The following is a 114944-nucleotide window of genomic DNA, read 5'->3' as shown; positions in this document are numbered from 1 at the left end:
TAAAAGCAATAGTCATTGACATAGAAAATCGAGCCGTGCTGGGATGGGTCCATGACCGCACCCGCGCACGCCTTCCACCTCGCCCAACTCAACGTCGCCACCCTTCGGTACCCCCTCGACGACCCGCGCGTGGCACCGTTCGTGGAGCTCCTCGATCCGGTCAACGCCGCCGCTGACGGCGCTCCCGGCTTCGTGTGGCGACTCGTCGGGGAGGGGGACGACGATGCCACCGGCCTGCGCCCGCTGGGCGAGGACGTCATCGTCAACCTGTCGGTGTGGGAGACCCCGGAGGCCCTGTGGGACTACGCGTACCGCAGCGGTCACCTGGACGTGATGCGCCGGCGTCGCGAATGGTTCGAGCGGCACGTCCGGGCGCACCTGGTGCTCTGGTGGGTGCCCGCCGGGCACGTGCCGACCGTCGCCGAGGCCGTGGCGCGGTTGACCGAACTGCAGGAGCGGGGGCCGTCCCCCCGCGCCTTCACCTTCGCCTCCCCCCACACCGCGGCCGAGGCCGCCCAGGAGTCGGGGGCGGGGCCCGCCGCGGTCTGAGTCCATGGCCCGGGGCCGGCCGATCCCCCGCGCCGGCCGGCCCCGGGGCCGTCGACCCCGGGTCCTGTGGGCTGTGGCCGGCAACGGTCCCGGCGTCCCCGGCCGGGCGCCGCCCTCCCCGTGCGGGACCCGTGGCGGTCACCTCCGCTCGACCAGGTCCCGGGTCAACCCCATCAGGCGCCTGCGTGCCTCGCCGTCGTAGGCCTGCTCATGGGCCCGCGTGTCGTCGAACCGGTCGAAGTAGCGCCCCGTGACCGTGGCCAACTCCGGGTCCAGCAGCAGTCGCACGGTCGGGCGAACGCCCTCTTCGGTGCTGGTGACGGGGGTGAGCCCATAGGCGCGGACCCCGGCCGTGTCCATCAGGTGGGCCGGGTGGAGGGCGTTCACCGTGACGCCGCTGCCCTCCAGTTCGGCGGCCAGTTCGAAGGTCGCCATGATCATCGCCAGCTTGCTCCGGCAATAGGCCCGCAGGCCTTCGTAGGCGCGCTCCAGCATCACGTCGTCGAAGTCGATCTCCTCCTGCCCGATCGAGGCGACGTTGACCACCCGAGCCGGCGCCGAGGCGGTGAGCAGCGGCAGCAGGCCGCGGGTGAGTGCGTACGGCGCCAAGTGGTTGACGGCGAAGCGGAGTTCGTACCCCTGGCCACTCAGCTCGCGCAGGAGCGGCTGTGACCCCCCTCCCGCCACCGCATTGTGGACGAGGCCGTCGAGGTGCGGTTCCGTCGCCCTGATCCGGGCGGCCATCGCATCGACCTGGTCCAGGTCGGAGAGGTCGGCGACATGGGTGCGGACGGTCGTGTCGGGCCCGGCGGCCCGGACCTCGGTGGCCACGGCCTCCAGGCGTTCGGCGTTCCGGCCGTGCAGGAGGAGGGTGCCGCCGAGGGGCGCCAGATCGAGTGCGAGTGCGTGCCCCATGCCCTGGGTGACGCCGGTGATCAGAGTGGTGCGCTGGGTCATGGCCACCACGCTGGCACTCCCGGCCGTTCCTCGGGAGTGGGTGCTGCACCTGGTGTTGGCACCACCAGGCTGCGGACGGGCCGGTCCGGCCGGCCGAAGCGGCCGACCGGACCGGTGTGCCGTGATCAGCGGAGGTCGAACCGGTCGAGGTTCATCACCTTGTCCCAGGCGGAGACGAAGTCGCGCACGAACTTCTCGCCGGCGTCCGCGGACGCGTACACCTCGGCGAGGGCCCGGAGCTGGGAGTGCGAACCGAAGACCAGGTCGACGGGGGTGGCGGTCCACCGCACCCGGCCCGTGGCGCGGTCCCGGCCCTCGAAGACGTTCTCCTCCTCGGCGGACGCCTTCCACTCCGTGCCCATGTCGAGCAGGCCGACGAAGAAGTCGTTGGTCAACGCCTCCGTACGGTCGGTGAAGACGCCGTGCGACGACTGCTTGAAGCCGGTGCCCAGCGCCCGCATGCCGCCGACGAGCACGGTCATTTCGGGGGCGGTCAGCGTCAGCAGGTGGGCGCGGTCCAGCAGCAGCGTCTCCGGGGACAGCTTCTCGCCCGGCCGCAGGTAGTTGCGGAAGCCGTCCGCCCGGGGTTCGAGGACGGCGAAGGACTCCACGTCGGTCTGCTCCTGCGAGGCGTCCGTGCGCCCCGGCGCGAACGGAACCGCGACGTCGTGCCCGGCGTTCTTCGCGGCCCGCTCGACGGCTGCGCACCCGCCCAGCACGATCAGGTCGGCGAGGGACACCTTCGCCCCGCCGCCCGAGCCGTTGAAGTCCCCGCGGATCCCTTCCAGCACCTCGACCGTCCGGGTCACCTCGGGCAGGTCGTTGAGCTCCCAGTCCTTCTGCGGTGCGAGCCGGATGCGGGCGCCGTTGGCCCCGCCGCGCTTGTCGGTGCCGCGGAAGCTCGCCGCTGACGCCCAGGCCGTGGTGACCAGGTCGGACAGCGGAAGTCCCGAGTCGAGGACCCTCTCCTTGAGGGCGGCGACGTCGGCCTCCCCGACCAGGTCGTGGTCGACCGCGGGAACGGGGTCCTGCCAGAGCTGCGGCTCGGGGATCCAGGGGCCGAGGTAGCGGGAGAGGGGCCCCATGTCGCGGTGCAGCAGTTTGTACCAGGCCTTGGCGAAGGCTTCGGCGAGCTGGTCGGGGTTCTCGTGGAAGCGCTTTGCGATCGGCGCGTAGACGGGGTCCATCCGCAGGGAGAGGTCCGTCGTCAGCATCATGGGCGCGTGCCGCTTCGACGGGTCGTGGGCGTCCGGCACCGTGCCCTGTGCCGAGGCGTCCTTCGGGGTCCACTGCCGGGCGCCGGCGGGACTGGTCGTCAGCTCCCACTCGTACCGGAACAGATGGTCCAGGTAGCCGTTGTCCCAGGTCGTCGGCTCCGTGGTCCACGCCCCCTCCAGCCCGCTGGTGAGCGTGTCGGCACCCTTGCCGCTGCCGTGGGTGTTCCGCCACCCCAGGGCCTGCTGCTCCATGGGGGCGGCCTCGGGCTCCGGGCCGATGTACTGCGGGTCGACTGCGCCGTGGCACTTGCCGAAGGTGTGGCCGCCGACGATGAGCGCGACCGTCTCCTCGTCGTTCATCGCCATGCGGCCGAAGGTCTCCCGGATGTCCCGGGCGGCGGCGACCGGGTCGGGGGTGCCGTTGGGCCCCTCCGGATTGACGTAGATCAGACCCATCTGCACGGCACCGAAGGGGCCGGTGAGCTCACGGTCGCCGCGGTAGCGCTCGTCCCCGAGCCAGGTGTCCTCCGGACCCCAGAAGATCTCTTCGGGCTCCCAGATGTCCGGGCGCCCGAAGCCGAAGCCGAAGGTCGTGAAGCCCATGGATTCCATGGCGCAGTTGCCGGCGAAGACCAGCAGGTCGGCCCAGGAGATCTTGCTGCCGTACTTCTGCTTGACCGGCCAGAGGAGCCGGCGGGCCTTGTCGAGGCTGGCGTTGTCCGGCCAGCTGTTGAGCGGGGCGAAGCGCTGTGCGCCGCTGCCGCCGCCGCCCCGGCCGTCGGCGATGCGGTACGTCCCCGCGGCGTGCCAGCTCATCCGGATGAAGAGCGGCCCGTAGTGGCCGTAGTCGGCGGGCCACCATTCCTGGGAGTCCGTCATCACCGCGAACACGTCGCGCTTCAGGGCCTCGACGTCGAGGCCCGCGAACTCCTTCGCGTAGTCGAATTCCTCGCCCATCGGGTCGGACAGGGGCGAATGCTGGTGGAGGACCTGAAGGTCCAACTGGTTGGGCCACCAGTCGGCGTTCGTCATGGGGCGGTTGTCGGCGGGAGTGGGGGAGGGGATCGCCGGGTTCTCGCTGTCGCTGCCGGGCACGGGGGTCCTTCTTCCGCTCGTGGGGACGGTTTCGGCGTCCGTCATGGTCGCTCACGGCGGGCCGCGAGGGCGTGAGAACACGCAGGGCTCCACCCGGTCGACATGTCTGGAAAGGGAGAATTTTCCCTGGGGACGGCGGTGCCCCGGTCGCGTGGACGGAGCCGTCGCGGGTGACGGGGCGGAGGGAGCACGGGGCGGTGGCCCGGGTTCCTGCCCCGTCGGCGGCCGGGGGCCCGTCCGGGATACGGCTCCTCCCGGGAAGGGACCGGGATGTGATGAAACCTTCCGGCTCTTCGCGCCGTCCTCTCACGAGGGAGACGGTCGCAACCGACGGGGAGTGGGATTTCATGGGTCAGGGCAGGTACGCCGCGCACATAGCCGTGGTGGCTTCGGCGGTGGGGCTCAGCGCGGCGGTCTGGGGGGCCACGGCGCTGATCGACCACGGGGCGAGCGGGCGGCTGGGGGAGGCCCCGGCCGTGGAGGCTCCTGCGGCGAAGCCCGAGGCGCCGGCCCCGGTGCGGCCGGTGCAGGTTCCCCGGGGCATCGCGCACGCCGCCGAGGCGGGGGGCACGGCGGTGAACATCACGATCGACGACGGCCCCGACCCCCGCTGGACGCCCCAGGTGCTCGACGTCCTCAAGCAGTACGACGTCAAGGCCGTGTTCTGCATGATCGGCCCGCAGGCCCGGCAACACCCCGACCTCGTCAAGCGGGTCGTGGCGGAGGGACACCGGCTCTGTGACCACACCATGACCCACGACACCGCGATGGACAAGAAGTCCGTGGCCTACCAGGAGCGGCAGATCCTCGAAGCCAAGGAACTCATCGAGGAGGCCGCCGGCGGCGTCGAGGTCGCGTACTACCGCGCGCCGGGCGGTGCGTTCACCCCGGACAGCCGACGGATCGCCGCGGCCGCGGGCATGCGACCGCTGGGCTGGAACGTGGACACCAAGGACTTCGAACGGCCCGGTACGGCCTCGATCGTCGGCACCGTCAAGAACGAGCTGCCCAACGGGCCCACGATCCTCTTCCACGACGGCGGCGGTGACCGCAGCCAGACCGTTGCGGCCCTGCGTCAGGTCGTGCCCTGGTTGAAGCAGCACGGACACTCCTTCAGTTTCCCCGTCCGCACGACCCCCTGAGCGCCGCGACCGGCGTGCGCGCCCCGCGCCCCGCTGCTCCCGGGGCGGGGCGACACCGCTCGCCCGGGGCCCGTTCGGGCGGTGCGAGGGGGTGGACGCCGTGTCTTCGAGCAGGTCGACGCGTTGGGGGAGTGTGACCTCTACACGACGCATCTCCTCGATCCTCGCCGTTGCCGCCGCCTTCTCGTGCCTCGGAGCGTCCGCCGCGCACGCGGCGAACGCCGCCGACGTCAGCGGACCGCTCGGCCCGAAGGTGAACCCGGTGAGTGAACTGGACGCCCTGACCATGACCGGCATCCCCGAGGAGTCCCGCGGACAGTTCCCCGGCGTTGCCGACCAGCTGAACGGACTCGGTCGGCTGAACGAGCTGGGCCAGCTGCGGCAGCTGACCGACCTGGCCGCGCCGGTCGCCGGAGTGCTCCCCGAGATCTCCACCTGATCGACCCGACAGATCCCGTCCTGTGGTCCGGCGTCCGACGGCGCCGGACCTTCTTCGTCCCGCCCCGGGTTCAGTCCGTGGCGGACTCCTCCCGCACGGGGTGCTTGCTCAGGATCGAGACGCGGTTGAAGGCGTTGATGGCGATCGCCACCCAGATCACCGCAGAGATCTCGTCCTCGGTCAGCGACCGGCGGGCGTCGGCGTAGGCGCGGTCCTGCGCACGGGTGTCGGCGGGGTCGGTGGTGGCCTCCGCCAGGCCGAGTGCGGCCCGCTCGCGCTCCGTGAAGAGTTCGGTGTCGCGCCAGGCGGCCAGTACCCCCAGGCGGCGGTGCGTCTCGCCCGCGCGCAGGGCGGCCCCGGTGTGCACGTCGAGGCAGTAGGCGCAGCCGTTGATCTGGGACACCCGGAGGTTGACGAGCTCCACCAGGATGCGGTCGAGCCCTGCCGCATCGGCCGTCGCCCGTACGGACTTGGCCGTGCGCAGGAGTGCCCGGTAGGGCTCGGGGCTCTGCTTGTCGACGTAGATCCGTCGCTCGGCCGGGTCTCCTGCCGTCTCGCTCACCGTGCGCTCCTTCCGGGCCGTCGTGGCCTCCGTCCGCGAGGGGTGCGTGTCACCCCCGCAGGGGCTATGATCATCCATTATTGTTGAAAATGGAACTACATTCTGGGAGGGCGCGCCATGAGTATGGCGGAGGTCGAGGTCCTGAAGGCACGTGACGTTCCTCTGGGCGGGCCCCGGGCGATGACCGTGCGGCGCACGCTCCCGCAGCGCGCCCGCACCCTGATCGGCGCCTGGTGCTTCGCCGACCACTATGGTCCGGACGACGTCGCCGAGTCCGGGGGAATGGACGTCGCGCCCCACCCGCACATCGGACTGCAGACCGTGAGCTGGCTCTTCAGTGGTGAGATCGAGCACCGCGACAGCCTGGGCAGCCACGCGCACGTGCGCCCGGGCGAGCTGAACCTCATGACCGGCGGCCACGGCATCAGCCACACCGAGGTCTCCACCGCGCGCACCACCGTCCTGCACGGCGTACAGCTCTGGGTGGCCCTCCCCGAAGGGCACCGGAACGCGGCCCGCAACTTCCAGCACTACGCCCCCGGAACCACCCGGGTCGACGGGGCGGACATCAGGGTGTTCCTCGGTTCGCTCGCCGGAGACGCCTCGCCCGTGCCCACCTTCACGCCGCTGCTCGGTGCCGAACTCCTCCTCGACCCCGGCGCGACCGTCGAGCTCCGCACCGATCCGACCTTCGAACACGGCCTGCTGGTGGACACCGGTGAGGTCCGCATGGCCGGAACGCTCCTCCAGTCGGCCGAGTTGGGGTACGCGGGCGCGGGGTCCGACGTGCTGACCCTGGTGAACGAATCGGACGTCCCCGCCCGTGCGGTCCTCCTCGGCGGTACCCCGTTCGAAGAGGAGATCGTGATGTGGTGGAACTTCATCGGCCGCAGTCACGAGGACGTCGCCGAGGCCCGCGAGGAGTGGGAGAAGGCCTCCGACCGCTTCGGCGAGGTCGACGGCTACCCCGGCGACCGCCTTCCCGCCCCCGCCCTCCCCAACGCCCGGATCGCGCCGCGAAAGAACCCCGCGCACCGCTGACCTGAGGTTTTCTCTGCCGAGCCGATGGAGGGACGAGAGGCGCCCGGCTGCGCCTGTGGCTGTCGCCGCGACTGTGGGAGGGGGCGTATCGCAGCCCCTCCCACAGTCGCGCAGTCGGCGGGTGTACTTCCAGGGTGTGCTCGTGTGTGAGCAGGTCTGGTCAGCTGAATGCTGACCTCTTGCTGACTTTTCTGACGGTGTGTCATGCTTCCCGACGGCGTAGCGCAGAGTGTGGCGGCGTGCCAGTCTCGGCACCGCAACCCACGTGGCTCATGGGCTGATGGGGCATCGCGGTCCGCTTGTTTCTGTCGGCTACTCGGCTCGACGTACGCCATCGCTCCAGCCGGGTCGAGAAGAACGAAGATATTGTTCAGAGCGTGCTTGGGGTTCTTGCGGCATCGCCGGAGTTGCCGTGCTTGTCGGTGTGGCCGGCGTCATGGTCGGCTCCGTGCTAGAACGCCACGTCGAAATTGGTCGGCGCAGCTTTCCCGGCGCCGCCCGCGGCCAGATCCGCACTCAGTTCCAGCTGCCGTGTCTCCACCAGGGCTGCACGACTGCATGCGGATTTCGCTCGTCCATTCGCGACCTCGGCATGTACGTCATGAAGTTGTCTACCGGGTGGTGCTGACCTGTATCGATGCGGTTGTGTTTACTCCTGACCTGCGCGGACGGCTCTTTCAGCGTCTTTCGGGGTCGGGTTGCGTTATGCGGTCGATTCTCCCCACGTGCTCCCCAGGGCTATGGATTCTCCCCAGATCCTCCCCAGGAGCGCCCCGTGGCGGCCCTGGTCGCATGTGGGGGCAGCCCCTCGCGAGGTGTTCTGTCGGATACGTTGTGTAACTGGCTGCGAGGCGGGGAGCAACCTGATTGGTCGACGTCGTTTCTCTGTTGCCATCGGGCTGCCGGGATCGATCGAGGGGGGCAGATCGCGTCCCGCAGAGTGGTGTAACGGCGAGCATCACTACTGCCCCCTCGGCACCAACGCGGTGGTCACAGGTGGCACGCTGGCGAAGCGGAACGTGATCCTCTACACCACGTGGCGGGACACGACCAGGGGGCATCGTCTTCCACGCGCTCCAGGATTCTCTGCCGCGCTGCTGACGCCCAACGCACTCGGTCTTTTGAGGGCGGTGTACCCGCCACAGAAGTTCGGCATGGCCGTCGGTATCTGGGCTGTGGTCTCGCTCGCGTCGACTGCGCTCGGAGCCATCGTCGACGGCCTGCTCTTCGAGCACGTGAACTGAGAATCGGGTTTTGCATCAACGCTCCCATCGGTGACATCGCGCTCGTTTTCAGCGCAGTCGTCCTGCCACAGAGCAAGAGCAATGGTCCTGTGCATGAGAGCTTCGACACCCTCGAGGTTGGTCTGTTCGCCGTTGTTTTAGGAGTCGAGGGCTGCACTTCGGGCGACACACTCGGCATCGTGGCAGCAGGTGTGGTGACCCTGCAGATGGTTGGGTTGCGCGGGGCCCGAACACCACACCCCACGTCGGCGGGGAGGGCCTGCGGCGCTTCTCCTTCAACCGGTCCCGAAGCGGAACACCCCCGCGTCGGCGGGGAGGACCTCCGCGCGGCCTCGCGCTGCCGCTCCAGGATCGGAACACCCCCGCGTCGGCGGGGAGGACTTGAGACGGAACTGGCGGAAGCCGTGCTCGGACGGAACACCCCCGCGTCGGCGGGGAGGACGGGCCCTGCGTCGGGTCAGGCCTCGGGACCTTCGGAACACCCCCGCGTCGGCGGGGAGGACCAGTGGCGCAAGCGGTTCGAGCGGGCCTGGGCCGGAACACCCCCGCGTCGGCGGGGAGGACGGCTGCGACCAACTCGGCATCCCGTGGGACGACGGAACACCCCCGCGTCGGCGGGGAGGACTGCTCACAGCACCTGTTCGGCCACATCGCGCACGGAACACCCCGCGTCGGCGGGGAGGACCTCTTGCCCATGTTCGTGACGCCCGCGATCAGCGGAACACCCCCGCGTCGGCGGGGAGGACGTTCCTCAGCTCCGACGACCCGAACGGCCCGGCGGAACACCCCCGCGTCGGCGGGGAGGACCGGCAGGTGTTACCGAACGTCGCCTCGCCCGGCGGAACACCCCCGCGTCGGCGGGGAGGACTGGGTCGGCCCGGTGTTCTACCAGTCGAGGGGCGGAACACCCCCGCGTCGGCGGGGAGGACAACCAGCGTGGCCTCGCTCACTGGACGCGGACCGGAACACCCCCGCGTCGGCGGGGAGGACCTCTCCGTCGTGTGGGCGCACGGCGGCCGCGTCGGAACACCCCCGCGTCGGCGGGGAGGACGGATGAGCCCGACGCCGAGGAGCAGACGGACGCGGAACACCCCCGCGTCGGCGGGGAGGACCTGGTTTCTTCGGGCAACGCTGCGACGGTTGTCGGAACACCCCCGCGTCGGCGGGGAGGACGACGTCCACCGCTGGACACTGGGTAGCTCAACCGGAACACCCCCGCGTTGGCGGGGAGGACCCCTTCGAATACGTCCGCATCGACACGATGCGCGGAACACCCCCGCGTCGGCGGGGAGGACTTGGCGGCGGCCTGGATGGCGCGGTCGGTCTGCGGAACACCCCCGCGTCGGCGGGGAGGACGCCGGGCCTGAGGCTCATGGACGCCTACTACGAGGAACACCCCCGCGTCGGCGGGGAGGACCCAAGCGGGCGCTGTACGGGATGTACGAGCGGAGGAACACCCCCGCGTCGGCGGGGAGGACCGCCAAGCAGGTGGTCGGGATGCTGTACCAGTCCGGAACACCCCCGCGTCGGCGGGGAGGACCACGTCGGGCAGCTCGGCGGCGTACGCCAGATCGGAACACCCCCGCGTCGGCGGGGAGGACAGCGGTTCAGCCGGGCCTGGGGCTTCGAGTGGCGGAACACCCCCGCGTCGGCGGGGAGGACGAAGAGAGCCCGCCGACCGAAAGGCCGGCGGGCGGAACACCCCCGCGTCGGCGGGGAGGACTGCGTGAGCGGAGCCGGAAACGCTCTCCGTGGCGGAACACCCCCGCGTCGGCGGGGAGGACCCGCGGTTGGACAGCCGCGGGTCCCCGTTGTCCGGAACACCCCCGCGTCGGCGGGGAGGACCCTTTCTGACCTGCGGCTTAAAAAGGGCTTTGCGAGTTATTTACCTCTAGTGGAGAGGGTGACGCTCCCATCATTCTCATCAAGGTAATCCCATCAAAGTCCTCGGGTACCCGACGCCGGCTCCCTGCTGTACGAATGCTGTAGCCCTGTTCTGTCGGAGCTGGATGTACGAGGACAGCCGCTCCGTCCCCGACGACCTGGGTGACGGCCTCCCAGAGTTCGTCGCGGACTCGAGCAGAGACCGAGCCGACGAAGATGCCTGCTACAACCTCTGTCGTCCATCGGCTGAGGGCACCGCGCAAGTGATCGGGGACTGCGGTGGTGGCGATGACGAGCATGGACGGCATGAGGTATCAGGTCTCCCCGTGTGCGTAGTTGACGCCGGCCGGCAGGACGCCCTCTCGCGGGTCCCAGAGATGAACCATCTGCACATCGCGGCGGTCGAGGTGATCGTCATCTTCGTCGTCTGGCTTGTCGTCGGCTGGGGTGAGGAGCGTCTGGATGTCCCGGACGATCCGCGGCAGCAGGCGCACGAGACGGAGTTCCTCACGGAACTTTCGGCGTGCTTCCTGCTCGGGGTTGGCGGACTGGTGGAGGGAGAAGGCTACGGGCAGGGTGAGATCGGCTTTGTAGAGGTCGGCGATGTCATAGACGAAGGCGTGCTGCGTGCCGGCATGGACGAATCCGAGAGCGGGGGAACATCCCAGTGCGAGCAGGGCAGCGTGCACGATGCCGTACAGGCATGTGTTCGCTGCCGACAGGGGATCGCGTCCCGCAGAGTGGTGTAACGGCGAGCATCACTACTGCCCCCTCGGCACCAACGCGGTGGTCACAGGTGGCACGCTGCCGAAGCGGAACGTGATCCTCTACACCACGTGGCGGGACACGACCCGGGTCACGGAACACCCCTGCGTCGGCGGGGAGGACCGCACCGTGGACGTCGGCCCCTTCAGCATCTACGGAATACCCCCGCGTCGGCGGGGAGGACGCCGAGGGGTTCAAGGTGTGGACGTCCGACGACGGAACACCCCCGCGTCGGCGGGGAGGACATCGCGATCGCCTGCACGAGCGACATCTCGGTCGGAACACCCCCGCGTCGGCAGGGAGGACGCGGTCACCGGGTCCGGCTCCTCGGGCGGCGGCGGAACACCCCCGCGTCGGCGGGGAGGACCAGGGGTCGGCGGGGGTCGCGGCTGTCATGGACGGAACACCCCCGCTCGCGCGGGGACCACGCCTGGCTCCACGAGATTAACCTCAGCCACTACGGGACACCCCCGCTCGCGCGGGGACCACGAGCTGCGGAACCTGATCAAGTACCTGCCGGTCGGAACGCCCTCGGCTCACGCGGGGACCACGGCGTCATCGGCGCGATAGGCTCGGAGAGCGCCTGAACACCTCCGCTCGGGCGGGACCGGGGCCTCAACGTCGACAAGTTCTCCCCTTACACCGGGGCCTCCGCTTGCGCGGAGAACCGGAGAATCATTTGTTCAGTTCTCAAGGTACGGACGCGGAATGCTCCCGCTGACGCGGGAACCAGGCCCGCTCCAGAGTGTCCTCGATCGCCTTCTTCGGAACACCCCCGCTCGCGTGGGGGCCGGCCGTTCAAGACGGCGGTCACGGCAGCATCGTAAGGAGCCCCCCCGCTCTCGGGGGACCGGCAGGATGCCCAGTCGATACCCGCACCCGCACCGGAACACCCCTGCTGGCGCGGGGACCAGGTGTGCGCCGGCCACACCACCCAGCCGCGCGGCGGAACGTCCCCGCTCGCGGGTGGCCCGTGACCCGGGCCGCGGGCTGTCGAGAATCGCCCGCCGACGGGGCATTGTTCTCATGTAAGGGGTGACGGACCCCTGGGATCCGTCACCCGTGGCTCAGATGAGCCAGCTGACGAGTTCGCTGATCAGGACACGGAGTATCGTGCTGATCACTACACGAGAGACCTTGAGAAGGGTCTCGCGACGCAGGGCGAACTTGGGCAAGAACCGGGACACTGTATCTCCACGTGGCATCACACGGCCGAGGGCAAAGCGCCACGTCCCTCGGGAGGGTCATGCGTTTGTCCCGGCAGTGCCGCCGACTGGAGAGCCAGTGGGGCTCCGCGCACCTCAGGGAGGCGTGCAGCGGTAAGTAGTCTACTGCGTGAAGATGTTGGCATACGTGGAGTTGGCTGAAACTTCGTTGGTCTTCGTATCGTCCTGGCGAGGTGGCGATGCGTTCGGGTGTGGATCCTTCCGCTTTCCGCTTCTGCAGCAGGCATGCGCCGCGAATCTGCGACAAGGAGAATCCGTGTCACTGGACTCCCGTCTTTGGGGCAAGCATGCCGGGCTGGGCAAGAGTGCCGGCGGTGTGCAGCACGCACACCCTTTGATCTGTCATCTCCTGGACACGGCTGCTGTTGCCGAGGTGGTTTGGGACGAGCTGTTGACCGTGCGCCAGCGGGGCATGGTGACGCAGGCGCTGCAGGTTGAGGATGAGCAGGCGCGTGCGCTTGTGGCGTTCTGGGCGGGGCTGCATGACGTCGGGAAGATCAGTGTTCCGTTCCAGCTGCAGAGCGGAGGGCCGAAGCGTGGGGACGGGGAGCTGCTGGCGCAGGAGTTGATGGGTGAGCCGGGATACGGATTCGGTGCCGGCGCTGCGCAGGACAGACAGTCGCATGAAGCGGCGACCCACTGGTGGCTTGTGCGGGCGTTCAAGGAGATCGGCTATCCGTCGTCACAGCGGCGTCCGCAGACTCAGCTCAGTCATGCCGTGGCCCAGTTGCTCGGCGGGCACGGCGGTGGTTTCCATCCGGTGGTCTATGACAAGGACTCGAGGTGTCCTGTCGCGCGTCACCCCGGTCTGGGAGCGGGAAGCTGGGAGGAGCAGCGGCGGATCCACTTCGATGAGGTACGCAGAGTCACCGGGGCGGAGGTGGTTCCGGCAGGGCAGATGACGCCGGGAGCGGCTGTTGTCCTGGCGGGGCTGGTGATCATGTCGGACTGGCTGGCCAGTATCCAAGAAGGAGTCCGGACCCGGCTGAGGGGGGAGGGGTGGGCTGGAACTCCGGCGGAACTGGATGCTTACTGGCAGGTTGCCCGCGCTGCGGCTCCTCTTCTGGTGCAGCAGACGGACCTGCTGGGTACGCGCTTCGCTCGGCCGTCGTACCCGCCTGCACGCCTGGGCGAGTCTGGCCTTGCGGTAAGCATCGCAGTCAAGTTGCCTGGCTTGGTAGCCGAGCACGGGCCGGGCATCGTGGTGGTGACGGCACCGGCGTCGCAGAATCGTACAGAAGCGGCTCTTCACGCAGCGGCGGTTCTCGGGCATGCGGCGAATGCGCGGGGGCTTTTTTACGCGCTTCCGACCGGTGCAGCGGCCGACAGTCACATGGAACAGGTGCTTGATTTCGGCCGGCAGGCTCTGACAGGACCCAAGGGGGCGCTGTTGCTTCACAGCTCGTCCCGGCTGAAGCCGGCGGAGGCCATGGAGCAGTGGGTGCAGGTCAATGCGGCAGGGGAGGTCTGTGCGGAGCCTGGTGAGGAGTGGGCCCTCGCAGCCGGCAGTTGGCTCAACTCTCACCATCGTGCGCTTCTGGCTCCGTTCGGCACGGGAACGGTGGACGAGCTTTTGCAGGCTGTCATGCCGGTGAAGTTCAACGTGATGAGGCTGTTCGCCTTTTCCAGCAAAGTCATTGTGGTCGATGAGACTCATGCCCGTGGGGCCTGGGGGCAGAAGCTGATGCTCCGGTTCCTGGAGTGGGCGGCTGCACTGCAGATCCCGGTCGTCCTGGCCGCTTTGGCCGCGGACAGGTCGGTGGACGCGATGCTGACGGCCTACCGCCGCGGCGCGGGAGGGGGAAACGAACCCCTGACGCAGCCTCGTGGGCTACCAGGATGGTCGTTCGTGGATGCGCAGTCCGGAGACAGACACCTACCCCACCAGCCTGCCGGGGACATCCATACCGGCACTCTCAGCATCACGGTCGCTGACGGTGCGCCGTACGACGAGATCCGGCAGGCCCTTGCACCGCTGGCCACAGCCGGTGACGGAACAGCCGCTGTGTACTGCTCGACACCCGAGGAAGCCATCTTCACCTTCCGCCGGCTCACGCAGGACCTGCCCGGGCTCGATGTGACCGTAGTTCACCAACAGATGCGCAACAAAGACCGATGGCAGCGACTGGCAGCCTGCCGCAGTGTCTTCTCTGCCAAGGGTGGGGTGGGCGGCCCTTCCGTGCTGGTGACAACGCCGATGCTGGAGCATGTCCGGGGTCTGCACTTCGACCTGGTCATCTCCGGACCGGCGCCTCTCGTGAACCTGATGGCTCGTGCGGCGCAGAGCACAGATGACCGCGCGCGGCTTGTCGTGCTTCAAGCGGGCAACCGGACCGAACTGGACGACGCCGCGCTGGTGCGGCGCACCGGCATGGTCCTGGGAACGGGCAGGACGGTTTCCTTGCCCGAGGACCTACCCTCACTGCTGGATGAGGTGTACGCCGACGACCTCGTCGACGGTCTGGGAGAGCGAGCCGCTCGTGAGCTCCAGCGGCTCGACAACAAGCGCACGGTTCAAGAAAGCAGAGCTAGCGGTACCGCAGGTTGGCTGGCGGTACCCGGACCGCGGGACCTCGATGGCGACCTCAGCCTGCTGAGCCGCGATTACGGCGGTATGGAGCCCGAACTGCTCTCCTCCGTGCTCGGCGAGGATGCGATGCATGTGGTGTGCCTGTACCCAGGGAATCTGCTGGAGGACGGCGCCTTGCAGGTGAAGCTCGAGCGGGCCAAGAAGAGACCGAAGCCCGGCCAACTCGTCCCCTATCTGATTCCGGTGCCCAAGCGACTTGTCGAGGGGGTGGAGGGCGATGCCAACGCATCGTGGCGTGAGGTGTCCGCACTCAAGACCGTCCTGCGGTTCAACCTCACCCGGCAGGACGGCGAGTGGGTGTACAGCGACGGGGAAAACCGTTTCAGTATGACTGAAAATGGTCTGATGGATGGCCGGTTTCCGGAACAGCCCACGCCACCCTGCCCGTCCGTCTAGCATTCGGTGCACGTCCGACACGGGGGAGGGGCGTGTCCACGCCTGCGTTCAATCTGATCGACCAGCCATGGATTCCTGTCGCATGGGTGGAGGGAAAGTCAGGCCCACCGGAAGTGGGCCTCAGGGACATGTTCCTGCGGGCACCAGAGATCCGCTCTTTGCTGATCCCGGAAGCTCCGGCCCACTCGGCTCTGCTGCGTGTGTTGTACGCGCTCACCGCCCGAATCACCGGCCTGGACGAAGCCCGTCCCGGGAGCTGGGGCGATCGGCGTGAGGAAGTCCTCGAGCAGGGACTCTTCGAGCGGAACATGGAACTTCCCCATGGCCGCCAAGCCGGCGTCGAAGGCTACTTCGAGCAGTGGAGCCACCGCTTCAACCTGTTCGATCGTGATCATCCATGGCTTCAGGACCCCCGCCTGCCCGACCAGTGCGACAGCAAGAACACTGCCGGGGTCCATAAGCTGATCATGAGTCGGGCAGCAGGCAACAACCACTCCTGGTTCGGGCATTGGAGCCATCACGACCCAGTGCCCCCCAGCCTCTCGCAAGCAACACTGTCACTGCTGACCTGGCACTATTGGGGAGCCCCCGGTGCCCTCTCGACACGCACGGTTGGCGAGGTGAGCCACCACTATGCGAAGGCCGCACCCCTGCGAGCTGCGCTGTCGTATCACCCGGAATGCGACAACCTTTTCCTGACGCTGCTGGCCGGACTGACTCCGCCGGCAGACGAGGTCAGCCGGCAGACCGATCTGTGCCCCTGGGAGCATAACGACCTCCCGGACCCGCTCAAGCCGATGCCTGAACCACTGGGCCCCTGCTCGCAGCTCACCGCCTGCTCGCAGCACTCGCTCTACCTCGTCCCCGACCAGGACGGTGAGCACGTGGCTGACGCCTACGTCACCTGGGCCTACGACGCCGAACGGATCCGGCCGCAGGACGACTACCTGATCTGGGACATCGACGACGACGGAAACACCTTCCCCCGCCTCGCAGACTCCTCCCGCTCTCTCTGGCGGGACATCGACGCCCTTCTGCTCAAGCAACTGGACGACTCCAGCCCCATCCAGCCTAGAGTCATGGACCACGCCTTCGACGTCAGCGAATACCTGCGGATACGCGCGCTCGGCTTCGAGCAGGACGCCGCCCAGGCGGCCAACCGCCAATACGTCGATTCCACGACGCCCATGGTCCTGACCCGAGTAGAGCAAGTGGCGATGAGCACCGACCTACCCGTACGCCAACTCCGCGAGCTGGGCGAGCTCTTCGGGGAACAGCTGAATCTGGCCACCAAGGAAGCCTGGCTGAATTACACGGACGACAAGAAAAACAATCCGGGAACCTGGCAGGACGCGGTCGCAGCACGCTACTGGCCGGCAGCGGAGGACGAGTTCTGGTCACGATTTCGACAACTGACACGATCCGACAACACAGCGGAATCCAACTTCGACTTCCAGAACGCATGCCGGGCCTTCGGGCAGCACGCGCTGGAAGCATACGAGACGGTGACCGGCTCCGTGACACGCACAGCACGAGGCGCGAAGGCCGTCGCCGGCGCGAGAGCGATCATCCTTGCCGCAGTTAAGAACCCGCTCAAGGCGATGGAGCGAGCGAAGAAGAAAAAGGCGGCCAAGAAGTCATGACCACCCCGCCGAATCAAGGACCCCCGCAGTGACCTCTCAAGCCCCTGAAGCGAGCAAGCGCCAGAAGAACCGTGCCGCGTACGCCGCATTCACCGCGAACATCGAACGCTTGTGCCGCACGGACCCCGGCGCACATGCAGCGCTACGAGCGGGTCTGCGCCGCGACCTCAACCACCCGCGCGCCCGCCCCATGCACCGGCTGCTGGCCACCCGAGTGCCGGAAGAGTGCGACGACGCCACGGCACAGGCGTATTACACCGTAGCCTCGCTGATCGCCGCCCAGCCCCGACACGCCTTCTCACCCAGCCAGGAAGAAGACGAACACAGCACAGACAAGCCCGAGGCAGCCCAGACGCAAAACCTCCAGGAGAGCGACGAAGCGGACAAGGAAGATGCTCCCTCTGCGCCCGCCCCGTACGGCTCTTCGTTCGGCTCCACTCTGGGACAAGCCGTCATCGCACAGGGCGCCTCCCTTCGGATGAGCGCCGCAGAAAACCGCATCAACCTTCTGACACGGCAGAGCACCCGCGGCATTCACCTACACCTGCCTGCTGCGGTCAACCAGGTGCGCGCCGCAGGCGCCCCCATCGATTGGGGACAGTTGCTGGCAGACCTCGTCGACTGGCCTTACCGGTCCGGACGCATCAGCCGCCGCTGGCTGCAGGACTTCTACCGGATCACCGCCGCCTACCAGGACTGACCCTTCCTCACCCGCAGGAGCCACCCCATGAACCCCAGGCCACGCTTCATCGACATCCACATCATCCAACCCGTCCCCTACGCGAACCTGAACCGGGACGACACCAACTCGGTGAAAACCATGCTCTACGGCGACGCCCTGCGTACTCGTGTGTCCAGCCAATCCTGGAAACGGGCCGTCCGCGAGCACTTCCAGGACACGCTCGGCGACAAAGCCCTGCGTACACGTCGCATTGGCGAGCGAGTCGCCGAGGCCCTCCGCGAACGGGGATGGGACCAGGCGATCGCCGAACGCGCCGGCGCGCATGTCGCGACAGGAAGCAGCATTAAATGGGAGGTGGCCAAGGGCAAAGACAAGCAACCCATCACGAATAAAATCCTGACCAACGCACTCATCTACCTCCCCGAAGACGCTGTCCAAGAACTGGCGGACATTGCCGAAGCGCATAAAGACGCCCTCGCGGCCGACTTCACAGGCAAGGGAAGGAGCAAGCCCGAGAGTGCATTGAAAGGAAAGATCGACAAGGTCCTTATCAAGAGAAACGGAGTCATCAACCTCTTCGGCCGCATGCTCGCAGAAGTAAACCAAGCAGACGTCGACGGAGCCGTGCAGGTCGCACACGCTTTCACCACGCACACCACCGAAGTCGAACTCGACTACTTCGCAGCCGTTGACGATGTCACCGCGGCGAAAGGCGACGAAACCGGCAGCGGCCACATGGGCACAGCCGAGTTCAGCACCGGCACTTTCTACCGATTCGCTACCGTAGACCTCGAGGAGCTCGTCAAGAATCTGAGCGACGACTACGACATCGGACTCGAAGCCGCCCGCGAACTCGCCGGCCAGTTCCTCCTCTCCTTCATCGAGTCACTACCGCAAGCGAAGAAGAACTCCACCGCCCCGCACTCACTCCCGCACCTGGTGCACGTAGCAGTCCGCTCCGACCGGCCGCTGTCATTCGCCGCCGCCTTCGAAGAACCCGTACGCTCTGCCCAACACGGCGGCTACCTCGCGCGGTCAGTCCAAAACATCGACGTCTATTCCGAGGCCGCGAATACGCTTCTCGGCCGCGACCGCGTCCTGCACGCAGGGCATGCTTCTCTTCATTTCGACAAGCTGGAGCACCTTGGAGAGCGGCACTCCTCCTTCGAAGCTCTCGTCACCGCAGCCGTAGCCACCGCCCTTGCCGAGCACCCGCAGTGACCGCAAGGCCCGCCCGCGGACTGCTCCTGCGCCTAGCAGGCCCACTGCAGTCCTGGGGCACCCACAGCAAGTACCTGCAGCGTGACACGGCCCGGTTCCCCACCCGGTCCGGCGTCATCGGCATGCTGGCCGCAGGTCTCGGTCGACCGCGCGGCGCCTCCCTGGACGACCTCACGGCGCTGTCGATGACCGTCCGAGTCGACCGCCCCGGTGTCGTACTGTCCGACTTCCATACCGTAGGTGGCGGACTGCCGGCCGACGAGACAGTCATTACCGTCAATGGCGAACACCGACCCGAGGGCAAGGGCACTTTGGTGTCCAAACGCTACTACCTTGCCGACGCCTCCTTCACTGTCGCACTCACATCCGACGACGAAGAGTTGCTCCAGGCGTGTGCTGACGCCCTGAGAACTCCGCGCTGGCCTCTTTTCCTTGGCCGTCGATCCTGTCCGCCAGAGGGACCGATCCTGCTCGGAATCGTGGGAGACCCGCTGCACCACCTGACGCGAATGCCACTGGCAACCAAGAAGCCACGTACCAGCCCGCAGCCGATCGAATTCTACGGAGACAGACCACTCGGGATTCTTCCCCCAACCACAGTCGTCCCAGACCACGACCACGGCGACCACCACAGCGGCGAAGTCAACGACGAACCAATGTCGTTCGCACCGTCAGCACGCCAGTACAGACCCCGACCGCTGTACCGTCGTTCTGCCTTCCTTCCGGATGCCGAGTACGGAGGCTTCGCCACCGGCTACTTGAAGAAGCTTCAGCTTTACACCGACACCCATTTCACTGTGCCAAAGAGGAGTGCCTGGTGACACTGTGGCTGACCCGCATCCTGCCCTCGGCCAGCTCTCCTGAAGCCCACCGGGACCTTAGTGGCAATGCTCAAGGACTCCGGTTGCATCAACGTTTGCTCCAGATGTTCCCTGACGGAGTCGAAGGTCCTGCCCGAGTAGCATTCGGCGTTTTGTTCCGAGCTGAGGAAACCCCACGCGGCCCGCAAATCCTCCTGCAAAGTCAAGTCAAACCAGACCCCTCGCGCCTGCCGGACACCTACGGCAGCATCGAAACCCGCTCACTCGAGAGTCTGTTGTCAAGCCTTTGTAAAGGAACAGTGGTCCACTACCGCTGCGTGGCCAACCCTGTGCGTAAACCCGGAGCAACCTCCCGCGAGGCGTACAAACTCCCTCCCATTGTCGCCCTGAGTGGAAATGCCGCAGTCGAATGGTGGGAACGCCAGGCCACCGCAGCCGGCCTGGAACCCTTGCACATCGACGCTCAGCCACTCGCCAAGGTGAGCGGCTACAAACCTTCCAAGAACCGCACCGCGAAGCAGCTCGTCCAGCACTCCCGCACCCAATTCGACGGGACAGCCCGAGTCCTCGACGCCGACCTGCTGCGCGAGAAGATCGCTGCAGGCATCGGACGAGGCAAGGCACACGGGTGCGGAATGTTGACAGTTGCACCCATGCAGCAGCGTTCATGAATATGGTTCCTGGCCCAAGGGGGACTGCTGCAGGGTTGGGTGACACCTGACCTGGCTTGCTGAGAAGCGGCCTGGAAGGATGTTGCAGTGCCCAAGCCGTATCCGAAGGAGTTCCGCGAGGACGTCGTGCGGGTCGCGCGCAACCGCGAGCCCGGCGTCACGCTGGAACAGATCGCCGCCGACTTCGGCGTCCACCCGATCACGCTGTCGAAGTGGCTGCGCCGCGCCGATACCGACGAGGGCGCCAGGCCCGCAACGGCATCGGGTGAGTCGGCCGAGCTGCGTGAGGCCCGCAAGCGCGTCCGGCTGCTGGAGCAGGAGAACGAGGTTCTGCGGAGGGCTGCGGCGTATCTGTCGCAGGCGAACCTGCCGGCAAAATGATGTACCCGCTCGTCCGCGAGCTGGCCGCCACCGCTGCCCCTCACCGGGTGCCGGTGGCGGTGACGTGCCGGGTGCCCGGGCTGGCCCGCCAGCCCTACTACCGGTGGCTGGACCGGCCGGTCACGGACGCCGAACTGTCCGAGGCATACCGGGCCGACGCCCTGTTCGACGCGCACCGCGACGATCCCGAGTTCGGTCACCGCTTCCTTCTCGACGAGGCTCATGCCGCCGGTGAGGCGATGGCGGAGCGGACGGCCTGGCGGATCTGCCGGGACAACGGCTGGTGGAGCGCGTTCGGTAAACGCAGGGGCCGAGGGAAGAATGCCAAGTCCGGGCCGCCGGTCCACGATGACCGGGTGCGGCGTGACTTCACCGCGGACGGGTCGAACCGGTTGTGGCTCACAGACATCACCGAGCACGCGACCGGCGAGGGCAAGCTGTATCTGTGTGCCGTCAAGGACGTGTACTCGGGCCGCATCGTGGGCTACTCCATCAATGCCCGGATGGAGTCCCGCCTCGCCGTGGCCGCGCTGGAGTCCGCCGTCGCCCGCCGCGGCCAGGTGGCCGGTTGCGTGGTGCATTCAGACCGCGCCCAGTTCCGGTCACGGAAGGTTGCTGCCGTACTCGCTCGGCACGGCCTGGTCGGCTCGATGGGCAGAGTCGGGGCCGCAGGCGACAACGCGGCCATGGAGAGCTTCTTCGCGCTGCTGCAAAAGAACGTCCTCGACCGCCGAACTTGGGCCAATCGACAGGAGCTGCGGATCGCGATCGTCACCTGGATCGAGCGGACCTACCACCGGCGTCGGCGCCAGAGACGTCTGGGCCGATTGACCCCCGTTGAGTACGAGACCATCATGACCCCACCCGCAGCTCTGGCTGCGTAAACCCGCTGTCACCCGATCATGCAGCAGTCCCAAGGATCGCCCAGAGCGTCAAGGACTGCGGCAGCATGGGCCTCACGCTGCCGTGCCCACATTGCGCCACCGAGATGCGAGTGACGCGATGGGTGCGTCCTTTGCGGGTCGAACCGGTGGAAACGCCCGTGGTGCCCGCCCAGCACCTCAGCGATACGCTCGATCTCCGTGTCCACCGTCGTACCAAAGCCCAGAGCCTCCAGAACGGCGGGTACCGCTTCCATCCCGGCGATGTCGTGCCCGAGCCGCTCGACGCCGATCCTTCCCGGATCACCCGCCAGCGAGTCACTCAAGCCGCTGCGCCCTCGAGCATCGCAGAACTGGAACCCGGAGAGCTTCCCGATGTCGTGCAGCCCCGGAAGATTTCAAGTCCAGTGAGACAGTCGTGACGCTATGAGGTTTGTGGTGCGGGCTCGCGTCGTTTGGCTGGGTCGTTGATCCATGCCTGCTGGGGTATCTGGGGTGGTCGGGGGCGTCGGCCGAAGCGTTCGGGATGGCGGGCGTATGCGTCGGCGAGGGTGACGGCCCGCTGGTCGCGGACCTCCTCGGCGGTGCCGAAGTGCACGCTGGCGGGCGTGTGCCAGCCGATGCCCGAGTGCCGGTGCTCGTGGTTGTAGTACGCGATGAACGCGTCGAACCACTCGCGGGCGTGGGCCAGCGAGTCGAACCGCTCGGGGTAGTCAGACATGTACTTCGCGGTCTTGAAGTGGGCCTCGCTGTAGGGGTTGTCGTTGGAGACCTTCGGCCTCGAGTGCGACCGGGTGACGCCGAGGTCGATCAGCAGCTGGGAGACCTTCTTCGAGGTCATCGACGTGCCGCGGTCGGCGTGCACGGTCTGGGGCACGATGCCGTTGCGGACGATGGTCTCCCGGATCAACTCCTCGGCCCGCACCGCTGATTCGGCGGCCTCGACGGTATGGCCGACGATGTAGCGGCTGAAGATGTCGATGATGACGTAGGCGTGATACCAGACGCCCTTGACCGGTCCGGCCGCCTTGGTGATGTCCCAGGTGAACACCTGCGAAGGTGCGGTGGCGACCAGCTCGGGCACCGTCTTCGCCGGGTGGGTGGCCTGGCGGCGGCGTTCGCCGGACTGCCCCTTGGCGCGCAGGATCCGGTACATCGTGGAGACGGAGCAGTGGTAGCGCCCGGCATCCAGCTCGCGGGCCCAGATCTGCGCGGGCGGCAGCTCGGCGTACTCGCCCGAGTTCATCAGCTCCAGGACCGTCGCCCGCTCCTCGGGTGTGAGGGCCGAGGGCTGGACCTGCGGTTTCCTGGGCTTTCGCTCGGGCGGGGGCCGCAGCCGGCGGTAGTGGGTGGCCCGGGAGCGGCCGGTCAGCCGGCACGCGGCCGTAATGCCCAGTTCGCCCTGGACGCCGGTGAACGCGTCGTCGACCACCGGGTCGGCGGCAGCGTTCAGTCCGCGCCCTCGGAGATCATTTCCAAGAGCGCGGAAGCTTTTCCCATGACTTCCAGCGCGGCCTTGTTCCGGGCCAGTTCCTTCTCCAGCCGTTCCACCTGGCGGCGCAGTTTCTCGTTCTCCGCCTCGGCTGCGGACTTCTTCGGCCGGGCCGGGCTGGTGCGCTTGTCGACCAGCTTCTCCAGAGCCCCGGCATCCCGCGCGGCCCGCCACTCGGTGACGTGCGAGTGGTACAGGCGCTCGCGGCGCAGGACCGCGCCCTTCTCGTTCTTGGGCGCGGCGTCGTACTCGGCCACGATCCGCAGCTTGTACTCGGGACTGAAGGTGCGGCGCTTCGGCCGGGCAGCCGGGTCGGGTCCGGCAGGGTTGATGCTGGCCATGAGGGGGTGGTTCTCCTGTCGTGCCCTCTCAGGCTAACCCGGCGAAGCGGGACGTCTCACCCAAGGCTGACAGAGAGGGCCCGCGCAGAGCGCGGTCAGAGCGCGTGTCCGATCCGGCGCATCGGACAAGCCGAAACCCTCGGCGATGGCCAGCCTCTGGTTGTCGGACAAGTAGTGGTCCCACAGAACAGGGCAATCGCCGCAGCATCCAGCAGGTGCCTCACCAGCGGATAGGCCGGAAGCTTGGGATTCAACCCCCGAGACTTTCCCCACGCCGTCTCATCAGGAGCTGTGTCCGGCCGTCGCATCATGAGTATTCCCCTACCGTCCGCGCGCTCGGCCCGTGTCGTCGGAGCCCGTCCACGTCTACTCCACCATGCGGCGCTGACAACACGCGGGTGAACGGTCGGGTAGCTTTGCGGCATGCGCTTCAGTACCCGGCCAGCAGCGCTGGTAAAGCAATTGCAAAGCCTCTGCTGAGTTGCAGGTCACGAAGGGTCTTCCCCACCGACGTGGGGGTGTTCCGATCATGTGCTGGGTGGGGGTCGACTGGGCTCTGTCTTCCCCACCGACGTGGGGGTGTTCCGGCGATCCGGCGCAGGATCGCGGAGATCCGGGCGTCTTCCCCACCGACGTGGGGGTGTTCCGGGCGACGCCGCCCTGCAGGTCGTCTCCCAGCTGTCTTCCCCACCGACGTGGGGGTGTTCCGTCCGTAATGGACGCGGCTGGCCGCAGTCGCAGGTCTTCCCCACCGACGTGGGGGTGTTCCGGTGCGGGCCATGCTGGTGGGCCGGGCGCCGGTGTCTTCCCCACCGACGTGGGGGTGTTCCGGCCACCGGCCAGTTCATCGAATTCCACGTCGAGTCTTCCCCACCGACGTGGGGGTGTTCCGAACCTGACCCACGCGGCGGTCGCCCTGGACGAGTCTTCCCCACCGACGTGGGGGTGTTCCACAGATGGCGCATCAGATGAGGTAGATGGGCCCGTCTTCCCCACCGACGTGGGGGTGTTCCGGCCGCCACGGCCCGTGAGGCCTGCCAGATGGAGTCTTCCCCACCGACGTGGGGGTGTTCCGACCAGTCGTCTGCCGCTCGTGAACCCGTCTTGGTCTTCCCCACCGACGTGGGGGTGTTCCGCAGGCGGTCACCGGGCTGAAGGAGGCTCGCCGGTCTTCCCCACCGACGTGGGGGTGTTCCGCCGTGACGGACGTCGCACAGCGGACCGCGACGGTCTTCCCCACCGACGTGGGGGTGTTCCCCGGGGGCCCAGGCTGTGCACGGCCGTGAGGGAGTCTTCCCCACCGACGTGGGGGTGTTCCGTCGTCGGCCTGGCCCTCGTGGAGTACAGCTACGTCTTCCCCACCGACGTGGGGGTGTTCCGGGCGGAACCGACCCGGCCTTCGTCATCTTCCAGTCTTCCCCACCGACGTGGGGGTGTTCCGCCGACCGACACCATGCCCGTGCGACTGCGCTTGTCTTCCCCACCGACGTGGGGGTGTTCCGGAACTCGCCCGGCTCCTAGTGTCCTGAGTCTTAGAAGAGCTATAGAAGTATGCTGGGCTCATGGCACGCATGGGTCGACCGACGGTTGACGTGGTTCTGACGGATGACGAGCGTGAGACGTTGCTGCGCTGGTCGCGGCGGGCGACGTCCGCGCAGGCTCTGGCGCTGCGTTGTCGGATCGTCCTGGCGTGTGCTGACGGGCTGTCGAACACGCAGGTGGGTAAGGAACTTGGGGTACATCCGACCACGGTGGCCACTTGGCGCAAGCGGTTCGCGGCCCAGCGGCTGGAGGGCCTGGCCGACGAAAAGCGGCCGGGTCCTGCCCGCACGGTGACGGACGAGCAGGTCGAGGACGTGATCGTGCGGACTCTGGAGACAACGCCGAAGGGCGCCACCCACTGGTCCACTCGTGAGATGGCAAAGCAGAGCGGGCTGAGCCAGTCGACGGTCTCGCGGATCTGGCGCACCTTCGGCCTCAAGCCGCACCAGGTCGACACCTTCAAGCTGAGCAAGGGCCCGCAGTTCGTCGAGAAGGTCCGCGACGTGGTGGGTCTGTACCTTGATCCGCCCGAGCGCGCCATTGTGCTCTGCGTCGATGAGAAGTCGCAGATTCAGGCGCTGGACCGATCGGCCCCGGTGCTGCCGATGATGCCCGGTATGCCCGAGCGCCGCACCCACGATTACCTGCGTGGAGGCGTCACCACCTTGTTCGCGGCGCTCAACACCGCCACCGGCGAGGTCATCGGCTCCCTGCACCGCCGCCACCGCGCCGCCGAGTTCAAGAAGTTCCTCGCGAAGCTGGACAAGGAAGTCCCCGCCGAGCTCGACGTCCACCTGATCTGCGACAACTACGCCACCCACAAGACTCCTGCCATCCAGAAGTGGCTGCTCGCACACCCGCGCTTCCATATGCACTTCACGCCGACCAGCTCGTCCTGGCTCAATCAGGTCGAGCGCTGGTTCGGCCTGCTGACGGACAAGCAGATACGGCGTGGGGTCCACAAGAACGTCCAGGCGCTCGAGAAGGACATCCGCGACTGGATCGCCCACTGGAACGAGGACCCCAAGCCGTTCACCTGGACCAAGTCCGCCGACGAGATCTTCGAACGCCTCGCCGGCTACCTGAACCGCCTGCCGAACCCCAAACCCTAGATATGCACCTCTTCCGAGACTCAGGACACTAGCCGACGACTGAACGTCTTCCCCACCGACGTGGGGGTGTTCCGTTGTGCGCTACTGGAACATTCGCGCGTGATCAGTCTTCCCCACCGACGTGGGGGTGTTCCGAGACCGAGACGGTCCGCCTCGCGCTGCACCTGGTTTTCCCCACCGACGTGGGGGTGTTCCCCGTCATGCGTCCGTAGGAGCTGCCTGTCGCCGCTTCGTGAAAACTGACCCCCAGGCGGTCTCCGAATATTGACCCCTCCTGAGTCTTGGAGGGTGCTGAAAGTGGAGGACTGGGCAGAGATACGTCGGCTGCATCGAGCGGAGGGCGTGCCCATCAAAGAGATCTCGCGGCGGCTGGGGGTGGCCCGGAACACGGTGCAGGCCGCGTTGGCTTCGGACCGGCCGCCGAAGTACGAGCGGGCGCCACGCGGGTCGGTGGCGGATACCTTTGAGCCGCAGATCCGGTTCCTGCTGAACGAGTGGCCCACGATGCCGGCGCCGGTGGTTGCCGAGCGGATCGGCTGGCCGCATTCGCTGTCGCCTCTGAAGCGGAAGCTGGCCCAGATCCGGCCCGAGTACGTGGGCATCGACCCGGTCGACCGGGTCACCTACGAGCCGGGCGAGATCGCCCAGTGCGACCTGTGGTTCCCGGAACCGAAGGTGCCGGTCGCACCGGGGCAGGAGCGGGTGCTGCCGGTGCTTGTGATGACGCTCGGCTTCTCCCGGTTCATGACGGCGGTGATGATCCCTTCTCGGCAGGGCGGCGACATCCTGTCGGGGATGTGGGACCTGATCAGCGGCATCGGCCGGGTCACCAAGACGCTGGTCTGGGACCGCGAGGCAGCAATCGGCGGGACCGGGCGGGTGACCGCGCCGGCGGCGGCGTTCGCCGGGACCCTGGCCACCCGGATCAAGCTCGCCCCGCCCCGCGACCCCGAATACAAGGGCATGGTCGAGCGGAACAACCAGTACCTGGAGACCTCGTTCCTGCCCGGCCGGACATTCGCCTCCCCGGCGGACTTCAACCTGCAGTTGGCCGAGTGGCTGGACCGGGCCAACGCCCGCACCGTCCGCTCGATCCAGGGCCGGCCGGTCGACCTGCTGGAGACCGACTACCTGTCGATGATCCCGCTGCCGCCCCTCGCCCCGCCGATCGGACTCAACCAGCGGGTCCGGCTCGGCCGGGACTACTACGTCCGCGTCGACACTGTCGACTACTCGGTGGACCCGCAGGCCATCGGCCGGTTCGTCGACGTCACTGCCTCCCTGCAGGAGGTGACGGTGTTCTGCGACGGCCAGGTCGTCGCTCAGCACCAGCGGTCCTGGGCGAAGCAGATCGTGGTCACCGACCCCGTCCATGCCGCGACCGCCCAGCGGATGCGCCAGGCCCTGGCCCTAGACCGGCAAAAGCGCCAGGCCTCGACCAGGCGCCACGCCGACGGACATGCCGTCGCGCTGCGGGCACTGCCCGACTACGACGCCCTGTTCGGCGTCGACTTCGACCCTGCGAGCACGAGAGCGAGCAACGAATGACCACCACCAAGGCGAAGGCCGGCACCGGCACGGCGACGAAGGACGGGCTTCCGTCCATGCTCGCCTACCTGACCCGGGTCCTGAAGACCCCGACGATCGGAGCGTTCTGGGAGGAGCTCGCCGAGCAGGCACGGGACGAGAACTGGTCCCACGAGGAGTATCTGGCAGCCCTGCTGCAGCGGCAGGTCGCCGACCGGGAGTCCAAGGGCACCGTGATGCGGATCCGCACTGCCCACTTCCCGCAGGTCAAGACGCTGGAGGACTTCAACCTCGACCACCTGCCGTCGCTGCGGCGCGACGTCCTCGCGCACCTGGCGACCGGCACGTTCGTCGCGAAGGCGGAGAACGTGATCCTGCTCGGCCCGCCCGGGATCGGCAAGACCCACCTGGCCATCGGGCTCGGGGTGAAGGCCGCCCACGCCGGCTATTCGGTGCTGTTCGACACCGCCAGCAACTGGATCACCCGGCTCCAGGCGGCTCACCAGGCCGGGCGGTTGGACGCCGAGTTGAAGAAGATCCGCCGCTACAAGTTGATCATTATCGACGAGGTGGGCTACATCCCGTTCGACCAGGATGCCGCGAACCTGTTCTTCCAGCTCATCGCCTCCCGCTACGAACAGGGCTCGGTGATGGTCACTTCGAACCTGCCCTTCGGGCGGTGGGGAGAGATCTTCTCCGACGACGTGATGGCCGCCGCGATGATCGACCGCCTGGTCCACCACGCCGAGGTCCTCACCCTCACCGGTGACTCCTATCGCACCCGCCAGCGGCGCGAACTCCTCGCGAAGGAGAACCGCGCCAGCCGCGACTGAGCCGCCCCGGACAGCCGGTCTGGACAGACGGTCCGGTTCAGAGCGACCACCAGCAATACAGGTGCATGTCGGATGACCGGGCACGCTGGGCGAGCCCCGCCAGGGCCTCAAGGACATCGAGCGCGTTGGAGGCGTCGACCTTGCTCTGCTGCAGTTCGGCCGTCATCGACCACGGCTCGGCGACGCGTTCCAGGTCGGCCCCCGTCGCCTCGGCGAGGGCCTCGGCCAGGGTGTCCGACACGCTGATGATGAGGCGGCCTTCGTCCTCCGGAGAGGACAGCAGCTGCCCGGCCCGCGGGCGTCGGCTGGCCTCCTCATAGGTGCAGTTTGTGAGGATGGCTTCGAGCTGGGCGATGGCGACGACCGGATCGATGTTCTTGAGGAAGACCACGTCGAGCGCGGCTTCGGCCGGCCCTCCGGCCCGCTCGGCCACCGCCAACGCTGCTTGGTCGTCAGCAGCAGAGAAGTAATCGCACAACGTCATGGCGACGAGTCTCACATCCATGGCCGACAGCCTGGCTCGTCCAGAGCAAGGTCAGCAGACCCAAGTCGCCGACCATAAAGGGGTCAATTTTCGGGGACCCACACGGGGTCAATTTTCAGAGACCGTTGACACTGCCTGCGTAGCGTCTTCCCCGCCGACGTGGGGGTGTTCCGGGCCCGACCGGCATCCGGTCGGGCCCTTCGAGGTCTTCCCCACCGACGTGGGGGTGTTCCGGTCCGCGAGATCATGCAGCGCGGTGACCTGACGTCTTCCCCACCGACGTGGGGGTGTTCCGGATCGGGGCGTCGTGGAGCTTCACAGGGCGGTGTCTTCCCCACCGACGTGGGGGTGTTCCGTCCGCGCTGGAGTCCGCGCTGATCGAGTCCGGGGTTTTCCCCACCGACGTGGGGGTGTTCCGGACGGCGCCACCTCCAAGGTCGTCGTCCTCAAGTCTTCCCCACCGACGTGGGGGTGTTCCGACGCGCCGCATAGTAGGCGTGGTCCCGCGGGTGTCTTCCCCACCGACGTGGGGGTGTTCCGGCCGCTACCGCCATGATCAACCGCCGTACGCGGTCTTCCCCACCGACGTGGGGTGTTCCGCCGGCATCTCCCAGATACGCGCGGCCGGTGCCGTCTTCCCCACCGACGTGGGGGTGTTCCGACGAGCCCCACCCGAAGGACGAGCCGGTTTTCGTCTTCCCCACCGACGTGGGGGTGTTCCGGACCTCGCAGACTGGCTGGTGACCGCGATCAAGTCTTCCCCACCGACGTGGGGGTGTTCCGGCGACCTGTTCGAGGGCGACCCTGCGATGCTGGTCTTCCCCACCGACGTGGGGGTGTTCCGTGGGCGTCCTCGGCCCCGTGCCGAGGGGGGCGGTCTTCCCCACCGACGTGGGGGTGTTCCATCAACAGCCCCGAGGGCATCGAGGCCCGCCTAGTCTTCCCCACCGACGTGGGGGTGTTCCGTCGGGCCACAGGACGATCCGTTGGGACTTCGCGTCTTCCCCACCGACGTGGGGATGTTCCGCAGCGCCTCAAGTCGCCCGGCAGCGCCGAGTTGTCTTCCCCACCGACGTGGGGGTGTTCCGTACGAGCGCACGGTCGGGTCCCACTTCTCGCCGTCTTCCCCACCGACGTGGGGGTGTTCCGCGCATGAACCGCCCCGGGTTCGGTAGAGACCTCACGTGGCACCGTGTCGCGATCTGGCTCCGCCGTAAACACAGCATCCACAGCAGCCAGTTGAAGAGATTCTGTGATCAGGGGTGGCGGTTCGCCGACGGCGAGATCGCGTTCCTCGGCGCATCCAGCGTCATGATCGAACGCTATCGCTACCGCGGAGCACGTATTCCGACTCTGTGGACCATCGACTCGGCAGCCGGAACCGGCTGACCGCAGGGCAAGACACGTGGAGAGCCGGATGCGTGGAGACACGCACGTCCGGTTCGGGTCGGCGGCTCGGGGAAACGGAACGACGGCAACGTCGTCACCGCGCCCCGAGCCGACCGCACAAGGACACATCGCGGTGGAGTGGGCGACGTGGGTGGTGAGCCGGCAGCCATGGTCGGCCGGCGAGGAGGGGGAAGGTCCCGCGCCGACGGGTCGACGCGGGACCTCGTAGCGGCACGACGGACGTCAGGACGCCGTGCCGCGGCTTGAAGGGCCTTCCCCTGTGGCGGTGGTGGACAGCCGCTGCCGCTGGGCGCGGCGTTCCGCCTGCCGGTCCGGGTCGGGAAGCGGAGAGGCCATCAGCAGCTTTCGGGTGTAGGGGTGCTGCGGATCGGCGGTGACCTGTGCGCCGTCCCCTTCCTCGACGATGTCGCCCCGGTAGAGGACCGCGACGCGGTGGCTCAGGTGGCGTACGACGGCCAGGTCGTGGGAGATGAACAGGTAGGCGACGCCGGACGCCTCCTGGATCTCCTTCAGCAGGTCCAGGACCCGCGCCTGGGTGGTCAGGTCGAGGGCCGATACGGGCTCGTCGCACACGATGAGCGCCGGTTCCAGCGCGAGGGCCCGGGCGATGGCGATCCGCTGCCGCTGGCCCCCGGAGAACTCGCGGGGCAGCCGTCGGGCCGAGTCCCGGGGCAGCCCGACACGTTCCAGCAGCTCGTCCACGCGTGCGTGCGCCTTCACCGGATCGGTCGCACGCGTCGCCGTCAGCGGTTCGGTGAGGATGTCGCCGATGTTCTGCGCCGGGTTGAGGGAACCGTACGGGTCCTGGAAGACGGCCTGGATGTCCGTGGCCAGGGCTCGGCGGGAACGGCGGTCCAGCCGGGTGATGCTGCGGTCGCGGAAGCGGATGTCGCCGCCGGTGACCGGGGCCAGGCCGAGGATCGCCCGGCCCAGCGTGGTCTTGCCGGAGCCTGATTCGCCCACCACCCCGAGGGTTTCGCCGGGCCGGATGCCGAGGCTGACGCCGTGCAGGATCGGTGTGGGCCGGGCCCGGAAACCACGGCCGGGGTAGGAGACTTCGAGGTCTTCGACGGTGAGCAGCGGGGCGGTCATTCGGACACCTCGGCGGGGGCGGGTTCGGTCGTAGGAGCGTCGGTGGAGGGGGCGCTCGCGCTCCAGGGCTTTCTCGCGGGTCCGCCGTCGAGGATCGCCGCCAGGAGCGACCTGGTGTAGGGGCGGGCGGGCTCGTGGAAGATCGCGCGCACCGGACCGGTCTCGATGATCCGACCGGCTTTCATGACCGATACCGTGTCGCACAGGTCCGCCACGACGCCGAAGTTGTGCGTCACCAGCAGGATCGCCATGTCGTGCTCGTCGCGCAGGTCGCGCAGGAGGTCGAGCACTTCGGCCTGGATCGTCACGTCGAGAGCGGTGGTCGGCTCGTCGGCGATGAGGAGGTCCGGTCCGCAGGAGACGGCGCCGGCGATGAGGACGCGTTGGGCCATGCCGCCGGAGATCTGGTGCGGGTGGGAGGCGAACACCCGGGCGGGGTCGTCGAGGCCGACCCTGGCCAGGAGTTCGAGAGCCCGGGTCCTGGCCTGGGTCCGCGACATTCCCAGGTGCAGCCTCAGCGGTTCGGTGAGCTGCTCGCCGATGGTGAAGGACGGGTCCAGGTTCGCCATCGGTTCCTGGGGGATGTACGCGATCCGCCGGCCGCGCAGGGCCGCCAACGTCTTCTCGGAGGCCCCGGCCAGTTCCGTACCCTCGTACAGGATGGAGCCCGCGGTGACGTGTCCGCCGTCGGAGAGCACGCCGAGGATGGCGAACGCGGTCTGTGTCTTGCCCGATCCGGATTCGCCGACCAGGCCGTGGATCTCGCCGCGCCGCACGCTCAGGCCGACGCCGCGGACGACCTCAGCCATCCCGCCCTGAGGTAGGGCGTAGCCGACCCGCAGGTCTGTGGCCCTCAGGACGTCCTCGGTCTTTACGGCCGGGCCGGTGTGGAGGGTCGGTGCGGGTTCGTCGGCGGCCGGGGAAGTCGCCGTGTCCTCCGCGGTGGCGCCGGTCCCGGCCCGGGTTCCCGATCCGGATTCCAGCGTGTCCCGCAGGGCGTTCGCCAGGAGCACGCACGCCACGCAGACCAGTCCGATCACGGTACTGGGCCAGAGCATCAGCAGCGGTGCGGTGTAGATGTTGCGGAAGCCGTCGCTGAGCATGGTGCCCCAGGTGACGATGTTCGGATCGCCCAGGCCGACGAACTCGAGCCCTGCCTGGAGCGCGACCGCGGCGCCGGCCACCATCGCGCCCTGGATGATGACGGGCGTGCGTACCACGGTCAGGATGTGGCGCCGGATGATCCGTGCGTCGGTCAGCCCCGCGACGCGGGCCGCGTCGACGTACAGCTCCTCGCGGACCCGCAGCACGGCGGAGCGCACCACGCGGTAGAACACCGGGGTGATCAGGACGCCGATGATCGTCATGGACGACCACAGGCCCGGGCCGATCACCGCACGGGCGGCCAGCAGCACGATCATCCCGGGCAGCGCCATCAGCAGTCCGAACGCCCAGTCCGCCGTGGCGTCGAACCAGCCGCGGAAGTAGCCGCCGACCAGCCCGGCGCTGATGCCGATGACGGATGACACGCCGAGCGTGAGGGCCGCGCCGGACAGGCTGTAGCGGCCTGCGTACAGCAGGTTCGACAGGACGTCGCCGCCGCTGGTGTCGGTGCCGAGCGGGTGCTGCCCACTGGGTGCCTCCAGTGCGTGCGCGATGTCGCCGGTGTGCGCCGCGTACGGTGCCAGCCAGGGTGCGAGCACCGCGGAGAGCACCGCCAGGGCGAGGATGAGCACCGAGGCGAACCCCAGGGGGTTGCGGAGGAGACCGTGCTTCATATCTGCCTCGCCTTCGGGGTGAGCCAGCCCTGCGTCAGGTCGGTGAGGAGGTTGATGACGACCACCATCACCGTGGTCATCACGACCAAGCCCATGATCGTCGGCAGGTCTCCGCCGCCGGTGGCGGTGATCGCGTACTGCCCGATGCCGGGGAGTGCGAAGATCTGCTCGATGATGACCGCGCCGCCGAGCAGCCCGATCGTCTGTAGGCTCAGCACGGTCAGTGCCGGTCCGGCCGCGTTGCGCAGCACGTGACGGAACAGGACACGGCGCGCCGAGAGGCCGCGGGTGCGCAGGGTGCGGACCCAGTCCTGGCGCAGGGTATCGAGCACGGCGCCGCGGATCTGCTGTGTCAGGCTGACCGTGCTGCCGAGAGCCAGTGCGATCACCGGCAGGGTGACCGAGCCCAGCCACCGTGCGGGGCTCTCGCTGAGTGGCGTGTACCCGGTCGCGGCGAACAGTTTCAGCTTGACCGCGAAGACGGTGACGAGGAACAGGGCGACGACGAAGCCCGGCAGGGCGATGCCGACGACCGACGCCCCCTGCACGATCTTGTCGACCGTGCCGCCGCGGGTGGCCGCCCATACCCCGAGCACCGCGGACAGGACCACGGTCAGCAGGGTCGTGCCCAGGACCAGGGACAGGGTGACCGGCAGCCGACTGCCGATGCCCTGCGCCACGGTCTCGCCGGTGAACCAGGAACGGCCGAGGTCTCCGTGCAGGGCCCCCGAGGCCCAGGTGGCGAACTGGGTCCACACCGGTGCGTCCAGCCCCAGTTCGGCGGACTTGGCCGCGATCTGCTCCTGGGTCGCGCCGCCTCCGAGGATCCGGCGAACCACGTCGCCGGATCCGGCGTAGAGCAGGAGGAAGGAAAGGGCGGTGACGGCCATCAGCAGGACCAGCCCGGACAGCAGTCTTCTTCGTAGATAGGCGAGCATGGATGGCTCCGGTCGTACGCGGGGGTGTCGGCGGGGCTCAGGAAGCGGGCGCGAAGCCGAGCAGGTTCGGCGAGGCCCAGCCCTTGAGTAGGGTCACGCTGGTGCGCGGGTCGGTGGCCCAGGCATTGTTCATCCGGTACCAGGGCGCGAACCACGCCTCGTCGGTGAGGCGGGCGTTGAGCTTGACGAGGGTGTCCTTGCGGCTGGTGTCGTCGCCGTTGCGGTACTCGTCGATCAGGTTGGCCAGCTTGGGGTCGGACACGTGGAACGGGTTGAACTGCGAGTCCGGCTGCAGCAGCAGCTGGATCATGAGCCAGGGGTCGCCGGCCTGGAACTGGAAGTAGGAAGCCGGGTACTTGGCCGTCAGCAGGTCGGTCAGGACGTTGGGGCCGCCGTCGGCGAGCTCCGCGGTGATGCCGACCGCGGCGAGCTGCTGCTTGATCGTCTGCAGCAGCGGCCCGGCACCGGGGAGGGTGGGCAGGGTGATCTTCACGTCGGAGGCGTGTCCGGCCTCGGCCAGCAGCCGCTTGGCCTTCGCCGGGTCATAGGCCCACTTCGTCTCCAGCGACGGGTCCAGTGGGCCGCCGTCGGGGCCGGCGAACATCTGGCTCGTGACGGTGCCCTGTCCCTGGGCGACCGCCTTGAGCAGGGCCTTGCGGTCGAACGACAGGTTGATCGCCTGCCGGACCCGCTTGTCGGCAAGCGCTGGAGCGGACTTGCCCTCGCGGTCGAACAGGAACAGCCCCGCGATGTCGAGTTGCTGTGTGGTGACCTTCCAGCCGCTCTGCTTCGCCTGCTCGCCGGTGGTTCCGTTGGCGGAAGCGGCGTTCACCTGGCCCGTGCGGATCGCGTTGACCATCGCGCTGGGATCGGCGAAGACCTTGATGTCGACCTGGTCGTAGCGCACCGCCGAGGCGTTCCAGTAGTCCGGGTTCTTCTTGTAGACGTAGGCCGAGCCGATGACCGTGGACGGATCGAGCGTGTACGGGCCGGTGCCGACCGGCTTCGTGCCCTCGTCTGCGCCGCCGAACGTCTTCGGCGCCTCCATGTAGGCGGCCGAGGTCCCCAGTGCGGACAGGATGCCGGGGTCCTTCTGCTTCAGGGAGAGGACCAGGGTCCGCGGGTCCTTGACCGTGATGCCGGTCACCGCCTGCAGGGTCTTGGCGTTGGTGCCCGCCTTGATGTTCCGGTCGAGGTTCGCCTTGGCCGCGGCCGCGTCGAAGGTCTCTCCGTTGGTGAACTTCACGCCGGCGCGCAGGGTCAGGGTGAGCTTGGTCCCGGTCGGGTCGTACGCCCACTTGGTCGCCAGGCCCGGCTGGGGCGACCCGTCGGGGCCGAGGACGAGCAGGGAGTCGTACACCGGCTGGTAGAAGAGGGTCTGCCCACCGGTCACCGGGGCGGACGCTGACAGCGACTGAGGCGCGAGGGACTGGCCGATCGTCAGCTTGGCCGCGGTACGGCCGCTGGGCTTGGTGGCCGAGCCGTTCGAGTCGGAGGGGCCGCTGCAGGCGGTGAGAGCCAGTGCGGTGGCCATGAGGAGAAGGGCCGGCTTGCCGCTGAGGGTCGGCTTCATACAGGACTCCTGGAAGAGGGCTTTCCGGAATGTGGCTGGAAGCTACCACCAAACTTCGAACGAGTGAAAGGTTTTCGATGGCTCCTTTCGACCCTGTACGCGGCGCGGCCGGCGCCGCCGGGCACAATCTCCTTCCATGAACGCCGTCCCCGACACCCCCGGAAAGCGCCGCGGCCCCTACCGCAAGTCCGCCGAGCGCCGCCATGAGATCCTGGAGGCGGCGGTGACGGCCTTCGCGCGCGGCGGCCACCGCGGCGCCTCGATCCGGGAGATCTCCGAGCTGGTCGGGATGAGTGCGCCCGGGCTGCTGCACCACTTCGGCTCGAAGGAGGCGCTGCTGATCGAGGTCCTGCGCCACCGCGATGAGCTGGACCTGGGAGCCGGGTACCCGGGCGGGCGCAGCGGCCTGGAAGCGCTGCTCTGGCTGGTCGAGAGAATGCGGCGCAACGAGGACAGGAAGGGCCTTGTCGAGCTGTACTGCGTGCTCTCGGCGGAGGCGGCCTCGCCCGACCACCCCGCGCACGCCTACTTCGTCCAGCGCTACGAATGGCTGCGCGACTACACGGCGCTCGCCTATGAGGCCCTCGACGAGAGGGGCGCGCTGCGACCGGGGGTGCGGCCGGCCTCCGCCGCGCGGTCGACCATTGCCGTGATGGACGGTCTGCAGGTGCAGTGGCTACTCAACCCGGCAGCCGTGGACATGGCCGAGGAACTCCTCGCGCACCTGCGCACCCAGGTGACCGAGGAAGCGTGGCGGGCTACGGGAAGGGAGGCGGGCGCACCCGGCGGCGGTCCGCGATCCGCGCCGCAGATCTCGCGGGAGGAGGGAGTCGGGGGGCCGGCGCCGGTACCCCAGCCGTCCGGTCCCGAGGGGCGGGTCGGGGGAGCTGGAACGGCCGGAGAGCCGGGCGCGCAGACCGTCACCATCCAGGACATCGCCCGTCTCGCGGGCGTCTCGACCGCCTCGGTGTCACGGGCCCTGAACGACCGCCCGGGCGTCTCGGCCGCGACGCGGGACGCGGTGCTGCGAGTCGCGGCCGAGCACGGATTCAGCGGCAACGCGAGCGCCAGGGCCCTGAAATCCGGGCTGACCGGCCGGATCGCCTTCCAGTTGCCCTGGGTGAACGTCGAGTACTGTGGCAGGATCCTGGAGGGCGCGGCCCGCGTGCTCCGCGACACTGGGCACAGCCTGTCGGTCATCACCACCGGCGTCGAGGAAGTAGAGCTGGCGGAGACCGTCGGGCGGCTGAACCGCACCCGCTTCGACGGAGCGATCCAGGTGCTGCCTTTCGGCGCCCCGGAGCGGTTCCGGGAGCTGGCCGCGTCCGGATTCCCCCTGGTCCAGGTGGACCCGGCGGTGGACCTCGCTCTGCCGTTCCCGGCCGTGGTCTGCGACAACGCCAGCGGCGGCAGGCAGGCGGCGGAGCACCTGCTGAGGCTCGGGCACCGCGAGATCGGAGTCCTGGCCGGACGGCCGGAAACCCTGCTCGCCACCGTGGATCGGCTCCGCGGCTTCAGCGAGGCACTGGCCACCGCCGGAGTTCTGCTGGATCCGGCGCACGTGCGCTACGCGCGCATGGAGGTGGAGGACGGCTTCATGGCCGCGACCTCGCTGCTGTCGGCACCAGACCGTCCGACGGCTGTCTTCGCCTTCAACGACCGGATGGCGGCGGGCGTCCTGCGGGCGGCGCAGTCCCTCGGCATCGACGTGCCCGGCGAGCTGTCGGTCGTCGGCTTCGACGACCAGGAGTCGGCCGCCCTCGTGACACCGTCCCTGACCACGGTGCGCCAGCCGCTGGAACGGCTCGGGGCCACCGCCGCACGCGTACTGCTGGACTGGATCGGCGGAACCGACCCCGGTGCCGCGTCCCGGACGCTGCCCGTCGAGCTCGTCGTCCGGGGGAGTACGGCCCGCGCTTCACGCTGAGGGAGCCCCGGCGGCGGAGCCGGACGCGAATCGGTTGCGTGACCGTCCGTTTCCGGCCCGGAGGGAGGGGCCGGAAGTTGCCAGACGGATCCTTCTAGCGGTGGCGGGCGTTCCTGTGCCACGATCGTAAACGTTTACGTTCGAGGCGGGCTCCCGCCCGCGAACGGCCGAAAGCTTGCGCTTCGGCCGCCGAAGGAGCATCCATGTCTGACCGCCACCCCGATGCCGCTGCCCGCGTACGTGACCTGACGCTGGAACAGAAGGCCGCGCTGACCTCGGGCCGGGACTTCTGGCACCTGCAGGACCTGCCCGAGGCCGACGTCCCCTCGGTGATGGTCGCCGACGGGCCGCACGGTCTGCGCAAGCAGCCGGAAGACGCCGATCCGATCGGGCTGGGCACCAGCCTGCCCGCCACCTGCTTCCCGCCGGCCGTCACCCTCGCCTCGGCCTGGGACCCGGAGCTGATCCGCAGGGTCGGCCGCGCGCTGGGGCGCGAGGCCCGTGCGGCACAGGTCTCGGTCCTGCTGGGTCCCGGAGTGAACATCAAGCGATCGCCCTTGTGCGGACGCAACTTCGAATACTTCTCCGAGGATCCGTTCCTGGCCGGCCGCATCGCCGCCGCCTACGTCCACGGCGTGCAGGAGATGGGGGTCGGCACCTCGCTGAAGCACTTCGCGGCCAACAACCAGGAGACCGACCGGATGCGCGTCAGCGCCGACGTCGACGAGCGGACCCTGCGCGAGATCTACCTGCCCGCGTTCGAGCACGTGGTGAAGGACGCCCAGCCGCGTACCGTCATGTGCGCCTACAACAAGCTCAACGGCACCTACACCGCCGAACACCGCTGGCTGCTGACCGAACTCCTGCGTGAGGAATGGGGATTCGAGGGGCTGGTCGTCTCCGACTGGGGAGCCGTCAACGACCGTGTCGCCGCGCTCGGGGCCGGCCTCGACATCGAGATGCCGCCGTCGCACAGCGACCACCTGATCGTCGAAGCGGTCCGGGACGGGCGCCTGGACGAGACGGCCGTCGACACCGCAGCCCGCCGGGTGCTCGAACTCCTCGACGCGACCCGGGCCACCCTCGAACCGTTTGAGGACCCCGACTACGACGCCCACCACGCTCTGGCCCGCGAAGCCGCCGCCGCCGGCGCGGTCCTGCTGAAGAACGAGCACGGCCTGCTGCCGTTGGACCCGAACGACATCCGCAAGCTCGCGGTGATCGGCGAGTTCGCCCGGACCCCGCGCTACCAGGGAGCCGGCAGCTCTCAGGTCGTCCCCACCCGGGTGGACACCGCCCTTGACGCCCTCACCGACACGCTCGGCGCCGACCGTATCGCCTTCACCCCCGGCTTCGCCCTGGACGGGACCCCGGACCCCGACCTCGTGGCCGCGGCCGTCGCCGCAGCCCGCGACGCCGACACCGCTGTCGTCTTCCTCGGCCTCCCGCAGAGCGCCGAGTCGGAGGGGTACGACCGCCCGCACATGGACCTTCCCGCCAACCAGATCGAACTGCTCGCCGCGGTGCACGAGGCGAACCCCCGCACCGTCGTCGTCCTGTCCAACGGCTCGGCCGTCTCCGTCAGCCCCTGGCAGCACCACGCGGCGGCCCTGCTTGAAGGATGGCTCCTCGGCCAGGCCGGCGGCACGGCGACCGCGGACCTGCTGCTCGGCCGCACCGAGCCGGGAGGCCGGCTCACCGAGACCATTCCGGTGCGGCTGGAGGACAACCCCTCGTACCTGCACTTCCCCGGCGGCGAGCAGCACGTCCGCTACGCGGAGGGCGTCTTCGTCGGCTACCGCTACTACGACACCCTCGACATGCCCGTGGCATACCCGTTCGGGTTCGGGCTCGGCTACACCACCTTCACCGTCGCCGACGGCGGCCCGCGCGTGGCCCGGACGGACGCAAACACCTTCGAGGTCGAGGTCGACATCACGAACACCGGCGACAGAGCGGGCAGCCAGGTGGTCCAGCTCTACGTCCACGACACCGAGAGCTCGGTCATGCGCCCGGAGTGCGAACTCAAGGGCTTCGCCAAGCTGACCCTGGCACCGGGCGAGACCGGGACGGCCCGCTTCCACCTGGACGAGCGCTCCTTCGCCTACTGGTCGTCCGCCGAGAGCCGCTGGAAGGTCGAACCGGGGACGGCCCAGCTGCGCATCGGTTTCTCCAGTCGCGACATCCGCGCCACCCACGAGGTCACGACCGAGGACAACCAGCCGGCGGACGCACCTCGCCTGGACGCCATGTCGACGGTGCTCGACTGGCTGTCCGACCCGGTCGGAGCGGAGATCCTCATGCCCCTGCTCGACAAGATGGGCGAGGGCGCCGAGCGGGAGCTGACCCCAGAAGTGCAGAAGATGCTGGCGCAGCTGCCGATGTCCAAGATCGCGCTGTTCACCGGGCAGTCGGCCGCCGCGACCGCCGAACTCGTCGAGCGGTACCGCACCACGCTCGACACCGGGGCCGTCCCCTCGATAACCGGCTGACCCTGCCGCACGGCTCGGTGACGTGCCAGCCCGGCCTCTCGCCCTGAGGCCCGCCCGGGCCGACCTGCCACCAGGACTCAGGGCAAGGCCGGATTGTCGTCCAGGCTCCGGCGCCTCGCGGCGGCGAGGCGCCGGAGCCGAGAGGGCCGCTCCTCACGGGGCCGGGGTCGGTGGCGCCCTCGACGGATGCCGCCGCAGGCCCGGACCGCCTGGTGCAGGACCGCCTCCTGCGCGGAAGTCGCAGGGTGCCGCCACCGGCCGCCCCTCCCACCCCGTACGAACGAAGCGAAGGACACCCCTCATGACCACCACCGAAACCACACCCCTGCTGTCCGGCCTCACCGACCGCCTTCCGGGACTGCGTGCCCTCTACGAAGACCTGCACACCCACCCGGAACTGGCCTTCCAGGAGGTCCGCACCGCCCGCATCGTCGCCGCCCGGCTGCGCGAACAGGGCTGGGAGGTGACCGAGGGCGTCGGCCGCACCGGCGTCGTCGGCGTCCTCACCAACGGCGCGGGGCCCGTCGTGCTGCTTCGCGCCGACATGGACGGGCTCCCCGTCAAGGAACAGACCGGCCTGCCGTACGCCTCCACTGACACCGGCACCGATCCGCAGGGCCGGGAAGTGCCCGTGATGCACGCCTGCGGCCACGACATGCACGTCACCTGCCTCCTCGGCGCCACCGCCCAGCTCGCCGCCACCCGTGAGCACTGGTCGGGCACGGTGGTCGCCGTCTTCCAGCCGGCCGAAGAGATCGGCGGCGCACCCGCGATGATCGAGGACGGCTTCCTGGACCGCTTCCCGCGCGCCGACGTGTGCCTGGGCCAGCACGTGTTCCCCGCTCCCGTGGGATACGCCGTCACCCGCCCGGGCCTGTTCATGGCCGCCGCCGACAACCTGCGGATCCGCCTCCACGGCCGCGGCGGCCACGCCTCCACCCCTGAGATGTCCGTCGACCCGGTCGTCATGGCCGCCGCCGTGGTGATGCGGCTCCAGACCATCGTCTCCCGCGAGATCGGGGCCTCTCAGGCGGCGGTCGTCACGGTCGGTTCCCTCCACGCCGGCACCAAGGGCAACATCATTCCGGAGACCGCGGACCTGGAGGTCAACCTCCGCAGCTTCACCCCGCCGGTGCGCGACCGGCTCCTGGCCGCGGTCGAGCGCGTCGTCCGGGCCGAGGCCGCCGCCTCCAACGCGCCGAAGGACCCCGAGTTCACCCGCCTGGAGTCCTTCCCCCTGACCGTCAACGACCCGCAGACCACCGCGATCGTCCACACCCGCCTCACCGAGGCCCTCGGACAGGACCGCGTCGTGACACTGCCCCAGCCGCTGAACGCGGGCGAGGACTTCGGCGTCTTCGGCGCCGCACTCGGCGTCCCTTCCGTCTACTGGCAGTTCGGCGGCGCCGACCCCGCCCTCTTCGCCGGCGTCACCGAACTCGACCAGCTGCACGTGAACGGCCTGCCCGACAGCGTCCCCGCCAATCACTCCCCCTTCTACGCCCCCGTGCCCGACCCCACCATCGAGATCGGCGTCACCAACCTCCTCGCCGTCGCCACCCACTGGCTGAGGTAGCCGACACACGGAGCGCACGTCCCGGGCACATGGGCGGCGCGCCGCCAGCCCGTCGGGTCCGGTCTCGACGCGTTCCACGTTCCTCCGAAGCCCGCTGACCCGGGCGGCAGCCGGCTCATGCCGCAAGAGCGGGAGGCCGCTAACGGGGCGGGAGGAACAGAGCACCCCGTCCGGCGCCGATCGCGGTGCGGGTCGCGGTCACCGCCCAGGCCGCCAGCAACAGGACGTAGAGGGCCACGGCCATCCAGGTGTAGAGGGAGAGGCCGGTGTGCAGGGCCAGGCCCGATGCTCCGGTGACGCACGTGCCCACGGGGAAGGTGAAGCCCCACCAGGTCAGTGCGAAGGGCATCCTGTTCGCGAGGGCGCTCGCGGTGACGGCGGCGGACAGGGCCATCCACATCATGGCGAATCCCATGACGGGCACGCCGTAGATGATCGCGAACATCCGCAGCGCGGAGGCGAGCTGTGCGTCCACGGCTCCGCAGCACACGTCGCCGAGCGAGTTCACAGCCGTGGTGGACTGACCGAGCGGGCCCAGCACGAGCCACAGGGTGGGCGTCATCTGGAGCGGGCCCACCTTGTGCTGGACCAGTTTCGACCACACGGTCGGCAGGATGAGCAGCGTCGCCATCAGGCTGAGCCCGAACATCGCGTAGCAGCCCAGCAGCATCGCCTCCCGCCACTGGCCGGCGGGCAGGTGGGGGATCAGCAGGGGGCCGGTGGCCGCCGAGACCATGGGAGCCACGATCGGCAGCAGCCAGGCGGTCGAGGCGCTGCGCAACTTCAGCTCGTAGGCGGTGATCATCAGGAACGGCACGGCCACGGCCACCACCAGGCCGAGCGCCGTACCGGAGATCCACAAGGTCCAGGACAGCGCCAGTGCGGCATCGGCACCGATGACGTCCTGGCCGACCAGCAGGGTGCCGGCCCCCACGGCGAGCAGGGCCATCGGAGGGCAGCCGTAGAAGGGGGCGACCGTCGGGTCGAAGAGATGGGCACGCGCCTGGTCCGGATGGCGTACGAAGTGGACTGCGCGGGCCGCCAGCAGCGCCAGGAGCATGACCAGCGACAGCCCCCACACGGCCGTGGCGAAGGTCCGCAGACCTGTGACATGGACCGGAAGAGTTGCACCGGCGTTCGCCACGATGGCCGTGCCCATCACCGACGCATACCAGTTCGGGCCCAGATGGCGGAAGGCCTCGTGCGGGTGCTGCAGGTCGCCCAGCAGACGCCGCGCGGCAGTCTCCCGGGGAGCGACACCCGGTGGATCCGAGAGGGGCATGAGGTCACAGTGACGCACCCCTTCACCCGGCGCCACGCGACATCCCTCCGCCGCACCCAAAACCCTACAAAGGGGGAAAGTTACTATCTGCCCATGAGCTTGCTACGCCGTGTCCCCGACCTCGCCTCTCTCGAGCTGCTGCTGGCCGTGGCTGAGCGGGGCAGTCTCGGTAAGGCCGCGAAGCAGCTCGGTATGACCCAGTCGGCGGCGTCGGCCCGGGTGCGGGCCATGGAGCAGCAGATCGGGGTGGGCCTCGTGGAGCGTTCCTTCAATGGTTCCCGGCTGACTCCGGCCGGTGCCCTGGTCGCCGGGTGGGCCGGCCCGTTCCTGGAACACGCCGCTTCGCTCGACGCGGGGATCGACTCGCTGCGGGCGCGGCGCGACAACCGGCTGTGCGTGACGGCGAGCCTCACGATCGCCGAGTACCTGCTGCCGCCCTGGCTCGTCGTCCTGCGACAGGAGCGGCCCGGCACGGCGATCGCGCTGAGCGTCGACAACTCCCGTGCTGCCGCCGAGAAGGTCCTGGCGGGCGAAGCGCACGTCGGCTTCATCGAGGGCTCCACCGTCCCACCGGGCCTCGACGCGACCGTCATCGCCACGGACCGGCTCGTGGTCGTCACAGCCCCGCACCACCCGTGGGCCCGCCGCCGTGCATCCGTCACGGCTCAGGAGCTGGCCCGTACCCCTCTGATCATGCGTGAGCAGGGCTCCGGCACCCGCCAGGTCCTGGCCCGCGCCTTGGCCGCCCACGGCGGGCCCGAGACGCCGTCGCTGGAGCTGGCCTCCACTGCCGCGGTGAAGGCGGCGGCGGTCTCGGGAGCGGGGCCGGCCGTCATGAGCAGCCTCTCGGTCCAGGACGACGTGCGCGCCCAGCGCCTGGTGGTGGTCACCGTCGATGCCGTCGACCTGACCCGCACGCTGCGCGCCGTGTGGCCGACCGGACAACGTCTCCAAGGGCCGGCCGCCGACCTCCTGGCCATCGCGAGGCGATCGGCGTGACCGTCGAATCCGTCCGGGAGAAGCATGAGCCTCGGACGGTGCCACCCGCAGGTCTCTGAAGACCCCTTGCCCAGGTCCGGCCGCGCCTCGCCGGTTTGCGCTCAACGGCCGGTCTTCGCCTGTGCCGCGGTTTCGACCAGCTGGGTGAGGCGTTCCGCGGTGAGGGGGTGCTGCGGGTCCTTCAGGAGGTCGGCTTCCCCGCCGTCGAGGAACATGGCGGGGGTTCCCTGGATCGCGGTCTGCTGATCGAACGTCCGTTGCACCGTCTTGACCCAGGTGTCGTGCGTTCCCGCCCTGACGCTTTCGGTGAATTCGGGGGTGTTCAGACCGTCGACCCGGTCGGCCAGGGCGAGCAGGAAATCCTTGTCCCCGAAGGCGTCGTCCGTTTCCTCCGGCTGGTTGTCGAAGAGCGCGTCGTGGTACTCGCGGAACTTCCCCGCCTCCTGCGCCGCGGCGGCGGCACTGGCCGCGTACGTCGAGCCCTTGCCCGGGACGATGCTGTCGACCAGGGACAGCACGTGGTACTCGACCCGGAGCTTTCCTTCGTCCTGCAGTTTGTTGATCGTCGGCCCGAGCCTGTCTTCCACCTGCCCGCAGCCCGGGCACCGGAAGTCCTCGTAGACGGCAAGCATCACGGGAGCGTCATCGTCGCCCGTCGGAATGACCAGCCCTTCCGGACCGGTAGCTCCCTGAGGGATCACGACGGGCCGGTCATCCCCCTCCCTGTACGACTGCACGGCGACCGTCACGGCCACCACCGCGGTCAGCGCGGCGGCGGCCACGGCGGTCCGGACGAGCGTCCTTCTTCGGCGGGCACGCTCTGCCTCCTGCTGACGCAGAGCGGCGAGTCGCGCGCGGGCGCTGCCGGAGGAGGGGGAACGGCGAGGCTTGACCATCGGACAACCAATCGTGATGCACAGGGAGAGAAGCGTGCGCATGTGCGCTCGGGAGAGGACGGCAGGGGTCAGGGCAGCACGGCATCGAGCGACACACGGGTGCGCGGGCGCCGGATCAGCAGCACGCTCAGGGCCAGGAACGCCAGGTCGCGGATGATCTCCGCGGCGTACCGGGTCTGACCGGGATCAACCGCTCCGCCGCCGCCGAAGCACCCGCAGTCGATGCTCATGCCCCGCGCCCACGCCTGGATGATCGCCGCGAGGAACGCCAGGAGGAGAAGGGCCGAGAGCGTTGCGGCGAACCGCGTCATCACACCGGCGGCCAGCAGCACGGCCAGCGCGAGCTCCAGGACCGGAAGACCGTAGCCGACCGGATGGACCAGCCCCTCGGGAAGAGCGCGATAGGCGCGGACCGCGTACACGGAGGTCTCCGGATGCAGGAACTTCGCCCAGCCGGCCCAGCACCACACACCGGCGAGCACCATCCGCGCACCCGTACCGGTCCATGGAGAGCGGAAGAGCGACGACCAGCGCCCGCACCCGCCCGTCCCTGACGCTTCCATACCCGCCTCGCCCTCCTGGGACCTTCCTTGCGACGCAGGCACGCTACGACGCACGGCGCCCGCGGGGCGGCGCTCATCACGTCTGCAGCCGAGTCCCCCACAAATCGATATGAGTAGCTCGAACGGTTGCCGCAGCAGGCTGCTGTGATGCCGACCTGTCCGGCACGGCGGCCCTGACCTGCAAAAACCCGCGATCCGGCGACATCGGCTCCGCGGAGCGGTGCGCCTCCACAGCTGGCAATCCATGGACCGTTTACGCCTTGGCATGTACAAGAAAGGGCTTGACCGACACTTCTGCCAATCAGGCCCTCTTTCTGGAAGTTCCCCCAGCAGGATTCGAACCTGCGTACGCGACTGCAAGGTGATCTCCTGGCCATCGCGAGGCGATCGGCGTGACCGTCGAATCCGTCCGGGAGAAGCATGAGCCTCGGATGGCGCCGCCCCACAGGGACATGTGCCGATCAGTCCGCTCCACAGAGGTCATTTGCTGAGAAAACCTCACCACCAAGGCGCTACTGACCGCCTTCGCGTCGCGCGTGAACACGAGGCCGACTACCTCGAGCTTCGAACCGTTTACGGAAACGTCGAGAGGCCTTGTCTTGTCACACATATCGCAGCGGGCCGTGCCCCGTCCGGCGCTCGGATTCCGAAACCAGGGCGCATTCCGCGCGCATTGCCGCACAAGCCATTACTTGAGGAGAGAGGCTCCTCTCGGTGGCTGATCCGAATGTGTCCGTGATCGACGGTGTAGGCGGAGCCCTGCCGCGACGCGTGGTCAGCAATGACGAGCTGACTCTCACCGGATTGGACACCTCTCACCAGTGGATCGCCGAGCGCACCGGCATCCACAACCGGCACTGGGCGGCGCCCGAGATCAGTACGGGAGATCTGGCGGCTGCCGCAGCCGAGAACGCGCTGGCGTCCTGCCCCACGGGGGCATCGGGGATCGGCCTGCTTCTCCTGGCCACCACCACGCCTGATCGGCGCTGCCCCGCCACCGCTCCGGAAGTCGCGGCACGCATCGGCCTGTCCGGCGTGGCGGCCTTCGACGTCGCCGCTGCCTGCGCCGGATTCCTCTATGCCCTCGCCGTGGGCGACGCATGGATCAGGTCCGGGGCCGCCCAACGCGTCCTGGTGGTCGGCGCGGACACGCTGACGCGCATCATCGACCCGCAGGACCGGGACACGGCGGTCCTGTTCGGCGACGGTGCCGGCGCCGTGGTGCTCCGCACCGGGCACCCAGGGGAGCCCGGTGCGCTCCACTCCGTGGTCGTGGCCAGCGACGGGACCCGCAGTGATCTGATCTCCATTGCCGCAGGCGGGGCACGGCAGCCCTATCCCCCAGACGTTTCGCCCCATGAAGCACCGGTGCCGCGCGGCGAACGGTTCGTGCGGATGCGCGGGCGCGAGGTGTTCGGTCAAGCCGTCCGTCAGATGTCGGCCGCCTCCGAAGAGGTCCTGAAGCGGTCCGGGTGGTCTCCCGAATCCCTCGGTGCCTTCATCGGCCACCAAGCCAACCAGCGGATCCTCGACGCCGTGGCGGAGCGGCTCAACGTCCCGCCGGCCAGCCGGTTGGGCAACATCCGCGACGTCGGCAACACCTCGTCCGCATCGATCCCCCTGGTACTCGCCGAAACCCTGTCCCAGGGGAGCGTCAGCCCGGGAAGCCGCACCCTGCTGACGGCGTTCGGCGGGGGCCTGGCGTGGGGCGCCGCCACCCTCACCTGGCCGACGAGCCGACAGACGTCAACCGTCACCCACATCTGACGCACCAAAACGTGGCTCTGTCGATGACGAGGAGCCGAATTCCTCAGGCGATCCGGGAGACGCTGCCGGCATCGAACGCCGATGGCTCCGGACAGCAGCCCGATATCGACCGGGCAGACACCGTGTGCCGCCCCTTCGAGGCCCGTGACAAAGGCACGGGCGGCGGCCCTCGTCCCGCCGTCGCCGAATACCGGCGGTTGCCTCCCATTCCTCGTCGACATCGAGTATGCGGGCACGGTAAACGCCTCCCGAGACCGTCGAAAACTGCTGGCGCGAAACCGATAGCGCCGGAAGCGCGCGCCACTCTCCCCTTCCTGCCCGTGCCCTCATCAGGCCGCGCCATCAGCGTGAGCCCGCTCCCCCCACCACCACACACAACGAGGAGATCCGCCATGCCGGAAAACACCAAGCAGTACCAACTACTGAGGTTTTCTCAACGGTGATCACTTCCAGATTCCGTTGAGGACGAGGGCGGCGCGGGCGATGTCTCCGATCCGGCTCGGGCTGAGCGTGACGTGCTGCAGGGCCCGCCATCGCTGCTTGAGCTCGGCGGCGGTCCGCTCGCCCAGGGCCCGCAGGTGCCGCAGCAGGGTGTTGAACACGCGGGTGTCGACGTGAAGTGCCTGTTCTGACTTGCCCTTTGGGCGCCGGACCGGGATGAGGATGCCGATCCCCGCTCCGATGTAGCCCTTGTCCGCCAGGGTCGGCAGGCCGTCAGCCGCCGCCTTGTACAGGGCTGGCAGGGCGTGGATTCGGGCGGCGGTGATGTCGGGCGTGGAGCCGGGCTCGACGTCGGAGACCCACAGCGGGGTACCGTCCGGGGCCGACAGGAACTGGATGTTGCCGCCGAACGCCTTGTGTTTCTGGCTGAACCACCAGTCGTTGCCGTTGTCGCGGACGCCGGCGAGGCGGTCCGATTCGATCAGCGTGCCGTCGAGGATCACGTGCGTCATGCCTTCGCGCTGACAACGGCTCAGGACCTCGTGCAGGTCGGTAGCCTTCTCCGCGAGGACGTCGATGCCCTCGTGCAGGTAGCGGTAGCCGGTGGCCTGCGAGATGCCCGCGTCGCGGGCCAGGCAGTGCACGCAGCCACGTTCGCGGAACCAGCGCAGCACCAGCACCGCCTGCCGGAACGGGCCCAGAGCCCGCGAGCCCTTCGGGGTGCCGATCCGCCTCCGGTGGACGGCCAGCAGACGGGCGAGATACTCCACCACGTGGCGCGGGACGTCGAGCGTGGCAACATAGGTGACCAACGTGAAGCCTCTGGTTCAACGGACGATCTTGTGAGAGAGACCTGTCCTACCAGGGGCTTCACGCCTGTCCGCGCCCGGGACCCAGCCGCTCGGTCCATCCCGAGCCGGGCGGTTCACCCAACTTCACGAAGATAATTTCGCTGAGAAAACCTCACTCACCACCCTGCTGCAGGAACGCTTCCAGGTACGCCAAGACCTGATGACCGAGCAGAGCACCTTCCAGGACCTCGGGCTCGACTCCATTGCGGTCGTCGAAGTGTTCGTCGTCCTGTCGGAGCAACTCGGGGTGGAGGTGGACGACGCGCAGGCCCTGCCCGGCACGACCCTCGCACAGGCCTCGGAGTTGCTGTCCGGGGTGGCCCCGGAAGTGCAATGAGTGGGCTCGCTGACGCGGTGGCCGTCACCGGAGTCGGTCTGGTGACACCCGCCGGCATCGGCCGTGAGGTGAGCTGGGAGCGCGTCTGCGGCGGTCGCTCGACCGCGCGGGCCGACCCCGACTTGGCGGGACTGGCCGTCGACATGTCCTGTCGCGTTCCCGGATGGGAACCGCCGCTCCACGTTCCTGACCCGCGGCCCTGGCAGTTCGACCGCTACGCACAGTTCGCCTTGGCGGCGGCGGCCGAGGCGGTCGCGGATGCCGGGCTCGACCCGGCGGTCTGGGACGGCGACCGCGTGGCGGTCGTCCTCGGCACCGGCACGGGGGGCCTGGGCACACAACTGCAGCAGCACGCCAAACTTCTCCGTGGGGGTCCGCGCTATCTGTCACCGATGCTGTTGCAGATGTGCTTGCCCAACATGGCGGCCGGGCAGGTGGCCATCCAACTGCGCGCCAGAGGACCCGTGCTGGCCACGGCGACAGCCTGTGCATCCGGTGCCACCGCCATTGGTACGGCCTGGGACCTGCTGCGCGCCGGGGCCTGTGACGTGGCCGTGGCGGGAGCGGCCGATGCCTCGGTGCACCCGCTTCTGGTCAGCGCCTTCGATCGGATGGGGGCCCTCTCCAAGCGCACGGAGCGTCCCGCCGAAGCCAGCCGCCCCTTCGACCGGGCCCGTGACGGCTTCGTCATCGCGGAAGGGGCCGGAGTCCTGGTGCTGGAACCCGCTCGGAAGGCATCCGCCCGAGGGCGTCCTGGGTATGCCCTGCTGTCGGGTTACGGCGCGTCGTGTGACGCCCACCATCCGGTCGCGCCCCATCCCGACGGCGAAGGAGCCGCCCTCGCAGTCCACCGGGCGCTCGAACGAGCAGGTGCCTCACCAGCGAGGTCGATCACATCAATGCCCACGGCACCGGTACGGCCCTCAACGATGCTGCGGAAGCGCGCATGGTCAACCGGCTGTTCCCGCACCGCCCCGCAGTCACCGCGCCCAAAGGCGTGCTGGGCCACCTCCTGGGCGCCGCCGGGGCAGTCGAAGCTGCTCTGACGGCCCTCACCGTCTCCCGCGGCACCATCCCGCCCATCGGCAACCTCCGCGACCCGGACCCCGAGTACGACCTCGACACGGTCCGCGGCGAGAGTCGCAGCGCCCCGGTCTCACTGGCCCTCAGCCATTCCTTCGGATTCGGCGGCCACAACACCGCTCTGGCCTTCCGGCCGACACGGTCCACAGCATAGGGACAGCACATGCCCACCACACATCTCCTGACGGGTGCCACCGGCCTGCTCGGCGCAGCACTCGTACTCCAACTAGCCGCCGAGACCGATGACTTGATGGTCTGCCTGGTTCGGCCGGGATCCGGTGACCCCACCCATCGCCTGCACCACACGCTCCGACAAGCCGCGACGGCATACGGCACCTGCGACAAGACGACGCAGAAGGCGCTCCGCCACAGCCGCGCCCTGCCCTTCGACCTCACGGACCCCCACCCCCCAGGTCCGGGATTGCCGGCCGGACGAGACGACGTGGAGATCTGGCACAGCGCCGCGCTCATGCTCTTCCGCCCCGCGGAACGCCGCCGCTCCTTCGCAGCCAACCGAGCAGGCACCGAAAGAATGGTCCGACTCGCCCAGCAGCTTCCCACCCGCACCTTCAACTACATCAGCACCGCATACGTGGCAGGGCTGAACGAGGGAACGATCACCGAGGGGCCGGTCCTCCAGGCCCGCCCGCGCAACCCTTACGAAGCCAGCAAGCTCTCCGCCGAACGCCGACTCGCGCGCGCCCTCGACCTGCCCGTGAGGGTGATGCGCCCCAGCATCATCGTGGGCCACAGCCAGACCCTGCGCTACCCCGGCACGCCCAGCGGCCTGTTCACCGTCCAACGCCTGATCGCCGCACACCTGCTGACCGCCTCCCCCGAACGAAGCCCCCGGATCAGTGCCCTGCCCGAGGAACCCTTCGACCTGATCCCCATCGACCACGTCGCGGAACAGGCGACCCGGCTTCACCTGCGCGACGCACCGACGGGCCACTACCACCTCACGAATCCCGCGGCGGCCCCCACGGGCGAAGCGCTGGAAGCGATGGTCGCCAACGCCGGCAGGCCGGCCCCCACGTTCCAGGCCGACGCCGACCACCGCCACCCCGAAGACCGGCGGCTCCACAAGATGCTGTCCGCCTTCTCCCCGTACCTCACCAACCGCCAACGCTTCGACCGCACCCGCACCGACGCGGCACTCGGCCTGCACGACGCCGGCTGGAGACCGGAGAAGACCGCCTTGCGCCGCATGCTCAGCCCCTTCACCGAGGACTCGTCAACTTCTACCGGAAGGAGAGGCAAGGGGATGACAGCAGGACGAGCACCGGAACGGACCCGCTGACCGGACAACCCCAGATCGCAGGCGATGTGATCGAGGACGGCCTGCCGGACGACAGCGTGCTCGACCTCGGACAGCACCTGTGGGTCGCCCACGCTCCGGCCACGCGCAGGCGACAGCAGCGCGCCCCGGCCACCAGTCGTCCACGGCCCTGACCCACCGAACAAGGCCGAGGGCCACTGGGTCCCGCCCTTCCAGCGGCGTGGACACCGCCAGCAACCGCACAGCCTCCTGTGCGCCCGGCGACCACATCCGGGTATACCCCGGCAAGTTACTCATGAACGGCCAAAGAGCCTGAAACTAAAGCGTTTCGAACCAATAACTGCCTGCCGTTCTCCAGGCTGACCCCGGGGATCGGGATCCGCTATGGGAGCGGCCGACTGCCTGGCCTGCCAGTTGCCCGCGAGTAGCCCGAGTGTCAGAACGCCATGAAACGCACAAAACCTTATATATCAAGCGTGAGGAGCAACGACCCACTGGACCGCTTGCGTTTTCAGGGTATCCGAGCAGGTCACGGGCGAATTCAGCACTACTGAGCGAATTTGGGCCGAGGTGTCCTGGAGAGCTGTCACAGGCAGGCCGGCGCGATGTCGACGCATCCGGCGTGACGGTTCTGACCTGCGAAAACTCGCGATCCAACGGCACCGACTCCACGGAGCGACGCCCCACGGCACCCGAAAAGAGCAACGGTCTATAGGCCGCATACGTTTTGGCATGTACGAGAAAGGGCCTGATCTGCGTTTTCGCAGGTCAGACCCTTTTTCCGGAAGTGCCCCCGGCAGGATTCGAACCTGCGCACACGGCTCCGGAGCGTTGACTCTACCCAGCGTTTTCGCAGGTCAGTGGCTCAGCTGACGCGATGTTAGCGGCTCGGTCCCGCGCATGTCCCGTGAAGTAGGAATGTCCCTTTCTGGGCGACTTGTCTTTAAGTGTACTTTCCCGCGTCCGGGTGGGGCTTAGGCCGTGTTTTAGGTCGGGCTGCGGTTCACGCTCCCATTCCGCGATGATCATGTTGTGGGGCGTGGGGATCTTTCTGATGAGCAGTGGTCGGTGCTGGAGTCGTTGCTGCCTGCGGCGGGTGTGAGTCGTAGGCAGTCGAGTCGGCGGCGGTTGATTGACGGGGTGCGTTGGCGGGTTCGAACCGGGGTGCCGTGGCGGGACCTTCCCGATGAGTACGGCCCTTGGCAGACCGTCTACGGGCTGTTCCGTCGCTGGCAACGCGGGGGTGTCTGGGCCCGGCTGTTGACGCTGTTGCAGGCGCGGGCCGACGCGGCCGGGCTGATCACGTGGGAGGTGAACGTCGACTCCACCGTCTGCCGGGCTCATCAGCATGCCGCCGGTGCCCGCCGGGACGGGGCGGGGCAGAAGGAACCACCCGGCGGGCTCGGCGTCGAGCCGGACGATCACGGGCTGGGCCGGTCCAGGGGCGGATTCACCACGAAGATCCATCTGGCCTGCGAGCAGGGCCAGAAACCGCTGTCGCTGCTGGTAACGGCGGGGCAGCGGGGCGACAGCCCCCCGTTCGAACCGGTCCTTGAGGCCATCAGGGTGCCCAGACCCGGCAGCGGTCGGCCCAGGCGCAGACCGCTGCGGGTGCGGGGCGACAAGGCGTACTCGTCCCGCGCGAACCGGGCCTACCTGCGCAGGCGCGGGATTCGGTGCACCATCCCGGAGCCGGCCGACCAGATCCGCAACCGCAAGCGCCGTGGGCGGTTTGGTGGCCGTCCGCCGGTTCTCGACCGGGAGGACTACAAGTCCCGCCACGCTGTCGAGTGCGGGATCAGCAGGCTCAAGCAGCATCGCGCGGTGGCCACCCGCTATGACAAGCTCGCCGTCCGGTTCGAGGCCACCGTCCAGATCGCGGCGATCCACCAGTGGCTGTGAACCACCGGCCCGGCGGGGCGTTCGTGCCATCCTGGCCGTCAGCTCGATCAGCACACGCACAAGGGGAGGGCCCGTGGCCGCCGAGCACTACTGCGCCGACAGCGAGAACGGCGACCACATCGACGACCCGTCCGAGGACGCCTTGTTCATGTTGATCGGCGACCTGGACGGAACGGACAACACCTTCGTCGTCATCCAGCCTGACGAAGACGACCCCGCCTGGTTCGCCTCCGTCGCGGTCCTGGACGAGGGCGGATACGAAGTCATCCGCCGCGACACCACCCGCCGCGAACACGACGTCATCGTCGAGACCGACCGCGACCGCATCGCGGGCGACCTCACCACATGGCTAGCCGCCCGCGCTTCCTAAAACACGGCCTAGACCCCGGCGCGCCGGCGCCGTGCTGTCATACGGCCACAGGGCCAGGGCCCTCACACGACGCTCCTGGCTGCCGAATGCCGCCCACCTGCACGGGTGACAGCGGCGCCTTCTCGGCCAAAGGGCGGGACGACACCGGCTGTCAGCACGCCGGAGGCGAGCACCACGGCCCTGTCGGAGACCTCGCCCTCAGGCGTGCAAGACGTACTGAATGTCCGCTTCTCTTATGATGGCCAGAGGGCGAAGCCAGAAATGGACTGATGCCGATGAGCGGACCCGTGAACGCCGAGGGGGCCGGTGCGGGAGAAGGAGGCCTGCCGCAGGATCCCTGTCCCGCCACCGCCTGGGTGGACCGGGTGGGCACCCTCCAACTGTGGAGTGCGGAGGCGGAAGCCCTCCTTGGATACTCGGCGAAGGAAGTCTGCGGCACACCGGCGGTGGAGCTGCTGACCACACGCGGGGACCGCGAAGCGGCGCTGGCCGGGCGCGACCGACCTGAGGTCGGCCGGAGCTGGGACGGCATTCTTGGCCTGTGGCACCGCGACGGGCACGAGGTGAGGGTCGCGCTGCGCGTGCGCCCGCTCACGGATCGGGAGGGCCGGGCGGGATGGTCGGTCTCCGCAGGAGACGCTCGGCGGATCGAACGGGAGGACGTCGACCGGGCGATGATGCGGGCCCTGTTCGAGCAGTATCCCGCCCCCATCGCCGTCCTGGACGACGAGTTGCGGTACCGGTTGCTGAACGGAGCGGCGGAGCGAGCCCTCAGTCATCCCGGAAAGCAGCTCATTGGCCGGCACGTCGGCACGGACACCTCCCACGTCGACTCCGGAACGATCGACCGGGTGCTGCGGCAGGTACGGGAAACCGGTGAGCCCGTCCTCGGCCTTCCGGTGCGCGGGAGCCCCCCGTCCGGACCGGACCGCGACCGGATGTGGTCGCTGTCCACGTTCCGACTGACCGACCCGACCGACCGTCCCCTCGGCACGTGCCAGACGTACGTCGACATCACGGACGGGTACCGGGCCGAGCGGCGACTGGAACTGCTGACCAAGGCCGGAGCGGGCATCGGTGCCACGCTGGACGTGGCACGCACCGCGCAGGAGCTGGCGGACGTCCTCGTGCCGGCCCTCGGTGACGTGGCCTGGGTGGCCCTGTCCGAGGCCGTGCTCGAGGGGGACGAGCCCCCGAAGATGTCCGGGCCGGGGCAGTGGAACCTGCGCCGGATCGGCGTGGCCCCGCCGGGTGAGGGCTGGCCCACCGGCCTCCCGGCCGCGGGCGCGCTCCCGCCCGCACTGCCGAACCACGCGCTCCTACGGAGGATCGGGCAGGGGGAGACCGTCCTGCTGCCCGACCGTGACAGCGTGATCGCCGCAGCCGAGGGGTACTCGGAGCTGGCTCCTCTGTTCGTCCCCGAGCACGGCCACTCGGCGATCGCGGCTCCGCTGTTCGCCCGTGGCCTCGTCCTCGGCACCGTGGTCGTCTGGCGCACCCGCCGACCCGGCCCCTTTGGCCAGGAGGACGCCGACCTGCTGACGGAGATAGCCTCCCGGGCCGCACTCGGCGTGGACAACGCCCGCCGTTACACGCGCGAGCACCGGGCGGCCGTCGCTCTGCAGCAGCGCCTGCTCCCCGCGGCTACCACCGACACTTCCGCGGCGGAGACCGTGGGGTTCTACGTGCCGGCGGGAGGCGGGGCGGAGATCGGCGGCGACTGGTACGACGTCATAGCCCTCCCGTCCTTCCGCGTCGCCCTCGTCGCGGGCGACGTCACGGGACACGGTCTGCCCGCCACCGCCACCATGGGCCGGCTGCGCACGGCCGTCGACACCCTGGCCGATCTGGAACTGGACCCGGACGAACTCCTCACCCATCTCGACGATCTCGTCCAGCAGCTCCAGGGCGAGGCACCCCACCAAGGGGACACCGTCGGGGCCAGCTGCCTGTACGCCGTCTACGACCCCATCACCTGCCAGTGCACCCTGGCCAGCGCCGGACATCCACCGCCCGTCGTGATCCGACCCGACGGCACCGTCGAATCCGTGGAGATCTCGCCCGGACCGCTGCTCGGTGTGGGCGGGCTGCCGTTCGAGGCGACCACGTTCGGCCTCGAGCCAGGCAGCATCGTCGCGGTGTACACGAAGGGCGTCATCTACCGAGACGACCACGATCCCGACGCCGGCCTGCGGCGGCTGACTGACCGTCTCGCGCGGTTCGCCGGCCCCGGCCGTGGTTTGGAAAGCGCGGGCCACGAGCTTCTCCGCAGCCTGGGCGACGCTCCGGTCCGTGACGACATGGCCCTGCTCCTGGCACGCACGCGTGCCATCGACCCGGGAAACACCGCGACCTGGGAGTTCCCCGCAGACGCGTCCGTCGTCGCCGCCGCCCGCGGGGCGGCGGTCGGGCAGCTGACCGCGTGGGGACTGGACGAGGTGTCCTTCACCACCGAGCTGGTCGTCAGCGAACTCGTGACCAACGCCGTCCGTTACGCGGGCGGTCCCATCGGCCTGCGCCTCATCCGGGAGAACGTGCTGGTCTGCGAGGTCAACGATCCCAGCAACACCCAGCCACGGCTGCGCCGCGCCCGTTGGTCCGACGAAGGTGGCCGAGGTCTGTTCCTCATCGCCCAGCTCACCACCCGCTGGGGCAGCCGCTACGCCCGGAACGGAAAGACCATCTGGACCGAACAACCCCTCGCTGCTGATTCCGGCATGCTCCGCTAGGCCGTCACAGCCTCCTCGAAGAGGCGCTGCTTGGTCAGTGGCAGACAGCCCGCGGATTTCCTGCACGGTGAGAATCAACGGCCCCCTGGCCTGGGTGGCTTCATAGGCCCTCCGACCAGGGGGCTGCTTCAGAGCACAGCAGTCCGGCAGCAGCCGACGCCCTCGATACTGCGCAGGGCGTCTTGGCACTGGGCCGACAGGATGCGCTCAGGTGCTCGGAAAGGCCTCAGTTCGGCAGCTCGATCGGGATACCGGTGACGTTCACGGCGTCCCAGGAGTCGCCGACCGCGGTGTACTCGGCACTGTCCTCTCCGTACAGGTCCGCTGAGGCCTGGAGGGTCGCCACGCGGGCGAGCTTGTAGTTGGTGAGGGATGTCATGTAGGTCGTCAGAGCCCGGTACCAGATCGCCTGCGCCTTGTCACGGCCGATGCCGGTCACGGCAGAGCCGTTGCAGGTCGGCGAGTTGTGGACGGTACCGTTGATCGTCTTCTCGCCCGAGCCCTCGGCGAGCAAGTAGTAGAAGTGGTTGCCGATACCGCTGGAGTAGTGGACGTCGACCACCTTCGCCCGCGGACTCCAGCAGCCGAGGGAGTCGCCGTCGGAGGCCGGGTCGTCCATGCGGCGGAAGCCGGTGTGCTTCTGGAGGTCGAACTGTTCGCCGATGAGGTAGTCGCCGCGATCGGTGGCGTTGTCGGCGTGGAATTCGACCATCGTGCCGAAGACGTCGGAGGTGGCCTCGTTGAGCCCGCCGGCCTCGCCGAAGTACGCGAGCCGCGCGGTGTTCTCCGTGACACCGTGGGACATCTCGTGTCCGGCGACGTCCAGTGAGGTCAGAGGACCGAACTCGACGCCGTCGCCGTCGCCGTAGGTCATCTTCTCGCCGTCCCAGAACGCGTTGACGTACTTGTGCTGGTAGTGGACGCGGTTGTAGGAGCCCAACGGGATGTCCCAGATGCCCTGACGCTTGTGCACGTCGTTGTAGTAGTCCCAGGTGACGTCGGTGCCGTACTGGGCGTCGGCCGCCGCCGAGTCGCGAGCGTCCGTCGTGCCGTCGCCGAATACCGTCGTGTCCTCGGTGACCGGCACCCCGTTCCAGCAGTAGCCCTCGCTGCTGCAAAGCGGTCCGTCACTGAGGTTGAGCATGTCGGTCGTGAAGGACCATCCGTGGGCGGGGTCCTGCATGACGTAGCCGTCGGCCAACGGCACCACACCGAGTTCCACGTCGCCGCTGTAGAGCGTCTTGCCTGTGGCGGGAACGCCCTGGAGGGATCCGTCTGACGCCCTCTGGCGGGACTTCACCTCGTCGAATGCCCTGCTGTCCTGGGATTCGGTGGTATCGCCAGACGCTGCGGCGGCCTTCGAGACGTTCGTGGCGCGCAGGCTCCGGATCTGCTGGACGTCACGGATGACCTTGCCGCTGGCCGCGTCGACGTAGGTCGCCAGGCGGCTCGGCGTCCCGTCGTGCTGTGTGCCGGTGGTGGTCACCTCCCACGCGAGGCGCGGGGTGTTGCCGGTCGCGTCGACGACCAGGCGCGGCTCACCGTCGGTCTTGATGCCGGAGATGCCGCGCAGCCCGTCCCGGGTGGCGAGAGCCTCGGCGACGGCTCGGTCGGCGGCGACGCTGGCACGGCTCGCCAGATTCAGTGGCGCGCCGAGGGTCTGCGATATACCTCTCCACGCGCCGTTGCGCTTGAGGTGGACGACGAGGTCACCCCCGAGGACCGGTATGCCCTTGTAGGTGCGGTCGAGTCGTGTATGCGTGGTGCCGTCCGGGTCGACGAGCGTGGAAACGGCGCTGAAGCTCACGCCGTCGGAGATGCGCGCGTCACGCGGGTGCTCACCGAGCGCCTGGATCGCAGCGGTGGCCAGCTTGTCGGCGTTCTTTCCCGCCCCCATGCTCACCACGGACACTGTCTGCTGAGCCGCATCGCTGGAACTCGGCAGCAGCGTGACGGCGCTGATGCCGGAACACAGTGCGAGCGAGATGCTGAGTCTGCGCATGGCGCGACTTCTCTGCGTGTACATGTCAAACCTCATGCTCGAGTTGGATGGAATGCGCTCAGTAGAGGCGAGCCCACCGCCCGCGACGCGGGCCGTGGCTCATCGGCCAGGGATTGCGAACACCCCGCCCGCAGAGGTGTAACCACAGATCATCCGGCCGTGACGGTCGATGGCTGATCGACTCCTCATGGCTGATCTGTCGATCAATCTAGCGATCCTCCTCGCTTCGGGTCAATGCCAACTGATGATTTCATCAACCCTATGGACCTTGAGTCACACCCGACCGTCAGGTAGGCACCTGCGGCACGGCCGGGTGAGATCGGACGAGAGTGCGACTATCATCACAGGTGACCGGATCATCAGAATGAGTGCCGCCGCGGCACTGAAGGCAGGCTGCATGACCCCCGAGGCGAACACCGCGAAGTCCGGCAGGACTCCCGCAGGACGGGCGGGCCGCCAGAGGGCGCGCACGCATGCGGCGCTCGTGTCAGCCGCACAGACCCTCCTGGCTCAGCGGCGGATGCATGTCACCATCCGGGAAATCACCGAAACCGCCAACGTGGGCTTCGGTTCCTTCTTCAACCACTTCGCCTCGAAGGAAGAGCTCTTCGACGAAGCGATCCATGTGGCCCTCGCGAACCACAGCGAGGTCCTGGACGGCCTTGTGCGGGGGGTTGACGATCCGGCACGTGTGCTCGCCCTGGGTATCCGCACCACCGGACGGCTGCAGCGGAAGCAGCCCGAGATGGCCCGCATCCTGCTTCACCAGGGCACCAGACTGCTCCTCGACGACACGGGCCTGACCGCCCGAGCTCGGGTCAATCTTGTGGCCGGCGTCAAGTCGGGGCGGTTTGCCGCCCCTCCGGACGTCGAGTTCGCCCTCATGGCGATCCTGGGAGCCCTGCTGGGTGTTGTGCAGTTCCTCGATGCACGCCCGGAGGCCGATGCCGGCGCATCGGCCGATCAACTGGCAGAAGGCGTGCTCATCTCACTGGGCGTAGAAACGAGCGAGGCGCGCCGCATCGTGCGCGAGCCTCTGCCTCCCGCGTTCGACATCTGACGCCTGCGGCCGGCGCCCATTTCCGTGGAGTGATCGGCACGCCCCTCTCGCCGACTTCGGGCAGGTGTCGGACGCCCCTCGCGCCCTCCGTATGTTCACCTCGCAGTCATCAGTCGTCCCCTCTCGCCTCCTATGGTGAGCGTGACATCAATATTGATTATTCACTCAGGTTTGTGGCGCTGAGGGAACGGAGTGGACATGAGCGGGCTGACGAGACGCGAACTGATCGCTTTGGGTGGCCTGGTGGGGGCAGGAGTAGCGCTCGGAGGCACTGCTGCAAGGGCCGCGCCCCTCGTTGCCGGTGCGGGACGGGCGATATCGGTGGACGGCACCACTCTCCAGGCGGTTGCCACGCCGGTCACGGCCGGCACCGATTCCTACACGCGCCTCGCGTCAGGCCCGGGTTGGCCACTGGTGGTGCGCGAGGACCTTGCGACCGGGCAGGCGAGCCGCGACGACCGTCGTATGGCTGTGACCGCATTCGCGCAGCTGACGGACTTGCATGTGCTGGACGCGGAGAGCCCGGCACGGTTCGAGTACGTGCACCCGCTGATCCCGTCGGCGCACCGGCCACAGGAGGCACTGGCCCCGATGGCGACGATCGCGCTGGTGGAGCGGATCAACGCTTTGCGCGGCGGGCCGTTCACCGGCCGCAGGCTCGATGCGGTGGTCACCACGGGCGACAACACCGACAACCACGAACTACTCGAACTCGACTGGTTCCTCGCCCTGCTCAACGGCGGGAAGTTCACCCCTACATCAGGTGATCTGACACGTTTTGAGGGCGTGCAGACTTCCGGCTCCTCGCACTACTGGAACCCAGGCCGTGCGACCGCCGGGGCCTGGACCGACAAGGGCTTCCCCACGATCCCGGGGCTGCTCGAAGCCGCAGGGAAGACGGTGACCTCACCCGGCCTCGCCCTGCCGTGGTTCTGTACGTTCGGCAACCACGACGACTCCGTCGCCGGCACGCTGGCCGACATGCCCGGCACCGAGGAGTGGTACACCGGCCGCTGGAAGGTGATCGGCCGCGACGAGGGGGACATGCGGCGCATCGCGCGTGCGCTGCGCGAGCCGGGAGCCGTTCTCTCGGTCAAGGATCTGACCAGCGGAGGGATCGTCCGCGAAGTCACCCCCGACCAGCGCCGCCGCCCGTTCACCCCGGGCGAGTTCGTCCGCGCGCACTTGGATGCGCCCGGCCGTTCCGGACCCGCCGGGCACGGCTTCACCGAGAACAACGCAGACGGCCAGGACGTCTACTACTCGTTCCGCCTGGCTCCGGGCATCACCGGCATTTCCCTGGACACGACCACGACGGCGCTGGCTGACGGGTCGATCGGGCAACGCCAGCTCAGGTGGCTCGAGAGGCAACTGCGGCAGAACAGCTCGGTGTACTGGACGGATGACGGCACGCGTGTGCGCCAAGCCGTGAGTGACGAACTGTTCGTACTGTTCAGCCATCACACGTCCACGACGATGGGTAACCTGCTGCCCGACCGCCGTCATCCGCTGGACCCACGGCTGCCCGGCGCGGCACTCGTGGCACTGCTGCACCGTTACCCGAATGTCGTCGCGTGGGTCAACGGGCACACGCACGCCAACAAGATCACGCCGCACGCCGGAGATCGCCCCGAACTGGGGTTCTGGGAGATCAACACCGCCTCACACATCGATTTCCCTCAGCTCGCCCGGCTGATCGAGGTCGCCGACAACGGAGACGGCACGCTGTCGCTGTTCACCACGCTGATCGAGGCAGACGCCCCGTACGCGGCCGGTTACGGCGACTTCTCGGCGCCAGGTCTGGCATCGCTGTACCGAGAGTTGTCCTACAACGACCTGTACGTAAACCTTCAGCAGTTGGGTGAGACGGCGGACCGCAACACGGAACTGCTCCTGGCCAACCCCCTGGCATAAGAGCTCCCTCGGGGACGGTGGACTCGCATGCTCGTCGCAACGTCGCAGGTGCGCAGTGCCGGAGCTGTGACGAACGCCTGAGCTGGGGGCCGTGCCTCTTCCGGCAGTGCGCCGAGGGCGTCGCGCAGCCGGCTGGCCGGATGTCCTTCCGGCAACGGGACCGGGCTTCTCGGCGGTCGCCCGGTGCGGGGTTCCCTGGACAGCGTCCTGCTACGCGGCTCCAGGCGTTTCCGACCGGGCAACCGCCGCCGGCTTCGGCAGCCTCACCGCCGGTACATGACAGTGATCTACGCTGGTGCCATGCCAGAGCAGAAGCCGCCCCGCGCCGAGACCCGCTTTGAACGCCGCCGGGCCCAGACCCGGCGCTCCCTGATCGCCGCCGCTCGCGTCATCCTGGCTGAGGAGAACGCGATGCCGGACACGAGCATCCAGAAGATCGCGGAACAAGCGGATGTCGGCTTCGGAACGTTCTTCAACCACTTCGAAAGCAAGTCCGCACTGTTCGACGCGGCCGTGACGGACGCGCTGGAGGAGTACGGGCAATTGCTGGACGACGTTACGGCGACGCTCGACGACCCCGCCGAAGTGATCGCCGCCAACGTCCGTCTGACCATCGGCATGGTCGTCACCCATCCGGAGCTGGCCAAGATCCTCCGCCGCCGCGGTATGGCACAGCTGCATGCCGAGAGCGGTCTCGCCCCCCGGGCCCTGCGTGACATCGAGGTCGGCATGGCGAGCGGCCGCTTCGCGGTGGACAGCCCTGACATCACGCTCTCGGCAGTGGGGGGCGCACTGCTGGGACTGCTCGAACTCGAATCCCGCCACCCAGGGGTCGTGGGCCCCGAGACAAGCGAGCGGACAGCCGCCCTCATCCTGCGCATGCTCGGCTTGTCTCCCGAGGACGCTGACGACGTCGCCCGGCGCCCGCTGCCTCCGGCGCCACCACCGCGCGCCTGAAGGACAGGCGGGCTCCCGGTCACTTCTCCAGGCGCATGACGAGACGGGGGAACTGCTTTCGCGCGTTGTCCCGCTCGACCCTCAGCCGCTCGTTCGAGGTGAAGGCCTCATCGAGCTGAGGAGCGGGATCCCCGGCGGCCGGGAACAGTTCCGCGGTGAACGGCCAGTCCGTGGCGAACAGGATGTGACCGACGCCGGTCAACTCCTTGACCGACTTCATCGACTGCGGAGCAGGAGACAAGGCGGTGTCGACGAACAACCGCCTGTACAGGACGTTGGCGTCGTCGAGTCCGTCGAGGTCCAGCAGTTGCGCCAGTCCCACGGTCTTGGAATAGAGCAGGCTGGTGCGGTACGAGATGTACGGCAGTGTCCCGCCGGCGTGTGCACCGAGCCAGCGGATCCTCGTGTAGCGCGTGTAGATCTTCTTGTAGAGCATGTTGACCAGCGCGCGGGTGGTGTCGAAGGTGAACTCGTAGAGGAACGGCGGCAGGTCCAGGTCAGGGTAGTGCTGCGGGGTGACCGGGTGGATGAAGACCATCGCGCCCAGGTCGTCCAGCGCCTCCATCAGCGGGTCGAGACGGGGGTCTCCCAGGTAGACCCCGGCGTAGCTGCTGAAGATGCCGATACCGTCCAGCTTGAGCTCGTTGATCGCCCGCCTGGCCTCGGTGATGGCGTTCTGGATGTCGTCCGGCGAGGTCAGGTCTCCCAGGGGAAGCAGCGCGAAGCCGCCGAAGCGCCGGGCCAGTTTGGCGTCACGGGTATGGACCAGGATCTCGCTGATGTAGTCGTTCAGCTTCTGGGCCATCTCCATACGCGCGTCGGACGTCGGCAGGTACTCGACACCCGGTTCGGAGACGGACACGACCTGGGTCTGGATCCCGTAGCGGTTCATGAAGTCCACCGCCAGCTTCGGAGTCCAGTCAGGGACCGGCACACCACCGATGTCAGTGATGTCGTGGTCGGCCAGGGACTCGCGGTAGAAGTCGGGGATGATGTGGCAGTGCACGTCGATGCGGTAGTTGCCCGCAGGGAGTGACGCCGGTGCCGCGGCAACAGCCGCCGCCGTGTTGGCGGCCAGCGCGGTTGTGCCGCCGACCGCTGCGGCACTGGCCATGCCGGCGGCCTTCAGCACACCTCGCCGACCGAGTCGGCGAGAAGGGGAACGGTCACCTTGGACCATGACAACTCCTAGTGACAAGGATTGCTGGAGTCGCACGTCGCTCCCGGACCGGCTGCGTGCGGGGCGAAGCGTGCGGGATGCAGGATCACAGGACGTTTCGGCAGGATCCGGTCGAGGCGGATCTCCTGTCGGCACTGACGAGATCATCGGATGCATCAATCAGATTTGTCTATACAGATCGGTTTTGATTTTCTCATCAACATGAGTAGCGTGTCGTGCATGGCTGAAGCAGCGGACAAACCCTGCGCGACCCATCTACCGCAAAACGGTCAATCCGAACGTCTCTCCCGCCAGAGGGCGCGTACTCGAGCTGCCCTGCTGGGGGCGGCACAGCGCTTACTCGCCGAGCAGCACCGCGCGGACATGAGCATTCGAGAGATCACCGAAGCGGCGAACGTCGGCTTCGGTACGTTCTATGGGCATTTCGCCAACAAGACGGACCTGTTCGAAGCGGCCGTGTCGATGACACTCGAACAGCACGGCGTGCGACTGGAGTCAACGGTTGCGAACCTGGACGACTCCGCTGAGATGTTCGCCGTGGGTGTGCGGCTGACGTGCCGTCTGCAGCGCAACCATCCTCAGGTCGCGCGCATCATGCTCCGCGTGGGCCTCCCTCGCCTGGTGTCCTCTGTCGGACTGGCCCCTCGGTGCCGTGCACTCCTGCGCGCAAGCGAGGCCGCAGGCCGCCTGCGCGTCGGAGACCTCGAAGTGGCATTGGCGAGTGCCGGAGGATCCCTTCTGGGGCTCATGCAGGTACTCGACGCCGAGCCGCACATGGACGCCGAGAAGGCCAGTGATCACCTCGCGGCCAACCTGCTGTGCATGTTCGGTCTGTCGCACGGCGAGGCCTGGGCCGTGGCCACACGTCCGCTGCCCGTACTCAGCTGACACGCCTGACCTCCGCCCGGCCTCTGCGGACGGATTCAGTAGTACCCGAACACTGCTGCGCAACTATGACCATCGGCCCTCTGAGTCGAAAGGGATGGCGACGTGTCCATACCCGCCACGCACGAACGCCCGGAAGAACCTGCCCGCCTGTATCTCACTGGTGCAATTGCCGCCCAGTACCGTGCGTCGGCCTCGCGCGAAGGCGTCCAGTGAGCCTCGGCGGGCCGGACGATCGGGCCTCTTCGCATACCGGCAGCGCCCATGGGGCCAGTGGTGACGGACCGCACCACGCCGGCGCCTCCGCCTGGCCTACGACGCCGTCCCACAGTGAGGTGGGGCGGACTCTGGGCGGCCGCTACGTTCTGGGCCACCTGCTCGGGCGTGGCGGCATGGCCGAGGTCCATCTGGCTCACGACAGCCGCCTCGATCGCGCCGTCGCCGTCAAGGCGCTGCGCTCCGACCTGGCCCGGGACCCCGAACTCCAAGCCAGGTTCCGTCGCGAGGCGCAGTCCGCCGCATCGCTGAACCATCCGGCCATCGCCGCGGTCTACGACACCGGCGAGGACATGTCGTATAACGGGCTGGTCGGCAGAACGGCGCCGCACGGCGGCCTGTCCCTGCCGTACATCGTGACGGAGTACATCGAAGGGTTTACCCTGTCCGCACTCCTGCGCTCCGGACAGACATTGAGCCCCCAGTATGTCCTGGACATGGCAATCGACGTACTCCAGGCGCTTGGACATGCACACCGCAGCGGCATCGTGCATCAGGACATCAAACCCGCCAACGTCATGCTGACCTATACCGGTCAGGTCAAGGTCATGGACTTCGGGATCGCCCGTGACGTCCGCGACAGCGACCTGACCCGAACATCGGCCATCGCCGGAAACGCACACTACCTCTCCCCCGAACAGGCCATGGGACTGCGGGCCGACGACCGTTCCGACCTGTACTCACTCGGCTGCCTGCTGTACGAACTGCTCGCTTTGCGGCCCCCGTTCACCGGTGACTCCCCGATGGCCGTGATGCACCAGCACGTGCAGGACGCGCCGTGGCCGCCGAGCCACTACAACCCGGCGGTCACCCCCGAGATGGACGCCATGGTCTTGCGTGCCCTGGCCAAACACCCCGAGTTCAGGCCTCGGTCCGCCGACGAGATGCGTGCCGAGGTCGAGGCCTGCCTGGGAAGAGGAGTATCTGCCGTCATCACTGCTTCCCCTTCGGAGACGGACGAGGGCAGTGAAGTGCGAGGGCTCCCGGAAGGCACGGATGAGGAGCCGCCGGACGGAAGCAACAAGAAGGCTGCGGTCCTGCTCGGCGCGACAGGCCTCCTCGTGGTCGCGGGCGCATTGCTGATCGGCTGGCTGATGTTCGGGAGCGACGGCGCGGCCGACACCGTGACAGTGCCAGCTCTCGTCGGTGAGACTCTGGACGACGCGCGCACCGCGGCAGACAACGCCGGCCTGACGGTCGCCGTCGACGAGAACGCGCCCTGCGAGGAGCAACCCAAGGACCACATTTGCAGCCAGACCCCGCAGAGCGGAGAGGTCGACAGGGGAGAAACGATCTACGTCGTGGTATCGACCGGATCCCCGGAGGTCGAGGTCCCCGACATCACGGACAAGGACGAAGGCGACGCGTCGCGAATCCTGGAGGGCAAAGGCTTCAAGGTGAGCCCCAGGCACGTCGAATCCGAGGAGAAGCCCGGAACGGTGCTCGAACAGGATCCGGCAGGTGGCCGCAAGCTCGAGAAGGGCACCGAGATCACCCTCACCGTGGCCAAGGCGGCCGACAGGTCCACCGTGCCGGATCTCACCGGCAAAACCGTCTCCGAGGCCAAGGAGCTGCTCGCCGAACACGGCCTTGCGCTGGGCAGCGCGACGGAGGTCGAGGCAGATGGGGGGCTGGAAGCCGGAACGGTCATCAGACAGAGCATCTCGTACGGCACCGAGGTCGAGCTGGACTCCTCGGTGGACATTGAGGTGGCCAAGCGGGTGGAAACAGTCCAGGTGCCCGCCGACATCATGGGCAAGACCCTTGCCGAGGCGCGGAGCGACCTGCAGTCCCTCGGGCTTCAGGTCAGTGTCGCTTCCGACGCGTCCAGCGCATCGGATGCGGTCGTCACCTCGAGTATTCCGCAGCCCGGAGCCGAGGTGGCCGTGGGAAGCACAGTAACGGTCATCACCGATAAACCCTCGGACGAGGCGAGCGCAGCCCCGTCAGACACCAGCGCGCCACTCCCCGATTCCTCTCACGGCAACTGACCCACCGAGCGGACGAAGTTCTGGACGATTGCGCGGTTCTGAGGGGCGCTTGAATGCCGATGTGAGGTCTCAGGACGTGCTCCCGGTCTACTGGACCGCTCCCGGCGTCCGCCTCCTGAACACTCGACCGCTCGACCAGCCCATACAGAAGGGGACATCATGAACCCGTACCACCATGACAGCAGCCTCGGACACTGGTCTGAGCCCGTCGACGACTACGCGCCTGCCTACCCGCGGCGCCAGAGGATGCGCCGCGGGGCCGTCATAGCCACCGTCTGTCTGGTCACAGTGGGGGCGACAGCTGTCATCGTGGACCGTGTCGCGGCGAGTCGTGCGGAGAGCCGTACAGCGAAAGCATTTCAGCAGGGAATGGGCACTCCTGAGCGCCCCGCGGTCGATGTACGCGGCTTTCCCGTCCTGCCGCAGTTGGCCTCCGGCACTCTGCGGCACGTGGACATCACCGCCCAGGACGTACCAGCCCGCGGCACCAGCCGACCGCTGCCGCTGACCAGACTCACCCTTGGGCTGGACGGGTTGCAGACCTCCAGCGAGGCAGACCAGGCCAACGCACGAGCCGTGGAAGCGACGGCGTTCCTGTCGTACGAAGACGTGTCGGACGCACTCGGCCTCGAGATCGCAGGAGACCGCGAGCCCGGCAGGGTCAAGGCGCAGCTGATCCTGCCGTTCAGCGGTCAGGTCATCGTGACTACCACTGTGACAGCGATCTCCGCCAACCGCATCGCCTTCACCGAGGTCACCACCACCCAGGGTGATCTGCCGGCTGTGGGACGTGCTCTGCTCAACAAGGTTCTGACGGAACCCATTCAGCTGCGCAACCTTCCCGACGGTCTGCACCTGCGATCGGTCACCGCCACGTCGAGCGGCCTCTACGCGCACCTCACCGGAGACCACGTCACCTTTCGGCCTGGCAACTCTTCAGCGTGATCCCCCGCCACCCAATCGCACCGTGCCGAACCGGAAGAGGTCAGGATCGCTGTCTGCCTCGAACTACCGTTGAGGGCAGGAAACCGCATCGGGCAGCTTCGTCAAGCATGCAGCCAAGCTCGCGTGGACCGAGGCATGTGAACGGGCAGAGGCCCCGCCCGCGCACAGACTCGGCCGCACACGTGCCCGGTACGTCCCGGCCTCAGGCGGCCTGCTGAGAGGGCTGCAACCGGCGGGAGGGGCCCGCACCGTGCAGGGGGACTCATGTCCGCACCCTGACGACCAGGCCATGCTGCACCAGTCCACGGTCATGTACCCCGACAACCCGAGCGTCACCGGCGGCGGCCAGCGCTGCCGCCGGACCTGTGGAACAGGGACTGTAGCTAGGTGATGCGGGGCTGCAGCCTGACATCATGCCCGGTCATGAGGGCAATGATGCCCTGGTCGGTGACGGCCACGGACTGCAGTGCGAGTCCTTCGGGCAGGTTGTCGAGCGGGGCCTGTCGCTCCAATGCCTTCTCCAACAGGGTGCGCGCGGTGGGAGGCACGTTCTCGGAGAGTCGGACGTCGTTGATCCCGATGGCTCTCGAGCCGGCGACGCCGACGTGCGCGGAGGCCGAGACCTGACCAAGCAGCGGGACCTGAGTGGTCGCTACCACGTGGTCGTTGCCGTTGCCTCGGTTGATGTCTACCCCGTAGAAGGTCGAGAGGTCTTCGTATGTGATGGTCGCCGTGACCTCGGCCTCGTCGGCCCGCTCCCGTCCGCCCTGTTCTTGGCGTATTCCATGCAGATGGATGGCGAGATCCTGAATGGTCAGGGCGCGGCCGTTCAGGTCGGCTGGAACCTGCGCGGCGTCGATGTCAGCCTCGGTGATCACCTTTCGAGCCAGCTGAAGCGACACGGGAAAACCGTTCACATGCACCTGGGGAGCGGAGTCGAGGCCGATGTCCCGCTGAACCGAGTCAGCGATGCGGTCCTGCGCGTACTGCGTGGCCAACACCTCGCTGCCGGTGGCGGCGAGCAGCGCCAGGGCCGTCGCGATCAACGCGTTCCGGCGATGCGTGCGCCGCACTGCCCGGCCGTTCTTTGGTCCGTTCATGCTCTCTCTCCTTCTGAAGTTCTCGCTGCCTTGCAGCGCGCGTCTACGCGAGCCGTCACAAGATCTGATTGCCCATCAGGCGGGTGTCGCGGGACATGCCGGTTGGTCGCGGCGGCGTCGACCTGTCAGCGGTGGATCGGCGGTCGGCGGATCACCGGGGCGGTGCTGGCGGTCGTAGGCGACTCCGAGGCGCTGGGGCTGCTGCTTGCGGTGCTGGCGCTGCTGCTCGGCGATTCGCCCGTTGGAGTGGCACTGGCGGGTGCCTCCGTATCGGTCCGGGTGGCGAGGAGAACGGTGTCGCCGCGGTTCAGCTGCGTACCGGCAGATGGGATGGTTGCGATCACGGTGCTGGTGCTGACGCTGCTGGAGCGCGGAGTGAGTGCGATGTTCAGGCCCAGCTCGGCCAGGTCTGCTCTGGCTTCTGCGAGGGTCTTCCCGACCAGGTTTCCGGGGACGGCGACGGTCGGAGTCGCAGGCTCCGTCGATGTATGAGGGCTCATCGGGCTGGCGCCTTTGCTGGGACGGGTGGTGCCTTCCAGGCCACTGGCGGAGGGCTCTGGCTCAGGCGAAGGGCTTGCGGAGGAGGAAGACGAGGACTGAGTGCTGGGACCGGTGGCGTGTATCGCATCCGGAGCCGCAGCTATGACAGCGGTGACGACGGCGCCTGCGCCGAGAAAGACCAGCGCCGCGAGTGCCGCCCGCTGGGGACCGCGGGACCCCCTGGAGGACCTGAGCGCCGTTGTCGCCTGCTCCTCCGGGAAGGCCGGCACTCCCGCGAGCGTAGTGTCCTGAGAAGGCGCGACGCCGTGACCGCTAGGGGCGAGCAATGCGTCACGCATGGCCGCCGCGTCGGCGAACCGGTCGTCGGGGCTCTTGGCCATGGCACGGGCAAGAGCCGCCTGGACGTGCGGGGGCAGTTCCACCCCGAGGTCCCTCGGGGCCGGCGGGTCTGCGCACATGTGCTGGTAGGCGATGGCGAACGGGCTCTCCCCGGTGAAGGGCTGGCGGCCGGTGAGGAGCTCGTAGAGCATGCAGCCGGTCGAGTAGAGGTCGGAGCGGGCGTCGACGGGCCGGCCCTGGGCCTGCTCGGGGGACATGTACGCGGTGGTGCCGACCGAGATGCCCGTGCCCGTCACGCTCTTGTCGTGCCCATCATCGGAGATGTGGGCGATCCCGAAGTCCATGACCTTGACCAGCCCGTCGGCGGTGATCATGATATTGGCCGGCTTGATGTCCCGGTGGACCAGCCCGGCCGCGTGGGCGCAGGCGAGTGCTTCCAGCGTTCCCGCGACCCAGGCGACCGCTTCCTGCGCCGAGGGCGGGGCCGACCTCAGCCGTTCGGCGGCCGTGCGTCCGGAGATGTGCTCCATGACCAGGAAGGGACGTGGGGGCGTTGTCGGAAGCCAGCCTGCGTCGTAGACGGCTGCGACGCATGGATGGTTGAGGGAGGCGGCCGCGCGGACCTCGCGCTGGAAGCGGCTCTGGGCGACGTCGTCGAGGGCGAGCTGTGTGTGCATCAGTTTCACGGCTACCGCGCGGCGCAGGACCAGGTCGTCGGCCAACCAGACCTCGCCCATGCCGCCGCGGCCGATCATCTCGCGCAGCGCGTACCGGTCGTCGATCAGGCCGGCCCACGCGTCGTGGAGGGGATACTGCATGACGGGTACCTGCGGTCCTTCGAGTGGTCGGGCTGACGGGGAGGGGCGTGGTCGGGTTCCCGGCATGGACTGCCGGAAGCCGCGCGGGGCTGTCTCCCACTCGGCAACGGGAGGGATCTCACGGGTCCACCGACTCCCGTGCGGTGCCTTGGACAGTGCCATCGGGGTGAACGAGGGCGGCCGAGGTGCGCCCTTGCTGCAGTCGGCGGCGCCGTTCGGAGCCGAAGGCCCTGTGCTACCAGAGGTACGCAGGACGGCTGGCAGCCAGCAGTTCAGTCCGACGTCGGTGGTGTCTTCGGCGCGCGGAACAGGCACCCGACGGCTGCGGCGAGAACGATGACGCCGACGGCGACGAGTGAGGCGGACAGGCCGTCCATGAAGGCGGACTTGACGCCGTCCGCCAGGAGCGCGCCGCGGGCGCCGAGCTGATCGGCGACGTGCAGGCCCGCCGCGGCGGAGTCGCGTGCGGCCTCGGCGGCTTCGGAAGGGAGCTGGTCGAGGGAGTCGGGCAGGTTCGAGCGGTAGTGGCTGCCGTAGATCGAGCCCATGAGGGCGATGCCGACGGCTGAGCCGACCTCGCGGGTGGTGTCGTTCATCGCGGAGGCGACTCCCTGCTGGCCGCGACCGAGCGAGCCGGTGATGGCAGAGGTGCCCACGGCCCCGGACAGGCCGATGCCGAAGCCCGCCAGGACGAGTCCGGCGAGGAACGGGAGGTAACCGGAGCCGACGTCGAGCCGGGAGATGACGAACAGGCCGGCGCTCAGCAGGAGCAGCCCGACGGTCATGGTGGCCTTCATCCCGACCCGTCGCACCAGGTGGGGGGTGACCTGAGAGGTGGGTAGGACGACGACCGCGACGGGTACGAGGGCCGCGGCGGCCTTGAGCGGGCTGTAGCCGAGGATGAGCTGCAGGTACTGCAGGCCGACGAAGAAGAATCCGAAGACGGCCATGAACTGTACGAGGACGACGATCGCACCGGCCCGGAAACCGCGGATGCCGAACAGCGCGGGATCGAGCAGAGGGTGCTCACGCCGCAGGCCGAGCCATGCGTACGCGGTGAAGGCCAGTACCGTGACCGTGAGGGCGGCGATCACGACGGGTTCCGTCCAGCCGCGCTCGTTGCCTTCGATGATGGCGAAAACGAGGGTGCCGATCCCGACAGCGGTGAAGACGGCCCCGGACACGTCGGGTGGGGAAGGGTGCTCGTCCTTGGTGTCGGGCGACAGCAGGAGGGCGGCGACGGCGGCCACGAGGGCGGTCGCGGCGCTGGTGATGAAGATCGATCGCCAGGAGAACCACTCCAGCAGGGCCCCTGCGGCGAGCATGCCGATGATGGCTCCGGCGGCGGCGAATCCGGACCAGGTGGCCACGCCCTTGACGCGCTGCTCGGGAGGGAAGGCGGCGGTGATCGTGGACAGCGTGCCCGGCATGATCATCGCGGCCCCCAGGCCCATGACGACTCGCCAGGCGATGAGCGTGGTGGTGGAGTCCGCGAAGGAAGCGGCCAGGGAGGCGATGCCGAAGACGACGGTCCCCGCGACGAGGACGTTGCGGCGCCCGATCCGGTCGCCGATGGCGCCGAGGGGCAGGACGAGAGCGGCCAGGGCGACGGTGTATCCGTCGGCGATCCAGGTCAGTGAGGCGTTGGTGGCCGACAGGTCGATGGCGAGGTCGGGCAGGGCGAGGTTGAGCGCGGAGACGGAGGCGACGACGAGGACCAGGGACAGGCACATGGCGAAGAGGACGCCGTTGTGGCCTGCCCGGCCGGTCGCGGTGGCGTCCTGCCGGTCTTTGGGTTGGTTGTCGGACGTGCGGTGGGGGCTGGTGGCCATGAGGAACTCGTCTCAGTCGGTGCCGGGCTGGAACAGTTTGAAGACCAGGCGCGCGGCGGTGCGCTGCGCCGCGTGGCGCAGGCGCACCGGGGCCGGCAGGGCCGGGGGCGGCGCCGGGAGAGTGGTGGCAAGGCGGGGGAAGAGTGCTTCGGCGTTGGTGCGGTTGACGGCCTTGAGTGTGGACGCGTCGGCGTTGCCGTCGAGGCCGCCCACGAAGTACTGCCCGGCGGGAGCGGGGGCGAAGGGCCAGTCGCTGCCGAAGAGGACGTGTCCGGGGCGGGCGAAGGAGAGCAGGGTGGGCAGGGCGGCAGGGCTGGAGGACAGGGCGGTGTCGAAGTAGAAGGAGCGAAAGTCGTCCAGTACGTCGAGCGGGCTGCGCGCGGTGTCGTCGGCGATGGTGAGAGCCATTCGGTGTGAGGAGTACGGCACGAAGCCGCCGGCGTGGCTGAGGATGAACCGGATGCTCGGGTAGCGGCGAGGGATGCCGTTGCGGACCAAGAGATAGGTGGCGCGGGTGGTGTCCAGAAGGAAGTCGGCGGCGAAGGCGGGAATGCCGTCGACCGGGGGAGCGGGCAGCTCGGCCGGGTGTATGAAGACCACCGCGCCCCGGTCGTCCAGCGTCCGCCACAGCGCGTCCTGGCCGTCCACGCCGAGGTAGGTGCCCCGGTTGTTGGCGAGCAGGGTGACGCCGTCGGCACGCAGCTCGTCCAGTGCGCGCGCGGCCTCGGTGGCCGAGGCGTCGGCGTCGGGCATGGGCAGGGTGGCGAAGAAGCCGAAGCGGCCGGGGTGGTCGGAGACCAGGGTCGCGGAGTGGTCGTTGAGGCGTCGGGCCAGGTCGACGGCCTCGGCGGGTGCGGTGAGGAAGCCGGTGCCGGGTGTGGAAACGGAGAGGATCGATGTGGTGGTGCCGAGCAGGTCCATCAGTTGCAGGGCGGACTCGGGGTTCCAAACGGGCAGGGCGCGGCCGCCGGCGTCGGCGATGCCGGCCTTGGCGAGCTCGTCGCGGTAGAAGTCGGGCACCACATGCTGGTGGACGTCGATGCGCTGTGCCGAAGGGGACATGAAGCGGCCTTTCATGCGTTCTACGGGTCATGGCGGGGGAGTTCTTCCGGCTGGCGACCGTGCACTGCCGACCCACCCGGCGCTCTGGGCATCGGCGTCCGGGGTGGTGAAGGATCCCGGTTCGACGATGGCGCAGGACCTTTGGGCGGCCGGAAGGAGGGGGTGGGGGGAGAGCGGATGGTCAGAGAGTCGCCAGTGTGGTTCGTGACGTCTCAGAGGGGGGCTGGCCGTCGTCAGACGAAAGACACCGACACGGTGCCGAGGGCTCCGAAACGTGCCTCTGCCTTCTGGCCGACGCCGATGAAGGGGGCTGTGGTTATGGCGCCCGGCAGGATCACGTGTCCGGGGTCCAGCCCTTTGCCGTAGACAGTGAGAGCGTTGGCCAGCCAGGCGACTGCGGCGGCCGGGTGGCCCATGACCTCCTTGCTGCTGCCGGTTGCCACGCGGCTTCCGCCGACGAGCAGGTCCACGTTCACCGCTGCGAGATCGGGTGCGTACGCCATCGGCGTCCAGGAGCCGCAGACGAGTCCCGCGGAGCTGGCGTTGTCCGCGATGGTGTCGGCCAGGGTGATCCGCCAGTCGCGGATGCGGCTGTCGACGATCTCCAGTGCGGGCGCGACCGCATCGGTCGCGGCCAGGACGTCACGGAGGGTTACGCCGGGGCCGTACAGCGGCCGGGCGAGGCGGAAGCAGATCTCGGGTTCGACGCGTGGGGCACAGTATCGGGCGGCGCGTACCGTCCCGCCGTCTCGGTGGACCATGTCGTCCAGCAGATGCCCGAAGTCCGGCTCGTGCACGCCGAGCAGTTTCCGCATCGGGGCTGAGGTGAGACCGACCTTGTGGCCGATCACCGTCGAGCCGGTGGCCAGGCGGTGGGTGACGTTGTCCTGCTGGACGGCGTAGGCGTCGGCGAGATCAAGAGCGGGCCACGTCGTGGTGAGCGGTTCGACCGGTGCCGTGCGGCGTTCGGCCTCGCGTAGAAGTCGGGCGGCCTCCGTGCGTCGCCGGGCGGTCGCCGGCCTCATGTCCTGCTCCTGGCCGCCATGCGCGTCGCCGCTTCGTAGACCAGCTGGGCGTGCAGTTCGAACATCGCCACGAGGTCGACGTCGTCACCGTTGATCTCCCGCTGGACGAAGAGCCCGTCGGCGCCCGCGACGGCGTAGGTCGTCAGGGCGTGCACGGACTCCTCGTCGAGGTCCGGGACGAGCGCCTGGGCCATTTCGGCGATCTTCGCGCGCGCGATGTCGCGGACCTGGAGGAACACCGTTCGGCCGCGGGGTTCGGCGGGACGCCGTTCGAGCGCGAGCATCAGACCGAGACGGAGGAAGTCGGGGGCGTCGATCAGCGACTTGCCCACGTTCCCCGCCATGGCGGTGACCCGTTCCAGAGGGGTGCCCGTCTCTTCGCTCGGAAGCTCCACGGCGGCGAGCCACGTTTCGAAGCTGCGCTCGATGACCGCGGCGATCAAGTCGTCCTTGTCCTTGAAATGCCAGTAGATCGAGCTGGCCGGCAGGCCGCACTTGGCGCTGACGGCCGCGATCGATGTGCCTTCGTATCCCCGCTCGCCCGCGATCTCCACGGCGGCGTCGAGGATGCGCTGCCGCGACTCCACTCCGTTCGCGCGCTTCTTGCGGGTCGTCTGCGGCTTCGTCATGGCAGGTGCCCCTCTGGTGTGCGCTTCTCGCCGGCTGCTTGACCCTATCCGGCAATGAGCCTACCGTAGCACTCGTTCCAATTGGAATGAACACTACGGTAAGAATCGTGCGACGCGATCGACAGTGAGGTGGCCTGATGAGCGAGACCACGGCCGGGGCAGAGGCCGAGGACAGCGCCTACGACGTGGCGGTGATCGGTTACGGACCGACGGGCGTGACCGCGGCCAACCTGCTGGGCGAGATGGGGCTCCGCGTCGTCGTCCTGGAACGGGACGCCGAGATCTTCACGCGCGCCCGAGCCATCTCCACCGACGAGGAGGTCGTCCGCATCTGGCAGCGGATCGGGCTGGCCGAGCGCCTCAAGCAGGACATGCTGACGGAGCGGCCGGTGGACTTCGTCGACGCCGACGGCCGTACGTTCCTCAGCGCCTCCCCCACCTCACGCGGCCACGGCCACCCGCCGCAGATGTTCATCTACCAGCCGGCCCTCGAGCAGGTCCTGCGTGACGGCGTCGACCGCTACCCGAACGTGAGGATCCTGCTGCGCCACGAGTGCCTGCGCCTGCGCCAGGACGCCGACGGGGTGGAACTGACCGTGGTCGGCACGGCCGACGACTCGGTCCACCGGCTGCGCGCCTCCTACGTGATCGCGGCCGACGGCGGCTCCAGCCTCACCCGCGCGCAGCTCAACATCGGGTACGAAGGCCGGACGTACGAGGACCGCTGGATCGTCATCGACACCAAGATGCTCAAGCCCTGGCCCGATCACGACAAGCTGCGCTTCCACTGCGACCCGGCCCGCCCGGCCGTCGACTGCCCGACCCCACTGGACCACCACCGCTACGAGTTCCCCCTCCTGCCCGGAGACGACGAGAAGCAGCTGGTCACCGAAGACGCCGTGTACCGGTTGATCTCCCGGTACGGGATCGGCCGCGACAGCATCAGGGTCCTGCGCGCCACCGTCTACAGCCACCATGTCCGGTTCGCCTCGCGCTTCAGGGTCGGCCGGGTGTTCCTCGCCGGCGACGCCGCGCACGCCATGCCGCCGTGGATCGGCCAGGGCATGGCCGCAGGCGTCCGGGACGTGGCCAACCTCTGCTGGAAGCTGAACTCCGTCATCCACGGTGAACTGCCCGAAAGCGTCCTCGACAGCTACGAGACCGAACGCAAACCGCATGTCAGGGAGGTCACCAAGAGAGCGGTGTTCGTCGGCCGCATGATCACCGAACGCCGGCGCCCCGTCACCCGGGTCCGCAACGGTGCCCTGCGGGCCCTGGACCGCATACCGGGCTTCGGCGACTGGCTGCAGGACTCGAACTGGATCCCTGTGGCCCGCTACGACGCCGGCTTGCAGGCCGGCCCGCGCACCAAGGCGACCGGGCACCAGATTCCGCAGCCCTGGGTGACCGGTCCCGACGGCGAGCGCGTACGGCTGGACGACGCGCTCGGCGGCCGCTGGCTGCTGCTGTCTCTCGGCCGGCCCACCTCGCAGCCCGCGTGGGAGCGCCTCGGCGTCGAGTCGCTGGCCGTTCTGCCGGTGGGATCGCGCCCGGCCGACGGCGCGGTCGTCGACAGCGACGGCGTCCTGCTCCCCTGGCTGATCGAGCACGGTGTCACCACCGTGGCTCTGCGCCCCGACGCCTACGTCTACGCCGCCGCCCCCGTCGGTGACCGTCTTCCGCCGCCTCCGGCCGGACTCGCCTTCGCGTCACGGCCGGCCACGACCACCGCTCAGTGAGGACCATCATGACCGCACCCACCGAAGTCCCTGCGATGACGGAGCACCTGCTCGACGTCGACGGCAAGAAGATCTTCGTCGCCGAGACGGGGCGGGGAGCTCCCGTCCTGTTGCTGCACGGCGGCGGCCCCGGAGCTTCCGGCGTCTCCAACTACAGCCGCAACATCGCGGAACTGTCCCAGGAGTTCCGGGTCATCGTGCCTGACCTCCCCGGCTACGGCCGCAGCAGCAAGGGCATCGACCTCGCCGACCCCTTCGGCGCCCTGGCCACCGGTATCCGCGGCGTGCTCGACCAGCTCGGCCTGAAGAAGGCCCACTTCGTCGGCAACTCCTACGGCGGTGCCTGCGCCCTGCGTCTCGCCCTCGACACCCCCCAGCGGGTCGACCGCATGGTGCTCATGGGCCCCGGCGGCATCGGCACCACTCGCGTGCTGCCCACGCCTGGTCTGAACAGTCTGCTGAACTACTACACGGGGGACGGGCCCTCGCGGCCGAAGCTGGAGAAGTTCATCCGCGACTACCTGGTCTTCAACGCCGCCCACGTGCCCGACTCGATCATCGACGCGCGCTACCGGGACAGCATCGACCCCGAGGTCGTCGCCGCCCCGCCGCTCAGGCGCCCGAAGTCGCTCGGCGCTCTGTGGAAGATGGACTTCACCCGCGACAAGCGCCTGAACCGGCTGGCTGTGCCCACCCTGGTGCTGTGGGGCGCCGCGGACAAGGTCAACCGGCCGTCGGGTGGCCGGATGCTGGCCGAGCGCATGCCCAACTGCGACCTGTACGAGGTCGCCAACACCGGCCACTGGGTGCAGTGGGAGCGTGCCGAGCTGTTCAACCGGCTCTGCGCCGACTTCCTGGCGGGCCGCCGATGAACACCGCGCCCTCCGTCTTCGGGTCCGTCCACCTCGGCTACGTCGTCGTCGAGTCCCACCGCTTCGCCGACTGGCGCCGGTTCGGCACCGACGCCATCGGCATGCACCACGATGACATCTCCCGTGACGTGATGCGCTTCCGCCTCGACGACCACGAGTGCCGCTTCCTGATCCGGCGTGGTCCCGCCGAGGACGTGGTGGCGATCGGCTGGCACATCGACGACCACGCCTCCTTCGAGCAGATCGAGGCTCGCATCCGAGCCCACGGCGTTCCTGTGGTGCGGGGCTCCGACGAGGAGGCGGCCCTGCGCGGCGTAGAACGCCTGCTGCGTTTCCCCGGCCCCAAGGGCATCGTGCAGGAGATCTACACCACCCCGGTCGTCTCGTCCGAACCGCTCCGGATGGTCGCCTCCGGCTGGGTCACCGGCGACTCGGGCATGGGACACGTCGCGATCACCTCCGCCAAGCCCACTCTGATGCGCGGCTACTACAACACGGTTTTCGACGCCCGCCTGACCGACTACATCGACGAGACGATCAGCGGCGTCAAGCTCAAGATCCGCTTCCTGCGCGTCAACGAACGCCACCACTCCATCGCGATCGCCGCCGTCCGCGGCCTGCCGATCGACCCGATCCGCACCCGCGTCCAGCACCTCAACATCCAGGCCGACAGCCTGGACGACCTGGCCCAGAGCTACGAGCGCGTGCACGAACTCGGCTTCGACATGGCCCTGTCGGTGGGCCAGCACACCAACGACAAGGAACTCTCCTACTACGCCCGCACTCCCTCAGGCTTCGAGTGGGAGGTCGGCTGGAACCCCGTCGTCATCGACGAGAGCACCTGGGAGCCCTCCACCCACCAGGGCATCAGCATCTGGGGCCACAAGCCCGTCGGCCAGACGATCGTCGACAAGCTCGACCAGTTCCGGCTCGGAGCCCGTTCCTTCGTCCGGCCGGAGAGGACCGTCCCCGCTCTCAGCGGCGCCGGCATCCCCGACGACTGACCCGGTACGGCTACTCCGCCGCCCGGCGGGGTGACCGTAGTACTCGCTCGATCCCCGGCAGCGCGGCGGAACACTGCCGCCGGCCCTCTCACCCGGTCGCACATCCCTCGCACCGGGGTTCCCACAGGCACCTGGCCTCATGGCCCGATCACGGGCGAACTCTTGCGGGTCCGGCAATCCCGGACGTCTGCGGTTCCTCGTGCCTGCCCGTCGCCGTCCCGCACTGCTCGGTCCGTCCGGCATACCGCCCGTCGTGCTTCCCGTCACGGGAAGCCGGGACCGTGATGCCGGGTCCCGATGAGTGACCGTCCACTTCGAGAGAAGACCCCGACCCATGTCCGTTTCGCCTCCTAGGCCCGGAAGCGGGCCCCCGCCATACGACCGGCCCCATGAGGCTGCCGCGAGCGCCTTGCAGGAAGTGCCCCACACGCTTTCCGAAGCGCGTCGGCGGTTCCTGGCGGTCAATGGCGCCGCCTTCCTGGTTTCTGTAGCGCTGGCCGGCACGGTCGGCGACCTGTTCGCCACCCGCCTGGCGAGCAGGATGCCTTTGGGCATCGTGTTCGGCGCTCTGCAGCTGGCCGTTCTGCTGCTGTCCTCATGGTGGTACGACCGCACGCTCAGCCGCCACGCCGATCCGATCGTCGACCTGATGCGGCATCGTGCCGAACTCGTGCACCCTTCACTGCCCCAGCCGGATCCGGCAGGGGTCATCTCACGATGGCCGTACTCGCCGCAGGGGAGTCGGAGATGACCGAGCTGTCGCTCGCCGCGGGGCTCACGTCGGTCTCGGGTGGTTCCGACGACCGGACGATGGTGCTGATCGGCTTCATGGCGTTCATCGTCCTGTCCCTGTTGTTGTGCGTTCTGGCCGGTCCGGAGGACGGCACCGCGGCCGACTTCTACACCGGCAACCGGTCACTGACGCCGGTGCAGAACGCTCTGGCGCTCACCGGGGACTACATATCGGCCGCCACGCTCCTGGGAGTGTCCGGCCTGGTGGCCGTGGTCGGGTACGACGGCATCTCCTTGGCGGTCAGCAGCTGCCTGGCCGTCGGGGTGTTCCTGCTCCTCGCCGGTCCGCTGCGCAATGCCGGCCGCTACACCCTGGGCGACGTCTTCGCGCTGCGTTCGCCGGGTTCGTCGTCCCGTATCGCCGCAGCCACGGCCACGTTGGCCGTCTGCTTGCCTTTTCTCGTCCTTCAACTGGCCGGAGCCGGCAGTGCCACGGCGCTACTGCTCGGCCTGACCAGCCTGGGGGCCGAACAGGTGTGCACCGTCTTCGTCGGGGCGCTGATGATCTGCTACGCGGTGCTCGGCGGCATGAGAGGGACGAGCCTCGTCCAGATCGTCAAGGTGGCCGTGGTGTTCACCACCATGATCCTCCTCGCCCTTCTGGTCCTGCGGCACCACGACTTCGACCCGGGCGCCCTGCTGACTGCGGCCGAGCGGGGGAGCGGGCTTCACGACCACTACTTCGAACCCGGTCACGCCCTGGGGAGCAGCGCGGTCGGCCGCCTCGACTTCCTGAGCCTGCAACTGTCCGTCGTCTTGGGCGGCGCGTGCATGCCGCACGTCCTGATGAGAATCAACTCGGCCGCCGACGGCGCCACCGCCCGCCGGGCGACCCGCTACGCCATCGCCATCATGGCCGCCTTCTTCCTCTGCGTCGTCATCGTGGGACTCGGTGCCGCAGGCGTCGTGGGAAGCCATAAGATCCGTGCCGTCGACAGCAGCGGCCAGGCGGCCCTCTTCCTCCTCGCCGGAGAGCTGGGCGGCGGCACCTCGGGGTTCGCGGGCAGCGTGCTGTACACCGCCGTCGCGTGCTCCGTCTTCGTCACCGTACTGGCGGTGGTCGCCGGCATAGCGCTGAGCGCCGCGGCCGCCCTGGCGCACGACCTTCACGCGCACGTAGCGCGCGGGGGGCGCATGTCCGAGCGCCGGGAATTCTGGTCGGCCCGATGGGCCGTGGGAGCCGTGGGCGGACTCGGCGTCCTCCTGGCGGCGATGGCCCAGGGACGGGACCTCCAGTCCCTGACCTACCTGGCACTCTCCCTCGCCGCCTCCACGATCCTGCCCGCCTGTCTGTACGGACTCTTCTGGAGCCAGTACAACCGGACCGGACTGCTGTGGACCGTGTACGGCGGCATTTCCTGCACGACCGCCCTCTACGTCTGCTCCCTCTCCTTCTCGGGCACGCCCACCTCGCTGCTGTCGGGACACGACTTCCACCTCATCGGGCTGCAGTCGACTGCCGTGATGGCCGTACCCGCGGGTTTCCTGCTCGGGTGGGTGGGCAGCGCCGTCGGACGGCGTGGACGGCCGATGGAAGAACCCGGGGCGGACCTCCGCTGGCGCGAACGGGTTCTCGTCGGAGCGCGAGAGGAATGACGTGTGCCGCGGCTCGGCGGTTCGGCCGGTCCGCGGCACATACCCAGCCTTTGCTGACGGATACACATGCCGCGCCTTCACTGACGGAAACAGAAGGCGAGTACCGCCGTCGGGGTCGGTTCAAGCCCGTGCGGCCCCGATCCTGGCGGCCAGAGCGGGGAACTGGACCAGCGCGTTGGACCGTTCGACGGCCAGTCGCTCGGCAGGCGAGAAGGTCTCGTCCAACTGTGGAGCGGGATCTCCGGCCACGAGGAACAAGGCGCTGGTGAACGGCCAGTCGGTGGCGAAGAGAATGTGCTCGGTGCCGGCCAACTCACGTACGGACTTCATCGCCTGGGGCGCCGGGGACAAGGCGGTGTCGTAGAAGAGCCTGCGGAAGGAGGGGCTGCTGTCGTCCAGGCCGGCGGCCCCCACCTGCTGCGCGACCGCCGGGGTCAGGCTCAGCAGGCTGGTGCGGTAGGAGATGTACGGCAGGGTGCCGCCGGCGTGCGCGGCCAGCCACCGGATGCGCGGGTATCGCCGGTAGGCGCCCTTGTAGAGCATGTTGACCAGGGCGCGGGTGGTGTCGAACGTGAACTCGTAGAGGAACGGCGGCAGTCCGAGGTCCGGATAGCTCTGCGGGGTGGTGGGGTGGATGAACACCATGGCGCCCAAGTCGTCGAGCGCCTTCATCAGCGGCGCGAACACGGGATCGCCCAGGTACGTTCCGCCGTAGCTGCTGAAGATACCCACGCCGTCCAACTTCAGTTCCCGCACGGCCCGTCGGGCCTCGGTGACGGCGCGGGAGACGTCGTGCTCGTCGACGTTCTCGCCCAGGGGCAGGACGGCGAAGCCGCCGAAGCGGCCCTTCAGGTGTGCGGACGTGGGGTGGACCAGGTCCCGGCTCGTGTAGGTGTTCAGACGCTGTGCCATTGCCACCCGTTCCGCCGCGGAGGACAGGTATGTGACGCCTGGCTCGGAGACCGAGACCACCTGGGCCTGGATGCCGTAGCGGTTCATGAAGCCGACGGCGAGGGTCGGGCTCCACGTGGGGATCGGAACGCCCCCGATCTCGGTGATGCCGTGCGCCGCCAGGTCCCGGCGGTAGAAGTCCGGAATCAGATGACAGTGCACGTCGATACGGTCTCTGCCGCGGCGTACCAGAGCGCCGGAGGGGGCGCCGGTCGCGACGGCCGTCGCCGGCGAAGCGCCGAGGGCCGTCGCGGTGACTCCCAGCGGCAGCGCCGCCTTGAGCAGTCCGCGCCGTCTCATGCCGCGCGAGTCGGCTTGTTCTGAAGCAGCCATGAAGACACCTCACCGAAGGGGGATGGGGGGAAAGGCGTGTCCGCCGGAAGACGCACGCGGACGCCGGGCAGCCACGGGTGGCCGACACGACGGCGGATGTCGCACCGGCTTCTTGTAGTGTTCACTACAGGTGACTGGAATGACCGCTACGCTAAGAGGGGCTGGGGTGGGCGTCAAGAACCGCGGCAGGAGTGATTCGGGGAAGTGGACGTATGGGCCGGCCGGGGTCGGACGCCGAACGCGGGGCAGGCCGCCGGGTGCGGGTTGGCCACCCGCCCACGGCCGGTCGCCCGTCCACGGCCGATCACCCCACTGGCTCAGGAAGGCCGGTGGTCAGAACGAGGCCCCGCCCACCGACCCGGAGCCCGAGCGCAGCACGCGGGACAGCCCCAAGGCGGCCGTCCGCACGGCGGGTGCCAGCTGGGCCGGGTGGAACCGGCCGCGCGGCACGGCGACGGACAGGGCGGCCACCGCCGTCGCCCCGTCGAAGACGGGCGAGGCGATGCAGTTGACGCCGAGGGCGGCCTCCTGCTCCTCGTACGCGAGACCGGAGACCTGGATCTGCTCCAGGGTGGTGCGCAGCCGTGCCGGATCGGTGACCGAGTGCGGGGTGAGACGGGGCAGCGGCCCGGCCAGCACCTCGTCCGCCAGTTCGGTGCCGGAGAAGGCCAGCAGCGCTTTGCCGACGCCGGTGCAGGTCAGGGGAAGGCGCCCCCCGATGCGTGACGGCAGCGTCAGGGTCTGGTGGCCATGGATCCGCTCGACGTAGACCACGTCGTGCCCCTCCCGGATGCCGAGGTGCACGGTCTCGTGGGTCGCCTCGAAGAGGTCCTGGAGGTACGGCAGCGCGGCCTCCCGCAGGTCGAGCCGGCGCGGCACCAGTGAGCCCAGCTCGAAGAGCTTGCCGCCGAGCCGGTACGCCTCTCCGGCGCGTTCGAGCAGACCGAGGCGCACCAGGTCGGCGCAGAGGCGGAACGCGGTCGTCTTGGTCAGTCCCGTGCGGGCGGTGATGTCCGTGAGACGGAACGTACCGCCGTCCGGGCGGAAGCAGTCCAGGACGGCAGCCGCCTTGTCGAGCATGTTCCCCTGCGTGCTGTTCCGTGTCATGGAACGTATTTTGCCGCCGCTCGAACCGTACGCCTATACCTGTCGTGGATCGACGGCCGGCCACCGCCGCCTCTCCGACAATGCCCCCCTCCGCCAACGCCGCCACTCTCCGCCCGGAGGTACCCACATGTTCATTCCGCACCGCCCCGCAAGTGCCCGCCGGAGGCGACCATGAGCTCCCGCAAGCCCGCCGACGCCGTGACCGAGGCGGCCGCCCTCCTGGAGGAGGCCGCCCGGACCGGCGTCCCGTGTGCCCCGGTGCGCTCGCTCCTGCCCGAAGCGGGCATCGAAGCCGCGTACGCCGTGCAGCGCCTGCACGTGGAACGCGGGATCGCCTCCGGGCGGCGGCTGGTGGGCCGCAAGATCGGCCTGACCTCACCGGCGGTGCAGCTCCAGCTCGGCGTGGACCGGCCGGACTTCGGCGCGCTGTTCGCCGACATGGCGGTGCCCGAAGGACAGCCGATCGCCCCCGGCAGACTCCTCCAGCCGAAGGTCGAGGCCGAGGTCGCCCTAGTCCTTGGCGCGGACCTGCCGCACCGCGACCCGACCGTCGCCGACCTGCTGCGCGCCACGGCGTTCGCGCTGCCCGCGCTGGAGATCGTCGACAGCCGCATCGCCGAGTGGGACATCACCATCGTCGACACCGTCGCCGACAACGCCTCCTGCGGCCTGTACGTCCTGGGCGGCACCCCCGTACCCCTGGACCGCGTCGACCTGCGGGCCGTGACGATGACCCTCGCCAAGAACGGCGAGACGGTCTCCGAGGGCACCGGAGCCGACTGCCTGGGCAGCCCGCTCACCGCAGCCCTCTGGCTCGCCTCCGCCCTCGCCGGGCTCGGCGACCCACTGAGGGCCGGCGACATCGTCCTGACCGGCGCGCTGGGCCCGATGGCCGTCGCCGCCGAGGGAGACGAGTTCACCGCGCACATCGAAGGACTCGGCACGGTCACGACCACGTTCGCGTCCACCACCACGGAAGGAGCCGCAGCATGAGCACCAAGGTCGCCGTCGTCGGATCGGGCAACATCGGCACCGACCTGATGATCAAGATCCTGCGCCTCTCCGACTCCCTGGAGATCGCGGCCATGGTCGGAATCGACCCCGACTCCGACGGCCTGGCCCGCGCCCGCCGCCTGAAGGTCGCCACCACCCACGAGGGCGTCGACGGCCTGGTGAAGCTGGACGAGTTCGCGGACGTCGAGATCGTCTTCGACGCCACCTCGGCCGGCGCGCACCGCCGCCACGACGAAGTCCTGCGCGCGCTGGGACGCAGGGTCGTGGACCTGACGCCCGCCGCGGTCGGCCCGTACGTCGTCCCGCCGGTCAACGGCGACGACCACCTCGACGCACCGAACGTCAACATGGTCACCTGCGGCGGCCAGGCCACCATTCCGATCGTGGCCGCCGTCGCGGCCGTGACACCCGTCCACTACGGCGAGATCGTTGCCTCGATCTCCTCCCGCTCGGCCGGCCCCGGCACCCGGGCCAACATCGACGAGTTCACCGAGACGACCTCGTCGGCCATCGAGAAGGTGGGCGGCGCGGCCCGGGGCAAGGCGATCATCGTCCTTAACCCGGCCGAACCGCCGCTGATCATGCGAGACACCGTGTACTGCCTCGTCGGCGACTGCGACGACGCCGCGGTGACCGCCTCAGTGGAGGAGATGGTCGCCCGCGTCCAGGCGTACGTGCCCGGATACCGCCTCAAGCAGAAGGTCCAGTTCGACCCCGTCGCCGACGACGACCCCCTGCGCTCGCTGCTCCCGGCCGGCACCCGCTCCACCGACGCCGCCAAGGTCTCCGTCTTCCTGGAAGTCGAAGGCGCCGCCCACTACCTCCCCGCCTACGCCGGAAACCTCGACATCATGACCTCTGCCGCCCTGCGCACCGCCGAGCGTATGGCCGGCGCGCAGCCCCTCACGAAGGTGGTCTCCCGATGACCGCGAACCTGCCCCCCGCGCTGTACGTACAGGACGTGACCCTGCGGGACGGCATGCACGCCGTACGCCACCGCTATACCGTCGACCAGGCCCGCATCATCGCCGCCGCGCTCGACGACGCCGGGGTCGCCGCCATCGAGATCGCCCACGGCGACGGCCTGTCCGGATCCAGCATCACCTACGGCGTCGGCGCTCACACCGACTGGGAGTGGATCGAAGCCGTCTGCGACAGCGTTCACCGCGCGGTGCCCACGACACTGCTGCTTCCCGGCATCGGCACCCTGCACGACCTGCGACAGGCCCACGCCCTCGGCGTCCGCTCGGTCCGCGTCGCCACCCACTGCACCGAGGCCGACATCTCCGCCCAGCACATCGCGGCCGCCCGCGAACTCGGCATGGACGTGGCCGGTTTCCTGATGATGTCCCACATGGCCGAGCCCGCCGAACTGGCCCGCCAGGCCCAGCTGATGGAGTCCTACGGAGCCCGGTGCGTCTACGTCACCGACTCCGGCGGCCGCCTGACCATGGACGGCGTCCGCGATCGCGTCCGCGCCTATCGCGATGTCCTCGCACCCGACACCGAGATCGGCATCCACGCCCACCACAACCTCGGCCTGGGCGTCGCCAACTCCGTCGTCGCCGTCGAGAACGGTGTCACCCGCGTCGACGCCTCCCTCGCCGGCCAGGGCGCCGGAGCCGGGAACTGCCCGCTGGAGGCGTTCGTCGCAGTCGCCGACCTGATGGGCTGGGAGCACGGCTGCGACCTGTTCCCCCTCATGGACGCCGCCGACGATGTCGTACGTCCCCTGCAGGACCGCGAGGTCCGCGTCGACCGTGAGACCCTCACCCTCGGCTATGCGGGCGTGTACTCCAGCTTCCTGCGCCACGCCGAGGCCGCCGCCCGACGGCATGGGCTCGACACCCGCGCGATCCTCGTCGAGGTCGGCCGGCGCAAGATGGTCGGCGGCCAGGAAGACATGATCACGGACATCGCCCTCGACCTCGCCGCGGCCGACTCCGCCGGCTGAACGGGAGCGGCCGGTTCCGATGCCCCGTGGCCGTCCGACGGAGACGGCACCAGCGACGCATGGGGCCGGACCCGGCGGACGCGAGGCGAAACCCGGTCGGCATACTCACCGCCGGGGGCCGCATCAGGACCGACGGGTCGGGCCGGGACCGGACGTGAGGAGATCGTCCGCGAAGCGACGGTCGCCCCGGTGGCCTTCCGATTCACTTCCGGGGTCGTACCTCCGAGGCCCGGTGTCCCCCTCGCGGTGGGTCGGCGCCGTCCTCGCCCACCACGGCCTCTTGACCGCCGCGCGACCGCTCAACCGGCCCACGCAAAGGCTGCCGCCCCAGCCCACCCGCACGCGATCGCCTGCAGGGGGCGGCCGCCAGGAGGGAAGTCCGGGGCGGGTCAGTCGTGTCGTGAGCAAGGCATGCCCGGCACCAGGGGCGAAGACTGTCGATGAGCGACTCTGTCGGGGATCTTGTGCGCGCGGCTCATTTGCCTTGCCGCCATCAGCATTCCCAGGTCAGACCGCGGGCATCGAGGTACTGCTGGAAGGTCGTGGGGCGTCGGGGGTGGTGGGGGTGGTGAGTTGTGCGTGAGGCGAGGCGTTCGATGTTGATGGCGATGCCGGTCAGGACGTGCTGCACGTGTGTCTTGCGGTGGCCGTGGTAGCGGCTGCGGCGGGCCCGGTGTCCGTTGATGAACTCGCAGATGGTGCCTTCGGCTCCGGACCGGGTGGCGTAGAGCCGTCTCCATTGGGAGTCTTGCTGGTTCGCGCGGTTCTGGGCCTGGAGTTCATGCAGATGCTGTGGGAGGAAGTTCACGGTGCGGGCGGCAGTGCCGCGGGCGCAGGCGGGCCGGTCGGGGCACGGGTTGCACTGGTGTGGGCGAAACCGGGCCATGGTGTAGGGGGCCCACGATCATCGCGGCGGTGCGGACGACGCCGACCAGTGCGACGGTCTGGAGGCGGTGCAGCGGCAAGGTCCAGGGCAAGGTCGACGAGGTGTCCGCCGCGGTGATCTCGGCGGCGTCGCGGGCGAAGACCTTCTTGATCCCCACCCTCGTGACCGCGTCCTCCAGCGGGCCGCGCAGGCGGTCCATCCACCGGGCCTCGAACTGGGTAACGCCAGCCTGACGGGCCAGAACGCCGGTGGCTTGAGCCAGATGTGGCTGGTCTCGCCATTGGGGCAGGTGACCTGGCGCTGGTCGAAGTCGATGGTGAAGTCGTCCCGGGTAAAGCCGGTCTGTTCCTTGCTCTGCCATGCACCGCTGGCCTTGACCGGGCCGACGAGTTCGACCTGGTGGTCGCGGAGGGAGCGGTGCAGCAGCGAGATCGAGAGGTAGCCGCCGTCGAGAAGGTGTTGCCGGGGCAGCAGCCCGCGGTCACGGAGCCGGATGTGGATGCCGGGGAGGGCCTCGGTGTCCCGGGTCGGCCCGGTGGTGGCGATGTCCGTGATCAGGTTGGCCTGAGGGCCGGTCTCGCAGGTCTCGGTGACATGGACCAGATAGCCGCTCCAGCGGGTATTGCCGCGGATGGCCCGGCGGGCTTCGCGGTCGTAGGGCGAGATGATCCGCACGGCTCCTTTGGGCTGTCCGTCCTTCTCGGCACGAGGACGTAACCCGCCACGGGCGTCGAGGAGGAAGTTCTGCACGACGATCTGTCGCAACGCTTCCGCGCGAGGCCCACGCCGGTGGTGCGGAAGGCGCTCGAGGAGCCGGCGGGCGTCCGCTCCCGCCTGCTTGAGCCGGGTGACAGGGTGACTCGGCTGACTGGGGAGTCGGGCTGGACGCCCGTAGCGGGTGGCCCACTCGGCATCCACCAGGCCGTCGAGGATGTCCGGTGCCCGCTGGGCGGCTTCTTCCAAGGCCGCGCGCACCGCTTCGAGTACCAGTTCCAGGCGGGTGAGGTCCCGCGCGGCGGCCAGAACTTGGGTGGAGTCGGTGCGCTGCCTCCCGCGTTCGGCGACCATGCCGGCTTCCCGCATCCGTGTCAGCGACAGGGAGAGCAGCTGGTCCGCGCGGTCGTCCTCGCACAGGCGATCACGGAAGTCCGTCAGTACGCTGTGGTGGAATCCCGGGTCGTCCAGCTCCAGGGCGAGTGCGTACTTGAAGTCGATGCGGCACCGCACGGCCTCGGCCGCCTGCCGGTCGGAGAGATTGAGCAGAAACTGCAGGACACAGACCGTGGCCAGCTGGGCCGGTGAGAGTCCGGGGCGGCCATCGCGCGGATACCAGGAAGCGAAGTCCCTGTCGTCCTAGAGACCATCGAGGTGATCACGTACCCACATCGCCGTGGTGCCGCTGGGGTTACTGGCTCGCGCCATCTGGGCTGTGAGCTCGGGAACCACCGCACCGGACCGGGGACGAACGGACACTGATCACCTCAGGAGGATGGAACTACGCAGGACCGTCCGAAGTGTTCCAAGCGCCAACAGCCCTCGTCCCGAGAACTCCAAGATCCCCGACTGTGAGGATGGGGAGGCACCGCTCGAGGGCCTGACCCGATCCCCGATTGACGCTTCGGCTGTCCTCACTCTGAATCGTCGGCCCTCCGAGCGGTGCCGATGCGTGCACCGTCCGGAGATCGTGACCTCATAGAAGCTTGAACCAAGCGGTCCCATCACAGTCGTGTCCGTCTGCCGGCCGGTGCGCGCGAGCCCTCTCGCCGCGCCACGGAAGGAACCCGGCCACCATGTCACAGCCCATCGAGGTGATCGGCGGGATCGACACCCACACCGACCTCCACCAGGCCGCCGTCATCGACACCATCGGCCGACACCTGGCCACCGAGGCGTTCCCCACGACGCCTGCAGGCTACCGGGACCTGCTGAAGTGGCTGCACTCCCACGGCCAAGTGCTGGCCGTGGGCATGGAGGGCACAGGCTCTTTCGGTGCCGAACTCTCCCGCTACCTCCATGCCAACCAGATCGCTGTCATCGAGGTGGACCGACCCGACCGTCGCGCTCGTCGCGCGGCCGGGAAGTCCGACCCGATTGATGCCTACGCCGCCGCCACCGCAGTACTCGCTGGCCGCGCCACAGGCACCCCGAAGCATCGCGACGGCGCCGTCGAGGCAATCCGCGGACTGCGCGTGGTACGCGCCAGCGCCGTCAAGGCCCGCACCCAGACCATCAACCAGATCAAATCGCTGATCATCACCGCGCCCGCTGAAGTACGTGAAGCACTGCGCTCGCTGACCACCACCGAGCTGGTCCGACGGCTGACGGCCAGCCGTCCGGGCACCGATCTGGCGGTCCCGGCCACTGCCGTCAAAGTGGCCCTCAAACGTCTGGCCAAGCGCTACCGGCACCTGAGCGAGGAGATAGCAGAGGCAGACGCCGAGCTGCGAGTCCTGATCACCCGCACCGCACCCGGCCTGCTCGCGCTGTCGGGTGTCGGGACCGAAACCGCCGGGCAGCTGCTGGTCACCGCCGGCGACAACCCTGACAGACTCGGCTCAGAAGCCTCCTTCGCCCACCTGTGCGCCGCCGCACCCGTGCCGGCCTCGTCCGGTCGCACAGACCGCCACCGACTTAACCGTGGTGGAGACCGCCAGGCCAACCGCGCGCTGCACACGATCGTGCTGGTCCGCATGCGGCACGACCCGCGCACCCGCAACTACGTCGCACGACGCACCCTCGAAGGACTCAAGACGAAGGACATCTTCAGATGCCTCAAGCGCTTCCTCGCGCGAGAGGTCTACCGCCATCTCACCAGCGCTTTCAGCGGCGCGACCGGGCCATCTCCTACAGCTTGACGATCTATAGAAGCTTCAGAGTCGCTCTGTGACTACCGCCACTGGTGGGCTGTGACTGTCTACAGGAAAGAACATGAGGTGCAAATATGCTCGCCACTGTCAGCATGTCTCGTCCTCAGCGTCGGTAAGACACTAACCTCGATCTTTCTTGATGGGCCGCCGACGGAGTCGGCGGCCCATCTTGTTGCCGGTGGCGGAGGCTGGGCAGGCTGAGGGCCCGAGTGTCGTCTCGGGTGGGCGCCGGGTTCCACTGCTCCGGTCTGGGGTTCTCTCACAGGGACGGGTGGATCTACTGGTCAGCCGGGGGTCGGCAGGAGTGCGAGCCGTTCGAGGGCAGCGGTGATGTGGCTGGACCAGGGCCAGTGCCCGGCAAGGCGGAGGATCCTGCGGCGGCCGGTGGTCACGAGCTGTCCGGCCGTGGTGAACAGGCGGAGCCGCAGACGGCGGGGTTCCCAGAGCCGGGCCTTGCCGGTCAGCGAGAGCATCGGCATCCAGGCCAGCAGGTCCAGAGCGATCTGCCCGATCTCCAGCCAGATGCGGTTCTGCGCGGTGTCGTGCAGGGGAAGGTTCCGCAGCCCGGCCGAGCGGGCGGCCCGGATGCGGTCCTCGGCCCTCGCCCGCAGCCGGTGACGGAGCTCGAGCTCGGCGATCGGACGGCCCGGCGTGTTGGTGGCGAAACATGTCAGACGCATGCCGTCCGCGTCCGTGAGCCGCAACTGGGCACCGGGATGGGGCCGTTCCTTCCGCACGATCAGCCGCATCCCCTTCGGCCAGCCGTCCAGCACGTCACCGGCGATCTCGGCGACCCAGGCCCCGTCCCGGATCTCGCCACCGGGCTCGACAGCCGGCGTCCAGGCCGACGCGGGGACCTTGAGCACACGGCTGTGGATCGCGTCGGTGATCACCATCCCGACCGAGTACGAAAGCCACCGGCCGCGCTGGGATAGTCAGCCGACGAAGTCGTGGGTGCCGCCCGCGGAATCGGTGCGAATCAAGGTCCGGCGCCCGCGCCGGTACTTCTTCGGCAGCTGAGCCAGCGCCAGGCGGGTGGCGGTGATGTGGTCGGCGGCAGTGTTCGATCCCACGTTCCCCGGCCTGAGCAGGGCCGCGACCGGCTCACCGGTGCCGCCCGGCCCGTGGTCGACGAACCCCATCAAAGGGTGATGCCCGTAGGTCCGCTTCCAGGTCGGGGCCGCATCCTCCTTGTCAGAGTGCGCGATCACCAGCACCCCGTCGAGGTCGACGGTCACCGTTCCACCCGCCTCGGGCGCTTCCTCGCCGGCCAACCGCCAGACCAGTTCGCGGACTTCGGCCCGCGCGGAACGGATCGCCACCAGGGCCTTCTCGCCAGAGGCGGCGAGGGCGTCGACGAGGCGGGAGACCGTCGGGTCGGAGGCCACCAGCCCGAACACGGCCGGCTCCGCCCGCAGCATGCCGACATCCGCGAGGCAGTCCCCGCCCAACGCGACCGCCAAGGCCACGTCCAGCAGGACCTTGCCCGGATCGTGCACCGCCCGAGCCTTCCGCCACGGTGCCAGCGCCACTGATATCGCGGTGTCCAGACCGGCCTTACGGACGGTCTCGACCAGCAGCACGCTCCCGGCCTGCGAGACCACCGCCCGGCCGCTGCCCTCGATGCGGACACGCGGGTAGAACCCGATACGCTTCTTCACCTGGAGAGTGCTTCTTCCCATGCAGCCAACAGGCCCCTAGACAAGTCCCATCGTTGCAGTTCAGGAGCACTATCCGCTTATTTGATCAAGCTTCGGACAGTCCACCTCGTGAAAGCGCGAGGCTAACTGTGCGACTCTGCGGCGCCTCCACGGAAGAAAGGGTCCGCGAGGGGGATGGCTGGGTGCGCGGCGGCGACGCCGGCACCGGAACGGCTACGACGCACAATGCGCTGTCGCCCCTCCGAACGCGGCGCGATACTGCTCAAGTCCCTCCTGCTTGATTGCGCCCGTCCATCTCCTTTGCTGATGACCGCCGAGCATGGCGAAGCCATCCACCAAGCGGGTCAGCTCTGACCAGCGGCCAGCCTTGAGCTCCTCGTTCTCGACGCGGGCGAGCAGTCGAATCAGGGTGGTCGGGGGCTTCCTTTCGGCCCAGCAGCTCTTGGCGAACTCATCGATCATCCTGGCGGCCCGGCCGGACGGGACCGAGGGTGTCAAGCCCTGCGCTGGGCGTGGAGGCACACCCGCCAACCGCGCGATCGGGAGGGGCTGCGATATGCGCCCCCTCCCACAGTCGCGACCCACCCCTCCCCGGTGACCCCGCTGCGTGGCGTGGTCGACGAGATCACCACCGGAGTCACGTTCCTGCCCGATTAATCCGGGCGTAGAGGGCATGGTTGTCATGGCAAGAAGGGTGGCCGGCGGGTGTCAGCTGGGATCCTGCTGCTTCCACGCCTCGATGATCTCGATCGGGACGCGTCCGCGTTCGGGCAGGTCGTACCCATGGGCGTTGGCCCAGTCGCGGACGGCGCGTGTGCCGACGGACCTCCGGGCGGCTGCGGCCGGTGCGCTGCTTTCGAGAGCCGAGGGGGTGAAGGCGGGACCGTGGTCGAGGAGATCTTTGGGAAACATGGGGACGCTTGTGGTCCCGCTGAGAACGCCGACGAGGAACTCGGTCAAGGAGCCGTTGTAGGTGAACCAGGGCGCGTGCAGGGCCTCGTTGACGGCGACGGTCCACTCGTCCGGGGTGTCGGCGGACTGGGTGACCCAGAAGAGGTAGTCCCCGTTGCCGGTGACTCCCATGGCAAAAAGGTTCTCGGGGGAGTGCGGCAGCTGCCAGGGGTGTCGGGCAGCCTGCCGGACCTCCTCGATCTGCCCCCGCAGACGCGCCGGCATGGGACCGGTCAGATCGGCCCATTCGCTGGGGGCATGCGGCTGGTAGAGGGTGATGAATCCGCAGAACTGGCCCGGTCCGTATGCGGTGATGAGCTCCTTGTAGTCCTGGGGCAGGTCCCTGCCCAGCGTGTCTTTGACCTGTGACCAGTCCGGAGCAGGGGGAGCGGCGGCAGGAGGCGGGCACAGCGCGGTGAGAGAGGTCATCGGTTTCCTCTGTGGTCAAGGACGGCGTCGGGGGTGGTGCTCGAGGTGGGCGGGGTTGTCGAAGAAGGTTGGTTCTGGGAGATCGTGAACAGGTTGTCGTCGTGGTCGCCGGACCTCCCGAGCTGCCCGCGCCGGCATGTGCCCGCGGGCCTGTCCCTTGTCCGACTGGTACCCGGGAGGGGTGATCGAGTTCCGGGCATGCGTACCCTCGGCGACCATGTTGCGTGTGATCACCGCGTGCCGGATGACGTCGTTCGATCCGGCCTTCGCCTGGCATCATCGTGGAGGCTGGGACGGGCGTGGGAGGGGGAGCTGTGAAGCTGATGGTCTCTCGGCACGGTCGTGGATCAGCATGTCCCGGACGACGATCCCGCCCCCGCGCGCGGTAGTCGGGGTCTGCCGGGTGGCTCGGGCGAGCTCGTACATCTCACGCGTGGGCGAGAGGTGCAGCGTCATCCACGCGACACCGGACGCCGCCTGGCGCTCGATCTCGTCGAGCAGGCGGGGAACGTCCATTCCGCGCCGCGGCTTGAAGCAGAGGTAGTGCGGCAGCGTTCCGACAGGCAGACCGAGCTGCTCGCCCGCGGTCCGGTAGAGCGGGATGGGCAGCTGGACCGTGCTGAGGTCCATCATCAGGTCGGGCTGGTAGCCGAGCCTGCCTATTTCCGCGATCTTCTCGACCTCGGTCGCCAGATCGGCCGCTCTGTTGCACCCTATGCTGGTGTTCACCTTGACCAGCGACCCCGGCCCCACCAGGACCGGACTGCCAGACGTCCGCAGGGCGACGAGGGAGCCCGAGTCGATGCGCGTCCGGGCCTCCGGCTCGCTCAGCAGTCCCTCGCGAATCTCTTGGACGTCACTCAAACCGTTCATGGAGCCTCCGTCAGCGTCTGTGGGCCGTCGATGAGGGTCACGGAAAGCGACGCCCATCCTGACAGCGCCATGGCGACCGGCGAAACGTATTTCAGGCCGGGTGACACGTTTCGCCACGCCACGCCCCGCCCCGGCCAGGCCGGGAGGACGGGCTGGGGCGGGCGGCTCGTCGCAGCGCGCGCGGGGCCGCCACACCGGTGTGAACAGGCACGATCATGGCAGTCGGCCATCCCCACGATGGGCATGCGGCGGCAGCAGCGTGGTCACCGCGCGACAGCCGTGATCACTCACGTAGATCGCCGCCGGCTTCGGTACGTCCGTCAGGACCGCCAGACGCCGATGCTGACCTTTTGCTGACCCCTACCTGGTACGTGGGCCACTGACCTGTGAAGATGCGATGTTCACGCGGGTTGTGGTGGAACTTCATCGGCCGCAGCCACGAGGACGTCGTCGAAGCCCGCGAGGAGTGGGAGAAGGCCTCCGACCGCTTCGGCACGGTCGACGGCTACCCCGGTGACCGGCTTCCCGCGCCCGCCCTGCCCAACGCCCGGATCGCACCCCGGAAGAACCCGGTGCCGCGCGCGAACGCCGCGCACGGCTGAGCCGGGCTCCCTCCCCGTCGCCCCCGACCCACCCGAAAGGCATTCCCGTGAACGAGCAGGCCACCACCCCCGTCGTCCGGCGCGTGGACGCCCGGCACCGCTACGAGATCCTCGTCGACGACCAGCGCGCGGGCCTGACGGCCTATCGCGACCGCGACGACCGTCGTGTCTTCTTCCACACCGAGATCGACGACGCCCATGCCGGTCGTGGCCTCGCCGCGGTCCTCGTCGCACAGGCCCTCGCCGACGTCCGTGCCTCCGGGATGCGGATCGTCCCCGTCTGCCCCTACGTGGCGAAGTTCCTGAAGAAGCACGGGGAATTCGCCGACATCACCGACCCGGTGACCCCCGCGGTCCTGCAGTGGCTGGACGGGCAGCTCGGACGCTGACCCCTGCTCGTCGAACGACGTCCGGACGTGCACTCCGCCCGACGGGCCGGTGGCGGGCCCTCGGTTCCGTCGACCTCCCGGTGCGGGGCCCGCGGAGCGGCCGGGCCGGCGGGGCCCCACGGTGCTGGCCGAAGGGCGATCGATTGGCCGGAACTCGGCTGATCATCAGGATAAACGTCAATTCAAACAAGATCACCGCATGGAGGTAATGCCTGCGTACTCTCGGGGCGGGGCGGGCCCGGCGGCCGTTACGGTTCCCCGGGATCTGGGCCGATTCTCAGATCTTCGCGCCTTCCGTCTTCTTTCGACGGCTTTGACGCGCCACTGCGTGCCGAACGCCGTCCCCACGAAGGAGAGCCCGCCCGATGACCGTCGACGACCGCCCGGACGAACGGCTTGAGCCACCCCGGCAGTCCAGCCTCAGCACCGCCGCCGCACGCAAGCTCGCCACCACCACCAAGTCCGCCCCGCAGATGCAGGAGATCTCCTCCCGCTGGCTGTTGCGGATGCTTCCCTGGGTCGAGGCCAAGGGCGGCGCCTACCGGGTCAACCGCCGCTTGAGCTACACCGTCGGCGACGGCCGCATCGAGTTCGTCCAGGACGGCTCCCGGGTCCGCGTGATCCCCCGGGAGCTCGGCGAGCTGGCCCTGCTGCGCGGCTTCGAGGACGTCGACGTGTTGAACGCGCTCGCCGACCGCTGCGTCCAGCGGGACTTCCGGGCCGGTGAGGTGCTCGTCGAACGCGGGACGCCCGCCGACCGGATCCACCTGATCGCCCGCGGCCGGATCAACCAGACCTCCGTCGGCACGTACGGCGACGAGCTCGCCGTCGCCGTCCTCGCCGACGGCGACCGCTTCGGCGAGGGCGCGCTCCTGGACCCCGAAGCCGACTGGGACCACACCGCGACCGCCGAGACCTCCGGCACCCTGCTCACGCTCTCCCGGGCCGACTTCGCCGCCGTCCTCGCCTCGGCGCCGGCCCTGCAGGCCCACGTCCGTGCCTTCGGCGCGCTGCCCCGCCAGCGGCAGAACAAGTACGGCGAGGCCGAGATCGCGATGTCCGCCGGTCACCACGGCGAGGTCGGCATTCCGGGCGCCTTCGTCGACTACGAGCTCCAGCCGCGCGAGTACGAACTCTCCGTGGCCCAGACCGTCCTCAAGGTGCACACCCGGGTCGCCGACCTCTACAACGGGCCGATGAACCAGACGGAGGAGCAGCTCCGGCTCACCGTCGAAGCACTGCGCGAGCGCCAGGAGCACGAGCTCGTCAACAACCCCGAGTTCGGACTGCTCCCCAACGCCGACTTCAAGCAGCGGATCCAGCCGCACTCCGGTCCGCCCACCCCGGACGACCTCGACGAGCTGCTCTGCCGCCGCCGCGGGACCAAACTCTTCCTCGCCCACCCCCGGACCATCGCCGCGATCGGGCGCGAGTGGAACGCCGCCGGGCTCCACCCCGACACGATCGAGCTCGACGGGCACCGGGTCCCGGCCTGGCGCGGGGTCCCGATCCTGCCCTGCAACAAGATCCCCATCAGCAGGGAGAACACCAGCTCCATCCTCGCCATGCGCCTCGGCGAGGACAACCAGGGCGTCATCGGTCTGCGTCAGACCGGCTTGCCCGAGGAGTACGAGCCGGGCCTCTCGGTGCGGTTCATGGGCATCAGCGAGCAGGCGATCATGTCGTACCTCGTCACCACGTACTACTCCGCCGCCATCCTGGTTCCGAACGCCCTCGGCGTCCTGGAGAACGTGCAGATCGCACGCAGGCGCGGCTAGGGCCGCACGAAGGCCTTCGGTGCCGGGGCGCTCCTCCGCCGTGCGGTGCAGCGCATCTGACGTCGTGTCGATTCATCGCGGAGTGCGGGGCGGCGGGGAGGGGCGTGCCGCGAACGCCCCTCACCTCCCGAATCCCGCGCTCCCCTGCTGGCGTCCCGGAACCCGGGGCGACCCCACCCAACCCCCCCCAAGGAGTCACGGATGCCCGATGCCGGGCCCTCCCCCCTTCGATCCAGCCTGCCCGGCGCGGCGGCCCGGCTCGGGGCCCAGGTCCTCGCCGCCGCCGAAGCCCGTGCCGAGGCCGGAGCCCTCGCCCCGGTGCGGCCACCGGCCGTTCCCCCCGATGCCCCCGCGCCCCTCGGCACCGACGTTCCCACCGGCGTCCGGCCCGAGTGGGCGCGGGCCCTGCGCGGTCCCACCGGCCTCGGCACGGCGGGACTGGCCCTGACCCCGCGGGAGGAGCCCCCGGCGGTCACCCGCCAGCCGCCCGCGGACGCCCTGGTGATCCCGGGCCTCTACTGGCACCCCGTCCCCGAGCCCGACCCGGTGCGGGTGGACGAGGTCAGCCGGCGGATCAAGTCCTGGGCGGTCGACGAGGTGCAGCTCTACCCCGACGACTGGGAAGGAGAGTTCGACGGGTTCTCCGTCGGGCGCTACATGGTGGCCTGCCACCCGGACGCGCCGACCGTCGACCACCTCATGGTCGCCACCCGCCTGATGGTGGCCGAGAACGCGGTCGACGACTGTTACTGCGAGGACCACGGGGGCTCGCCCATCGGTCTGGGCGGGCGGCTCCTCCTCGCGCACACCGCCCTGGACCCGCTCCACTCGACGGCGGAGTACCAGCCGGCGTGGGCGGGGTCGCTCCACGCGGACGCGCCCCGGCGCGCCTACCGCTCCGCCATGGAGCACTTCGTCCGGCAGGCGTCCCCCTCCCAGGCCGACCGGTTCCGGCACGACATGGCCCGACTGCACCTGGGCTACCTCGCCGAGGCCGCATGGGCCGAGACGGACCACGTCCCGGAGGTGTGGGAGTACCTGGCGATGCGCCAGTTCAACAACTTCCGCCCCTGCCCGACCATCACCGACACCATCGGCGGCTACGAACTCCCCGCCGATCTGCACGCCCGACCGGACATGCAGCGGGTGCTGGCGCTCGCCGGCAACGCCAGCACCATCGTCAACGACCTGTACTCCTACACCAAGGAACTCGCCAGTCCCGGGCGGCACATGAACCTGCCCGTGGTGCTGGCCGATCGGGAGTGCCTCTCGGAGAGGGACGCCTATCTGAAGGCGATCGAGGTCCACAACGACCTCATGCGCGGCTTCGAGGCCGCGTCCGCCGAACTGGCCGAGGCCTGCCCCGTCCCGCACGTGCTCCGCTTCCTGAGGGGAGTGGCCGTGTGGGTCGACGGCAACCACTACTGGCACCAGACCAACACCTACCGCTACAGCCTGCCCGATTTCTGGTAAGAACGGATTCATCTGTGACCAACACCGAGCTCCCCACCCTCGACGGCACCTCCGCGTTCGTCCCCGCACCGGCGACGCCGTACCAGGGGGACATCGCCCGTTACTGGAACGCCGAGGCGAGGCCCGTGAACCTGCGCCTCGGTGACGTCGACGGTTTGTACCACCACCACTACGGCATCGGCGCCGTCGACCACGCCGCCCTCGGCGACGTCGAGGACAGCACGTACGAGAAGAAGCTGATCGCAGAGCTGCACCGGCTGGAGTCGGCGCAGGCCGAGGTCCTCCTGGACCACCTCGGGGCGGTCGCGCGCGAGGACACCCTGGTCGACGCCGGCTGCGGCCGGGGCGGCTCCAGCGTCATGGCCCACCAGCGCTTCGGCTGCAGGGTCGAGGGGGTCACCCTCTCCTCCGCGCAGGCCGAGTTCGGCAACCGGCGCGCGAAGGAGCTGGGGATCGAGGACCACGTGCGCGCACGGGTCTGCAACATGCTCGACACGCCCTTCGAGAAGGGCAGCGTCACGGCCTCGTGGAACAACGAGTCGAGCATGTACGTCGACCTGGACGACCTCTTCGCCGAGCACGCCCGGTTCCTGAAGGTCGGCGGCCGGTACGTGACCATCACCGGCTGCTGGAACCCGAAGTACGGCCAGCCCTCGAAGTGGGTCTCCCAGATCAACGCGCACTTCGAGTGCAACATCCACTCCCGGCGGGAGTACCTGAGGGCGATGGCCGACAACCGTCTGGTTCCGCAGGCCGTCGTCGACCTGACGCCGGACACCCTGCCCTACTGGGAGCTGCGGGCCACGTCCTCGTTGGTCACCGGCATCGAGGAGGCGTTCATCGAGTCGTACAAGGACGGCTCCTTCCAGTACGTCCTGATCGCCGCCGACCGGGTCTGACGCGCACCGGTCGCCGTCGAGGGGCGGGGTCCGTCTCCCGACGGGCCCCGCCCCTCGGATCATGCGGCCGGAGCGGTCGCCTTCTCGTTCTCGACGGCCGGTGCGGCCACCGCCTCGACGCGGGGTGCCCGAGCGGCCCGCAGACCGAAGCGGGCGATGACGGCGACCAGGGCGAAGGCGGTGGCGCCGACCCAGAAGGTGAGGGTGAAGCCGGATTCGGCGGGCAGGGCGGGGACCCCGGCGGGCAGGTGCTCGATCGTCCGCGAGGCCAGGATCGTGGTGACGACGGCGCTGCCGATCGCACTGCCGGTGGAGCGGGAGATGGAGTTGATGCCGTTGGCGATGCCGCTCTGGTGGTGCGGGACGCTCGCCATGATGACGGCGGGCATGGCCGCGTACCCGAAGCTGACGGCCGCGCCGACGATCACCCCGGCGCCGATCACCGATGCGGTGTGGCCGTGGTCGAGGGCGAGCCAGCCGAAGCCGACGGCGCCGAGGCCGGCGGCCAGGGCGAGTGCCGTGCGCGGGCCGCGGTGCCGGACGATCAGGCCGCCGATGGGGGAGGCGAGCAGGGAGACGATCGCGCCGGGCAGCAGGAACTCCACGGAGGCCCGGAGGACGGACGCGCCGAAGCCGTAGCCGGTGAGGGCCTCGGGCATCTGGACGAGGTAGGAGACCCCGAGGAAGTTCGCGAACATGCCGAAGCCGACGAGGACACCGGCCGCATTGGCCATGAGGACCGGGCGGTGCACGAACATCCGCATGTCGACGAGGGGCTCGCGGACCTTCAGCTCGGTGAACACCCAGACGACGGCCATGACGGCCGCACCCGCGAAGCTGCCCAGGGTGCGGCCGGAGGTCCAGCCCCACTCGTGGCCCTGCGAGATCGGAAGCAGGAGCAGCAGCAGGGTGATGCCGAGCGTCAGCGCGCCGAGGAGGTCGGTTCGACCGCCGGTCTTCAGACGGGTCGCGGGGACCAGGAGGACGACGGCGAGCAGGGCGAGCGCGGCGAAGCCGGTGGCCATCCAGAAGGCGCTGCGGTAGTCGGCGTCGGAGCCGGAGGTGAGCAGGCCCGTGGCGACGAGTGCGAGGCCGCTGCCGAAGGCCAGGGTGCCGCTGACGAGGGACATCGCGCCGGGCAGCTTCTGCGGACGGACCTCCTCGCGCAGCACGGAGAGCGCCAGCGGGAAGATCGCGGTGGCGGCGCCCTGGAGGACCCGGCCCAGGATCAGCAGGGGGAGCGAGGTCGCCAGGGCCGCGACGATCGAGCCGGCGACCATGACGCCGAGGACGGCGACCAGGGTGGGCTTCTTGCCGTGCTGGTCACCGAAGCGGCCGAGCAGCGGGGTGAAGACGGCGGCGGAGAGCAGCGTGGCGGTGGTCACCCAGCTCACGTTCGCGGTCGTCGTGCCCAGGTCGGCGCGGATGAGGCCGAGGATCGGGACCGGCAGGGTCTGCATCATCGACACGACCATGGCGGCGAGGCTCAGGGCGAAGACGACGAGCGTCTCGCGCCGGGGATCGACCGTGGACGGGGGATTCTCGTGACTCATGGGTGGATGCCTTCTCAGTGCTTCACGGCGTGGATGTTTGATGTCATCAAGTAATGCGATGACGTTAGGCCGGGAAGGTTGAGGTGGTCAAGTAAATACTTGAGGCCCTTAAGTAAACAATTGATAATGTCAAGGATCCTGAGTAGGGTCGACCTATGAGCGCGACGACCCCCGAGACGCCCACCAAGCTCCAGCTGCTGGAGCTCCTCGCCGCCATCGGCACGGCCCAGTGGCGCGACTTCGCCGCGGCCGCGGCCCACCACGGGCTCACGTCCACCCAGGCCAAGGTCCTCGCCCAGCTGAACGGCCCCCTGCCGATGCGCGCGCTCGCCACCCTGCTGGTCTGCGACGCCTCCAACGTCACCGGGATCGTGGACCGCCTGGAGGGACGCGGCCTGGTGCGCCGCGAGCCCGACGCCTCCGACCGGCGCGTCAAGAACGTGGTGGCGACGGACGAGGGCCGGGAAGTCATCCGACGGGTCCGCGAGGAGATGCAGACGACCCACGGTGCGCTGGACACCCTCGGCGCGGAGGACGGGGCGACCCTGTACGCCCTGCTCGCCCGGCTGCGCCCGGGCATGGAAAAGGACGCCTGAGGGGCGGGGCCCGCCCAGACGTCCGTACCGCCGGTTCAGTCCCGGCGCTCCCCGAAGGCCTCCAAGAGGTGCTCGGCGGCCAGGGTCGCCGTCAACCGACCGTCCCTGACCTGCTGCTCCAGGACGGGAGCCAGGTCCCGCACCGCCGGGTCGCCGTGCAGCCGACGCAGCAACTCGTCGCGCACCATCGTCCAGGTCCAGTCGACCTGCTGGTCCTGCCGCTTGGCCGTCAGACGGCCGGTCGAGTCGAGCAGGGTGCGGTGCTGTTGCAACCGGCCCCAGACCTCGTCCAGCCCCGCCGACTCCCGTGCGCTGCAGCTGAGGACCGGTGGCGTCCAGAACGCCTCGGCGCCGTGCATCAGGCGCAGCGCACCCGCCAGCTCGCGCGCGGCGGCGCGGGCATCGCGCTCGTGCGGGCCGTCCGCCTTGTTCACGGCGACCACGTCGGCCAGTTCCAGGACGCCCTTCTTGATGCCCTGGAGCTGATCGCCCGTACGGGCCAGGGTGAGCAGCAGGAAGGAGTCGACCATGTCGGCCACGGCGGTTTCCGACTGGCCCACGCCCACCGTCTCCACCAGCACCACGTCGTAGCCGGCGGCCTCCAGGACGACCATCGATTCACGGGTCGCCTTGGCGACCCCGCCCAGGGTGCCGGCGCTGGGGGAGGGGCGGACGAAGGCCGCCGGGTCGACGGCCAGCCGCTCCATCCGGGTCTTGTCGCCGAGGATCGAGCCGCCCGTACGGGTCGACGAGGGGTCGACGGCGAGCACGGCCACCCGGTGGCCGAGCCCGGTCAACATCGTCCCGAACGCGTCGATGAAGGTCGACTTGCCGACGCCGGGCACCCCGCTGATCCCGATCCGCACGGCCTTCCCGCTGCGCGGCAGGAGCTCGGTGAGGAGCTCCTGCGCGAGCACCCGGTGCTGGGGGCGGGTCGACTCGACGAGGGTGATCGCCCGCGCGATCACCGCACGCTTCCCGTCGAGCACGCCCTTCACATAGGCGTCGAGACCGATCACAGGTCGTGCCCGAGGTCCGTCGCGAGCCGTGTCACCAGGTCGTGGGCAGCGTCCGGGATCACCGTCCCCGGCGGGAACACGGCTGCCGCCCCCATCTCCAGGAGCGTCGCCACGTCCTGCGGCGGAATGACGCCGCCGACCACGATCATGATGTCCTCGCGGCCCTCCGCCGCCAGCTCCTCGCGGAGCGCCGGCACGAGGGTGAGGTGCCCCGCGGCGAGCGAGGAGACCCCGACGATGTGCACGTCGGCCTCGACGGCCTGGCGGGCCACCTCGGCGGGGGTCTGGAACAGCGGGCCGACGTCCACGTCGAAGCCCAGGTCGGCGAAGGCGGTGGCGATCACCTTCTGTCCGCGGTCGTGCCCGTCCTGACCCATCTTGGCGACCAGGATGCGCGGTCGGCGCCCCTCGGCCTCGCCGAAGGCGTCGACCAGGCTCCGGGTGCGCTCGACGGACGGGGACTCGCCGGCTTCGTTGCGGTACACACCGGAGATCGTACGGATCTGGCCGGCGTGCCGTCCGTAGACCTTCTCCAGGGCGTCCGAGATCTCGCCGACGGTGGCCTTCGCCCGGGCGGCGCGCACGGCGAGCTCCAAGAGGTTGCCGTCGCCGCCGGCGGCCCGGGTGAGGGCGTCGAGCGCGTCCCGGCAGGCGGTCTCGTCGCGTTCCTCGCGCAGCCGCCGCAACTTGGCGATCTGCTGCGCGCGGACGGAGGAGTTGTCGACCTTGAGGACGTCGATCTGCTCGTCGGAGGAGACCCGGTACTTGTTCACGCCGATCACCGGCTGGCGTCCGGAGTCGATCCGTGCCTGGGTGCGGGCCGCGGCCTCCTCCACGCGCAGCTTGGGGATGCCGGCGTCGATCGCCTTGGCCATGCCGCCGGCCTGCTCGACCTCCTGGATGTGCTGCCAGGCGCGGCGGGCCAGGTCGTGGGTGAGCCTCTCGACGTAGGCGCTTCCGCCCCACGGGTCGATGGTCCGACAGGTGCCCGACTCCTGCTGGATGAGCAGCTGGGTGTTGCGGGCGATCCGGGCGGAGAAGTCCGTCGGCAGCGCGAGGGCCTCGTCGAGGGCGTTGGTGTGCAGCGACTGGGTGTGGCCCTGGGTCGCCGCCATGGCCTCCACGCAGGTCCGCGTGACGTTGTTGAAGACGTCCTGTGCGGTCAGCGACCAACCGGAGGTCTGCGAATGGGTCCGCAGGGAGAGCGACTTGGCGTTCTGCGGATCGAACTGCCGGACCAGCTTGGCCCAGAGGAGCCGGGCCGCGCGCAGTTTGGCGATCTCCATGAAGAAGTTCATGCCGATCGCCCAGAAGAACGACAGCCGCGGGGCGAAGGCGTCCACGTCGAGCCCGGCCGCCCGACCGGCGCGGATGTACTCGACGCCGTCGGCGAGCGTGTACGCCAGCTCCAGGTCGGCCGTCGCGCCCGCCTCCTGGATGTGGTAGCCCGAGATGGAGATGGAGTTGTAGCGCGGCATCCGCTGCGAGGTGTAGGCGAAGATGTCGGAGATGATCCGCATCGAGGGCCCCGGCGGATAGATGTAGGTGTTGCGGACCATGAACTCCTTGAGGATGTCGTTCTGGATGGTCCCGGCCAGCTTCTCGGGCGGCACGCCCTGTTCTTCGGCGGCCACGATGTACAGCGCGAGGACCGGGAGGACGGCGCCGTTCATCGTCATCGACACCGTCATCTTGTCCAGCGGGATGCCGTCGAACAACTGGCGCATGTCGTAGATCGAGTCGATGGCCACGCCCGCCATGCCGACGTCGCCGGTGACGCGCGGGTGGTCACTGTCGTAACCGCGGTGCGTCGGCAGGTCGAAGGCGACCGACAGGCCCTTCTGGCCGGCTGCGAGGTTGCGCCGGTAGAAGGCGTTCGACTCCTCGGCCGTGGAGAAGCCCGCGTACTGACGGATCGTCCAGGGCTGGTTGACGTACATCGTCGGGTACGGGCCGCGCAGGTACGGGGCGATGCCCGGGAAGGTGGCGAGGAAGTCCAGGCCCTCCAGGTCCTGCCCGGTGTAGAGCGGCTTGACGGCGATGCCCTCCGGGGTTTCCCACAGCAGGTCGTCACCGCCCGCGGCCTTCTTGACGGCCGAGCGCCACTCCTCGGGTCCGCCGCCGGCGGTCGGCGTCCCGAGCTCGATCCCGGAGAAGTCGGGGATGGACATCAGGACACTCCCATGCGGTCGAGGGCGGTGGAGAGCAGGGCGACGGCGTCGCAACCGGCGAAGACGTAGGTGTCGACGCCGGAGTACGCCCCGGGGCGCCCGGCGAGGAGGACGTGCTCGGCCCCGGCTGCCCGCAGCTCGGCCGCGGCGGCCTCCGCCCCCTCCGCGTAGAGCGCGTCGCTGGAGCAGAGACAGGCCTCGCTGGCGCCGCTCTCCTCGAAGGTGCCCTCGGCGACGGCCTCGATGCCGCCGGCCTGGAAGAGGTTGGTGGCGAAGGCGAGCCGGGCCGAGTGCGCCGCCGCCGGGCCGAGCGTGGCCAGGTAGACGCGGGGGCGGGCGCCGGTCGCCGCGAGGTGGGCGTCGGAGCGGGCGCGCAGTGCCTCGTACGCCTCGTCCCGGCGGACGCGGGGGAGTCCTCCGGCGGGCGGCTCGGGGGCGGGCGCCCGGTCGACGGGCTTCTCGGCGAGGTGCGGGAACTCGCTGACGCCGGTGATCGGTTCGCGGCGGGTGGCGAGCTTGGCGCTGCGCGCGGACCAGGTCGCGGCGAGCCGCTCGCCGACGAGGCCGGAGCGGAGCGCCGCCTCCTGGCCCCCGGCGTGCTCGATTTCCTGGAAGAACTGCCAGGCGGCGTGGGCGAGTTCGTCCGTGAGGCGTTCCACGTACCAGGAACCGCCGGCCGGGTCGATCACCCGGGACAGATGGGATTCTTCGATGAGGATGGTGGAGGTGTTGCGGGCGATCCGGCGCGCGAAGGCATCGGGCAGGCCGAGCGCCTCGTCGAAGGGGAGCACGGTGACGCTGTCGGCGCCGCCCACTCCGGCGGCGAGCGTCGCCACCGTCGTGCGCAGCATGTTCACCCAGGGGTCGCGGCGCGTCATCATCACCGGCGAGGTCACGGCGTGCTGGCGCTGTGCGCCCGCTTCGGGGGCGCCGCAGGCCTCGGCCACCCGTGCCCAGAGGCGGCGCGCGGCGCGCAGCTTGGCGATCGTCAGGAACTGGTCGGCGGTGGCCGCGTAGCGGAACTCCAACTGTCCGCACGCCTCCGCGACGGACAGTCCGGCCCCGGTCAGACCGCGCAGGTAGGCGACGCCGGTGGCGAGCGAGCAGCCCAGCTCCTGCGCGGCCGAGCCGCCGGCCTCGTGGTACGGCAGGACGTCCACGGTCAGCGCCCGCAGCCCCGGGTGGCGGTCGGCGCAGCGGCGCGCGAGACCGGTGACGGACGCGAGGTCGTAGGAAGGTCGGCCGGTGCGGGCCTCGTGGCCCAGCGGGTCCGCACCCAGGTTGCCCCGGGCCGCATCGGCGGCGACGCCCCGCTCCTCGTACAGCTGGAAGAGTCGTTCGGCGGCTGCCTCCGTTTCCTCGCCGGCGTCGAGGGCGACGGGGGCGAGGTCGAGGTAGACGCCGTCGAGGACGGTGCCCAGTGCGGAGACCGGGATGCCGGTGCCGCCGACGCCCAGCCAGAGGGAGGTGACGCCGTTCTCCAGGTCGGAGAGGACCGCCTCGCCGTCGGGGGCGACATGGCGCTGGCGCACGTCCCAGCCGGAGGCCGTGTTGCCCTCGGCCCGTCCGCCCCGCACGAAGGGGGCGAAGCCGGGGAGCCCGGCCGCGGGGGCGGCGTCGCGCGCGGTGTAGAGCGGGCGCGTGGTGAGGTCGTCCTCCAGCACGGTGGACAGGGCGTCCTCGGCGGCGTCGCCGGAGACCTCCTTGCCCGACTTGCGCAGGACACCTGCCACGAGGTGTTGCCACTGTTCGTGTGGCGCGTCTGGGAATTCGGACGCCAGGGAAAGCCCGTCGTCAGGGAGGACCGTCATGCTCGGATGCTAGGTGAGATCAACAAAGGAGCAGGAGGGCGTACGACTGTGACCTTCTTCTCTTCGCCCGAACGAGATAGGTTAGGCTTACCTAAGTTTACCTTGGTTTCTTCCTCGTCCTCCCGGGAGCACCCGCATGCGACCCTGCACGATCCGGGCCCCACGGCCCACCCCCGCCGAACGCGTCCTCTCGATCCTGACCGCGGCCCGCTCCATGACCGTCGTCACCGACGGACTCCGGCGCGAGGCGCACCGCCCGGACGCCATCGGACCGATGGGGCACATCCACCTCCACGACCCCGCGGAGGACTGCCCCGGCGCAGGAACCGCGCGCATCCCCGTCCGCCTGGAACTCACCGACATCGCCCCCGCCCCGGTGCGCCAACGCCTGCGCGCCCGCGTCACCCTGACGGGCCTGCTCTCCGCCCCGTACGTCGAGGAGGCCGCCACCAGCATCTGCATGGAGTTCGGCCAAGCACTCCTCGAAGACGACGAAGGCCGGGTGTTCATCGGCCTCGAAGAGATCCGGGGCGCGGAGCCCGACCCCCTGGCCCTCCACGAGGCGGGCGCGCTCACCCATCTGGCCGACCGGCACGCCGAACTCGTCCCGCTGCTGCTGCGCCTCGTCCGACCGCGCCCCGCCCGGGACACCGTCCGCGTCCTGCCCCTCGCCCTCGACCGGTACGGAATCACCCTGCGCCTCGAACACCGCACCGGGCACCACCAGGACGTCCGGCTGCCCTTCGCCGCCCCCCTCACCCGCATCGACCAGGCCGGCCCCCGCATCAGGGCTCTCCTCGCCGCGGCACGCCGCGCTTCCCACCTGCCGGTCTGAGACCCGGCCCGGCCGACGGGTCGAGATGCCGGAGCACCGGGCCGGGCGAAGAATGGATGGGACCGGCCCGCACGACGTCGGTGCCGCAACAGCTCGGGGACCTCCCTACCCGGACACGAACGCCATGAACGCAGGAAGCCCGGCCTCGGGCCGGTCCGTACCCGCCGGAGGCGTCCTCCACCGACTCGGCCACTGGTGCGCCCGCCACTTCGTCGTCGTCATCGCCCTGTGGCTGGCGGCCGTCGCGGGACTCCAGATCGCCGACCGTGCCGTCGGGGGGCAGTTCTCCGACGACTTCGTCCTCCCCGGCGTACAGTCGGCCGAAGGGCTCGACGTCCTGAAGACACACGACCCCGCCGTCGGTGGATACGGGGCCCAGATCGTCCTCAACCGCCCTTCCGGTCCCCTGACCCAAGAGGCCTCCGCGGTCAACTCCACCGTCGCCAACCTGCAGAAGCTGCCCGACGTCCTCAGCGCCCAGAACCCCCTCCCGCCGCCCGGTACCACCCCGCCCGCGCTCCCGGCCGGGACGCCCAACACCGGCCCGCTCTCCACCGACGGGAAGACCGCGTACATCACCGTCCGCTTCAGCGTGCCGCCCTCTACCCTCGGCAGCGACTACCTCAACGGCGTCGACACCGCGGTACAGCCGCTCCGGGACGCCGGCGTCACCGTCGAGTACGGCGGAACCCTCGGAGAGCTCGCCCGCCCCCAGGCCGATGACCGCAGCAGTGAAGCCATCGGCTTCGCCGTCGCGATCCTGGTCCTCCTCGTCGGCTTCGGCAGCGTCATCGGCGCCGTCCTCCCCCTGATCACCGCACTCCTCGGCGCGATCTGCGGACTCGGCATCCTCGGCCTGGTGGCCGCCGGCTTCACCTTCAGCACCGTCTCACCCACCCTGGCCACCATGATCGGCCTGGGCGTCGGCATCGACTACGCCCTGTTCCTCATCACCCGGCACCGCCAGAACCTCATGAACGGCCACGATCCCGCCGAAGCGGCCGGCTTCGCGACCGCCACCAGCGGCCGTGCCGTCCTCGTCTCCGGATGCACCGTCATCATCGCCCTCTCCGGGCTGTGGGTCTCCGGAATCACCTTCATCGGCAAACTCGGCCTCGCCGCCGCCTTCACGGTGGTCACCGCCGTACTCGCCGCGCTCACCCTCGGCCCGGCCATGCTCGGACTCGTCGGCCGCCGCATCGACCGCTACCACCTGCGCAAGCCCGTGGCCGAGACCGACGCGAAGCCGGGAGAGCCCGCACACGGCACCTGGCACCGGTACGCCCAGCGCGTCGAACGACGCCCCTGGTGGTTCCTGACCGGCGGCGTCCTCATCCTCCTGGTGCTGGCGTTCCCCCTGCTCTTCATCCAACTCGGCCACATCGGAGACGGCGCCGACCCCGAGTCCTTCACCGACCGGAGGGCGTACGACCTGATCTCCGAGGCCTTCGGTCCCGGCGCGAACGGGCCGCTCACCCTCGTCGTGGACCAGACGGCGGTCCCCGACGCCGACCGGGCCGCACTCGGCACCGCACTCCAACAGGCACTGGCCAAGGTCCCCGACGCCGCCTACATCACCCCGCTCCAGACCACCCCCGACGGAGACGTGCTCATCGGCACCGCCTACTCGGTGGCCTCCCCGCAGGACGAGAAGACGACCGAGCTGACCAACCACCTGGTCGACGAGGTCCTCCCGCAGGCCGTGACCGGCACCGACGCCCAGACCTACGTCACCGGCACCACGGCGGCCCAGGTCGACTTCCTCGACATCGTCTCCAGCCGACTCCCGCTGATCATCGCCGTCGTGGTGGGCCTCGCCTTCCTCGTCATCCTCGTCGTCTTCCGCGGCCTCCTGGTCGCGGTGAAGGCGGCCGTGCTCAACGTGCTCTCCATCGCCGCCTCGTACGGAGTGCTCGTGGCGGTCTTCCAGTGGGGCTGGGGCGGACCCGCCCTCGGGGTCTCCGGCAAGGTGCCCATCGAGAGCTACGTGCCGATGATGATGTTCGCCATCGTCTTCGGGCTGAGCATGGACTACGAGATCTTCCTGCTGTCCCGGGTCCGCGAGGCCTGGCTGCGCACCGGCGACCCCAAGGGCAGCGTGGCGCACGCCCTGGAGATCACCGCCCGGGTCATCAGCTGCGCCGCACTGATCATGGTCAGCGTCTTCGCCGCCTTCATCATCTCGGACAACATCGTCGTCAAGATGCTCGGCCTCGGCCTCGCCGCCAGCGTCCTCATCGACGCCACCGTGGTGCGCCTGCTGCTGGTGCCCGCCGTGATGACCCTGCTCGGCCGTCACGCCTGGTGGATGCCGGGCTGGCTGGACCGGATCCTGCCGCACTTGGACACCGAAGGCGAAAGCGAGCTCCGAGCCGCGGAGAAGCCCCACTAGGCGCGGCCCCGCCCCCGTGGACGGTGCGCGGACCTGACCGCGGGGGCCATCATGGCTCCATGAAGACGCTCGCCTCAGTGGACGCCCTGGCCGACCGCGCGCACGCCGGTCAGGTGGACAAGACCGGTGCCCCCTACGTCGCACACGTCCGTGCGGTCGCCGCGGGCCTGGAGGCGCTGGGCCGCCCCCACCTGGCCATGGCCGGTCTGTTGCACGACGTCATCGAGGACACCGACTGGACGGCGGAGGGACTGCGTGCCGCCGGGGTGCCCGACGAGGTCGTCGCCCTCGTCGAGGCCGTCACCCACCGGCCGGACACGACCTACGAGGAAGGGCTCCACCGGATCGCGGAGGACCCCGGGGCCACCCTGGTGAAGATCGCCGACAACGCGCACAACAGCCGCACCGACCGGGCCGCAGGACTGCCGCCCGCCCAACGGGAACGGCTCGCCGCCAAGTACCGTGCCGCCCGCGAGATCCTCTGGCCGGCGGCCGACCCCGACGACATCGTGACGATCCTGCGGGTCGTCAACCCCGACCTGCTCGTCGAAGCGGCGAAGACGACCTGATCGGTGGCGCCCGTCCGGACGACGGGGCCCTTCGCCCGGGCGACGGGGGCCTTCGATGCCCCATGCAGTTGCCTTTGAGTTGCGGAGACCGTTGCCCCGCGCGTGACGGGGTGGGGCGCGGGCCGGCGGGCGCGGCGGACGTCCGGGACCGCCGGGCCCGATGTCGGTGGACCGCCGTAGGGTCGGCCGCATGAGCACTTCCGACGAAGTCCGCGCGCTCGCGCTCGCCCTGCCGGAGACCATCGAGAAGGAGGCGTGGTCCATGCCGACCTTCCGGGTCGCCGGGAAGATGTTCCTGACCCTCCCGGACGACGAGACCTCGATGGCCGTCCGCTGCCCGAAGGAGGAGCGCGACGAGCTGGTCCTCGCGGAGCCGGAGAAGTTCTGGATCGCCGGACACGAGGCGTCGTTCGCCTGGGTCCGGGTGCGGCTCGCCGCCGTCGACGACGCGGCGGAGCTCCGGGCGATCGTGGTCGACTCCTGGCGGCAGACCGCCCCGCCCCGGCTGCTCGACGGCCATCCGGAGCTCACGGCCCCCGCGTAGCCCGCGGCACCCGCGCGTCCTCCGTACCGATCCGGTCGGCCCGCTCCCCGCGCCCCCGTGCGGGGCCCCGGAGCCGCGCCGCCGCGGCCCGGGGACCGGCCCGCCGGTCACAGCGGTTCCGGCGTGACCTCCCGGTAGGCCGCACGGAGTTCGGCGAGGACGGGATCGTCCTCGGGGAACGTCAGCGCGTCGACGGCGCGCACCGCGCGGACCCCGATCGCGGCGTTGGTGGCGAACACCGCCCGCATCGCACCGAGACCGGTCGTGTGTACCCGCCGCACCACGGAGCCCGGCCGGGCCCGCCGCAGCAGCTCCATGGTCACTCCGGGCAACACCTCGGCCTCCGGCCACACCACCCGGCCGTCGCCGTCCACGAACCCCACGTTCCAGGTGCAGCCCTCGGACAGCGCGGCACCCACCGCCGGGCCCGCCGGCCGACCCCGCCCGTCCGCCGCGCCGGACGGGAGGCCGCCGCGCGCCCCGGTGCCCCCGGGCCCGGTGCCCCCGGGCCCGGTGCCCCCGGGCTCGGTGCCCCCGGGCTCGGTGAACAGGACGTCGTCGAAGCCCGCACTGCGGGCCGCGCGACGCAGCGCGAGTTGGCCGAACAGCGCGACGTGCTTCACCTCCGGGAGGTCGCGGCGGTACGGCCGGGTCGCCACCCGCAGTGGTGGCGGGAACAGCGCGCCGGCCGGCCGCATGGTGACCAGCACGTGTGGCTCCGCGCCCTCCGCCGGACGGCCGATGTCCAGCGCAGGGTCGAAGACGGTGACCCGGACGTTCTGCGGCTCCGGCCCGCGGGGCACCGCCGCACGGACGTACGACCGGACCCGCTCCGGGTCGAGGGGCGTTCCGAAGACCGCCGCGCAGTCGCGCACCAGCCGGTCGAGGTGCAGGCTGAGCCCCCGGACCGCACCGTCCGCCACCCGGAGGGTGGTGAAGTGGCCGTAGGTGGTGAGGGCGAGGGCCGTGGTCTGGGCGACGGTGGCCGGAGCGCCGTTGACAGTTGCCATGACCCCAGTCTGGCCCGGACGCAGGGCACCGCGGCGCACCGGCGGCCGAAACCGAAGCCCTCCTGCCCGTCCTGACCCTGTTGTCCCTTCCGTCCGGCCCGTCGTGCGGACCGGTGACCCGGCCATCCGACCGGGCGTCCCGTTTCCCCGGCACGTTACTTGCTGGTACGCCATGATGCTGCCGGCCACATCCACGTGCGTTCCACACGACCGGGGGCTGAGGCAGCGGTGACGACTTCCCGTCCCGAGGCAACGACGAGGGTGCACGCGTTCCGGGACGACGCCCTCGGCGAGCACGACGCGGTGGGTCTCGCCGCGGCGATCCGACGCGGCGAGATCGGCGCCGCCGAGGCCGCGCGGGACGCGGCGGAGCGCGTGCGGGCCGCCGCGGACCGGCTGCACGCCGTCCAGGTGCGCGCCGCCGACCCGACGGCCGCCGGCAGCCACGCCGAGCCGGTCCGCAACCCGTGGAACACCGGCCACTCCGCCGGGGGTTCGTCCGGCGGCAGCGCCGCACTCGTGACGGCCGGTGCGGTGCCGATCGCCCACGCCAACGGCGGCGACTCGATCCGCGTCCCGGCGGCGTGCTGCGACCTGGTGGCACTGAAGCCCACCCGCGGCCGGGGCGTCCGCAACGCGCAGAGCCGTCAGCTCCCGATCGACCTGGTGGTGGACGGCGTCGTCTCCCGCTCGGTGCGGGACACCGCCGCCTTCCCGGCGGTCGCCGAACGCCACTGGCGCAATCCGCAGTTGCCGCCGGTCGGCCTCGTCGAGGGACCCTCCGGGCGCCGGCTGGGGGTCGGTCTGCTGCTCGACTCCCCGAACGGTGTCACCGCCGACGCCGCCACCCGGGCGGCGGTCAACGGGACCGCGCAGAGCCTGGAACGGCTCGGCCACACGGTGGAACCGGTGCACCCGGCCATCGACCCGCGGTTCACCGACGACTTCCTCGCTGGAGACCTGCCGGTGGGCGTGATGTTCTCGGCCCGGTGCCGAACGAACCCTGCACGACGTGGCGTTCACGCTGGAGGCAGAGCAGCCGTTCCGGCGGATCCAGGATGCCTGAGACGTGTCGGGGCGCCCGAGTGCTGCCGTCTGCTGCCGTTGACGGCAGGGGCGGCAGGAGCGGTGGCCCTGGGGGCGTCCGCCCGGCGTGGGGGTGCGGCGGAGCCGACCACCGGGGCCCCGGCACCCCCGTTCACCCCGGGGCGCCGGTGGTTCGCGGTACCGAGTATTCCGCCCGGCCCTCCGGCTTTCCAGGGACGGATCATGCAGATAATGGGACCGGTCCCGGATGCCCGGGCCCGCCCCGCACGGTTGCGGGGCGCCGTACCCACGAAAGCTGCCGCATGCGACTCCCGGCCGGTGACCGAGACCGCCTGAGGACGATCCTCCGGGGCCGCCGGGCCGCGCTCGACCCCGTTGCCGCCGGCTTCCCCGCGCGTCGCCCCGGCCCCGGGCGCCGCGCCGCCGGGCTGAGCCAGGAGCAGATGGACCTGCTGTTGAACCGGACGGCGGGCACCTACAACCGGTTCGAGAACGGCCAGCTCGCCCACCCCGCCACCGACTTCCTCACCGCCGTCGCCCGGATCCTCCGCCTCGACGAGCAGGAATGGGCGTTCCTGTGGCAGCTGACCCGCCGGGAGCAGCCGCCGCACCCCCTGCACAGCAGCTCCGGCATGTCGGTGTCCCCGGTGTGGCAGCGGATCCTCGACCGGGTCGGCGACTCCGTCGGGTTCGTCCACGACGCCGAGTGGAACGTCCTCGCCCACAACGACGGGTTCCGCCGGCTCTTCCCGGGCGCCCGGGCCCCGGACAACATGATGCGCTACATGCTGCTCGACCCCGGGGCGCGGACCCGGGTGCTGACCCACTGGGAGACCCAGTGGGCCCCCGCGATGATGCCGCACCTCAAGCACGTCGCGGCGCTGCGCCGCGACAACGCGGGCCTCGCCCGGCTCGAACGCGACGTGCTCCGCGACCCGGTGGCCGGACCGCTCTACCGGGCCTGCGCCTCGGCGCCGATCCCCTTCTACGACGGTTCAGAGCTCCCGGTGCGTCACGCGGTCCTGGGGCCGGGCCGGCTGACCACCTGTCTCGCCGACCTGACCGCCTCCCCCGGGGCCCGCCTGAACATCAGCCTGTTCACCGCCGACCCGGATCCCGACACCGGCACCTCCTCCGACTCCGTCGCCGACTTCGACACCCGCACCGACCGCGCCACCGCGACCAGTGCCGGTGCCGATTCCGGCTCCTCCGGCGTCCTCGTGGTGCGCCCTGGTGGCCACGGCCCGGCGGCGTGACGATGCCGGCATGACCGACGCCGTCCCGCCCGCGTCCGACTCCGCCGCCCGGACACCCACGCCCGGCGGCACCTCACCGCAGGGGAGAGCGTGAACGCGGGTACGCCCTGGCGGGCGGCCTCGTCGAGAGCCCCGGGAACGTCCGCGCCCGAAACCTCGTGGAAGCCTCCGTCGGTCACCCTGTGCAGAACCGTGCCGGTGCGTCCTCCCGGTCCGGGTCGCTCCCGCCGGTCCGTGCGTGATCAGCCTGTGTCCGGGGGCTCGGCGGCTCGCTTGTTGGAGCAACTGCAGGGGCCTTCGACGCCCCTCAGGACCCATGGGCCGAGATCCAGCCCATCAGCTCCGCCGGGCGGTTGGTGATGACGCCGTCGACCCCGAGCTCGTCCAGCGCCTTCCAACGGGTCGGAGCGTCCACCGTCCAGACGTTCACCGCGACCCCCGCCGCGTGCAGCTCTTCGACCAGCTCCGGGCGGGTGGACAGACCCCGGTCCGAGACGTTGTACGAGGCCAGGTGCAGGTCCTTCGCGACGGCGACCGGATCGGCGTCCGGCGCGTCGCGCAGCAGACCCAGCGGCAGCTCGGGCGCCAGTGCGCGGACGTGCCGCAGCGACGGGACGTCGAAGCTCTGGACGAAGACCCGGTCGGTCATGTCCGCGGCCCGGACCTCCCGCACGATCCGGCCCACCTCCTCCTCGCTGTGGGCGCCCTTGACCTCCAGGAGGAGGTTGCCGCCGCGCTCCCGGAGGTCCGCCAGTTGGGCGGCCAGTGTCGGGACGCGAGCACCGGCGTAGGAGGGGGCGAACCAGGAGCCGGCGTCCAGGGCGTCCAGTTCGGCGGAGGTCAAGGAACGGATCGCCCCCGTGCCGTCGGTCGTCCGGTCGACGGTCGAGTCGTGCATGACGTACGGCACGCCGTCCTTGCTGGGTTGGACATCGTCCTCGATCCACGTGGCCCCACCCCGCCGGGCGACCTCTTCGGCGACCAGGGTGTTCTCCGGAGCGGCGGACGAGGCGCCCCGGTGAGCGATGGCCACGAGCGGCTCACCGGCGGCGCGGAGCCAAGGGGGTGCCGAGGGCGGACCCCCGGGCGCCGGCCCAGGGGGCGCGGCATCCGGAGGGGATGGGGCCGGCTCGGCGGACAGAACGGGCGGAGCGGCGAGGATCAGCGTCACGGAGAGCACCGCCTGACCGTGGACCAGGCGGCGGAGGAGGGACCGTCGTGCACCAGGTGGGGGGAGGTGGTTCATGACCAGAGCCTAGGTGTGACTGACGGTCCGACAGGGGTTCCACACCGAGCGACACGTGACGAGGCGACGACCTCCTCGGACCGGGGCGCAGCCACCTCCACGCGGCAGCCGGGGGAGGCGGGCGGGGGGGGGGCCCCCCCCCCCCCCCCGCGCCCCGCCCCGGGCCCCGGGGGCTCGGCGGGGGCC

At 69.4% G+C, this 114944-nt stretch carries 89 protein-coding genes, 5 pseudogenes and 4 CRISPR repeat arrays (1 of these 98 running past the window's edge); of the genes and pseudogenes, 55 read left to right on the top strand and 39 right to left on the bottom strand.

Annotated elements, in window-relative coordinates; all coding sequences use genetic code 11:
- A protein-coding gene (locus ACFW22_RS11075; RefSeq protein ID WP_386401568.1) for a helix-turn-helix transcriptional regulator crosses the window boundary here: on the top strand, positions 1 to 19 show its end. It extends 653 nt beyond the left edge of the window; only the last 19 of its 672 coding nucleotides appear in the window; its start codon lies beyond the left edge, outside the window; its stop codon occupies positions 17 to 19.
- 32 nt (positions 20 to 51) lie between these two features.
- Positions 52 to 549 (top strand): DUF3291 domain-containing protein, encoded by a 498-nt coding sequence (locus tag ACFW22_RS11070; protein WP_386401566.1) that lies wholly within the window; start codon positions 52 to 54, stop codon positions 547 to 549.
- Positions 550 to 687: 138 nt separating this feature from the next.
- Here the strand turns inward: ACFW22_RS11070 and ACFW22_RS11065 are convergent, their stop codons facing one another.
- Complete coding sequence (locus ACFW22_RS11065) at positions 688 to 1506, bottom strand: SDR family NAD(P)-dependent oxidoreductase (RefSeq protein WP_386401564.1); 819 nt, start codon at positions 1504 to 1506, stop codon at positions 688 to 690.
- A gap of 125 nt (positions 1507 to 1631) precedes the next feature.
- Positions 1632 to 3818 carry a catalase/peroxidase HPI gene (gene katG, locus ACFW22_RS11060; RefSeq protein ID WP_386401562.1) on the bottom strand — a complete coding sequence of 729 codons (2187 nt, stop codon included), beginning with the start codon at positions 3816 to 3818 and terminating at the stop codon, positions 1632 to 1634.
- 347 nt (positions 3819 to 4165) lie between these two features.
- On the opposite strand from katG, the gene ACFW22_RS11055 reads away from it, so the two are divergent.
- Together ACFW22_RS11055 and ACFW22_RS11050 are read left to right on the top strand one after the other, a co-directional pair.
- Entirely contained in the window at positions 4166 to 4960 is a 795-nt protein-coding gene (locus tag ACFW22_RS11055) for a polysaccharide deacetylase family protein (protein WP_386401560.1), read from the top strand.
- A 133-nt stretch (positions 4961 to 5093) separates the two neighbouring features.
- Positions 5094 to 5399: a hypothetical protein gene (locus ACFW22_RS11050; protein WP_386401558.1), complete on the top strand. Its 306-nt coding sequence runs from the start codon at positions 5094 to 5096 to the stop codon at positions 5397 to 5399.
- Positions 5400 to 5469: 70 nt separating this feature from the next.
- On the opposite strand, the gene ACFW22_RS11045 is transcribed toward ACFW22_RS11050, so the two are convergent.
- Positions 5470 to 6039, bottom strand: coding sequence for a carboxymuconolactone decarboxylase family protein (locus tag ACFW22_RS11045; RefSeq protein WP_386401556.1), 570 nt, complete (start codon positions 6037 to 6039; stop codon positions 5470 to 5472).
- A gap of 39 nt (positions 6040 to 6078) precedes the next feature.
- Here ACFW22_RS11045 and ACFW22_RS11040 point away from each other — a divergent pair, with 39 nt between their 5' ends.
- Positions 6079 to 7002, top strand: a complete 924-nt coding sequence (locus tag ACFW22_RS11040; protein ID WP_386401554.1) for a pirin family protein — start codon at positions 6079 to 6081, stop codon at positions 7000 to 7002.
- A 1474-nt stretch (positions 7003 to 8476) separates the two neighbouring features.
- Positions 8477 to 10091: a CRISPR direct-repeat array (repeat unit 28 nt; unit sequence GGAACACCCCCGCGTCGGCGGGGAGGAC).
- Positions 10092 to 10108: 17 nt separating this feature from the next.
- Here ACFW22_RS11040 and cas2e read toward each other — a convergent pair.
- Positions 10109 to 10438 (bottom strand): type I-E CRISPR-associated endoribonuclease Cas2e, encoded by a 330-nt coding sequence (gene cas2e / locus ACFW22_RS11035; RefSeq protein ID WP_384885244.1) that lies wholly within the window; start codon positions 10436 to 10438, stop codon positions 10109 to 10111.
- Positions 10439 to 10444: 6 nt separating this feature from the next.
- A pseudogene (locus tag ACFW22_RS11030) lies at positions 10445 to 10852 on the bottom strand (type I-E CRISPR-associated endonuclease Cas1); the annotation flags it as partial.
- A 137-nt stretch (positions 10853 to 10989) separates the two neighbouring features.
- Positions 10990 to 11446: a CRISPR direct-repeat array (repeat unit 29 nt; unit sequence CGGAACACCCCCGCGTCGGCGGGGAGGAC).
- A 931-nt stretch (positions 11447 to 12377) separates the two neighbouring features.
- On the opposite strand from ACFW22_RS11030, the gene ACFW22_RS11025 reads away from it, so the two are divergent.
- From ACFW22_RS11025 to ACFW22_RS10995, 7 genes are all read left to right on the top strand, one after another.
- Complete coding sequence (locus ACFW22_RS11025; RefSeq protein WP_386401551.1) at positions 12378 to 15107, top strand: CRISPR-associated endonuclease Cas3''; 2730 nt, start codon at positions 12378 to 12380, stop codon at positions 15105 to 15107.
- Between the two features lie 32 nt (positions 15108 to 15139).
- Complete coding sequence (casA, locus tag ACFW22_RS11020; protein ID WP_386401549.1) at positions 15140 to 16750, top strand: type I-E CRISPR-associated protein Cse1/CasA; 1611 nt, start codon at positions 15140 to 15142, stop codon at positions 16748 to 16750.
- Between the two features lie 28 nt (positions 16751 to 16778).
- Positions 16779 to 17450 carry a type I-E CRISPR-associated protein Cse2/CasB gene (gene casB, locus ACFW22_RS11015; RefSeq protein WP_386401547.1) on the top strand — a complete coding sequence of 224 codons (672 nt, stop codon included), beginning with the start codon at positions 16779 to 16781 and terminating at the stop codon, positions 17448 to 17450.
- A gap of 27 nt (positions 17451 to 17477) precedes the next feature.
- Entirely contained in the window at positions 17478 to 18653 is a 1176-nt protein-coding gene (gene cas7e, locus ACFW22_RS11010) for a type I-E CRISPR-associated protein Cas7/Cse4/CasC (protein WP_386401544.1), read from the top strand.
- Complete coding sequence (gene cas5e, locus ACFW22_RS11005; RefSeq protein ID WP_386401542.1) at positions 18650 to 19474, top strand: type I-E CRISPR-associated protein Cas5/CasD; 825 nt, start codon at positions 18650 to 18652, stop codon at positions 19472 to 19474. The genes cas7e and cas5e overlap by 4 nt, the downstream gene beginning before the upstream one ends.
- On the top strand, positions 19471 to 20145 hold the full coding sequence (gene cas6e, locus ACFW22_RS11000) for a type I-E CRISPR-associated protein Cas6/Cse3/CasE (protein WP_386401540.1): 675 nt from the start codon (positions 19471 to 19473) through the stop codon (positions 20143 to 20145). The genes cas5e and cas6e overlap by 4 nt, the downstream gene beginning before the upstream one ends.
- Before the next feature lie 87 nt (positions 20146 to 20232).
- Positions 20233 to 21410 (top strand): IS3 family transposase gene (locus ACFW22_RS10995; RefSeq protein ID WP_386401538.1). Its coding sequence is split into 2 segments (ribosomal slippage): positions 20233 to 20517 and positions 20520 to 21410, totalling 1176 coding nucleotides; the frame shifts between segments, so codons are not numbered across the junction.
- An 8-nt stretch (positions 21411 to 21418) separates the two neighbouring features.
- Here ACFW22_RS10995 and ACFW22_RS10990 read toward each other — a convergent pair.
- From ACFW22_RS10990 to ACFW22_RS10980, 3 genes are read right to left on the bottom strand one after another with little or no spacing between them, the layout of a single operon-like run.
- Positions 21419 to 21784: an HD domain-containing protein gene (locus ACFW22_RS10990; RefSeq protein WP_386401639.1), complete on the bottom strand. Its 366-nt coding sequence runs from the start codon at positions 21782 to 21784 to the stop codon at positions 21419 to 21421.
- A 47-nt stretch (positions 21785 to 21831) separates the two neighbouring features.
- Positions 21832 to 22839 (bottom strand): IS3 family transposase, encoded by a 1008-nt coding sequence (locus ACFW22_RS10985; protein ID WP_386401536.1) that lies wholly within the window; start codon positions 22837 to 22839, stop codon positions 21832 to 21834.
- A 17-nt stretch (positions 22840 to 22856) separates the two neighbouring features.
- Positions 22857 to 23240, bottom strand: coding sequence for a transposase (locus tag ACFW22_RS10980; protein ID WP_386401534.1), 384 nt, complete (start codon positions 23238 to 23240; stop codon positions 22857 to 22859).
- A gap of 497 nt (positions 23241 to 23737) precedes the next feature.
- Positions 23738 to 24742: direct repeats of the CRISPR family, unit length 28 nt; unit sequence GTCTTCCCCACCGACGTGGGGGTGTTCC.
- Between the two features lie 60 nt (positions 24743 to 24802).
- Between ACFW22_RS10980 and ACFW22_RS10975 the strand changes: the two genes are divergently transcribed.
- The 3 genes from ACFW22_RS10975 to istB all read left to right on the top strand — a co-directional run bounded on the left by ACFW22_RS10975 (position 24803) and on the right by istB (position 28254).
- A complete protein-coding gene (locus tag ACFW22_RS10975; RefSeq protein WP_386401532.1) occupies positions 24803 to 25894 on the top strand; it encodes an IS630 family transposase in 1092 nt (363 codons plus the stop codon).
- Between the two features lie 288 nt (positions 25895 to 26182).
- A complete protein-coding gene (gene istA, locus ACFW22_RS10970) occupies positions 26183 to 27442 on the top strand; it encodes an IS21 family transposase (RefSeq protein WP_386401530.1) in 1260 nt (419 codons plus the stop codon).
- A complete protein-coding gene (gene istB / locus ACFW22_RS10965) occupies positions 27439 to 28254 on the top strand; it encodes an IS21-like element helper ATPase IstB (protein ID WP_386401529.1) in 816 nt (271 codons plus the stop codon). Before istA ends, istB begins: the two co-directional genes overlap by 4 nt.
- 37 nt (positions 28255 to 28291) lie before the next feature.
- Here the strand turns inward: istB and ACFW22_RS10960 are convergent, their stop codons facing one another.
- Positions 28292 to 28738, bottom strand: a complete 447-nt coding sequence (locus ACFW22_RS10960) for a hypothetical protein (protein WP_386401527.1) — start codon at positions 28736 to 28738, stop codon at positions 28292 to 28294.
- Positions 28739 to 28882: 144 nt separating this feature from the next.
- Positions 28883 to 29887: a CRISPR direct-repeat array (repeat unit 28 nt; unit sequence GTCTTCCCCACCGACGTGGGGGTGTTCC).
- A gap of 3 nt (positions 29888 to 29890) precedes the next feature.
- Between ACFW22_RS10960 and ACFW22_RS10955 the strand changes: the two genes are divergently transcribed.
- Positions 29891 to 30127, top strand: coding sequence for a hypothetical protein (locus tag ACFW22_RS10955; RefSeq protein ID WP_386401525.1), 237 nt, complete (start codon positions 29891 to 29893; stop codon positions 30125 to 30127).
- 243 nt (positions 30128 to 30370) lie between these two features.
- On the opposite strand, the gene ACFW22_RS10950 is transcribed toward ACFW22_RS10955, so the two are convergent.
- Genes ACFW22_RS10950 through ACFW22_RS10935 form a run of 4 tightly spaced genes read right to left on the bottom strand, consistent with a single transcriptional unit; the run spans position 30371 to position 35529 of the window.
- Entirely contained in the window at positions 30371 to 31240 is an 870-nt protein-coding gene (locus ACFW22_RS10950; RefSeq protein ID WP_386401523.1) for an ATP-binding cassette domain-containing protein, read from the bottom strand.
- Positions 31237 to 33018 carry a dipeptide/oligopeptide/nickel ABC transporter permease/ATP-binding protein gene (locus ACFW22_RS10945; protein WP_386401521.1) on the bottom strand — a complete coding sequence of 594 codons (1782 nt, stop codon included), beginning with the start codon at positions 33016 to 33018 and terminating at the stop codon, positions 31237 to 31239. The genes ACFW22_RS10950 and ACFW22_RS10945 overlap by 4 nt, the downstream gene beginning before the upstream one ends.
- Positions 33015 to 33956, bottom strand: a complete 942-nt coding sequence (locus ACFW22_RS10940) for an ABC transporter permease (RefSeq protein WP_386401519.1) — start codon at positions 33954 to 33956, stop codon at positions 33015 to 33017. Before ACFW22_RS10940 ends, ACFW22_RS10945 begins: the two co-directional genes overlap by 4 nt.
- Positions 33957 to 33993: 37 nt before the next feature.
- The gene (locus ACFW22_RS10935; RefSeq protein ID WP_386401517.1) at positions 33994 to 35529 is read right to left on the bottom strand and encodes an ABC transporter substrate-binding protein; all 1536 of its coding nucleotides are present in this window, start codon (positions 35527 to 35529) and stop codon (positions 33994 to 33996) included.
- Between the two features lie 136 nt (positions 35530 to 35665).
- Between ACFW22_RS10935 and ACFW22_RS10930 the strand changes: the two genes are divergently transcribed.
- The 3 genes from ACFW22_RS10930 (at position 35666) to ACFW22_RS10920 (ending at position 41524) form a co-directional block, all read left to right on the top strand.
- The gene (locus tag ACFW22_RS10930) at positions 35666 to 37456 is read left to right on the top strand and encodes a substrate-binding domain-containing protein (RefSeq protein WP_386401515.1); all 1791 of its coding nucleotides are present in this window, start codon (positions 35666 to 35668) and stop codon (positions 37454 to 37456) included.
- A 203-nt stretch (positions 37457 to 37659) separates the two neighbouring features.
- Complete coding sequence (locus tag ACFW22_RS10925) at positions 37660 to 39948, top strand: glycoside hydrolase family 3 C-terminal domain-containing protein (protein ID WP_386401513.1); 2289 nt, start codon at positions 37660 to 37662, stop codon at positions 39946 to 39948.
- A 301-nt stretch (positions 39949 to 40249) separates the two neighbouring features.
- Entirely contained in the window at positions 40250 to 41524 is a 1275-nt protein-coding gene (locus tag ACFW22_RS10920; protein ID WP_386401511.1) for an amidohydrolase, read from the top strand.
- A 139-nt stretch (positions 41525 to 41663) separates the two neighbouring features.
- Here the strand turns inward: ACFW22_RS10920 and ACFW22_RS10915 are convergent, their stop codons facing one another.
- Entirely contained in the window at positions 41664 to 42806 is a 1143-nt protein-coding gene (locus tag ACFW22_RS10915; RefSeq protein ID WP_386401509.1) for a TDT family transporter, read from the bottom strand.
- A 93-nt stretch (positions 42807 to 42899) separates the two neighbouring features.
- Here ACFW22_RS10915 and ACFW22_RS10910 point away from each other — a divergent pair, with 93 nt between their 5' ends.
- Complete coding sequence (locus ACFW22_RS10910) at positions 42900 to 43805, top strand: LysR family transcriptional regulator (protein ID WP_386401507.1); 906 nt, start codon at positions 42900 to 42902, stop codon at positions 43803 to 43805.
- 101 nt (positions 43806 to 43906) lie between these two features.
- Here ACFW22_RS10910 and ACFW22_RS10905 read toward each other — a convergent pair whose 3' ends face one another.
- Positions 43907 to 44701, bottom strand: coding sequence for a DsbA family protein (locus ACFW22_RS10905; protein ID WP_386401505.1), 795 nt, complete (start codon positions 44699 to 44701; stop codon positions 43907 to 43909).
- Positions 44702 to 44769: 68 nt separating this feature from the next.
- On the bottom strand, positions 44770 to 45264 hold the full coding sequence (locus ACFW22_RS10900) for a MauE/DoxX family redox-associated membrane protein (protein WP_386401503.1): 495 nt from the start codon (positions 45262 to 45264) through the stop codon (positions 44770 to 44772).
- A 735-nt stretch (positions 45265 to 45999) separates the two neighbouring features.
- Between ACFW22_RS10900 and ACFW22_RS10895 the strand changes: the two genes are divergently transcribed.
- Positions 46000 to 47031 (top strand): beta-ketoacyl-ACP synthase 3, encoded by a 1032-nt coding sequence (locus ACFW22_RS10895; protein WP_386401501.1) that lies wholly within the window; start codon positions 46000 to 46002, stop codon positions 47029 to 47031.
- Positions 47032 to 47474: 443 nt separating this feature from the next.
- On the opposite strand, the gene ACFW22_RS10890 is transcribed toward ACFW22_RS10895, so the two are convergent.
- On the bottom strand, positions 47475 to 48284 hold the full coding sequence (locus ACFW22_RS10890; protein ID WP_386401499.1) for a transposase family protein: 810 nt from the start codon (positions 48282 to 48284) through the stop codon (positions 47475 to 47477).
- Between the two features lie 199 nt (positions 48285 to 48483).
- On the opposite strand from ACFW22_RS10890, the gene ACFW22_RS10885 reads away from it, so the two are divergent.
- From ACFW22_RS10885 to ACFW22_RS10855, 7 genes and pseudogenes are all read left to right on the top strand, one after another.
- Positions 48484 to 48660: an acyl carrier protein gene (locus ACFW22_RS10885; RefSeq protein ID WP_386401497.1), complete on the top strand. Its 177-nt coding sequence runs from the start codon at positions 48484 to 48486 to the stop codon at positions 48658 to 48660.
- Positions 48657 to 49897: pseudogene (locus ACFW22_RS10880) on the top strand (beta-ketoacyl-[acyl-carrier-protein] synthase family protein). The gene ACFW22_RS10885 and the pseudogene ACFW22_RS10880 overlap by 4 nt, the downstream one beginning before the upstream one ends.
- A gap of 9 nt (positions 49898 to 49906) precedes the next feature.
- The gene (locus tag ACFW22_RS10875; RefSeq protein WP_386401495.1) at positions 49907 to 51043 is read left to right on the top strand and encodes an SDR family oxidoreductase; all 1137 of its coding nucleotides are present in this window, start codon (positions 49907 to 49909) and stop codon (positions 51041 to 51043) included.
- Positions 51044 to 51069: 26 nt separating this feature from the next.
- The gene (locus tag ACFW22_RS10870) at positions 51070 to 51195 is read left to right on the top strand and encodes a hypothetical protein (protein WP_386401493.1); all 126 of its coding nucleotides are present in this window, start codon (positions 51070 to 51072) and stop codon (positions 51193 to 51195) included.
- A gap of 859 nt (positions 51196 to 52054) precedes the next feature.
- Entirely contained in the window at positions 52055 to 52924 is an 870-nt protein-coding gene (locus ACFW22_RS10865; RefSeq protein ID WP_386401491.1) for an IS5 family transposase, read from the top strand.
- A gap of 73 nt (positions 52925 to 52997) precedes the next feature.
- Entirely contained in the window at positions 52998 to 53294 is a 297-nt protein-coding gene (locus ACFW22_RS10860; protein ID WP_386401489.1) for a hypothetical protein, read from the top strand.
- A 275-nt stretch (positions 53295 to 53569) separates the two neighbouring features.
- Complete coding sequence (locus tag ACFW22_RS10855; RefSeq protein WP_386401487.1) at positions 53570 to 56023, top strand: SpoIIE family protein phosphatase; 2454 nt, start codon at positions 53570 to 53572, stop codon at positions 56021 to 56023.
- Positions 56024 to 56249: 226 nt separating this feature from the next.
- Here ACFW22_RS10855 and ACFW22_RS10850 read toward each other — a convergent pair whose 3' ends face one another.
- Positions 56250 to 58025, bottom strand: a complete 1776-nt coding sequence (locus ACFW22_RS10850; RefSeq protein WP_386401485.1) for a M4 family metallopeptidase — start codon at positions 58023 to 58025, stop codon at positions 56250 to 56252.
- A 364-nt stretch (positions 58026 to 58389) separates the two neighbouring features.
- Between ACFW22_RS10850 and ACFW22_RS10845 the strand changes: the two genes are divergently transcribed.
- The 3 genes from ACFW22_RS10845 (at position 58390) to ACFW22_RS10835 (ending at position 61956) form a co-directional block, all read left to right on the top strand.
- Entirely contained in the window at positions 58390 to 59085 is a 696-nt protein-coding gene (locus ACFW22_RS10845) for a TetR/AcrR family transcriptional regulator (RefSeq protein WP_386401483.1), read from the top strand.
- A 198-nt stretch (positions 59086 to 59283) separates the two neighbouring features.
- Complete coding sequence (locus ACFW22_RS10840) at positions 59284 to 60999, top strand: TIGR03767 family metallophosphoesterase (protein ID WP_386401481.1); 1716 nt, start codon at positions 59284 to 59286, stop codon at positions 60997 to 60999.
- 300 nt (positions 61000 to 61299) lie between these two features.
- Positions 61300 to 61956: a TetR/AcrR family transcriptional regulator gene (locus tag ACFW22_RS10835; protein WP_386401479.1), complete on the top strand. Its 657-nt coding sequence runs from the start codon at positions 61300 to 61302 to the stop codon at positions 61954 to 61956.
- 19 nt (positions 61957 to 61975) lie between these two features.
- On the opposite strand, the gene ACFW22_RS10830 is transcribed toward ACFW22_RS10835, so the two are convergent.
- Positions 61976 to 63070: an amidohydrolase family protein gene (locus ACFW22_RS10830; protein ID WP_386401477.1), complete on the bottom strand. Its 1095-nt coding sequence runs from the start codon at positions 63068 to 63070 to the stop codon at positions 61976 to 61978.
- 231 nt (positions 63071 to 63301) lie between these two features.
- Here ACFW22_RS10830 and ACFW22_RS10825 point away from each other — a divergent pair, with 231 nt between their 5' ends.
- The 3 genes from ACFW22_RS10825 to ACFW22_RS10815 all read left to right on the top strand — a co-directional run bounded on the left by ACFW22_RS10825 (position 63302) and on the right by ACFW22_RS10815 (position 67233).
- Positions 63302 to 64024 carry a TetR/AcrR family transcriptional regulator gene (locus tag ACFW22_RS10825; RefSeq protein ID WP_386401475.1) on the top strand — a complete coding sequence of 241 codons (723 nt, stop codon included), beginning with the start codon at positions 63302 to 63304 and terminating at the stop codon, positions 64022 to 64024.
- A gap of 332 nt (positions 64025 to 64356) precedes the next feature.
- Positions 64357 to 66288 carry a PASTA domain-containing protein gene (locus tag ACFW22_RS10820; RefSeq protein WP_386401473.1) on the top strand — a complete coding sequence of 644 codons (1932 nt, stop codon included), beginning with the start codon at positions 64357 to 64359 and terminating at the stop codon, positions 66286 to 66288.
- Between the two features lie 159 nt (positions 66289 to 66447).
- A complete protein-coding gene (locus tag ACFW22_RS10815) occupies positions 66448 to 67233 on the top strand; it encodes a DUF2993 domain-containing protein (RefSeq protein WP_386401471.1) in 786 nt (261 codons plus the stop codon).
- Positions 67234 to 67616: 383 nt separating this feature from the next.
- On the opposite strand, the gene ACFW22_RS10810 is transcribed toward ACFW22_RS10815, so the two are convergent.
- The 6 genes from ACFW22_RS10810 to ACFW22_RS10785 form a co-directional block, all read right to left on the bottom strand.
- Positions 67617 to 68333, bottom strand: coding sequence for a DUF2993 domain-containing protein (locus ACFW22_RS10810; protein ID WP_386401469.1), 717 nt, complete (start codon positions 68331 to 68333; stop codon positions 67617 to 67619).
- 125 nt (positions 68334 to 68458) lie between these two features.
- Positions 68459 to 69991, bottom strand: coding sequence for a protein kinase (locus tag ACFW22_RS10805; protein WP_386401467.1), 1533 nt, complete (start codon positions 69989 to 69991; stop codon positions 68459 to 68461).
- A 272-nt stretch (positions 69992 to 70263) separates the two neighbouring features.
- Complete coding sequence (locus tag ACFW22_RS10800; RefSeq protein ID WP_386401465.1) at positions 70264 to 71823, bottom strand: MFS transporter; 1560 nt, start codon at positions 71821 to 71823, stop codon at positions 70264 to 70266.
- A 12-nt stretch (positions 71824 to 71835) separates the two neighbouring features.
- The gene (locus tag ACFW22_RS10795; protein WP_386401463.1) at positions 71836 to 72885 is read right to left on the bottom strand and encodes an amidohydrolase family protein; all 1050 of its coding nucleotides are present in this window, start codon (positions 72883 to 72885) and stop codon (positions 71836 to 71838) included.
- Positions 72886 to 73118: 233 nt separating this feature from the next.
- Entirely contained in the window at positions 73119 to 73910 is a 792-nt protein-coding gene (locus ACFW22_RS10790) for a 2-keto-4-pentenoate hydratase (protein ID WP_386401461.1), read from the bottom strand.
- Positions 73907 to 74539 carry a TetR family transcriptional regulator gene (locus ACFW22_RS10785; protein ID WP_386401459.1) on the bottom strand — a complete coding sequence of 211 codons (633 nt, stop codon included), beginning with the start codon at positions 74537 to 74539 and terminating at the stop codon, positions 73907 to 73909. The genes ACFW22_RS10790 and ACFW22_RS10785 overlap by 4 nt, the downstream gene beginning before the upstream one ends.
- A gap of 137 nt (positions 74540 to 74676) precedes the next feature.
- On the opposite strand from ACFW22_RS10785, the gene ACFW22_RS10780 reads away from it, so the two are divergent.
- The 5 genes from ACFW22_RS10780 (at position 74677) to ACFW22_RS10760 (ending at position 80542) form a co-directional block, all read left to right on the top strand.
- Positions 74677 to 76278, top strand: coding sequence for a bifunctional 3-(3-hydroxy-phenyl)propionate/3-hydroxycinnamic acid hydroxylase (locus tag ACFW22_RS10780; RefSeq protein WP_386401457.1), 1602 nt, complete (start codon positions 74677 to 74679; stop codon positions 76276 to 76278).
- 8 nt (positions 76279 to 76286) lie between these two features.
- Entirely contained in the window at positions 76287 to 77150 is an 864-nt protein-coding gene (locus tag ACFW22_RS10775) for an alpha/beta fold hydrolase (RefSeq protein ID WP_386401455.1), read from the top strand.
- Entirely contained in the window at positions 77147 to 78154 is a 1008-nt protein-coding gene (locus ACFW22_RS10770; protein WP_386401453.1) for a VOC family protein, read from the top strand. The genes ACFW22_RS10775 and ACFW22_RS10770 overlap by 4 nt, the downstream gene beginning before the upstream one ends.
- A 418-nt stretch (positions 78155 to 78572) precedes the next feature.
- Positions 78573 to 78905 carry a DUF485 domain-containing protein gene (locus ACFW22_RS10765; protein ID WP_386401637.1) on the top strand — a complete coding sequence of 111 codons (333 nt, stop codon included), beginning with the start codon at positions 78573 to 78575 and terminating at the stop codon, positions 78903 to 78905.
- Entirely contained in the window at positions 78902 to 80542 is a 1641-nt protein-coding gene (locus ACFW22_RS10760; RefSeq protein ID WP_386401452.1) for a cation acetate symporter, read from the top strand. The genes ACFW22_RS10765 and ACFW22_RS10760 overlap by 4 nt, the downstream gene beginning before the upstream one ends.
- Before the next feature lie 120 nt (positions 80543 to 80662).
- Here the strand turns inward: ACFW22_RS10760 and ACFW22_RS10755 are convergent, their stop codons facing one another.
- Complete coding sequence (locus tag ACFW22_RS10755; RefSeq protein WP_386401450.1) at positions 80663 to 81826, bottom strand: amidohydrolase family protein; 1164 nt, start codon at positions 81824 to 81826, stop codon at positions 80663 to 80665.
- A gap of 333 nt (positions 81827 to 82159) precedes the next feature.
- Complete coding sequence (locus tag ACFW22_RS10750; RefSeq protein ID WP_386401635.1) at positions 82160 to 82906, bottom strand: IclR family transcriptional regulator; 747 nt, start codon at positions 82904 to 82906, stop codon at positions 82160 to 82162.
- 198 nt (positions 82907 to 83104) lie between these two features.
- Here ACFW22_RS10750 and mhpD point away from each other — a divergent pair, with 198 nt between their 5' ends.
- From mhpD to dmpG, 3 genes are read left to right on the top strand one after another with little or no spacing between them, the layout of a single operon-like run.
- Complete coding sequence (gene mhpD / locus ACFW22_RS10745; RefSeq protein WP_386401448.1) at positions 83105 to 83926, top strand: 2-keto-4-pentenoate hydratase; 822 nt, start codon at positions 83105 to 83107, stop codon at positions 83924 to 83926.
- Positions 83923 to 84873, top strand: a complete 951-nt coding sequence (locus tag ACFW22_RS10740; protein ID WP_386401446.1) for an acetaldehyde dehydrogenase (acetylating) — start codon at positions 83923 to 83925, stop codon at positions 84871 to 84873. Before mhpD ends, ACFW22_RS10740 begins: the two co-directional genes overlap by 4 nt.
- On the top strand, positions 84870 to 85901 hold the full coding sequence (gene dmpG / locus ACFW22_RS10735; RefSeq protein ID WP_386401444.1) for a 4-hydroxy-2-oxovalerate aldolase: 1032 nt from the start codon (positions 84870 to 84872) through the stop codon (positions 85899 to 85901). Before ACFW22_RS10740 ends, dmpG begins: the two co-directional genes overlap by 4 nt.
- A 493-nt stretch (positions 85902 to 86394) precedes the next feature.
- On the opposite strand, the gene ACFW22_RS10730 is transcribed toward dmpG, so the two are convergent.
- Together ACFW22_RS10730 and ACFW22_RS10725 are read right to left on the bottom strand one after the other, a co-directional pair.
- Complete coding sequence (locus ACFW22_RS10730; RefSeq protein WP_386401442.1) at positions 86395 to 86787, bottom strand: transposase; 393 nt, start codon at positions 86785 to 86787, stop codon at positions 86395 to 86397.
- A gap of 18 nt (positions 86788 to 86805) precedes the next feature.
- Positions 86806 to 88092: pseudogene (locus ACFW22_RS10725) on the bottom strand (transposase); the annotation flags it as partial.
- A gap of 485 nt (positions 88093 to 88577) precedes the next feature.
- Here ACFW22_RS10725 and ACFW22_RS10720 point away from each other — a divergent pair.
- Positions 88578 to 89642 carry an IS110 family transposase gene (locus tag ACFW22_RS10720; protein WP_386401440.1) on the top strand — a complete coding sequence of 355 codons (1065 nt, stop codon included), beginning with the start codon at positions 88578 to 88580 and terminating at the stop codon, positions 89640 to 89642.
- A gap of 296 nt (positions 89643 to 89938) precedes the next feature.
- Here ACFW22_RS10720 and ACFW22_RS10715 read toward each other — a convergent pair.
- From ACFW22_RS10715 to ACFW22_RS10700, 4 genes and pseudogenes are all read right to left on the bottom strand, one after another.
- Positions 89939 to 91315, bottom strand: a pseudogene (locus ACFW22_RS10715) (IS1380 family transposase).
- A gap of 213 nt (positions 91316 to 91528) precedes the next feature.
- Positions 91529 to 91777, bottom strand: coding sequence for a hypothetical protein (locus tag ACFW22_RS10710; RefSeq protein WP_386401438.1), 249 nt, complete (start codon positions 91775 to 91777; stop codon positions 91529 to 91531).
- A 246-nt stretch (positions 91778 to 92023) separates the two neighbouring features.
- Positions 92024 to 92695, bottom strand: a complete 672-nt coding sequence (locus ACFW22_RS10705) for a histone-like nucleoid-structuring protein Lsr2 (protein ID WP_386401436.1) — start codon at positions 92693 to 92695, stop codon at positions 92024 to 92026.
- A gap of 276 nt (positions 92696 to 92971) precedes the next feature.
- Positions 92972 to 93568 (bottom strand): phosphomethylpyrimidine synthase ThiC, encoded by a 597-nt coding sequence (locus tag ACFW22_RS10700; protein WP_386401434.1) that lies wholly within the window; start codon positions 93566 to 93568, stop codon positions 92972 to 92974.
- Positions 93569 to 93978: 410 nt separating this feature from the next.
- Between ACFW22_RS10700 and ACFW22_RS10695 the strand changes: the two are divergent.
- The 5 genes and pseudogenes from ACFW22_RS10695 to ACFW22_RS10675 form a co-directional block, all read left to right on the top strand.
- Positions 93979 to 94170: pseudogene (locus tag ACFW22_RS10695) on the top strand (pirin family protein); the annotation flags it as partial.
- A 47-nt stretch (positions 94171 to 94217) separates the two neighbouring features.
- Entirely contained in the window at positions 94218 to 94559 is a 342-nt protein-coding gene (locus ACFW22_RS10690; RefSeq protein WP_386401432.1) for a GNAT family N-acetyltransferase, read from the top strand.
- 365 nt (positions 94560 to 94924) lie between these two features.
- Positions 94925 to 96337, top strand: coding sequence for a family 2B encapsulin nanocompartment shell protein (locus ACFW22_RS10685; protein WP_386401429.1), 1413 nt, complete (start codon positions 94925 to 94927; stop codon positions 96335 to 96337).
- A 201-nt stretch (positions 96338 to 96538) separates the two neighbouring features.
- Positions 96539 to 97810 carry a family 2 encapsulin nanocompartment cargo protein terpene cyclase gene (locus ACFW22_RS10680; protein WP_386401427.1) on the top strand — a complete coding sequence of 424 codons (1272 nt, stop codon included), beginning with the start codon at positions 96539 to 96541 and terminating at the stop codon, positions 97808 to 97810.
- Positions 97811 to 97824: 14 nt separating this feature from the next.
- Positions 97825 to 98709, top strand: a complete 885-nt coding sequence (locus ACFW22_RS10675; RefSeq protein ID WP_386401425.1) for a geranyl diphosphate 2-C-methyltransferase — start codon at positions 97825 to 97827, stop codon at positions 98707 to 98709.
- 59 nt (positions 98710 to 98768) lie between these two features.
- On the opposite strand, the gene ACFW22_RS10670 is transcribed toward ACFW22_RS10675, so the two are convergent.
- Positions 98769 to 100262, bottom strand: coding sequence for an MFS transporter (locus ACFW22_RS10670; RefSeq protein WP_386401423.1), 1494 nt, complete (start codon positions 100260 to 100262; stop codon positions 98769 to 98771).
- A 155-nt stretch (positions 100263 to 100417) separates the two neighbouring features.
- On the opposite strand from ACFW22_RS10670, the gene ACFW22_RS10665 reads away from it, so the two are divergent.
- Positions 100418 to 100858, top strand: coding sequence for a MarR family winged helix-turn-helix transcriptional regulator (locus tag ACFW22_RS10665; RefSeq protein WP_386401421.1), 441 nt, complete (start codon positions 100418 to 100420; stop codon positions 100856 to 100858).
- 35 nt (positions 100859 to 100893) lie between these two features.
- On the opposite strand, the gene meaB is transcribed toward ACFW22_RS10665, so the two are convergent.
- Genes meaB through ACFW22_RS10650 form a run of 3 tightly spaced genes read right to left on the bottom strand, consistent with a single transcriptional unit; the run spans position 100894 to position 105859 of the window.
- Entirely contained in the window at positions 100894 to 101877 is a 984-nt protein-coding gene (gene meaB, locus ACFW22_RS10660; RefSeq protein ID WP_386401419.1) for a methylmalonyl Co-A mutase-associated GTPase MeaB, read from the bottom strand.
- Positions 101874 to 104048: a methylmalonyl-CoA mutase gene (gene scpA, locus ACFW22_RS10655; RefSeq protein WP_386401417.1), complete on the bottom strand. Its 2175-nt coding sequence runs from the start codon at positions 104046 to 104048 to the stop codon at positions 101874 to 101876. Before scpA ends, meaB begins: the two co-directional genes overlap by 4 nt.
- On the bottom strand, positions 104048 to 105859 hold the full coding sequence (locus tag ACFW22_RS10650; protein WP_386401415.1) for a methylmalonyl-CoA mutase family protein: 1812 nt from the start codon (positions 105857 to 105859) through the stop codon (positions 104048 to 104050). The genes scpA and ACFW22_RS10650 overlap by 1 nt, the downstream gene beginning before the upstream one ends.
- 136 nt (positions 105860 to 105995) lie before the next feature.
- On the opposite strand from ACFW22_RS10650, the gene ACFW22_RS10645 reads away from it, so the two are divergent.
- The 4 genes from ACFW22_RS10645 (at position 105996) to ACFW22_RS10630 (ending at position 110199) form a co-directional block, all read left to right on the top strand.
- Complete coding sequence (locus tag ACFW22_RS10645) at positions 105996 to 106694, top strand: DUF2470 domain-containing protein (RefSeq protein ID WP_386401413.1); 699 nt, start codon at positions 105996 to 105998, stop codon at positions 106692 to 106694.
- 124 nt (positions 106695 to 106818) lie between these two features.
- The gene (locus ACFW22_RS10640; RefSeq protein WP_386401411.1) at positions 106819 to 109086 is read left to right on the top strand and encodes an MMPL family transporter; all 2268 of its coding nucleotides are present in this window, start codon (positions 106819 to 106821) and stop codon (positions 109084 to 109086) included.
- 59 nt (positions 109087 to 109145) lie between these two features.
- On the top strand, positions 109146 to 109655 hold the full coding sequence (locus tag ACFW22_RS10635; protein ID WP_386401409.1) for an HD domain-containing protein: 510 nt from the start codon (positions 109146 to 109148) through the stop codon (positions 109653 to 109655).
- Between the two features lie 190 nt (positions 109656 to 109845).
- Positions 109846 to 110199, top strand: coding sequence for an MmcQ/YjbR family DNA-binding protein (locus ACFW22_RS10630; RefSeq protein WP_386401407.1), 354 nt, complete (start codon positions 109846 to 109848; stop codon positions 110197 to 110199).
- Positions 110200 to 110306: 107 nt separating this feature from the next.
- Here the strand turns inward: ACFW22_RS10630 and ACFW22_RS10625 are convergent, their stop codons facing one another.
- Positions 110307 to 111209 carry an aminotransferase class IV gene (locus ACFW22_RS10625; protein WP_386401406.1) on the bottom strand — a complete coding sequence of 301 codons (903 nt, stop codon included), beginning with the start codon at positions 111207 to 111209 and terminating at the stop codon, positions 110307 to 110309.
- Positions 111210 to 111437: 228 nt separating this feature from the next.
- Between ACFW22_RS10625 and ACFW22_RS10620 the strand changes: the two genes are divergently transcribed.
- The gene (locus tag ACFW22_RS10620) at positions 111438 to 112592 is read left to right on the top strand and encodes an amidase family protein (RefSeq protein ID WP_386401404.1); all 1155 of its coding nucleotides are present in this window, start codon (positions 111438 to 111440) and stop codon (positions 112590 to 112592) included.
- Positions 112559 to 113512, top strand: a complete 954-nt coding sequence (locus ACFW22_RS10615) for a helix-turn-helix transcriptional regulator (protein ID WP_386401402.1) — start codon at positions 112559 to 112561, stop codon at positions 113510 to 113512. The genes ACFW22_RS10620 and ACFW22_RS10615 overlap by 34 nt, the downstream gene beginning before the upstream one ends.
- 307 nt (positions 113513 to 113819) lie before the next feature.
- On the opposite strand, the gene ACFW22_RS10610 is transcribed toward ACFW22_RS10615, so the two are convergent.
- Positions 113820 to 114545 (bottom strand): glycerophosphodiester phosphodiesterase, encoded by a 726-nt coding sequence (locus tag ACFW22_RS10610; protein ID WP_386401400.1) that lies wholly within the window; start codon positions 114543 to 114545, stop codon positions 113820 to 113822.
- Between the last annotated feature and the right edge of the window lie 399 nt (positions 114546 to 114944).

It is taken from the genome of Streptomyces sp. NPDC058872, assembly GCF_042743065.1.
Classification (GTDB): Bacteria; Actinomycetota; Actinomycetes; order Streptomycetales; family Streptomycetaceae; genus Streptomyces.
This window is presented reverse-complemented; position numbering and strand designations above follow the sequence as displayed.

What these genes read in the sequence shown, in the direction of transcription:
- ACFW22_RS11070 (WP_386401566.1), top strand. Translation starts at nt 52, where the DNA reads ATGACCGCACCCGCGCACGCCTTCCACCTCGCCCAACTCAACGTCGCC.
- ACFW22_RS11065 (WP_386401564.1), bottom strand. Translation starts at nt 1,506, where the DNA reads ATGACCCAGCGCACCACTCTGATCACCGGCGTCACCCAGGGCATGGGG.
- ACFW22_RS11055 (WP_386401560.1), top strand. Translation starts at nt 4,166, where the DNA reads ATGGGTCAGGGCAGGTACGCCGCGCACATAGCCGTGGTGGCTTCGGCG.
- ACFW22_RS11045 (WP_386401556.1), bottom strand. Translation starts at nt 6,039, where the DNA reads ATGGATGATCATAGCCCCTGCGGGGGTGACACGCACCCCTCGCGGACG.
- ACFW22_RS11040 (WP_386401554.1), top strand. Translation starts at nt 6,079, where the DNA reads ATGAGTATGGCGGAGGTCGAGGTCCTGAAGGCACGTGACGTTCCTCTG.
- cas2e (WP_384885244.1), bottom strand. Translation starts at nt 10,438, where the DNA reads ATGCCGTCCATGCTCGTCATCGCCACCACCGCAGTCCCCGATCACTTG.
- cas7e (WP_386401544.1), top strand. Translation starts at nt 17,478, where the DNA reads ATGAACCCCAGGCCACGCTTCATCGACATCCACATCATCCAACCCGTC.
- ACFW22_RS10980 (WP_386401534.1), bottom strand. Translation starts at nt 23,240, where the DNA reads ATGGCCAGCATCAACCCTGCCGGACCCGACCCGGCTGCCCGGCCGAAG.
- ACFW22_RS10975 (WP_386401532.1), top strand. Translation starts at nt 24,803, where the DNA reads ATGGCACGCATGGGTCGACCGACGGTTGACGTGGTTCTGACGGATGAC.
- istB (WP_386401529.1), top strand. Translation starts at nt 27,439, where the DNA reads ATGACCACCACCAAGGCGAAGGCCGGCACCGGCACGGCGACGAAGGAC.
- ACFW22_RS10960 (WP_386401527.1), bottom strand. Translation starts at nt 28,738, where the DNA reads ATGACGTTGTGCGATTACTTCTCTGCTGCTGACGACCAAGCAGCGTTG.
- ACFW22_RS10955 (WP_386401525.1), top strand. Translation starts at nt 29,891, where the DNA reads ATGAACCGCCCCGGGTTCGGTAGAGACCTCACGTGGCACCGTGTCGCG.
- ACFW22_RS10950 (WP_386401523.1), bottom strand. Translation starts at nt 31,240, where the DNA reads ATGACCGCCCCGCTGCTCACCGTCGAAGACCTCGAAGTCTCCTACCCC.
- ACFW22_RS10945 (WP_386401521.1), bottom strand. Translation starts at nt 33,018, where the DNA reads ATGAAGCACGGTCTCCTCCGCAACCCCCTGGGGTTCGCCTCGGTGCTC.
- ACFW22_RS10940 (WP_386401519.1), bottom strand. Translation starts at nt 33,956, where the DNA reads ATGCTCGCCTATCTACGAAGAAGACTGCTGTCCGGGCTGGTCCTGCTG.
- ACFW22_RS10935 (WP_386401517.1), bottom strand. Translation starts at nt 35,529, where the DNA reads ATGAAGCCGACCCTCAGCGGCAAGCCGGCCCTTCTCCTCATGGCCACC.
- ACFW22_RS10930 (WP_386401515.1), top strand. Translation starts at nt 35,666, where the DNA reads ATGAACGCCGTCCCCGACACCCCCGGAAAGCGCCGCGGCCCCTACCGC.
- ACFW22_RS10925 (WP_386401513.1), top strand. Translation starts at nt 37,660, where the DNA reads ATGTCTGACCGCCACCCCGATGCCGCTGCCCGCGTACGTGACCTGACG.
- ACFW22_RS10920 (WP_386401511.1), top strand. Translation starts at nt 40,250, where the DNA reads ATGACCACCACCGAAACCACACCCCTGCTGTCCGGCCTCACCGACCGC.
- ACFW22_RS10915 (WP_386401509.1), bottom strand. Translation starts at nt 42,806, where the DNA reads ATGCCCCTCTCGGATCCACCGGGTGTCGCTCCCCGGGAGACTGCCGCG.
- ACFW22_RS10910 (WP_386401507.1), top strand. Translation starts at nt 42,900, where the DNA reads ATGAGCTTGCTACGCCGTGTCCCCGACCTCGCCTCTCTCGAGCTGCTG.
- ACFW22_RS10905 (WP_386401505.1), bottom strand. Translation starts at nt 44,701, where the DNA reads ATGGTCAAGCCTCGCCGTTCCCCCTCCTCCGGCAGCGCCCGCGCGCGA.
- ACFW22_RS10900 (WP_386401503.1), bottom strand. Translation starts at nt 45,264, where the DNA reads ATGGAAGCGTCAGGGACGGGCGGGTGCGGGCGCTGGTCGTCGCTCTTC.
- ACFW22_RS10885 (WP_386401497.1), top strand. Translation starts at nt 48,484, where the DNA reads ATGACCGAGCAGAGCACCTTCCAGGACCTCGGGCTCGACTCCATTGCG.
- ACFW22_RS10875 (WP_386401495.1), top strand. Translation starts at nt 49,907, where the DNA reads ATGCCCACCACACATCTCCTGACGGGTGCCACCGGCCTGCTCGGCGCA.
- ACFW22_RS10855 (WP_386401487.1), top strand. Translation starts at nt 53,570, where the DNA reads ATGAGCGGACCCGTGAACGCCGAGGGGGCCGGTGCGGGAGAAGGAGGC.
- ACFW22_RS10850 (WP_386401485.1), bottom strand. Translation starts at nt 58,025, where the DNA reads ATGCGCAGACTCAGCATCTCGCTCGCACTGTGTTCCGGCATCAGCGCC.
- ACFW22_RS10845 (WP_386401483.1), top strand. Translation starts at nt 58,390, where the DNA reads ATGAGTGCCGCCGCGGCACTGAAGGCAGGCTGCATGACCCCCGAGGCG.
- ACFW22_RS10840 (WP_386401481.1), top strand. Translation starts at nt 59,284, where the DNA reads ATGAGCGGGCTGACGAGACGCGAACTGATCGCTTTGGGTGGCCTGGTG.
- ACFW22_RS10835 (WP_386401479.1), top strand. Translation starts at nt 61,300, where the DNA reads ATGCCAGAGCAGAAGCCGCCCCGCGCCGAGACCCGCTTTGAACGCCGC.
- ACFW22_RS10830 (WP_386401477.1), bottom strand. Translation starts at nt 63,070, where the DNA reads ATGGCCAGTGCCGCAGCGGTCGGCGGCACAACCGCGCTGGCCGCCAAC.
- ACFW22_RS10815 (WP_386401471.1), top strand. Translation starts at nt 66,448, where the DNA reads ATGAACCCGTACCACCATGACAGCAGCCTCGGACACTGGTCTGAGCCC.
- ACFW22_RS10810 (WP_386401469.1), bottom strand. Translation starts at nt 68,333, where the DNA reads ATGAACGGACCAAAGAACGGCCGGGCAGTGCGGCGCACGCATCGCCGG.
- ACFW22_RS10805 (WP_386401467.1), bottom strand. Translation starts at nt 69,991, where the DNA reads ATGCAGTATCCCCTCCACGACGCGTGGGCCGGCCTGATCGACGACCGG.
- ACFW22_RS10800 (WP_386401465.1), bottom strand. Translation starts at nt 71,823, where the DNA reads ATGGCCACCAGCCCCCACCGCACGTCCGACAACCAACCCAAAGACCGG.
- ACFW22_RS10795 (WP_386401463.1), bottom strand. Translation starts at nt 72,885, where the DNA reads ATGTCCCCTTCGGCACAGCGCATCGACGTCCACCAGCATGTGGTGCCC.
- ACFW22_RS10790 (WP_386401461.1), bottom strand. Translation starts at nt 73,910, where the DNA reads ATGAGGCCGGCGACCGCCCGGCGACGCACGGAGGCCGCCCGACTTCTA.
- ACFW22_RS10785 (WP_386401459.1), bottom strand. Translation starts at nt 74,539, where the DNA reads ATGACGAAGCCGCAGACGACCCGCAAGAAGCGCGCGAACGGAGTGGAG.
- ACFW22_RS10780 (WP_386401457.1), top strand. Translation starts at nt 74,677, where the DNA reads ATGAGCGAGACCACGGCCGGGGCAGAGGCCGAGGACAGCGCCTACGAC.
- ACFW22_RS10775 (WP_386401455.1), top strand. Translation starts at nt 76,287, where the DNA reads ATGACCGCACCCACCGAAGTCCCTGCGATGACGGAGCACCTGCTCGAC.
- ACFW22_RS10770 (WP_386401453.1), top strand. Translation starts at nt 77,147, where the DNA reads ATGAACACCGCGCCCTCCGTCTTCGGGTCCGTCCACCTCGGCTACGTC.
- ACFW22_RS10760 (WP_386401452.1), top strand. Translation starts at nt 78,902, where the DNA reads ATGACCGAGCTGTCGCTCGCCGCGGGGCTCACGTCGGTCTCGGGTGGT.
- ACFW22_RS10755 (WP_386401450.1), bottom strand. Translation starts at nt 81,826, where the DNA reads ATGGCTGCTTCAGAACAAGCCGACTCGCGCGGCATGAGACGGCGCGGA.
- ACFW22_RS10750 (WP_386401635.1), bottom strand. Translation starts at nt 82,906, where the DNA reads ATGCTCGACAAGGCGGCTGCCGTCCTGGACTGCTTCCGCCCGGACGGC.
- mhpD (WP_386401448.1), top strand. Translation starts at nt 83,105, where the DNA reads ATGAGCTCCCGCAAGCCCGCCGACGCCGTGACCGAGGCGGCCGCCCTC.
- ACFW22_RS10740 (WP_386401446.1), top strand. Translation starts at nt 83,923, where the DNA reads ATGAGCACCAAGGTCGCCGTCGTCGGATCGGGCAACATCGGCACCGAC.
- dmpG (WP_386401444.1), top strand. Translation starts at nt 84,870, where the DNA reads ATGACCGCGAACCTGCCCCCCGCGCTGTACGTACAGGACGTGACCCTG.
- ACFW22_RS10730 (WP_386401442.1), bottom strand. Translation starts at nt 86,787, where the DNA reads ATGGCCCGGTTTCGCCCACACCAGTGCAACCCGTGCCCCGACCGGCCC.
- ACFW22_RS10720 (WP_386401440.1), top strand. Translation starts at nt 88,578, where the DNA reads ATGTCACAGCCCATCGAGGTGATCGGCGGGATCGACACCCACACCGAC.
- ACFW22_RS10710 (WP_386401438.1), bottom strand. Translation starts at nt 91,777, where the DNA reads ATGATCGATGAGTTCGCCAAGAGCTGCTGGGCCGAAAGGAAGCCCCCG.
- ACFW22_RS10705 (WP_386401436.1), bottom strand. Translation starts at nt 92,695, where the DNA reads ATGACCTCTCTCACCGCGCTGTGCCCGCCTCCTGCCGCCGCTCCCCCT.
- ACFW22_RS10700 (WP_386401434.1), bottom strand. Translation starts at nt 93,568, where the DNA reads ATGAACGGTTTGAGTGACGTCCAAGAGATTCGCGAGGGACTGCTGAGC.
- ACFW22_RS10685 (WP_386401429.1), top strand. Translation starts at nt 94,925, where the DNA reads ATGACCGTCGACGACCGCCCGGACGAACGGCTTGAGCCACCCCGGCAG.
- ACFW22_RS10680 (WP_386401427.1), top strand. Translation starts at nt 96,539, where the DNA reads ATGCCCGATGCCGGGCCCTCCCCCCTTCGATCCAGCCTGCCCGGCGCG.
- ACFW22_RS10670 (WP_386401423.1), bottom strand. Translation starts at nt 100,262, where the DNA reads ATGAGTCACGAGAATCCCCCGTCCACGGTCGATCCCCGGCGCGAGACG.
- ACFW22_RS10665 (WP_386401421.1), top strand. Translation starts at nt 100,418, where the DNA reads ATGAGCGCGACGACCCCCGAGACGCCCACCAAGCTCCAGCTGCTGGAG.
- scpA (WP_386401417.1), bottom strand. Translation starts at nt 104,048, where the DNA reads ATGTCCATCCCCGACTTCTCCGGGATCGAGCTCGGGACGCCGACCGCC.
- ACFW22_RS10650 (WP_386401415.1), bottom strand. Translation starts at nt 105,859, where the DNA reads ATGACGGTCCTCCCTGACGACGGGCTTTCCCTGGCGTCCGAATTCCCA.
- ACFW22_RS10645 (WP_386401413.1), top strand. Translation starts at nt 105,996, where the DNA reads ATGCGACCCTGCACGATCCGGGCCCCACGGCCCACCCCCGCCGAACGC.
- ACFW22_RS10640 (WP_386401411.1), top strand. Translation starts at nt 106,819, where the DNA reads ATGAACGCAGGAAGCCCGGCCTCGGGCCGGTCCGTACCCGCCGGAGGC.
- ACFW22_RS10635 (WP_386401409.1), top strand. Translation starts at nt 109,146, where the DNA reads ATGAAGACGCTCGCCTCAGTGGACGCCCTGGCCGACCGCGCGCACGCC.
- ACFW22_RS10630 (WP_386401407.1), top strand. Translation starts at nt 109,846, where the DNA reads ATGAGCACTTCCGACGAAGTCCGCGCGCTCGCGCTCGCCCTGCCGGAG.
- ACFW22_RS10625 (WP_386401406.1), bottom strand. Translation starts at nt 111,209, where the DNA reads ATGGCAACTGTCAACGGCGCTCCGGCCACCGTCGCCCAGACCACGGCC.
- ACFW22_RS10615 (WP_386401402.1), top strand. Translation starts at nt 112,559, where the DNA reads ATGCGACTCCCGGCCGGTGACCGAGACCGCCTGAGGACGATCCTCCGG.